The following is a 113,165-nucleotide window of genomic DNA, read 5'->3' as shown; positions in this document are numbered from 1 at the left end:
GAAGTCCAGCCGGTCCAGCAGCACCAGCCCGAAGCCGGTCAGGAAGACGCCCAGCGGCAGGATCAGCGGATCGGCGAACGGGGCGAACCGGCGCACCGCCAGGTGGGCCGCTCCGGCCAGCGCGCCCAGCGACAGGCCGTGCACCAGCAGCCCCGGCGGCATCCGGCCGGTGAGCGCCAGGTTCGCGTCGACGTGTCCCGCCAGGCAGACGGCCACCGCGAGGGCCAGCAGGCCCAGTTCGATGTTGCGGTGGCGCGCCGCGAGTCGGCGGCCGTCGCCGCGTGCAGTGGTTCGCACCTCTTGTCATCCCCTTGTCGAGCACGTGGCGGGTCTCGCCGACGGCGCATCCTGCCAGACGTTTGTGTCTTCGCCGCGGTTGCCGGAGGGAGCGGGAACAGGGCAGAACTTTGCCCGGGCAAAGCTTTGTTGGGGCTCGGTAAAGCTTTGTTCAGGCCCGGGTATAGAGGCGGGCCCCGGGTGCGGCGGGGCCGTCGCGCGGGGACATCATGGCCGGGCGCCGGGGGAGCCCCGGCGGCGGGGTGCCCGACCGGCCGGGGACCGCCGGGACGAGCGAGGTGAGCGGGCGGATGAACGCAGTGGTGGGCGGCGCGGCGGTCGGGCCGGCGGTTGGGTCGGTGGGCGGCCCGATGGTCGGGCCGGTGGGCGGGCCGACCGGTGGTCCCGCCTCGGTGCTCGCCTACAGCGGTCCGCCGCCGTGGCGGTGGTCCGACCTGGCGACCTCCTGGACGGCCGAGCCGCTGGTGCTCGTGCTGTCGGTGCTGCTCGCTGTCTGGTACCTGGCGGCGGTGCGCAGGGTCAACCGGGCGGTGGGTGAACGCGCGGTGGGTGAACGTGCGGTGGGGGACCGGGCGGCAGCGGGGTCCGGCGGCGGGCGGCGCGCGGCCGGGCAGGGCGGCGGGCGCTGGCAGCCCGCCCGTACCGCCGCGTTCCTCGGCGGGCTGCTGCTGTGGGTCTGGTGCACCTGCTCCGGCCTCGGCGTGTACGACCGGATCCTCTTCACCGACCGGGCCGTGCAGGTCGTGCTGCTGCTGATGGTCGTTCCGCTGCTGCTCGCGCTCGGCGCACCGGTCTCCCTGCTGGTCGAGACGGCGCCGGCGGCCCGGCGGGAACGCGTCCTGCGGGCGCTGCGCAGCCGCCCGTCCAAGGTGCTGATGTTCCCGGCGGTCTCCACCGCGCTGCTGATGGCGCCGCCGTGGCTGCTCTACTTCACGCCCTGGTACGAGTGGTCGGTGTCCAGCGGGATCGGGAACGTGGTGCTGCACCTGGTACTGGTGCTGCTGGGCCTCGCCTACTTCTGGCCGCGCCTGCAGCTCGACCCGGTCGGGCATGAGTACCCCCACCTGGTCGGGCTGTTCATCACCTTCGCCGAGGTGATCTTCGACGCGGGGCTCGGGATCGTGCTGATCTACGGCGGGCACCTGGTCGCCGAGCACTACTACCTGGCGCTCGGGCGGCCGTGGGGCCCGAGCCCGGCGCAGGACCAGTCCTGGGGCGGCAACGCGTTCTGGGTGCTGGGGGACCTGGTCGGGCTGCCGTTCCTGGCCGCGCTGGTGCGGCGGATGGTGGTGCAGGGGCGGGAGGAGACCGAGGCGGTGGACGCCGAGCTGGACGCCCGCTTCGCGGCGGCCGCCGCGCGGGCGCGGGCGGTGGGAGGGCCGGAGGAGGAGGAGACCGGGATGCGGCCGTGGTGGCTGGACGACCCGAACCTCAAGCACCGGTACGGGGCGTAGCGCGGGTCCCGGCGGGGGCGGTCGAGCTGCGGCGGATGCGCGTGGCGGCGGACGGCGGTGCGGGGCGCTATCTGACCCCTTATGGCGGGCCAATTTTGGTCCCCAGAGGCCGCTCTGGCGACCGCTGCCTCGCGTTTCCGCAGGTCAAAAATAGGTTGGCCACAATCCCCCGCCCCGCTAGCGTGTGACACATCCGGTTCGGGGGCCATTGGGCCGCCCGAGGAATAGAGAGCAGGAGGTGAACCCCGTGGTCGTTGTCGCCCCGATAGCTGCCCAGGGCAGCACTCGCGTTCACCTCCTTTCCCCGGCCGCCGGCTGAGCCCTTCGCGCCAGCCGTAGCCCGCCGGGATCATCTCCTCCCGAAGGGCCACTGCGTTGTTCAACGCTGCCTCCGTTTCGTCGTTCTCTTCTCCCTCTTCTGCTTCTTCCTCCTCTTCGACTTCCGCCGACGCCTCCGCCCTGACCGGCTACGGCTGGACGGCCGAGCTCGCGGAGCTGTTCACCCCGTTCGGCGAGGCCGGGCTGCTCCCGGCCCGGATCGTCCGGGTCGACCGCGGCCAGTGCGACGCCGTCATCGCCGACCCGGAGACGGGCGAGCCGCGCACCGTCCGGTTCGACACCCGGCCGGTGGGCGACGCCGACATGATCAACTGCCCCTGCACGGGCGACTGGGCGGCGGTCGACCTGTACGCCCGGCCCATGGCCTCCGTCGCCGCGCTGCTGCCGCGCTCCACCGCGATCATCCGCAAGGTGGCCGGCAAGCGCTCCGACGGCCAGGTGCTGGCCGCCAACGTCGACACCGTGCTGATCGCCTCCTCGCTCGCGACCGACCCCGACCTCGGACGGATCGAGCGCTTCCTCGCCCTGGCCTGGGAGTCCGGCGCCGACCCGCTGGTCGTCCTCACCAAGGCCGACCTCGTCGACGACGCCGACTTCATCCGGTCCGACGTCGAGGCGGTCGCCCCCGGAGTCACGGTGCTCGTGGTGAGCGCCGACACCGGCGAGGGCATGGACGTGCTCCGCGCCTGCACCCCCGGCACCACCGCGGTGATCGGCCAGTCCGGCGTCGGCAAGTCCACGCTCACCAACGCGCTGGCCGGCTCCGCGGTGATGACCGTCCAAGAGGCCCGCGAGGTCGACCAGAAGGGCCGCCACACCACGACCACCCGAGAACTGATCCCGCTGCCCGGCGGGGGCGTGCTCATCGACACCCCCGGGCTGCGCGAGGTCGGCCTCTACGGAGGCGAGGGCGTGGACCTGGCCTTCGCCGACATAGCCGAGCTGGCCGAGGAGTGCCGCTTCCAGGACTGCGGCCACCACACCGAGCCCGGCTGCGCGGTGCAGGCGGCACTGGCCGACGGCACCCTGCCGCAGCGCCGCATGGACAGCTACCTCAAGCTCCAGCGCGAGAACGACTGGATCGCCTCGCGCACGGACGCCCGGGTGGCCAAGGCGCGGCTGAAGAAGTGGAAGACGATCACCAAGTCGATGCGAGCCGTGGGAGGTCCGGTGAAGCGCTGAGCCCGGGCACCGGCCGGCCGCCGCGCAACGGCCGCCGGCCGGTCCCCGCCGGGCCCGCCCGGCTCAGCGGAGGTCCGCCACCACGCGGAAGCGCTGCAGGACCACCGGAGTGGTGTCGTCCACGGTGAAACCCGGGTCATCGAGGGCGTCGAGCATCTCCGGGCTGCGCCAGAACCGCTCGTGCACCGCACGCCACTCGGCCACGCTGGTGCACCCCTCGCCCTCGTCCAGGGCGTGCTGGAGGTCGACCTCCGCGAGCGGGACCACCCGGACGTCCGTGGTCTCGATCACGGCGACCCTGCGGCCGTCCGAGTCGAGTACGGCGGAGCGCTCACCGGCCAGCGGCAGGGGCTCGCCCTCGTGCTCGTAGTCGGCGATCAGGCCGGTGGTGCTGGTCTTGGCACCGTCGAGGATCGCGGCGACCAGCTGGTCCCGCAGAGGGCCGGGGAACGCGAACTCTGCCGGAGGCAGGGCGACGACGCGCGGGTCGTCCGGGCCGGTGTAGGGCTGCTGGTCACTCATGCCGTGAGAGTAACGGCGGGGCGCTCGGCGGGCTCGCGAATTTCGGGGCCTCGGGCCGGTGCGGCGGGCCTGCGGGGTATGGGCCATGGGCCCTCGGCCATGGGCCGAGGGGCGTGGGCTCACGGTGTGGCGGGTGGTGGGTGGTGGGTGGTGGGTGGGCGGGGAGGGGGGAGGGGGAGGGGAGGCCCCCGAAGCAGCGATCAACGGCGATGTCCGATTCCCGCCAGTCACCCCCCGCCCAGTGCCGCAAACTGGACAACGTGATCGACGACGACATCCGGTACCGAGCCGTGGACAGCCGCGACTCCCGCTTCGACGGGGTCTTCTTCACGGCGGTCACCTCCACCGGCATCTACTGCCGTCCGAGCTGCCCCGCCGTGACCCCCAAGCGCGTCAACTGCGTCTTCTACCCCAGCGCCGCAGCGGCCCAGGGGGCCGGCTTCCGCGCCTGCCGCCGCTGCCGCCCCGACTCCGTGCCGGGCTCGCCCGAGTGGAACCACCGAGCCGACCTGGTCGGCCGCGCGATGCGCCTGATCGGTGACGGCGTGGTGGACCGCGAGGGCGTCGCCGGCCTGGCCGGCCGCCTCGGCTACAGCGCCCGCCAGCTGCAGCGCCAGCTGATCGCCGAGCTCGGCGCCGGCCCGATCGCGCTGGCCCGCGCCCGCCGCGCGCAGACCGCCCGCCTGCTCCTCCAGACCACCGAACTGCCCGTCACCGACGTCGCGTTCGCGGCCGGCTTCGCCTCCGTCCGCCAGTTCAACGACACCGTGCGCGAGGTCTACGACCGCACTCCCAGTGGTCTGCGCGCCGAGGTCGCCGCCGGCCGCCGCAGCGCGACCCCGGCCGGCGGCCTCACCCTGCGCCTCGCCTACCGCGGCGCGCTCGACAGCGAGCACCTGATCGACTTCCTCGCCCTGCGCGCCGTCCCCGGCGTGGAGGAGGTCGTCCCCGGCGCGCGGCCCGGTGTGCGCGTCTACCGTCGTACCCTCGCGCTCCCGTACGGCCACGGCATCGCCGAGGTCGACGGTCTGGCGCCGGGCGAGCCGCCCACCCGCGGCTGGCTCGACTGCCGGCTGCTGCTCGCCGACCTGCGAGACCTGCCGACCGCCGTCCAGCGCCTGCGCAACCTCTTCGACCTGGACGCCGACCCGCTCGCGGTCGACGAGCAGCTCGGCGCCGACCCGCTGCTCGGCCCGCTGGTCCGCGAGCGCCCCGGCCTGCGCTCGCCCGGCCACGTGGACCCGCACGAGCTCGCCGTCCGCGCCGTCCTCGGCCAGCAGATCAGCGTCGTCGCCGCCCGTACCCTGGCGGGACGGCTCGCCGAGAAGTACGGCACCGCGCTGCCCGAGCCCAGCGGCGGCCTGCGGCTGCTCTTCCCGACCGCGGCCGCCCTGGCCACCGCCGATCCGGAGGACTTCGCGATGCCCGTCGCCCGCCGCCGCGCGCTCACCGGCCTGTGTGCCGCGCTGGCCGAGGGCGTGGTCCGGCTCGACAGCGGGGTCGACCGGGAGGAGGCCGCGGCCGGCCTGCTGGACCTGCCCGGCATCGGCCCCTGGACGGTCGGCTACCTGCGGATGCGGGCGATGGCCGACCCCGACGTCTTCCTCCCGAGCGACGTGGGCGTCAAGCACGGCCTGCTCCGGCTCGGCGCCGCGGGGGACCCGAAGTCCGCCGACCGAGCCGCCGAGGCCTGGGCCCCGTGGCGCTCCTACGCCGTCCACCGGCTGTGGGCCGGCCCCGTGAGCACCGGCCCCGTGAGTACCGGCCCAATGAGTACCGGCTCCGTGAGTACCAGTCCCACGAACACCGGCATCAGCACCAGCAACACCAGTGACACCACTGACACCAGTACCGGAACGGAGAACGGACGAGCATGAGCACCACCGTCTACACCACCATGGAGAGCCCCTTCGGCCGGCTGCTGCTCAGCGGCGTGCTGCCCGAGGAGGGCGGACCGGCCGCGCTGGCCACGGTCACCGTGCCCGGCCAGAAGTACGCCCTGGCCGAGCCCGCCGACGACTGGGTCCTCGACCCGGAGGCGCTCGCCGAGCCGGTGGCCCAGCTGACCGACTACTTCGCCGGCAAGCGCACCGGCTTCGACCTCCCGCTCGCGCCCGAGGGCACCGAGTTCCGCCGCAGGATCTGGGCGGCACTGGACGAGATCCCGTACGGCAAGACCGTCACGTACGGCGAACTCGCCGAGCTGGCCGGGCAGGAGCCGCGCATGGTCCGGGCGGTCGGCGGCGCGGTGGGCGCCAACCCGCTGCTGATCGTCCGCCCCTGCCACCGGGTGCTCGGCGCCGGCGGCGCGCTCACCGGCTTCGCCGCCGGTGTGGACCGCAAGCGCTGGCTGCTGGACCTGGAGAGCGGCACCCTGTTCTGACCACCGGGGCGCCGCGAACGTCCGAGCACCCGCCGCCTACCGCTCAACTCCGCAGTTCCACCCGCCAGTTGTTGCTGCGCATGGGCCGTCCGGGCGGGAACTCGAAGTCCGTCTCGCCGAGCAGTGTGAAGCCGGCCTTCGCGCAGACCGCGTTGGAGGCGGGGTTGTCCACCGAGGGGAAGGCGTGCAGGTGGGGGTGGGCGGCCTCGCGGCGGGCGGCCTCGACCGCCACGCGGGTCGCGGCGACCGCGATGCCCCGCCCCTGGAAGCCGGGCAGCACGTTCCATCCCATCTCGTGGACGGTCCGGCCCTCCCACGTCCGGGTGCCGTAGCCGACCGTCCCGACGGCCTCGCCCTCGGGCAGCAGCACGATCCGGTACATGCAGCCGAGCCCGGACGGGACGAAGTCCAGGTAGCGGCGGTGCCGTACGAGCAGCTGCTCGGCGCTCTCCGGCCCGCCGACGTGCTTCTTCATCTCCGGCGTGTTGACCCGGCGCAGCAGCGCGAGGTCGTCGTCCGTCCAGGGCTCGATCCGTACCGCTGTGCTGGTCATGCCGGGGACGGTAGCGGCGGGCGAACGCGGCGGCCAGTGGTTTTCACCCGGCCGCGGGCTCCTGGGCGGGTGCCGGCTCGGGCCCGGTGCCCGGCTGTGCGAGGGCGCGGGCGAGCTGTTCCAGGCCCGGCAGGGCGTTGACGACCGCCGCGCGGTCGGCCGGGTCGAGGGTGCCGAGTGCGGTGGCGATGCGGCGTTCGTGGGCGTGCTGCCAGTCGTCCAGCTGGCGCCGGCCCGCCGGGGTGAGGGCGATCCGGGCGGTGCGGCGGTCGCCGGGGTCGGCCTGGCGGTCCACGAAGCCGGCGTCGAGCAGCTTCCCGACCAGTCCGCTGACGGTGTTGGGCGCGAGCCGCTGCCGTGCGGCCAGCTCGCCGACCCGCAGTGGCGCGGCGGCCAGTGTCTGGAGGAGTTCGACCTGCGCCATCGGCAGGGACTCCCACGGGTAGTCGGTGCGGATGCTGCTGCGCAGCGCGCGGCGCAGCCGGGTGACGGTGTCGGTCAGCTGCCGGGCGTGCTCGACCGCCGGGTCGGGGCTTGCGGTGGCGGGGTCGGGAACGTGTGGTGACGACGGCATGGCGGACAGCGTATCGCCTGGTACGGGGCGGTTCGGCGGCCGGTCGGGGCCCCGGGGTCGTGCCGTGTTGCGGCTCTGTCGCAGGCCTCGCCGCGGGGGTCCGTCCGGCACCGTCCGTACCGTGGGACACATCCTGTCGTAGAACGAGCTGCTCGTAGAGAGAACATATCTGTATCCGATATATTCGTACCCATGAACGCCACCGCCCTTGCCTCGCGGCTGCTCACCGAGCGGCCCCGGCCGCGCGGCATAGCCGGCTGGCGCCACGCCCACTGGCTCGCCGTCGGCACGGTCTGTCTCGGCGCCTTCCTCGGCCAGCTGGACGCCAGTGTCATCGCCCTGGTCTTCCCCGCCATCGGCCGCGACTTCGACGCGGGCTTCGCCGCCGTCGAGTGGGTCGCCCTCGCCTACCTGCTGGTCCTGGTCGCCCTGCTGGCCCCGATCGGCTGGCTGTCGGACCTGGTCGGCCGCAAGACGATGTACATCGGCGGCTTCGCGGTCTTCGGCCTCTCCTCGCTCGGTGCCGGATTCGCCGGCGGCCTCTGGGCCCTGGTCGGCTGCCGCGCCGTCCAGGCGGTGGGCGCCGCGATGATGCAGGCCAACAGCGTCGCCCTGGTCGCGCGGGGCGTCCCCGAGCGCGCGATGCGGCGCGCGCTCGGCATCCAGGCCTCCGCCCAGGGCCTCGGCCTGGCGCTCGGGCCCAGCCTCGGCGGGCTGCTGGTCGAACACGCCTCGTGGCGCTGGGTGTTCTGGGTCAATGTTCCGATCGCGGCGTTCGGCATCCTGGCCGGCTGGTTCCTGCTGCCCCGCACCCGGGCGGCGGGCGCCCCCGCGGCCGTACCGGGCCCCCGCCCTGCGAACTCCCCCGGCGGGGGAGCCCACCGCGCCGGACGCCGTCGAAACGTTGCCCACCGCAACGATGCCCACCGCAACGAAGCCCGCCGGACCGCGACCGGCCGGACCGTGACCCGCCGGACCGCGACCGGCGACGCCGCCCGCTTCGACCTGCCCGGCCTGCTGCTGCTCACCGGGGCGACCACCTCGCTGCTGCTCGCCCTGTCCACCGCCTCCGGCCTGCCGCTGCCCGGCTGGGCGGTGGCCGCCCTGCTGCTCGCCTCCGCCGCCCTGACCCTGGCACTGGTGCGCCAGGAACGGCGGGCCGCCCGGCCGATCCTGGCGCCCGGGCTGGTCAACACCCCGGGCGTGCGCTCCGGCCTGGTGGTGGGGCTGATCGGCTATCTGCTGCTGTTCTGCCCGCTGGTGCTGGGCCCGGTGCTGCTCACCGGTGCCGGGGTGTCGACGGCCCACGCGGGCCTGGTGATCACCCTGCTGCCCGCCGGGTTCGCCTTCGCCGCGACGGTCGGCGGCGGGCTGCTGCCCCGGGGCTGGTCGGACGTGACCAGGTGCCGCCGGGGTGCGCTGCTCGCGGCCGGCGGGCTGCTGCTGTTCGCCCTGCTGCCGGCCTCGGACGCGGCGGCGGCCCCGCTGCTGATCGCCGGTTACGGGCTGGGTCTGCTGCTGCCCGCCAACAACGCGCTGGTGATGCGGGCGATCCCGGCGCAGTGCTCGGCGGTCGGCGGCGGCATGGTGAACATGGCCCGCAGTCTCGGCACGGCGCTCGGCATGGCGCTGTCCGTCCTCGGTGTCCACCTGGCGGGCGCCGAGTCCGGTGGGCGGACGGTACTGCTCGTGCTCGCCGCCGTCGCCGCGGCGGCGGCGCTGCTCGCCCGGCCCGTCCGGGCCTGAGGAGCGCGGGGCCCCGCTACCGCGCGTCGGTACGGGCGCGCGGGGGCACCGGTGCGTTCAGGGCGTCCTGGGCGCGGTTCAGGCCGCGCCGCACCAGCGTCTCCAGGGCGTCCGCGCAGCGGTCCAACTCGCCGGGCATGGCGGCCAGTTCCTCCTCCGAGAACTTCTTCAGCACGAAGTCCCCGACGCTCTGGCCCTTCGGCGGACGTCCGATGCCGAACCGCAGCCTGACGAAGTCCCGGGTGCCGAGCACCTCGCCCACCGAGCGCACCCCGTTGTGGCCGCCGGGGCCGCCGCCGCGCTTGAGCCGGGCGGAGCCGAAGGCGAAGTCCAGGTCGTCCTGCACCACCACCAGCCGCTCGACCGGGACGCCGTGGCGGCGCAGCAGCGCGGCCACCGGGCGGCCGGACAGGTTGATGGACCACCACAGCGGCTTGGCCAGCAGCACCCGGTGGCCGTCGACGGCGATCTCGGCCACCAGGGTGGCGATCCCGCGCCGGCGGAACCGGGCGCCGTGCCGTTCGGCCAGCCGGTCCACGGCGAGGAAGCCCGCGTTGTGCCGGGTGAGCCGGAACCACGGGCCGGGGTTGCCCAGGCCGGCGATCAGCCAGGGGGCGTCGGGGGTCATGCGAGGGTTCTCCGGAGGGGTGGGGGCGGGGGAAGACGGCGGACGGCCGGGGCGCGGCGGGGACGGTACGGGACCGTCCCCGCCGGCGCCCCGGCCGTCCGGGGACACGCGGGACCTGCGGGACGTACAGGACGTACAGGACGTACGGAATGTACGGGACCGGTGGGACCCGGGGACACCCGGACCCGAGGGACACGTACGAGCCGCAGGGCGAGCCCGCGGAACGAGCACTCAGGAGGCGGGCACGCCGGGCTCGGCGCCGCGCTCCTTGAGCATGTCGGTCATCAGCTGGAGCTCGGAGGTCTGGGCGACCACCATCGACTGGGCGAGCCGCTTCTCGGCATCGTTCCGGGCCTTGTCGACGTAGCCCTGGGCCATCTCGACGCCGCCCTTGTGGTGCTCGATCATCAGCTGGAGGTAGTACACCTCGGCGTCCCGCCCGCTGAGCGTGCGCAGCTTCGCGATCTGGGTGTTGGTGGCCATGCCCGGCATCAGCGAACCGTCGTGGGCCTGGTACTCGTGGCCCATCTCCATCCACGCCATCGGCGTGGCGGTCGAGTGCTGGGGCAGCCCCCACTGGTCGAGCCAGCCCATCATCATCCCGCGCTGGTTGGCCTGGGTGTTGATGATGTCGAAGGCCAGGGTGCGGGTCGGCTCGTCGGCGGTGCGGTCCCGGACGACGAACGACAGGTCCACGGCCTGCTGGTGGTGGGTCGCCATGTCGCGGGCGAACCCGGCCTCGGGGGAGTCGTTCGCGGGGACGGACAGCGTGGACGAGCCGGACGCCGATGTCCCGCTCGCCACCAGGGCCGGCACCCCGAGCGCCAGCGCCACGGCGGCGGCCAGCGCGGCCGGCCACCACATGCGGCGGCGGCGCGGGGCCCCCACTTCCTGGACGCCGTCCGCCGAGGTGTCCACGGCGTCCACGGTGTCCACGGCGTCCACGGTGCCCGCGCTGTCCGCCGTCACGGCCTCGCCGGGGCGGCCCGCGCCGGCGGTCACATCTGCCCCATGGTGCAGGAGGCGCCCGGCTCCTGGGTCTGCTTGCCCTGGACGTACTTGGTGAAGAACTGCTCCACCCGCGGGTCGCTGGCGCTGTCCACGGTCAGCTGGGTGCTCCAGGCGTTCAGGGTGATGGTGCCCTGCTCGTCCGGGTACGGGCTCATCAGCGAGTACGGGGTCTTCTTGACCCGGTCGGAGAGGGTCTTGACGTCGTCCGGCGTGGCCTTGCCGTTGTACGTCACCCAGACGGCGCCGTGCTCCAGCGAGTGGACGGCGCGCTCGTTCTCGACCGGCTGGTCGTAGACGTGGCCCATGCAGTCCAGCCAGATCGCGTTGTGGTCGCCGCCGACCGGCGGGGTCATCGGGTAGGTGACCTTGTCCTTGACGTGGGTGCGGCTCAGCTCGCCGAAGGTCTTCACGCCCGGGATGTCCGCGTTGGCGGCGGTCTCCTTGTCCTTCTTCTTCTGGTTCTGGTCCATGACGATCCAGGTGCCGGTGGCGATCGCACCGATCACCAGCACGCCGGCCGCCACCGAGGCGACGATCTTGTTGCGGCGGTCGCGGCGCTGCTCGGCGGCGCGCAGCTCGGCGATCCGGGCGCGGCGGTCGAGGCCGTCCTGCTTGCCGCCGGGCTTGTTGGACTGCTTGGAGGCGGAACCCATGGTGGTCGTCCTTGTCCCCGCCGCACCGGTCGGTGGCGGCGGTCAGCTGGTGTGAGAGGAGAAACGGATCCGTCGGCGGCTGCGCCGGCGGTGGGTTCCACTCAGGACCGGTGGACCTGGAGTTCGTGCAGATCGGGCACCGGGTGCGCGCCGTCGAGCAGACCGGTGGGCACCACCCGGGGCAGCGCCTCGGGCGCGGCCGGGGTCAGCGGTGACACGGCGGGTTGCGGCTGCGGCGGCGGGTTCGGCAGCTGGGCGTCCTGCGAGCAGTACGGATGGCTGGAGCAGCCGTTGTTGCGCGGCGGCTGGCCGTCGGCGGTGCAGAGGATCCAGTGCCCCTGCTCCTCGGCCGTCCGGTGGTGGTCCGAGGACTTCGTGGCCCCGGTGACCTTCGCGGCGTGACCGGTGTAGGAGGAGTGCCCGGTGGCGACCTGGACACTGACCACGCTGACGACGGTGACGGCGCTGACCGGGGCCGCGTGCGGCGCCGGTTGGCCGGAGCCGTCCACCGCCTTGGCCTGGCCCGCGCAGGGCAGCAGCGTCAACAGCGTGACGAGCAGCAGGACCAACAGCCCACCTGCCGGGCGGCCCGCGGATGCGGCCCTCCCCGGTCGGGGCGAACTGGGGGCCGACGCGGTCATGCGCACATTTAATCAGCCGAACGAGTGATGCGATGCCCCCCATCGGCCCTCATTTTCGGGGGCCCGCACACCCGGATGGCCAGGAAACGCCCTGCTCCGGACACATCCGGCAAGCACGGACGGAACGGGAGCGGACGACCGGGCGACGCCACCGTGGACGGCCCGGCGAACCGCCCGGTGAACGGCCTGGTGAACGGCCTGGTGAGCGCGGTGGCCGGGATGCTCCGGTGGGTGACCGGTTGTCGCCGAAACCCGGACAGGGTCGTCGCAGGTGGAGAACAATGTCGTCAGCCCGGCCCGCCGGGGGCGGCGCGACCACGGAACGACCAGGAGCCGCCAGATGAGCAAGCAGGGTGCACCCGCACAGCCGCACCGGCCGGACGACGGTTGGTGGGACGCCGTCTACGACGGTCCGACGGGCACCCTCCCGGACACCCCGCACGCCGACCCGGGGGACGGCAGCGTGGACGACTGGTTCGACACGGCGGCCGGGCTCATCGGGCAGCAGCGCTCGGCGGAACCGGAACCGGAACCGGAACCGGCACCGGAGCCCGAGCCCGAACCCGAGCCGGAGACGGCCGTAGCGGCTTCCGGGGAGCCCGACGGCGCGGCGGGTTCTGAGGGCTCGGCGGGCTCGGCGGGCCGGGACAGCATCGACGACTGGTTCGACACCGCGGTCGGCGTGATCGGCGGAGCGGAGGGGATCGGGCGTCAGCGGACCTCCCCGGAGACCCACCGCTTCCCGGCCCCCGACTTCGCCGACGACGCACCGAGGACGGCGCGCGCGCGGGACCCGGAGCAGGACCCGGAACCCGCACCCAAACCGGAACCCGCACCCAAACCGGAACCCGAGCCGGACCCGGAATCCGAGCCGGAACCCGAGCAGGCATCGGCACCCGAACCCGCACCCGAGCCGGAGGCCGTACCGGGTCCGGACTCAAACCCGGCCCCAGCCCCAGCCCCGGACGTGGTCCCGGACCCGGACCCGGTCTCGCTGGAGAAGCCCACCCCGCCGCCCGCCCCCGAACCGGCGCAGCCGGACCCCGTACCCGCCGTTGCGGAGCAGCCCGAGCACCCCGAGCACCCCGAGGAACTGGTGCCGCTGGTAGAGGCGGAGAAGTCCGAGCCGCCCGCCCCCGCTCCCGCCCCCAGCTCCGCTCCCGAGCCCGAACCCGTCCACGCCTCGGAACCCGACCCGGAGCCCGTGGCCCAGACCGCCGCCGTCCCCGACCCCCGCCTGGCCGTCCGCGCACCGCTCGCCGACGGCGGCGCCGCGGTCCCGCACGTCGGCGAGCGCCCCCCGACCTACGGACCCGAGCCGACGGCCGTACCCGAGGCGGACCCGGGCGCACTGCGCGCGCTCGTCCCGGACACCGTGCTGGACGGCGCCCAGTACGGTCCGTCCGTCCTGCGCGCCGCCTCCGTCCGGGGCGACTCCGCGCGCTACCGGGGTGAGCCGCGCCGCGACTCCCTGCTGGTCACCCGGTTCGGTGAGGGCCCGGACGGGCTGCTGCTCGCCGTCCTCGGCGGCTTCGACCGTACGGGCGGAGCCGCGGAGGAGGAGACGGTCACCCCGGAGGCGATCGCGGCCGCCAGCGGGGAGGCGTGCCACCATCTCGCCGCCGCGATCGGGCGCAGCCGGGCCGGCCTGGCCGCGGACCTGCGCGACGGTGCCCGCGACCGGCTCCGCTACGGCCTCCAGCGCCTGGCCACCGGTGCGGCCGCCCCGCTGCGCGCCCTGGCACCGCAGCCGGAGGGGGACGACACCCCGTCCCCGGCGTCGCTGCACTGCCTGATGGTGTCGCTGGACCCGGAGGCCGGTTACCGCGCGGCCTTCGGCGTCGGTCCGGGCGGGCTCTACCTGCTGCGCTCGGGCCACTGGATCGACGCCTACGCGGCCCGGCTGCTGCACCACCCGGACGGTCAGCCGCCGTTCCCCGAGGCCCCGGTGCCCGGCCCGCGCCCGTTCCGCTTCCGGCTCGTCCCCGCGACGCCGGGCGACATCCTCCTCCTGTGCACCCCGGGCCTCGCCCGGCCCATCGCCGACGAGCCGGCCGTCGCGCACTTCCTCTCCACCCACTGGGCCCACCCCCACCCGCCGGGCACCGTCGACTTCCTCCGCCAGGTCCAGGTCCGTGCCAAGGGCTACGCCGACGACCGTACGGCCGCCGCCATCTGGACCGAGTGACCCCGCACCACCCCCCCCGACCCCAACCCCAACCCGCCCAAAGACCCAATCCGGCCCCACCCCCGCCCGGGCGCGGGCGCAGGCACCTTGGCGCCGGCCGCGCCGGGGGCGAGTCTGTAGACCGGTCTGCATATTCTCTGCCCGCCCCTATCGAGGTGGTGCGCAGGAAGTCGGCCTGATCGACTTCCTGTGCGTGGGGCTGCTCCCGGGCCTCTTCGACGGCCGCCCGGCCGGCTGACCGGCCGGGCTTGGGGGGGGGGGGGGGGGGGAGAAAAAGGGGGGGGGGGCCCCCCCCCCGAGCTCCCCCCCCCACCCCTCCTTCGTACCGGGCTACTTGAGCTGCTTCAGGCAGAGCACGTAGTCCAGGGCCGGGAGGTTGGGGTGCTTGCTGGTGTACCAGCTGTCCGACTTCGGCTGCTTCTCGCAGGCCTTCTCGTCGGAGGTGGCGAGGTACTTGAAGACGATCTTGTACTGCGCCTTGGTGTCGGTGCAGGGCACCACGGTGATCTTCGGGTTGGTGTCGGTGGTCTCGCTGGTGCCGTTCGCGTTGCGCAGGCAGTCACCGGGGTTGGCCGAGTCCACCTTGCTGTCCGAGTCGGTCGGCGTGGTGACCGGCGGGAACGTCAGCGTCGGGACCGGCAGCGTGAAGGTCGGCATGGGGATGACCGGTGACGTGTAGGTCGGCTTCGGCAGCGGCATGGGCGAGAAGGTCAGCACGGTGGGGGACGGCGTCGGGTCGGCGACCGGGTCGCCCTTCTTCGGGCCGAGCACCCCGGTCGCGGCCAGGGCCACGGTGACCGCCAGCGAGACCGGCACCAGCAGCATCGCGATGTGCGGCCGGCGGGTCAGCGGAACGCCCGGGTTCAGCTGGGGGCCGTGGCTGCCCGGGACGGGCGGCGGCAACTGCTTGAACTTGTTGTGCGGGCCGAGGTTCAGCAGCAGCGTGATCGGGGTCAGCAGCCAGGACACCAGGCTCCACCAGCCCTGGACCAGCGTCCGGGCCGACATGTCGCGCACCGTCGCCGTTCCGCAGGTGCGGCAGAACGGGCCGGTCATCCGCAGCATCCGGTAGGCGATGATCAGGCCCTGGTGGCCGCGGACGGTGGCGTTCACCGCCGGGTAGCCGCCGCAGAAGCGGCAGGTGGTCCCGTCCGTCGGCGGCGGCGGGTACCCGTAGCCGTAGCCGTCCGGCGGGGGCTGGACCCCGTACGGCTGCTCGGGCGGCGGGGCGCCGGGGTAGCCGTATCCGGGCCCCGGCGGTGGTGCGCCGTATCCGGGCGCCGGCGGCGGTGGGGGCGGTGCGCCGTAGGAGCCGCCGGAGGCGTACGGGTTGCCGTCGCCCGGTGGCGGGCCGTACGGCATCTGCGGTGGAGGCGGAGCGGACAAGGGGGTCCCCCGGGAAGGAAAGGAGAGGCGGAAGGGGTCAGGACTTCTTCACCGGCGGGACGCCGGTGGTGGTGGGCGCCAGCGGGCCGAGGCAGAGCACGTACCGCTTCTTGTTCCAGCGGCGGCCGCTCTTGCCCGAGACCGCGCTCGTGGTCTGCGGCGTCTGCTTGCAGCGGGTCACGTCCGTGGTGCCCTCGAACTTCGACAGAACACGGTAATTCGCTTTGCTGTCAGTGCACTTGACGATCTCGACGTCGCGGGAGCCGCTCGCCCGCACACAGTCCCCGGGCTTGGCGCTGCTGACGCTGGGCCCGGCCACGAAGTAGCCCACGGCCAGCGCCACGCAGCCGCCGACCAGCCCGACGATCCGCAGCTTGGACCGGATGCCGCGCTTGGCGGCCGGCGCGGGCGGCGCCGCCGGGGCGGGCTGGGGCGGGCCGTACGGTCCGGCGGGCGGCTGCTGCCCGTACGGTCCGGGGGCCGGCTGCCCGTACGGCTGCTGTCCGTAGGGCGGTTGGCCGGGCGGCTGCTGCCCGTAGGCGGGCGGCTGTCCGTACCCGGGTGGCGGGCCGTAGCCGGGCGGGGCCGGTGGTGCGGGCTGCCCGTAGGCCGGCGGCGGTCCGTACGGCGCGGCCGGCGGGGGTGGCGGTGCCCCGTACGGCGTGGCGACGGGCGGCCCCACCGGGGCCGGGCCGTACGGATTCGGCGGTGTGCTCATCAGTTCGTCCCCCGAGACGGAGTTCTGTCGATCCGACAGGTTCGAGTACCTTAGCGAGTCGGTCGGACGCCGTCGGCCGCGAGCCCCGAGGGTTCCCAGGAGCCCTGGTCACCGGGGGAGCGGGCTCCGGCGGGCGGCGCGCAGGTAGAGGACCGCCGTCAGGGCGTATACCCCGGCGACCCCCAGCACCACCGCGACCGAGCGGCCGGACAGCGGCAGCACCAGTGCCGTGACCAGGGCGGCGGCCACGAAGGCGACGTTGAACAGCACGTCGTAGATGGCGAAGACCCGGCCGCGGTACTCGTCCTCGACCGACTCCTGCACCGCCGTGTCGGCGCAGATCTTGGTGCCCTGGGTGACCACCCCGAGCAGCAGGGCGGCGATCAGGCAGGGCACCAGGGTGAAGCTCAGGCCCAGGGCGGGGACGAAGGCCACGGGGGCGACCAGGCAGGCCGTCATCCACCCGGCCAGGCCCAGCCGACGGGTGCACCAGGGGCTGACCAGCGCGGCGACGAAGAACCCGGCGGCGGACAGACCCACCGCCTGGCCGAGGGTGACCAGCCCGGCCGCGCTGTCGGTCGGGTCGTTGAAGGTGTACCGGGCGAGCATCACCACGACCACGATCAGCACGCCGTAGCAGAACCGGGCCGCGGTGACGGCGGCCAGCGCGTGCACGGCGGGCCGGCAGTCCCGCACGAGGTGGCGCACCGCGGCGCCGAGTTCGACGGCGGCCCGGACCAGTGCCTGGCCGAGCGCCGGGCGGCCCTCGTGCTGCTCCGGGCCGAGCAGGTCGCGGTCCATCCGCCGGGCGGCCAGCGCGGCCGACAGGTAGAGCAGCGCGGCCACCGTGACCAGGGCGGCGTCGGCCCGCGGCCCGGGAGCCATCAGCTGGTGCAGCGCGAAGCCGATGCCCCCGCCCGAGGCGGCGGCGACCGTCCCGAGGGTGGGGGAGAGGGCGTTGGCGGTGACCAGCTGGTCCTGCTCCACCACCCGGGGCAGGGCGGCGGACAGGCCGGCCAGGATGAACCGGTTGAGCGCGGTGACCAGCAGGGCCGAGGCGAAGAACAGCCAGGTCGGCGCCTGCGCCAGCAGCAGCGCGCCGGTGCCCAGGCCCAGCACGAAGCGGGCCAGGTTGCCGAAGTAGAGCACCTGGCGGCGGCGCCAGCGGTCCAGCAGCACGCCGGCGAACGGGCCGATGACCGAGAACGGCAGCAGCATCACGGCCAGCACCGAGGCGATGTCGGCGGGGGAGGACTGCTTCTCGGGGGAGAACACCACGTACGCGGCGAGCGAGACCTGGAAGACGCCGTCCGAGAGCTGGGAGAGCACCCGGGCGGTCAGCAGCCGCCGAAAGTCGCGGCCCTTCAGCAGGTCCAGGAGCGTGGCGCGGGGCGCGGACTGGTGGGTGCTGCCGTTCTCGGTGATCGCCACCCGCCCAGAGTGCCATGGAACCGGCCACTGTTTCACGTGAAACATTGGCCGCGAGAACGTGAAGGGCCCACGATCCGAAGACCGTGGGCCCTTCCTACGGCTGTGCGAGCCGTGAGCGGTCAGCCGCTCAGCGCTCGACCTCGCCGCGGATGAACTTCTCGACGTTCTCGCGGGCCTCGTCGTCGAAGTACTGGACCGGCGGGGACTTCATGAAGTACGAGGAGGCCGACAGGATCGGGCCACCGATGCCGCGGTCCTTGGCGATCTTCGCGGCGCGGACGGCGTCGATGATGACACCGGCGGAGTTCGGGGAGTCCCAGACCTCCAGCTTGTACTCCAGGTTCAGCGGGACGTCGCCGAACGCGCGACCCTCCAGGCGGACGTACGCCCACTTGCGGTCGTCCAGCCAGGCCACGTAGTCCGAGGGACCGATGTGGACGTTCTTGGCGCCCAGCTCGCGGTCGCGGATCTGCGAGGTGACGGCCTGGGTCTTGGAGATCTTCTTGGACTCCAGGCGCTCGCGCTCGAGCATGTTCTTGAAGTCCATGTTGCCGCCGACGTTCAGCTGCATGGTGCGCTCGAGGATGACACCGCGGTCCTCGAACAGCTTGGCCATCACGCGGTGCGTGATGGTGGCGCCGACCTGGGACTTGATGTCGTCACCGACGATCGGCACGCCGGCCTCGGTGAACTTGTCCGCCCACTCCTTGGTGCCCGCGATGAACACCGGCAGGGCGTTCACGAAGGCGACCTTGGCGTCGATGGCGCACTGGGCGTAGAACTTGGCCGCGTCCTCGGAACCGACGGGCAGGTAGCAGACCAGGACGTCGACCTGCTGGTCCTTGAGGACCTGGACGACGTCGACCGGAGCCTCGTCCGACTCCTCGATGGTCTCCAGGTAGTACTTGCCCAGGCCGTCGAGGGTGTGGCCGCGCTGGACGGTCACGCCGGTCGGCGGCACGTCGCAGATCTTGATGGTGTTGTTCTCGCTGTTGCCGATGGCGTCGGCCAGGTCGAAGCCGACCTTCTTGGCGTCGACGTCGAAGGCGGCGACGAACTCCACGTCACGGACGTGGTAGTCACCGAACTGGACGTGCATCAGCCCGGGGACCCTGCCGGCCGGGTCGGCGTCCTTGTAGTACTCGACACCCTGCACCAGCGACGCGGCGCAGTTGCCCACGCCCACGATGGCTACGCGAACCGAACCCATTCCGGTTGCTCCCTGTGATCTCATGAGGACCGCCGGGGTCGGCGGAACTCGTCCTGCTTCTTCGATGACTGCATGTACGGGCGCGAGGCGCCCGATCCTGCCGCGCGGCACAGGGCTGGCGCGGTGTCAGCGCTCCTGGGCGGAGCGCCCCGGGCGGTCGTACGGTGGCCCGGGCGGGTCCTGGGACCCGTCCTCCTGGCCACGGCCGTCCGAAGTCTTGTGGGGGCCGGCGGCGGGGCCGCCGGCGTCGGAGCCGGTCCGACCGGTGCGGTTGGACCGCTCGGTCTCGATCAGCTCGTTGAGCCAGCGGACCTCGCGCTCCACCGACTCCAGTCCGTGCCGCTGGAGTTCGACGGTGTAGTCGTCGAACCGCTCGCGCGCGCGGGCCAGCGAGTTGCGCATCCGCTCCAGCCGCTCCTCCAGCCGGCTGCGGCGCCCCTCCAGGACGCGCATCCGCACGGCCCGGTCGGTCTGGCCGAAGAAGGCGAAGTGCACGCCGAAGTGCTCGTCCTCCCAGGCGTCCGGGCCGGAGTCGGCGAGCAGTTCCTCGAAGCGCTGCTTCCCCTCGGCGGAGAGCCGGTAGACGATCTTGGACCGCTTGCCGTTGAGCGCGGTGGCCGGGACGTACTCGACGTCCGGGTTGTCCTCGACCAGGAAGCCCTGGGCGACCAGGCTCTTCAGGCAGGGGTAGAGCGTTCCGTAGGAGAGCGCCCGGAACGTGCCGAGCAGGATGTTCAGCCGCTTGCGCAGCTCGTAGCCGTGCATCGGGGCGTCGTGGAGCAGTCCGAGGACGGCGAACTCCAGCACTCCTGAGCGTCTGCCCATTGCCTTCGTCCTCCTCCCGCTCGGTGTCCGTCCGGCCGCCGCATCCGGCGGTATTCCGCTTCGATGTATCGGCTCGATATATCGAGAACAGTAAACCCGGCCCTCGGAACGAGCAAGGGGGGCACGCGTGAATGTGATCACAAGCCGACGCGCAGGTGAGGTTGGCAACGGGCTTGTAATGATCTGTTGCCGTTTTGCGGGCATTGGCAACTGATGTCCGATTAGTTGTATATCCGTGCTGCGTACGCTGTCGCGTGTGCACGAGGACCACCTCCGGGATCAGGGCGGTTTGCGGGCATCGGACGTGAACCCTGCCTTCAGGCTGGAAACGCCTGGCGAGGAGTGGCTGGAAGATGAGCGAGCGACGGCGAAGGACGCCCAACCCGGGCGGTGACGGGCAGCAGCCCCCGGGAGGCGGCGGCCGTCGGGGAGGTGGGTCGGAGCCCGACGAGCTGAGCTCGGACGGCGTCGGCCGACGCCGCCCCTCGGGGGTGAGGGAGACCGCACAACAGCCCCGGATGACCCGTGCGGAGATGCGCAAGGCTGCCCAGAAGAAGGGCAAGGGGGGCGGCCGGCGCGGTGACGCCGCGGCCTCCGCCGCCGCGGCCGCGGGCCCCGGCAAGAAGCGCTTCATCGACTACCCGCGGTTCGGCAAGAGCGGCATCCGGCGCTGGCTGCCGTCCTGGAAGCAGTGGCTGAGCGGCTTCCTGCTGGTCTTCGGCTGCTTCGTCGGCCTGGTGTTCTACCTGTACCAGAGCACCAAGGTCCCGGAGCTGAACGATCTGGTGCAGAACCAGAACACGATCTACTACTGGGCCGACAACACGGAGATGACCCGCAAGGGCCAGACCAACCGTCAGATCGTCGAGCTCAAGGACATCAGCCCCAACCTCCAGAACGCCGTCATCGCCGCGGAGAACAAGAGCTTCCAGACCGACAGCGGCATCGACCCCAAGGGCATGCTCCGCGCCGTCTGGAACATGGCGAAGGGAGGTGAGACCCAGGGCGCCTCGACGATCACCCAGCAGTACGTGAAGAACGCCTACCTGAGCCAGGAACAGACCCTCAGCCGCAAGGTGAAGGAGTTCTTCATCACGCTGAAGATCAACCAGGAGAAGAAGAAGCCCGAGATCCTCACCGGCTACCTGAACACCAGCTGGTTCGGCCGCGGCGCGAACGGCGCCCAGGCGGCCGCCCAGGCGTACTACGGGGTGGACGCCAAGGACCTCAACGTCTGCCAGAGCGCCATGCTGGCCGGTCTGCTCAAGGGTGCGGCGTACTACGACCCCACCAACCCGGACAACAAGGAACGGGCCCAGGGCCGGTGGAGCTGGATCCTGGACCAGATGGTGGACACCAAGGCCATCACCCCGGACGAGCGCGCCAAGTGCAACGTGTTCCCGGACCCGATCCCGCAGAAGCCCAGCTCCAACATGAACGGTGAGATCAGCTACCTGGTCGACACCGCCAACAAGTACGTGATGGCCACCGACAAGTCGATCACCCCGCAGATGATCGACCGGGGCGGCCTGAAGATCTACACCACCTTCGAGAAGGACAAGGTCGACGCGCTGAAGAGCGCCGTCGACGCCGTCAAGTCGGAGAACCTCAACCCGCAGAAGCGGCCGGACAACGACACCAACATCCAGTTCGGCTCCGCCAGCATCCGCCCCGGCGACGGCGCGATCGTCGCCCTCTACGGCGGCGACGGCGTGGAGAACGGCCACTTCGACAACAACGCCGACGCCACCGGCGTCCAGGTCGGCTCGACCTTCAAGCCCTTCGTGCTGGCCACCGCGATGCAGACCGGCGTGCAGACCGCGAAGGACGACAAGGGCAAGCCGAAGCGGATCAACGCCGACAGCCGCTACCTCGCCGACGACATGTCCGAGATCCGCAAGCCGGACGGCTCGCTGGTGATCGGCGACGACGGCAAGCCGTACCGGCAGAAGAACGAGGACTCCGGCAAGCGCGGCTACGTCTCGCTGCGGCAGGCCATGCAGTACTCGTACAACGTGCCCTTCGTCCAGCTCAACCAGGACGTCGGCGGCCAGAACGTGGCCGACATCGCGGTGCAGATGGGCGTCAAGAAGGAGAGCCTCGCCGACCCGAAGACGGCGACCTTCCCGCTCGGCACCTCCACCATCAGCCCGATCCGGATGGCCACCGCCTACGGCACCCTGGCGGCCAGCGGCAAGGAGGCCGAGCCGTACTCGGTCACCAAGGTCGAGGTGAGCGGCGTGGAGCGCCCGGGCTTCGGCAAGAAGGAGCCCAAGGTCGCGCTGGAGCCGGCCGTCGCCGACAACGTCACCGACGTGCTGGTGAACGTGGCCGTGAACGGTACCGGAAAGAAGACGAAGGACCTGGGCCGCCCGGTGGCCGGCAAGACCGGTACCACCGACCAGAACAAGTCGGCCTGGTGGGTCGGCTACACCCCGCAGCTGGTGACCAGCGTCGCGATGTGGCGCGAGGACCCGACCAAGCACGAGCGGCAGTCGCTCAACGGGACCGGCGGCAAGGAGTCCATCCACGGTGGTGACATCCCGACCGACGTCTTCACCCGGTACATGAGGGCCGCACTGGCCAACGAGAAGAAGATGGACTTCCCGACCCCGCAGCCGGTCGGCACCGAGGTCGACTCCTCCGGTGCGCCGTCCACGGCCTCCGCGACGGCCACCCCGACCACGGCCGACACCCCGACGGCCCCGGCGCAGCCCCAGTCGCAGGCGCCGCAGCCGCCGGTGCAGCCGCAGCCCACCCAGACCTGCGTGCCCGGCGTGGACTGCCCCGGCGACCAGCCCAGCCCGTCCAGCACCAAGAACCCGCACCCGGGCAACAGCTGTCTGCCGTTCGTCGGCTGCCAGACGCAGCCCCCGGGACCGACGGACAGCTCGTCGCCGGGCGGCGGCGGAAAGCCGGGCGGTGGCGGCAGGCCGACGCCGAGCAGCACCGGCGGCGGCCAACAGGGCGCGGCAGCCGGGCAGTAGCCCGGTCCCGGCTCGACCCCGAACGGCGGTGGCGGTCCTCCTCGGAGGGCCGCCACCGCCGTTTTCGTCCGGATCACCGCCGTTTCCGGGCCGGCCGTCGCGTCGCGACCGGCGGCCCGCCCGCCGTACGGGGGCGCGGACCGTTGCGGGGGCCTCCTCGTCCCGACGGGATCGGTGCGGCAGGATGTCCGGCATGACGTCGAGCGATCGTGACGAAACCGCCGGCCCGGTCGGGTCCGGCGCCGCCGCAGGGCCCCTCCCGGCAGCCGTCGCCACGGCCGCGCCACCGGTCAACACCGTGGTCGTCCCGGCCGACGAGGACCCGGTGGCGGCGGCCGGCAGCGAGGTGTTCGGCGGGCCGCCGGGCCGCCGGGCGCTGCTCGGCGTCTCCTGGTGGATCCCGGCGCGCTTCCTGGCGCTCGCGGTGATCGTGGTGTCGGTGCTCGGCATGGTGCAGAAGCTGCCCTGCTACGAGCAGGCCTGGTTCCAGCCGGGCTCGCCGCAGTACATCCACGCCTGCTACAGCGACATCCCGCACCTGTTCTCCGGACGCGGCTTCGCGGCCGGGCTGCACCCGTACGTGGACCGCATCCCGGGCTCCTCGGGGGACCTCCAGTACCTGGAGTACCCGGTGCTGACCGGCCTGTTCATGCAGGTCGCGGCCTGGCTGACGCCCGGCGGCGGCGACCAGCAGAGCCAGGAGCAGTGGTTCTGGGCGATCAACGCCGGGCTGCTGATGGCCTGCGCCGTGGTCGCCGCGGTGGCGCTCTCGCGCACCCACCGGCGCCGCCCGTGGGACGCGCTGCTGTTCGCGCTCGCCCCGGTCCTGCTGCTCAACGGCACCGTCAACTGGGACCTGCTCGCGGTCGCCCTGGCCGCCGTGGCGATGGCCTGGTGGGCCGGTGCCCGGCCGGGCTGGGCCGGTGTCTTCATCGGTCTGGCCACCGCGGCCAAGCTCTATCCGCTGCTGCTGATCGGCCCGCTGCTGGTGCTCTGCTGGCGGGCCGGCAAGTGGCGCGAGTTCCGGGTGATGCTGGGCGGCGCGGTCGGGGCCTGGCTGGTGGTCAACCTGCCGATCATGCTGGCCAACTGGCGGGGCTGGTCGACCTTCTACGTGTTCAGCAAGCACCGCGGCGAGGACTACGGCTCGTTCTGGCTGATCCTGATGCAGCGCCGCGGCGCCGGGCTGGCCGACCTCGACGTCTACATCGGCGTGCTGATGGTGCTGGGCTGCCTGGCCATAGCGTGGCTCGGCTTCTCGGCCGCGCGCCGGCCGCGCTTCGCCCAGCTGGCCTTCCTGGTGGTCGCGCTGTTCGTGCTGGTCAACAAGGTGTACTCGCCGCAGTACGCGCTCTGGCTGCTGCCGCTCGCGGTGCTGGCCCGGCCGCGCTGGCGGGACTTCCTGATCTGGCAGGCCTGCGAGGTGCTCTACACCCTGGGCATCTGGTCCCACCTGGGCCTGGTCACCGGCTCCAAGCAGCACGGGATCAGCGAGGGCTGGTACCACTTCGCGATCGGACTGCACCTGCTGGGCACGCTCTACCTGGTCGCCATGGTGGTCCGCGACGTCCTCCACCCGGACCACGACCCGGTCCGCTGGGACGGCAGCGACGACCCCTCCGGCGGGGTGCTGGACCACGCCCCGGACGTGTCCGTGCTGGGCACCGCCCGTCGGCTGCGCGAGGAGGAGAGCTACGCCGCGTACGCGCCGGCCGGCCCCGGGCAGTGGCTCGACGAGCCCGAACTGCCGGAGCCGGCCGAGAAGCCGTAGCTCAGCGGTCCACCACGCGGTCGAAGTGCGTGGTGGTGTGCCGGACCTGGAGACCGAGCTCCTCGCCGATCGCGGGGGGCGTGGTCTCCCCGTCCAGGAACAGCAGCGAGACCTGCATGTGCGGCGGCTCGGCGAACCACAGCTGCTTGCCGGCCCAGTGGAACGGCGACTTGGTCTTGTTGACCGTCGCCAGGCCGGCCCGGGCGATGCCCTTGGCCCGCGCCCCCATGCTCTGGACGTACTTGGGCGCCTCCAGGCCGATGCCGTGCGCGGTGCCGCCGGCGACCACCAGGATGTGGCCGTCGGAGGGCGCCGGGTGCTGGCGGTAGCCGTAGCGGTCGCCCTTGCGCAGCTGGGTGACGTCCAGGACGGTGGCCCGGACCTCCAGCGCGGCGTGGTCGCCCAGCCAGAGCCGGGTGCCGATCCGGGCCCGGAAGACCGTCTGCGGGTAGCGCTGGGCCAGCTGGTCCAGCCCGGCCGCGCCGAGGTGGCTGACGAACACGGTGTGCACCGGGATGCCGGCCGCCCGGGCGGTGTCCACCCAGTACGCGACCTCCTCGACGGGGCTGGAGCCGTCCGGCCGGTCCATCGGCAGGTGCAGCGCCAGGCCCTCGAAGCTCACGCCCTCCAGCTCGGCGGCGACGGTGCGCAGGTCGTCCGCGCTCACGCCGTGCCGGCGCATGGTGGTCATGCACTCCAGCACCACCCGGGCGCCGTGCAGCGCGCGCAGCGCGTCCACGCTGGCCACCGTCCGGATCACCCGGGCGTGCGGCAGCGGCAGCGCCTCCTCGCCGACCCGGTACGGGGTGAGCACCAGCAGCTCACCGCCGTACCACTCGGCGGCGTCGGCCGCCTCGTACGCGGTACCGACGGCGAGCACCCCGGTGCCCAGCAGCGTCGCCTCCTCGGCCAGCCGGTGGTTGCCCAGGCCGTAGCCGTTCCCCTTGGCGACCGGCACCAGGCCGGGGAACTCGGCGAGGACGGAGCGCTGGTGGGTGCGCCAGCGTTCGGTGTCGAGGTAGAGCGACAGCGTCATCGGGGCAGCCTCCTCAGCGGCGGGACATGTAGAGGTCGAGGGCCTTGTGCAGCAGCTTGTTGAGCGGGAAGTCCCACTCGCCGAGGTACTCGGCCGCCTGGCCGCCGGTGCCGACCTTGAACTGGATCAGACCGAACAGGTGGTCGTCCTCGTCCAGGGTGTCACTGATGCCGCGCAGGTCGTACACCCCGCCGCCGAGGGCGTAGGAGTCGCGCATCATCCGCCACTGGATGGCGTTGGACGGCTTGACCTCGCGCTTGTGGTTGGCCGAGGCGCCGTAGGAGTACCAGACGTGCTCGCCGACCACGAGCATCGTGGTGGCGGCCAGCGGCTCGCCCTGGTGGTAGGCGATGTAGAGCCGCATGCGGTTCGGGTCCTCGGCCACGAGGGCCTTCCACATCCGCTGGAAGTAGGCCAGCGGGCGCGGGGTGAACTTGTCGCGCTCGGCGGTGACCAGGTAGAGCTGGTGGAAGATCGGCAGGTCGTCGTAGCCGCCCTGGACGACCTCGACGCCGCTCTTCTCGGCCTTCTTGATGTTGCGGCGCCAGAGCTGGTTGAAGTTCTTGTGGATGTCGTCCAGCGAGCGGTTGGCCAGCGGCACCTGGAAGACGTAGCGGGGCTGGACGTCGCCGAAGCCCGCGCCGCCGTCCTCGCCCTGGAGCCAGCCGGCCTTGCGCAGCCGGTCGGCCACCTCGAAGGCGCGGGCCTCGTACCAGTCGGCCTCGACGTCGCGCAGGCGCTTGGCCTGCTTGGCGGCGATGGCCTCCTTGATGGTGGGGGCGTTCCAGCGGCGGATGACGATCGGCGGGCCCATCTTCACCGAGAACGCGCCCTGCGACTTGAGGTGCGCCAGCATCGGGGAGAGCCAGCGGTCGAGGTCGCGGTCGAACCAGTCGATGACCGGGCCCTCGGGCAGGTAGGCGAGGTAGCGCTTGAGCTTGGGCAGCTGGCGGTACAGGACCAGGCCGGCGCCGACGAGCTGGTTGGCCTCGTCGAACCAGCCGATCGACTCGGACCGCCACTCGGCCTTCACGTCACCCCACGACGGCACCTGCATGTGGCTGGCCGAGGCGCGGCTCCTGATGAAGGCGAGGTGCTCCTCGCGGGTGATCGTCCTCAGGCGCAGGCTCATTGCTCGGTGCTCCTCGTCGGTCGGGCTGCGGTGGCCCCAGTTCTCGGGCTGACCCTATCGTCCGGGGCTCGGGCACCCGTCGTGGTGGGCACGACGGCGCCCCCGCCGGGTACCTGTCTCCTCTGCAGATACGCGACGGGGGCGGCGAGGGTTCCGGGCGGGCCCTGTGGGCTCGGTCCCAGTGGCGGTGGCGGTGGCGCGGGGCGGGCGCGGGGGAGGGGGAGGGGTCAGCCCCAGAGACCGCCCCGGGCGATGCCGAGGTAGAAGCCGAGCGCGGCGGCGCCGAGCGAGACCATCAGGACGAAGCGCTCGGCGGTGGTGACCGAGACGAACATGCCCCACAGGCCCGTGACGATGCCGAACAGGCCGGTCCACGAGGTCAGCAGGTGCAGGTTGTGGAAGAACGAGGTGGTGAACGCGATCACGCCCAGCAGGGCGGTGACGCCCACCAGGGTGTTCTCGCGGGGGTGCGGGTGGCCGTCGGTGTTCAGCGTGAGGGCGGGCATGCGGTGGACGGACTGGGCCATGGGTCCCACCTCCTGGCGTGGAGACGAACGGGCAGGAATCCCGTTCCGTCCAGATTGCGGTGCTTGGGTCGCTCTCACAACCCCTATGCGTTTTGTTCGGCCGTCCGGGTGCAGGTAGGCTGTGCCGTCTGCACTGGTGTAGTTGTGCCCCCTTTGCGTCCGCTTCCGGGCGACGACCACTTTCGGGTGGAGCAGGGGGCCGACTGTCCGACCCGGCCGCTACGGTGGGCCGGAGTCGTCACTGCTCCGGTGCCGACGCTACGCACAACCCTCCTGCCACGGAGAGACCGTGGCCGCTGAGTCCAAAGGAGGTGGGTTACTCATGCGTCACTACGAGCTGATGGTCATCCTCGACCCCTCGGTCGAGGAGCGCGCTGTCTCCCCCCTGATCGAGAGCTTCCTCGCCGTCGTCCGCAACGCGGGTGGCAAGGTGGAGAAGGTCGACACCTGGGGTCGCCGCCGTCTGGCTTACGAGATCAACAAGCAGTCCGAGGGCATCTACTCGGTCATCGACCTCAAGGCCACGCCTGAGGTCGTCAAGGAGCTCGACCGCCAGCTGGGCCTGAGCGAGTCGGTTCTGCGGACCAAGGTCCTGCGCCCGGACACCCACTGAGCCACCTCTGAGGCCTTCGGGTCTCGGGTAGCTCGCGTCCGCTGTTTCACGTGAAACAGCGGCGAACGGACATCTTCCCGAGAGGTCATCACCACCATGGCAGGCGAGACCGTCATCACCCTCGTCGGCAATCTCGTCGACGACCCCGAGCTGCGCTTCACCCCGTCGGGTGCGGCGGTCGCGAAGTTCCGCATCGCGTCCACCCCCCGCACCTTCGACCGTCAGACGAACGAGTGGAAGGACGGCGAGAGCCTCTTCCTCACGTGCAACGTCTGGCGGCAGCCGGCGGAGAACGTGGCCGAGTCGCTGCAGCGCGGCATGCGCGTCATCGTGCAGGGCCGACTGCGCCAGCGGTCTTACGAGACCAAGGAAGGCGAGAAGCGGACGGTCTTCGAGGTCGAGGTCGACGAGGTCGGTCCGAGCCTGCGTTCGGCGACCGCCAAGGTCACCCGGGCCAACCGGTCCGGCGGCCCCGGTGGCGGCTTCGGCGGCCAGCAGGGCGGCGGCCAGCAGGGCGGCGGCAACTGGGGCGGCGGCGGTGGCGGCCAGCAGGGCGGCGGCAACTGGGGTGGAAACTCCGGTGGCGGCCAGTCCGGTCCCTCCGACGACCCCTGGGCCTCCAGCGCCCCGTCCGGTGGAAACCAGGGCGGCGGCTGGGGTGCCCCGTCCGGTGGTAGCGGTTTCTCGGAAGAGCCCCCGTTCTAAGAGCTGACAGATTTCGTGCGGCCCGGCGGCCGGCGTCCTCGGACGCCCGCCGGGCCGTGAACCCCAAATGGAGCACACAATGGCGAAGCCGCCTGCTCGCAAGCCGAAGAAGAAGGTTTGCGTCTTCTGCAAGGACAAGGTCAACTACGTTGACTACAAGGACACGAACCTGCTGCGGAAGTACATCTCCGACCGCGGCAAGATCCGTGCCCGTCGGGTGACCGGCAACTGCACCCAGCACCAGCGTGACGTCGCCACGGCCGTGAAGAACAGCCGTGAGATGGCGCTGCTGCCCTACACCAGCACCGCGCGCTAAGAGAGGGTGACCAAGTAATGAAGATCATCCTCACGCACGAGGTGCCGGGTCTCGGCTCCGCCGGCGAGGTCGTCGAGGTCAAGGACGGCTACGCCCGCAACTACCTGGTCCCGCGTGGCTTCGCCATCCGCTGGACCAAGGGTGGTCAGAAGGACGTCGACGCCATCCGTCGCGCCCGGAAGATCCACGCCATCCAGACCCTCGAGGCCGCCAACGAGGTCAAGGGTCAGCTCGAGGGCGTCCAGGTCAAGCTGGCCGTCCGCTCGGGCGAGGCCGGCCGTCTGTTCGGCTCGGTGACCCAGTCCGACGTCGTCGAGGCCATCAAGGCCGCCGGCGGCCCGGCCGTGGACAAGCGCGCCGTCGCGATCGGCTCGCCGATCAAGACCGTGGGCTCCCACAAGGTCTCGGTCAAGCTGCACTCGGACGTCGTGGCCAACCTCGACGTCGCCGTCGTGGCTGCCTGAGCTCCGTAGCCAAGGCCCGAGGGCCGGACTCCTCCGGGAGTCCGGCCCTCGGTCATTTCCGGACGGGACCCCCGAGGGAGTCCCGTCCGGAGGCGTTTCAGCCGCGCACCGCCCCGGTGACCAGCCACTTGCCGCCGCGGGCGCGCCAGGCCAGGAAGCCGGCCCGCAGCAGCATGAACAGGTTCATCGCCCACCAGAGCCCGGCCAGTCCGGTGCCGGTGGCCGGGACCGCCAGCGCCACCGGGACGAACACCGCCAGGGTCGCGAGCCCCGCCCACGCGAGGTACGGCCCGTCCCCGGCGCCCATCAGCACGCCGTCCAGCACGAAGACCAGGCCGGCCACCGGCTGGGTGAGCGCGAGCAGCAGCAGGGCGGTGTCCAGCTGGGCCCGGACGGCCGGATCGGGCGTGAACAGCGGGACGTACAGCGGGCGGGCAAGGACCACCAGCAGGCCGAGCACCAGCCCGGAGACGATGCCCCACTCGACCATCCGCCGGGTGGCGGCCCGGGCGCCGGGGGCGTCCGAGGCGCCGAGGTAGCGGCCGATGATGGCCTGGCCGGCGATCGCGATGGCGTCCAGCGCGAAGGCCAGGAAGTTGAACAGCGTCATGGTGATCTGGTGGGCGGCCACCTGGTCGTCGCCGAGCCGGGCGGCCACCGCGGTGGCGGTCATCAGCACCGCGCGCAGGCTGATCGTCCGGACCAGCAGCGGGCCGCCGGCCCTGGCACTGGCCCGGATGCCCGCCGTGTCCGGCCGCAGCGAGGCCCCTTCCCGGCGGGCGCCGCGGACCACCACGACCAGGTAGGCGGCGGCCATCCCGGTCTGGGCGAGCACGGTGCCCCAGGCCGACCCGGCCACCCCGAGCCCGGCGCCGTACACCAGGCCGACGTTCAGGCCGATGTTGGCGGCGAAGCCCGCGACGGCCACCACCAGCGGTGTGCGGGTGTCCTGGAGGCCGCGCAGCACACCGGTGGCGGCCAGCACCATGAGCATCGCCGGGATGCCCAGGGAACTGATCCGCAGGTACGTCACCGCGTGCGGCGCGGCGGTCGCCGAGGCGCCCAGCACGTCGGCCGCCCAGGGGGCCAGCAGCAGGGTGAGGAGCACGACCGGGACGGCCAGGCCCAGGGCGAGCCAGATGCCGTCGATGCCCTGCTGCACGGCGCCCCGGCGGTCTCCGGCGCCGATCCGGCGGGCGACCGCCGCGGTGGTGGCGTAGGCGAGGAAGACGAACACGCCGGTCGCGGTGGAGAGCGCGGCGGAGGCGACGCCCACCCCGGCCAGCTGGGGGGTGCCGAGGTGGCCGACGATCGCCGAGTCGGCCATCAGGAAGAGCGGTTCGGCGACGAGCGCGCCGAAGGCCGGGACGGCCAGGGCGAGGATCTCCCGGTCGTGCCGGCGTCGCGAGGGGGCCGGGGCCGGGGTCGTGGGCGAGGCGGTCATGGGCTCCAGGCTACTCATCCACAGGTAATGGATGTAAGTGCTATGTGACCATTACTCGAAATCTTGAGCGGTGCGGTTCGCCCGCTCTGTGCCCACAGCCGTTCGGAGGTGTGTGAAGAATTTCTCATGCACAGGCCCGGAACGAGGTAATCCCAGGTCAACAGGTTGACGGTGGATCGATGGTCCGGTTATCCACAGGAGCGTCCACAGGGGTGTCCACAGCTTTGCGGCAGTTCTCCACAGGAGAGGGCCGGTCATCCACACCCCCTGTGGATAACCGCCTTGGCGCAACGGCGTCCGGCGCCTTAGCGTGGGCCCTCCGCCCGACACTCCCGCCGCACCGGCGTCCGATTTGTCGGAGCCGTGGCGTACAAAGAGGAGCGGATCCGCTCCACCCAGCCACCGGCAAGCCCGCTCCAACTTCGCACCACTCGCTGATCGGGGAACACGCGTGACCGGCCCCCAGTACGACGACCACGACGCCCCGCCGCCGGAGGAGGACTGGCAGACCGCCGAGGACCCCTTCCCGGCCGGCGCCTTCGACGACGCGCCCTTCCCGGACGGCCCGGGGGACCGGCTGCCGGTCTCGCGCGGCCGCGGCGAGGGACGTCAGGGCGGTGGCCGCGACGGCTTCCAGAAGGGCGGCTTCCAGAAGGGCGGCAAGGGCGGCCGGTCGGAGGGCGGCCGGCAGCGCCGGGACGAGGGCGACGGCGACGGCGGCGGCGGCGGCGGTGGGGCGGACGGTTTCGAGCGCGTCCCGCCGCAGGACCTGGCCGCCGAGCAGTCCGTCCTGGGCGGCATGCTGCTCTCCAAGGACGCCATCGCCGACGTGGTCGAGGTGCTCAAGCCGGCCGACTACTACCGGCCCGCGCACGAGATGGTGCACGGCGCGATCCTCGACCTCTACGCCCGCGGCGAGCCGGCCGACCCGATCACCGTGGCCGGCGAGCTGACCAAGCGCGGCGAGCTCCAGCGGGTCGGCGGCGCCTCGTACCTGCACACCCTGGTCAACTCCGTCCCGACCGCGGCCAACGCCGAGTACTACGCCCAGATCGTGCACGAGCGCGCGGTGCTGCGCCGGCTGGTCGAGGCGGGCACCCGGATCGCCGGCATGGGCTACGCGGCCGAGGGCGACGTGGACGAGATCGTCAACGCCGCCCAGGCGGAGATCTACGCCGTCACCGAGCAGCGCACCAGCGAGGACTACGCGCCGCTCGCCGACATCATGGAGGGCGCCCTCGACGAGATCGAGGCGATCGGCTCCCGGCAGGGCCAGATGTCCGGCGTGCCGACCGGCTTCGCCGACTTCGACCAGCTCACCAACGGGCTGCACCCGGGCCAGATGATCGTCATCGCGGCCCGTCCCGCGATGGGCAAGTCCACCCTCGCGCTGGACTTCGCGCGGGCCTGCTCGATCCAGCACAAGCTGCCGAGCGTCATCTTCTCGCTCGAAATGGGCCGCAACGAGATCGCCATGCGCCTGCTCTCCGCCGAGGCGAGGGTGGCGCTGCACCACATGCGCTCCGGGAACATGACGGACGACGACTGGACGCGGGTGGCCCGCCGGATGCCCGACGTCAGCGAGGCGCCGCTGTTCATCGACGACTCGCCGAACCTGTCGATGATGGAGATCCGGGCCAAGTGCCGTCGGCTGAAGCAGCGCAACGACATCAAGCTGGTCGTCATCGACTACCTCCAGCTGATGCAGTCCGGCGGCTCCCGGCGGGCCGAGAACCGTCAGCAGGAGGTCTCGGACATGTCCCGTAACCTCAAGCTGCTGGCCAAGGAGCTGGAAGTCCCGGTCATCGCGCTGTCCCAGCTGAACCGTGGTCCCGAGCAGCGCACCGACAAGCGGCCGATGGTCTCCGACCTCCGCGAGTCCGGCTCGATCGAGCAGGACGCCGACATGGTCATCCTGCTGCACCGCGAGGACGCCTACGAGAAGGAGTCCCCCCGCGCGGGCGAGGCCGACCTGATCGTCGCCAAGCACCGAAACGGTCCGACCGCGACCATCACGGTGGCCTTCCAGGGCCACTACTCGCGCTTCGTCGACATGACCCGGGACTGAGCCCGGAGCGCGCGGGGGCCCGGTCAGACGGTGACGGTGGCGCGGAACAGCGTGCTGCCGGTGCCGCGGAGGCGGGTCGGGGTGCCGGTGGCGGGGAGGAAGGCGCACTGGCCGCGGGCCAGGTCCAGGACGGTGCCGTCGGCGGCGGTCAGGCGGGTGGCGCCCTCGGTGCAGAACAGGATCTGCGGGGTGCGGCCGTCGATCCCGCGCTCCGTGCCGTCCAGGACGAAGCGGGAGAGCCGGAACTCGTCGATCGGGACGGGGTAGAGCTCCTCGCCCGGGGTGCCCGGGACCGGGGCCGGTTCCAGCACCTCGGGGGCGCCGGCCTCGAAGACCACGACCTTCAGCAGCTCCGGCACGTCGATGTGCTTCGGGGTGAGGCCGGCCCGCAGCACGTTGTCGGAGTTGGCCTGGAGCTCCACGCAGACGCCGGACAGGTAGGCGTGCGGCACGCCGGCGCCCAGGTAGAGCGCCTGGCCGGCCCGCAGCCGGACGTGGTTGAGCAGCATGCCGGCGATCACGCCGCGGTCGTCCGGGAAGTCCTCGGCGATCCGGGCGTACGGGGCGTACTCCCCGTCGGGGTCGGTCAGCGCCAGCACCTCGACGGTCCGCCGGACGGTCTCCCCGTCCAGCGAGAGGGCGGCGGTCAGGGCGCCGCGCAGCGCCTCGGACTCTCCCCCGGCCTTCGGCCGGGAGGTGCCCCCACCGGCGGCCAGCCGCTCGATCACGGGGGCGAGCCCGGGCACCGCGAGTCCGGTCAGCAGCCGGGCCGCCCCGGCGGGCCGGCGGAAGCCGCACAGGCCCTCGAAGTCGCCCAGCGCGCAGACCATCTCGGGCTTGTGGTTGGCGTCCCGGTAGTTGCGCTCGGGGGCGTCCAGGGGGATCCCGAGGGCGTTCTCGGCGGCGAAGCCGGCCCGGGCCTGGTCGAGGGTGGGGTGGGCCTGGATGGACAGCGGGATGCCCGCGGCCAGGACCTTGAAGAGGAACGGCAGGGCCGGGCCGAACCTGGCGACGCTCGCGGCGCCCAGTTCGCCCTCGGGGTCGGCGGCGATCAGCTCGTCCAGCCGGCGCGGGCCCTCGCCGCGGTCGGCGCGCGACGGCGCCCCGGGGTGGGCGCCCATCCACAGCTCGGCCTGCGGTTCACCGGTCGGCCGCTGCCCGAGCAGCTCGGGCAGGGCGGTGAGCGACCCCCAGGCGTACGGGCGGACGGTGTTGACGAGCCTGTCCATGCGCGCGGTCCTACTCCTTCGCTGTCTGGGCGGCCCCGGATGTCCCGAGTCCGGATCGCCGGGATGGTCCCGGCGGTGCGGGCGGTCCGGGCACGGGCAAGGGAAACGACCCTAGCCGACCGGTGTCACCCAACGGGAAACGGCGGGCGTCGGGTGGGAGTGCCACGGTCGGGCGGGTGGTTCCCGGCGCGGTAGTAGGATGCCAGGACGCAGTAGCCTCCGCCCTGCGCGCAGTTCGCCACCGGGTCCTCCCCGGCGGGTTGCCGGCGGAGCCGCGTTCCAGAGTGCGGGCGCCGGTGTTCCGAGACCCCCGCCATCGGCCGAGAGGTTTGTACGTGACCGTGAACCAGCAGAGTTTTGCTGATCTCGGCAAGGTCCTGGTGATCATCCCGACCTACAACGAGGCGGAGAACGTCGAGCGGATCGTCGGCCGGGTCCGTGCCGCCGTGCCCGAGGCGCACGTGCTGGTCGCCGACGACAACAGCCCCGACGGCACCGGCGAACTGGCCGACAAGCTGGCCGTCGAGGACGAGCACGTCCACGTCATGCACCGCAAGGGCAAGGAGGGCCTGGGCGCCGCCTACCTCGCGGGCTTCCGCTGGGGCATCGACAACGGCTACGACGTCCTGGTCGAGATGGACGCGGACGGCTCGCACCAGCCCGAGGAGCTGGACCGGCTGCTGGGCGCGCTGCGCGGCGCCGACCTGGTGCTGGGCTCGCGCTGGGTGCCGGGCGGCCGGGTGGTGAACTGGCCGAAGTCGCGGCTGCTGCTCTCGCGCGGCGGCTCGACCTACTCGCGGCTGATGCTGGGCGTGCCGATCCGGGACGTCACCGGCGGCTACCGGGCGTTCCGCAAGGAGACCCTGCTGGGCCTGGGCATGGACGAGGTCGCCTCGGCCGGGTACTGCTTCCAGGTCGACCTGGCCTGGCGCACCGTGAAGGCCGGGTTCAAGGTCGCCGAGGTGCCGATCACCTTCGTCGAGCGCGAGCTCGGCGCGTCCAAGATGAGCCGCAGCATCGTGGTCGAGGCGCTGTGGCGGGTGACCACCTGGGGCGTCACCGACCGGCTGGCCCGGCTGCGCGGCGCCCGGCGCTGACCGACCGAACAGCCCTCGCCGTGGCCGAAGGGCCCGTCCGCCGGAACCGGTGGACGGGCCCTTCCGCATGTGATCCACCGGGACCTCGCCGCCGAGCGGGCCGCCGTCTTCGCGCCGCGCGGGCAGGTGAGGGCCGAGCCGGAGCGGGCCGCCCGCCGGGCCGAGGGACCGGCCGCCCGGAGCGCGGTGTGACGTGGAGCGGAGGCGCGCCCCGCCGGGCGCGCCTTCCGCGCATTCGGCCGCCGGTGCTCCCATGCTGTAGGGCGCAGGACATCCGACCGCCGACCAGAGGGAGCAGCCCGTGACGACGTCCCCGTCCGAGGAGAGCGCCGGCGCGGAGCGTGCCCAGGCCGGGCCGGACCGCTCCGGCGGGCCCGCCGGGCCGGCCGCGGGCGCCGAGCCGCCGGAGGCCGGACAGCCGGCCCGGCCGCTGGAGGTCGCCGTCTTCACCGGCCCCGAGTCGGCCTTCTTCGCCACCTCCACCCTGATCCTCGGCGAGCGGACCGCGATCCTGGTGGACGCCCAGCTGACCCGCAGCGCCGGGCGCGAGCTGGCCGAGTGGGTCGCCGGCAAGGGCAGACGGCTGCTCGCCGTGGTGGTCACCCACCAGCACCCGGACCACTACTTCGGCGCCGAGGAGGTGCTGCGGCTCTTCCCCGACGCGCAGCTGCTGGCCGCCCCGGCCGTGGTCGAGGGCATCCGGCGCACCGTCGCCGCGAAGGTCGCGCAGTGGAAGCCGGTGTACGGCGACGACATCCCGGACCACCCGCTGATCCCCGCCCCGCTGCTGCCGCAGCCGCTGATGCTGGACCGCCAGGTGATCCCCGTGCTGCTGCTCGGCCAGGCCGACTGCGGGGACTCCACGGTCGTCCACGTGCCGAGCGTCCGCACCGTGATCGCCGGGGACTTCGTCCACAACGGCACCCACGTCTGGACCGCCGACACCACCCCGGCCCAGCGCACCACCTGGGGGCACAACCTCGGCCGGATCGCCGACCTCGGCGCGGACCGGGTGATCGCCGGCCACCGCGCCCCGGGCCAGGGCGACGACGCCGCCCGGGTGCTGGCCTTCACCGGCGAGTACCTCCAGGACTTCGACCGGCTGCTGGCCGAGCACCCGGACGACCCGGAGGCGCTGGTCACGGCGATGAACGAGCGGTACGGGGAGCTGACCCTGCCGTCCATCCTGGAGCTGGGCGCGGCGGCCAACACCGCCCGCGCGGCCGGGGCCGCGCCCGGCGCGGACGCGCAGGAGGCGCAGGAGGCGCAGGACGCGCAAGAGCGGCCCGAGCGGCCGGAGGACGACGGGACCGCGGCGCGGTAGGGCGGATACTGGCCGCATGACGCCGTACGACGTGATCGTTCCGGCGGGCGGGGCCGCCCGGCGCCTCGGCGGCGCCGACAAACCCGGGCTGACCGTGGGCGAGACCACCCTGCTGGACCGGGTCCTCGCCGCCTGCGCGGGCGCCCGTACCGCCGTCGTGGTCGGCCCGGCCCGGCCGACCGAGCTCGGCGGCGTCCACTGGACCAGGGAGCGGCCGCCCGGCGGCGGGCCGGTGGCCGCCGTCGCCGCCGGGCTCGGCCTGGTCACCGCGGACACCGTGCTGCTGCTCGCCGCGGACCTGCCCTTCCTGGACCGGCGGACGGTGGAGCGGCTGGTCGCCGCCCTCGACGGGGCCGGCGCGGCCGCGGACGCCGCCGTGCTGGTCGACGCGGGCGGCCGCGACCAGCCGCTCGCCGCCGCCTACCGCACCGGCCCGCTGCGCGCCGCGCTGGCCGCGCTCGGCGATCCGGCCGACCAGCCGCTGCGCCGCCTGGTCGGCGGGCTGGCCCGGCTGCGGGTGGCCGACACCGACAACGTCGCCTACGACTGCGACACCTGGGAGGACCTGGAGCAGGCCCGCGAGCGCGACCGGACGTGACCCTCACCGGCACCGTCACCGGCGTGTGAGCGAAACGACGCGCGCCGCACCCGGGGCGAACACCTCGGCGAACCGGCCATCGGGCAGCATGGGCGCATGGAGCGCACGCTGGATGACTGGATCGCCGAGGTCAAGGCCGACCTGGGCATCGACCTGGACGTCGACGTCCGTGGTCTGCTCGACACGGCCCGGGTGGTCGCGCACGGAGTGGCCCGGCCGGCCGCACCGCTGACCGCCTTCCTGATCGGCTACGCGGCCGCCCGGCAGGGCGGCGGGGCGCAGGCCGTCGCCGAGGCGGCCCGGCGGACCGAGGCGCTCGCCGAGCGCTGGGTCGCCGCCGAGCGGCCGGACGAGTCGTGAGCGCGGTCGGACAGTCCACCGTGGCCGCACCGTCCACCGGCCCCGGCGTGCTGAGCTGGCCCCGGGCCCGGGAGACCGCGCGCCGGGCCGGGCTGCGCCCGCTGCCCGGGGTCCGGGCCCCACTGGCCGAGGCGCTCGGCCGCACCCTCGCCGAGCCGCTCTCCGCGCTGACCGACCTGCCCGCCTTCGACACCTCCGCGATGGACGGCTGGGCGGTCGCCGGCCCCGGTCCGTGGCGGGTCGCCGGCCGGGTGCTGGCCGGCCGGGCCGAACCGGCCGCGCTGGCCGACGGCACCGCCGTGGAGATCGCCACCGGCGCCCAACTCCCGCCCGGAGCCACCGCCGTACTGCGCCGTGAGCACGGGCGGACGGACGGCTTGCTGCTGCACGACCGCGGTCCGCAGCCGCTGACCACCGGCCAGGACGTCCGCCCGCGCGGCCAGGAGTGCCGCCGGGGCGAGGAGTTGCTGCCGTCCGGCGCTCCGGTAGGGCCGGCCGTGCTCGGCCTGGCCGCCGCCTGCGGCCACGACCGGCTGTCGGTCCACCGCCGCCCGGAGGTCCAACTGCTCGTCCTGGGCGACGAGTTGCTCACTGCCGGGGTGCCCGGTCCGGGGCTGGTCCGGGACGCGCTCGGGCCGCTGCTGCCGCCCTGGCTGCGGGCGGCCGGCGCCGACCCGGCCGAAGTGGGGTACGTCCGGGACGACTTCGGGCTGCTCCGGGACGCGCTGCGGCACTCCACCGCGGACCTCGTGGTCACCACCGGCGGAACGGCCGCCGGGCCGGTCGACTTCCTGCACCGGGCGCTCGCCGACGTCGGCGCCCGGCTGCTGGTGGACGGCGTCGCCGTCCGGCCGGGCCACCCCATGCTGCTGGCCGAACTCCCCGGCGGACGCCACCTGGTGGGCCTGCCCGGCAACCCGCTGGCCGCCGTCGCCGGGACGGTCACCCTCGTCCTGCCGTTGCTGCACGCCCGCAGCGGGCGGACCGTCGGCGCCCCCGTCCTCGCCCCGGCCGCGGCGGCCCTGCCCGGGCACCGGACGGACACCCGGCTCCACCCGGTCCGGCGGACCGCCGAGGGCGTCCTGCCGCTGGCCTTCGACGGACCGGCGATGCTGCGCGGGCTCGCCCGGGCCGAGGCGCTGGCCGTGGTGCCGCCCGGCGGGGCGGCGGCGGGCGAGCCGGTCGAACTCCTGGAGGTGCCGTGAACCGATTCCGACGCAACCTGGCCCCGGGGACGGAGCCGTGGGCGGACGCCGGGATCGTGCTGCCCGCCCGGCGGGCCGATCCCGCCGTCCGGCAGGTCGGCTTCCGGCTGCTGCTGGCGCTCGCCGTCCTGGTCGCCACCTCGTTCATCGTCTACCTGGACCGGGCCGGCTACAACGACAACGCCGGGGGCGAGCTCAGCTTCCTGGACGCGGCGTACTACGCCACGGTGACGCTCTCCACCACCGGGTACGGCGACATCACCCCGTTCAGCGACAGCGCCCGGCTCACCAACATCTTCGTGATCACCCCGCTGCGCGTGGTGTTCCTGATCATCCTGGTCGGCACCACCCTGGAGGTGCTCACCGAACGGACCCGCCTGCAATGGCGGTTGAACCGCTGGAGGTCCACCGTGCGCGAGCACACCGTCGTCATCGGCTACGGGACGAAGGGCCGCAGCGCCGTCGACACCCTGCTCGGACAGGGGGTGAAGAAGGAGGAGATCGTCGTCGTCGACCCGCAGCGCAAGGTGATCGACCACGCCGCCCAGCACGGCCTGGTCGGGGTGGTCGGCGACGCCACCCGCACCGACACCCTGGTGCGCGCCGCGCTGCCCACCGCCGCCCGGGTGGTGGTCGCACCGGAGCGGGACGACACCGCCGTGCTGATCACGCTGACGGCCCGGCAGCTGAACAAGGCCGCCACCGTGGTCGCCGCCGTCCGGGAGGACGAGAACGCGCCGCTGCTGCGGCAGAGCGGGGCCGACGTCGTGGTCACCAGCTCCAGCTCGGCCGGACGGCTGCTCGGGATGTCGATGCTCAGTCCGCACGCCGGGGCGGTGATGGAGGACCTGCTGACGTACGGCAACGGGCTGGACGTGGTGGAGCGCCCGGTCACCCGGGCGGAGGCCGGGCACAGCCCGCGCGAGTGCGCGGACCTGGTGGTCGCGGTGGTCCGGGGCCGACGGGTGCTCAACTACACCGAGCCGGAGGCCGCCGTGCTCCAGCTCACCGACCGGGTGATCGTCATCAAGTCCAGTACGGTCCTGCCGACCGGCTGAGCCGTACCGCGCAACCGCCCCGCCCCCGCAGTAGGTTCGGGGCATGCATGCGATGACGATTCCCGTACCCGGAGGTCCCGAGGCGCTGGTGTGGGCCGAGGTGCCCGACCCGGTGCCCGCCGAGGGCGAGGTCCTGGTCGAAGTGGCGGCCACCGCCGTCAACCGCGCCGACCTGCTCCAGCGGCAGGGCTTCTACAACCCGCCGCCCGGCGCCTCGCCCTACCCGGGGCTGGAGTGCGCCGGGCGGATCGTCGCGCTCGGCCCCGGGGTGTCCGGCTGGGCGGTCGGCGACGAGGTGTGCGCCCTGCTGTCCGGCGGCGGCTACGCGCAGCTGGTCGCGGTGCCCACCGGGCAGCTGCTGCCGCTGCCCGCGGGGCTGTCCGTCGAGCAGGCCGCGGCGCTGCCCGAGGTCGCCTGCACGGTGTGGTCCAACGTCTTCCTCACCGCGCACCTGCGGCCCGGCGAGACGGTGCTGCTGCACGGCGGCGCGAGCGGGATCGGCACGATGGCGATCCAGCTGGCCAAGGCGGTCGGCGCGCGGGTCGCGGTCACGGCGGGCAGCCGGGAGAAGCTGGCGCGCTGCGCCGAGCTGGGCGCGGACATCCTGATCGACTACCGCGAGCAGGACTTCGTCGAGGCGCTCCGGGAGGCCACCGGCGGGGCCGGGGCGGACGTGATCCTGGACATCATGGGCGCCAAGTACCTCCAGCGGAACGTGGACGCGCTGGCGGTCAACGGGCGGCTGGTGATCATCGGACTCCAGGGCGGGGTGAAGGGCGAGCTCGACCTCAACGCGCTGCTGCGCAAGCGCGGCGCGGTGATCGCCACCAACCTGCGCGGGCGGCCGCTGGCGGAGAAGGCGGCGATCGTGGCGGCGGTGCGGGAGCACGTGTGGCCGCTGGTCGAGTCCGGGGTGGTGCGGCCGGTGGTGGACCGGGTGCTGCCGCTGGCCGACGTGGCCGAGGCGCACCGGGTGCTGGAGCGCGGGGAGCAGGTCGGGAAGGTCGTGCTGCGGGCCTGAGAAGGGGGGCGGCCCGGCGGCGCGGCGACACCGGTCAGGGCGTGAAATCGCCCGAAATGCCGTACCGCCGGGGGCGTGCGAATCTGGTCCGGAGCAGTCCCGCCGCCGATCCCGCCCCCGGGCGCCGTCGGCCGTCGGAAGGACTCCGACCGTGGCCGCATCACCGCACGCATCCCTCGGGCCGCTGCCCGTCGCGCCGCACCACCGTCGTACTTCCCGCCGCTCCCCGGGCCGTGTCCAGCGGCTGGTCGCGGCGGCCGTGCTGGGGCTCACGCTCCCACTGGCCGCCGCCTCGGCGGCGATGGCACTGCCCTCGTCCGCGGTGCTGTCCCCGCCGGAGGCGGCTCCCTCGCCGGACGCGGGGGCGAGCGCCGGGCAGGGCGGGGAACCGGACACCTCCGGGCCGGTGGCCGCGCCGCGGCGGCGGCCGGTGCCGCACCCGCATCCGAAGCCGGACGGCGACCTCCCGCAGGCCCACCGGCACCACCCGGCCTCGCTGCCCGAGCGCTCCGACGCCGCCGTGGAGCAGGCCCCCGAGCAGGCACCCGAGCAAGCGCCGGAGCAGGCGCCGGAGCAGGCGCCGGACCGGACCGCCGACCGGGCCGTCGAGCAGGCTCCGGAGCAGGGCCCGGAACAGAATCCGGAGCAGAATCCGGAGCAGGCCCCCGACCGGGCCGCCGAGCAGGCCCCGGAGCAGGGCGTCGGGGCCGAGTCGCCGGAGACCGACGGGAAGGCGGCGGAGGGCGAGGCCCCCGGCGATGCCGCCGCCACGGACCCGGCCGCCGTGGACACCGCGGACGCCGCCACTGCCGCCGGACAGCCGGTCGCGGCCGTCGCCGCCGTGCCCGCGATCTTCCCCGTCCACTGGCAGGACGCCTCCACCACCCAGCTGCCGCTGGGCGTCGGTCTGGGGCTGATCGGCTGCGGCCTGGGACTGGTCGGCGTGCGGCTGCGCAAGGGCTGAGGCGCCGGTGCCGCGACCGGGTGCGGCGGCGCGGGTGCCCGCGGCGCTGGTGCCACGGCTAGGGGACCGCGTCCGGGCGGGCGGCTCCGGGGCTGAGGGGCGGAACCGGAGCGTTCCCGGGGGCGGCGCGCCCGGTGCGGGGCCGGGATTCCGGCGGGCGCGCGGCGGCGGGCCGGTGCGGTCCGGTCCGGGGCACCGTCGGCGGGCGCGCGGCGGCCGGGGAGCGGGAACTGAGTATCCGTACGGATTCCCGTGCGGCGGCCGGGGGCGTACCTTCGTCACGGGTGGCGCAGGACGGCGGGACGACCGGGGGCTTCCGCCCGACCAACCCCAGTGAGAGAGAATGTTGTTCATGACGAATCCGATGAACGAGCGCCCGTCGCAGGAGCCCTTCCGGGCCGCCGGCGGGCAGTCGCAGGACGGCCAGAAGGTGCTGATCGTCGGACCGGACGGGCTGCCCGTGGGCCAGGGGTTCGCCGGCACGGTCGGGGACGGGGACGACGAGGGCGACGTGCCGCGCGAGCTCCCGGTGACCGAGATGGTCGAGCAGCCCGCCAAGGTCATGCGCATCGGCAGCATGATCAAGCAGCTGCTGGAGGAGGTCCGGGCGGCGCCCCTCGACGAGGCGAGCCGGGCCCGGTTGAAGGACATCCACGCGAGCTCGATCAAGGAGCTCGAACTGGGACTGGCCCCGGAGCTGGTCGCCGAACTGGAACGGCTGTCGCTGCCGTTCACCGACGACACCATCCCGACCGAGGCCGAGCTGCGGATCGCCCAGGCCCAGCTGGTCGGCTGGCTGGAGGGCCTCTTCCACGGCATCCAGACGGCCCTGTTCGCGCAGCAGATGGCGGCGCGGGCCCAGCTGGAGCAGATGCGGCGGGCACTGCCGCCCGGTCTGAACAGTGGCGAGTCGGACGAGGACGAGCCGGGCCCGGGCCGCGGCATCCGCTCCGGCCCCTACCTGTAGCCGCAACCGGCGGGTACCCGCCGGCGGGTACCGGCCGGTCCGCCCGGACCGCCGCCGGACCGGACGTACCACGACGGTCCGCCCCGGCCCCGGCCACCGGGACCGGGGGGCGGCGGCCCGGGACCGCTCCCCGGCCCTGGGCCGATCACCGTCGGCGCGAGCCGATACCCTGACCCCTGTCGCCGGCCGGTGGAACCGCCGCGACAGGGGCCCGCCGGGCCAGCGGGCCGGGCCCACCACGCACGGACGAGACCGAACGTCAGGCTGCGGCGAGCACGCCCGCGCCGAGGGGGAGCAGAGGACCATGAGCGAGCACGGCAACGCGGCGGTCGAGGGCTTCTCGCTGGGCAACGGCCGCTATGTGCTGCAGCGGCTGCTGGGCGAGGGCGGCATGGCCTCCGTGCACCTCGCCCACGACCGCGTGCTGGACCGGCAGGTCGCGCTGAAGAGCATGCACAGCGAGCTGGGCCGGGACGACTCGTTCAAGGAGCGGTTCCGCCGCGAGGCCCAGGCCGTGGCCCGGCTGGAGCACCCCAACATCGTCACGGTGTACGACAGCGGCGAGGACGTCGCCGCGGACGGCTCCAGCACGCCGTACATCGTCATGCAGCTGATCGACGGCAAGGGTCTGCGCGAGGCGATCAACGAGGCGATCGGCCAGTACGGCGCGATGCCGGCCGAGGAGGCCCTGAAGGTCACCATCGGCGTGCTGAACGCGCTGGAGGCCTCGCACGACATGGGCCTGGTGCACCGCGACATCAAGCCCGGCAACGTCATGTTCGACCGCAAGGGCAACGTCAAGGTCATGGACTTCGGCATCGCCCGTGCGCTGGAATCCGGCGTCACGTCGATGACCCAGACCGGCATGGTGGTCGGCACCCCGCAGTACCTCTCGCCCGAGCAGGCGCTCGGCAAGCCGGTGGACGCCCGCTCCGACCTGTACTCGGTCGGCGTGATGCTCTTCGAGATGATCACCGGGCAGCTGGTCTTCGACGGCGACTCGGCGTTCTCGATCGCCTACAAGCACGTCCAGGAGGAGCCGCCGGCCCCCTCCACCCTCAACCGCTCGGTCACCCCCGAGGTGGACGCCTTCGTCGCCCAGGCGCTGCGCAAGGACCCGGCGCACCGGTTCCAGAGCGCGGCGGCGATGCGGGACGAGGCGGAGCGGCTGATCGAGGCCGCCAAGGGCGGCGGCAACGGGCAGTGGCTGCAGGCCAGCACCCCGCTGGTGATCAACGAGGGTCCGCGCTCGGTGCACGCCGCCCCGCAGGCCCCGCAGGCGCCGCACAACCCGCAGACGCCTCAGCCGCAGTACCTCCAGCAGGGCGGGCCGCAGCAGTACCGGACCCCGCCGCCGGCGTACCCGACGCCGCAGCCGCAGACCCCGCACCCCTTCCCGCAGCAGTACCAGACCCCGCCGCCCGCCTTCCAGCCCCCGCGTCCGCAGGCACCGCACACCCCGCACCCGCAGTTCCTGCAGCAGGGCGCGCCGCAGGCGCACACCCCGCCGCCGCAGCCGATGCCGCCGTACCAGCAGCCCAAGGCGCCCAGCGGCGGCGGCTGCTCGACGGCCGTGGTCGTGATCGGGATCATCGTCGGCGTGCTGGTGCTCGCGGGCATCATCATCGCCATCGTGGTCAACAAGGCGGACGTGAAGACCGGCGGCAAGTACAGCCACGGGGAGCGTCCCGCCAACGTGCTGGTCGTCGACCTCCCCGCCGACCGGAATGGCCTGCTCTGACGGATTCCGGCCGGTTCGGGGGTGCCGCGTCCGTCCGCCGGAAGCGGTAGCGTTCGGGGATACGTAAGCGACAGGGCAGCGCGATCCGAGCGAACGCCCGGGGCGAGGAGCGATGGCACAGACGCAGCAGCCGGACGACGACGCGGGTGTCCGAGCGGTCGGCCGGACCGGCGGGACCCCGAGGATTCCCGAGCCCGGCAGCGAGGCCCAGACCTCGGCGCTGCCGCCGTTCGGCGGTCCGCAGACCCCGGGCCGCGGCACCGCCGTGCCGCTGAGCACCGTCGGCGACGGCCGCTACCGGCTGACCTACCGGCTCGGCCGTGGCGGCATGGCCGAGGTGTTCGCCGCCGAGGACGTGCGGCTCGGCCGCACCGTCGCGGTCAAGCTGCTGCGCGGCGAGCTGGCCCAGGACGACGTCGCCCGGCTGCGCTTCACCCGCGAGGCACACGCCGTCGCCGCGCTCAACCACCACTCGATCGTCGCGGTCTACGACACCGGCGAGGAGTACGTCGGGGACGAGTCCACGCCGTACATCGTGATGGAGCTGGTCGAGGGCCGCACCGTCCGCGAGCTGCTGGCGGACGAGGAGGCGCCGCCGGTCGACCAGGCGCTGATCATCATCGCCGGGGTGCTGGAGGCGCTCGCCTACAGCCACCGCAACGGCATCGTCCACCGTGACATCAAGCCCGCCAACGTGAGCATCACCAACGCCGGCGCGGTCAAGGTGATGGACTTCGGCATCGCCCGGGCGCTCACCGGCGGGGCGACCACGATGACCCAGACCGGCATGGTCATGGGCACCCCGCAGTACCTCTCGCCCGAGCAGGCGCTCGGCAAGCCGGTCGACCACCGCTCGGACCTGTACGCGGCCGGCTGCATGCTCTACGAACTGCTCACGCTGCGCCCGCCGTTCACCGGTGACACCCCGCTGTCCGTGGTCTACCAGCACGTCCAGGACCCGCCGCTGCCGCCCTCGCAGGCCAACGGCCGGGTGCCGACCGGGCTCGACCCGCTGGTGCTGCGCTCGCTCGCCAAGAACCCGGACGACCGCTTCCAGGACGCCGACGAGTTCCGAGCCCACGTGCAGCACGCGCTGCGCGAGATGCACGGCGCGGGCGGGGCCGTCTGGGCGGGCGCGACGGCGGGCGACACCGGCGCGACCCAGGTGCTCCGGCCGGACCAGGCCGCGGCCACCGCGGCCTTCGGCGCGGTGGGCCCCGGCGACCAGACCTCCGTGCTGCCGTACCCGACGGGCGGCCCGCACACCCCCTCGTCGCCCTATCCGGCGGCCGGCGGCCCGTACGGCGACGGCGCGGGCGAGGAGGACGGCGGCGGCCGGCGGCGCGGGCCGTGGGCCTGGGTGGCCGGTGCGATCGCCGTGCTGGTCGCGGCCAGTGCGGGCATCGCCTTCGCGCTCAGCGGCAACGACAGGATCGACCCCACGGTGTCCCCGACGCAGCCCCCGGCGGTCACCAGCAGCGACACGCCCGTGCCGGTGCAGAGCGGCCTGACGCCCCCGCCCACCTCGGGCTCCGGCAGCAAGAAGCCGCAGCAGCCGACCGACCCCAACACCACCGGGAACACCACCGGGAACAGCGGCAACAACATGTCGCCGTCGCCCGGCTGGGGCAAGCACACGCCGACCCCGACGCCGACCGGGACCGCGAGCCGCACGCAGACGCCCGCCTCGACGGCGCCCACGACCGGTGGCGCGACGCCCGGCGGCGGGGGCGGCAACACGCCGCCGCCGAACCCGCTGCCGACCAAGACGAACCCGCCGGTGACGTTGCCGCCCTCGCTGCCCGCGCAGCCCGGGAACGGCTGACCGGCCGACCGACCGACGGGCCTCGACCGGCAGACCGGCTGACCCGCCTCGACCGGTCCTGCCGACCTCGCGGGTCGGCCGGACCGGCCGGTGGACGCGGTCAGTTGGCGAAGGCGTCCAGGACCTGTTCGTACTCCTGGCACCACCACGCCAGCTGCCCCGCGGAGGCGGGGTAGAGCGGGTCGGCCCGGTGGTCGGCCCGCTGGTAGCGCCACTGCAGCATCCAGAAGTCGTTCAGCCGCTCCCACCAGACCCGGTGGACGGCGGCGGCCAGGTGCTCGGCGGTGGCGGCGCCGGAGGCCCGGTAGGCCTGTGAGTAGCGGCGGACCCGGACCAGGTCGAGGACGCCGGACGAGCGGTCGTTGAAGAGCAGCGTGGCGGCCCGGACCGCCTCCTCGGCGCGTGGCTGCGGGCCGAGCTTGTCCCAGTCCAGGACGGCCGTCACCCGGCCGCCCCGCGGGCCGTCGTCGTACAGCAGGTTGAGGCCGTGGAAGTCGCCGTGGGTCCAGCCGGTGGGGGGCGCGGCAGCCGGGGCGGGGCGGCGGTGGGCGTGCTCGGCGAGCAGTTCCAGCCGTTCCGTGAGCCGTTCCACCACCAGGGCGTCCAGCTCCCCGGCGGGGTGCTGCTCGCGGGCGCGGCGCCGCAGGTCGTGGGCGAGGGCGGCGCTGTCGACGGCGTCGGCGCTCCGGTATCCGGCGGGTTGTTCGAGGGGGGCGCAGACATCGTCGAGTGCGCCGTGCAGCCGGCCGAGCAGCGTGCCGAGCGCGTCGCACTGCGACGGTTCGAGCTCGCCGCCGTGCCGGTGCCGGCCCTCGACCCAGGGGAACAGCGCGAACAGCCGGCCGCCCCACGAGGCCACCGTGCCGGACCGTTCGGCGCAGGCCAGCGGGGGTGCGACGGGCAGTCCGAGGGCGTTCAGCGCGGCCATCGCGCGGTGGTGGGCGACGATCTTCGGGCGGCTGGCGGTGGCGGAGTCGACGTAGCACTTCAGGAAGTACGGACCGGCCTCGGTGGTGACCAGGTACCCCCGGTTCAGCAGGCCCTCGGCGACCGGTTCGGCGGTCAGCAGCCGTCCTGTCCGGTAGCGGGCCAGTACCTCGGCGAGCGCGCCCAGCGGGACGGGTGGGCTGAGGGTCCCCATCGGCGGTGCGGAGAGGTCGGGGCGGGCCGGGGCGCAGGCGAGGGTCTGGCTGAAAGTCACGTGCAGAGGTTATGGCCCCCTTGCGGGGGCCCTTGACAAGCCGTCAGTTCTGTGCAGTCGTGCGGTCAGTACTGGTGGTCGGCCTGGTGCCGCGCCACGAAGGCGGCTGCCTGGGTGCGCCGCTCCATGCCCATCTTGGCGAGCAGACTCGAGACGTAGTTCTTCACCGTCTTCTCGGCCAGGTGCAACTCGTTGCCGATCTGACGATTTGTCATACCTTCGCCGATCAAATCCAGGATCCGCCGCTCCTGCTTCGTGAGCTGGGCGAGCCGCTCGTCCTCCTTCTCCCCGCCGTCGCGCAGCCGGGCGAGCACCCTGCTGGTGGCGATCGGGTCGAGCAGCGAGCGGCCGGCCGCGACGTCCCGGACGGCGGTGATCAGGTCGGTGCCGCGGATCGCCTTCAGCACGTAGCCGGAGGCGCCGGCCATGATCGAGTCGAACAGCGCCTCGTCGTCCGAGAACGAGGTCAGCATCAGGCACTTGATCTCCGGCAGCCTGGACCGGATCTCGCGGCAGACCTCGACCCCGTTGCCGTCCGGCAGCCGGACGTCGAGCACCGCCACGTCCGGGTGGACCGCCGGGATCCGGGTGAGCGCCTCGGCGGCCGTGCCGGCCTCGCCGACCACCTCGATGTCGTCCTCGACCGAGAGCAGATCGTGCACGCCCCGCCGGACGACCTCGTGGTCGTCGAGCAGGAATACCCTGATTTGTCCGTTATCAGTCACGTCCAAAGCCTCCCATACCACCGTACGAAAGACCTATCACCCGTACCCCGGTCACGACGTGATCCGGCCAGAGCCGTCCGAAACCGATACCGAGAACCCCCTTACGCACGGGCTTCCGCCCGGATAACGTGCGCTGGTGTCCTGAAGGCGCTCGAATTGAGAGCTGCGTCACGCCGACCGTCACCCCCACCCTTCCGACGGCGAGCCGATCGCGGCACCCTCGGGGTTGTAGGCCCTGAACAAGTAGGACGTCCTAGCGCAAGCGCGTCGAGGGCGGACGCTGGGTAACGTTCTCGTGAGGGACGCCGTCGGAACAGGATCACCACCTGCCCCGCAGTGGGAGCGCACACCCACGCGCGCCCCGCGAGGCGGTGACCGGACCGGTCACCGGCGACCCCGGGCGGCCGGACAGACCGAGGAGTGAACGTGACCGTCAAAAGCACGGCGAGGGCTCGCAAGAAGGCGGCCCCCGGCGTCCCTGACACCCTCCGCGCCAAGGGCAAGGACGCCCAGCCGGAGCTCGTCCAGCTGCTCACGCCGGAAGGCGAGCGGGTCGAGCACCCTGACTACCCCCTCACCACCACTCCCGAGGAGCTGCTCGCCCTCTACCGCGACCTGGTGCTGGTGCGCCGGTTCGACGGCGAGGCCACCGCGCTCCAGCGCCAGGGCGAGCTGGGCCTGTGGGCCTCGCTGCTCGGCCAGGAGGCCGCCCAGGTCGGCTCCGGCCGCGCCATGCGCCCCGGCGACTACGCCTTCCCCACGTACCGCGAGCACGGCGTCGCCTGGTGCCGCGACGTCGACCCGCTGAACCTGCTCGGCATGTTCCGCGGCGTGAACCACGGCGGCTGGGACCCGAACGAGAAGAACTTCCACCTCTACACCATCGTGATCGGCGCGCAGGCCCTGCACGCCACCGGCTACGCGATGGGCATCACCAAGGACGGCGCCGACGACGCGGTGATCGCGTACTTCGGCGACGGCGCCTCCAGCCAGGGCGACGTCAACGAGGCCTTCACCTTCGCCTCGGTCTACAACGCGCCCGTGGTCTTCTTCTGCCAGAACAACCAGTGGGCGATCTCCGAGCCCACCACCACCCAGACCAAGATCCCGCTGTACCGCCGCGCCTCCGGCTTCGGCTTCCCCGGCGTCCGGGTCGACGGCAACGACGTGCTGGCCTGCCTGGCGGTCACCCGCTGGGCGCTCGACCACGCCCGCAGCGGCAACGGCCCGGTGCTGATCGAGGCGTTCACCTACCGGATGGGTGCCCACACCACGTCCGACGACCCCACCCGCTACCGGCACGCCGAGGAGACCGAGGCCTGGAAGGCCAAGGACCCGATCAGCCGGCTCCGCGCCCTCCTGGAGAAGGAGGGCCTGGCCGACGAGGCGTTCTTCGCCGCCGTCGACGCCGAGAGCGAGCAGCTGGGGCTGCGGGTGCGCGAGGGCGTGCGCGGCATGCCGGACCCGGACCCGACCCTGATCTTCGACCACGTGTACAGCGAGCCGCACACGCTGGTCGATGAGGAACGGGCCGAGTACGCCGAGTACGCGGCCTCCTTCGAGGCGGGGGAGAACCACTGATGGCCGGTCAGCTGAGCATCGCCAAGGCGCTGAACGGAGCGCTGCGCAAGTCGCTGGAGAACGACCCGAAGACCCTCCTGATGGGCGAGGACATCGGCAAGCTCGGCGGCGTCTTCCGGATCACCGACGGCCTCCAGAAGGACTTCGGCGAGGACCGGGTGATCGACACCCCGCTCGCCGAGTCCGGCATCATGGGCACCGCGATCGGTCTGGCGCTGCGCGGCTACCGTCCCGTCGTGGAGATCCAGTTCGACGGCTTCGTCTACCCGGCCTTCGACCAGATCGTCTCCCAGCTGGCCAAGATGCACGCCCGTGCGCTGGGCCACGTCAAGCTGCCGGTCACCGTGCGCATCCCCTACGCGGGTGGCATCGGCGCGGTCGAGCACCACAGCGAGTCGCACGAGGCCTACTTCGCGCACACCGCCGGTCTGCGCGTGGTCACCCCGGCCAGCGCGCACGACGCGCACTGGATGCTGCGGCAGTCGATCGAGTCCGACGACCCGGTCATCTTCCTGGAGCCCAAGCGCCGTTACTGGGACAAGGGCGAGGTCGGCGACGCCGCGGACCTGGGCCTGCACGACGCCCGGATCGTCCGGCCCGGCACCGACGCGACGCTGATCGCGTACGGCCCGATGGTCAAGGTCTGCCTGGAGGCCGCCGCTGCCGCCGAGGAGGACGGCCGCCGGCTGGAGGTCGTCGACCTGCGCTCGCTCTCCCCGGTGGACTTCGCCGCCCTGGAGGAGTCGGTCAAGCGCACCGGTCGGGCCGTCGTGGTGCACGAGGCACCGGTCTTCCTGGGCATGGGCGCCGAGCTGGCCGCCCGGCTGACCGAGAAGTGCTTCTACCACCTGGAGGCACCGGTCCTGCGGGTCGGCGGCTACCACGCGCCGTACCCGCCGTCCCGGGTCGAGGAGGCCTTCCTGCCCGACCTGGACCGCGTGCTCGACGCCGTCGACCGCGCGCTCGCGTACTGAACCGGGGAGCGAAGATGACCACCGAAGTTCGCTCGCTCCGCGAGTTCAAGATGCCCGACGTGGGCGAGGGCCTCACCGAGGCCGAGATCCTCAGCTGGTACGTCAAGCCCGGTGACACCGTCACCGACGGGCAGGTCGTCTGCGAGGTGGAGACCGCCAAGGCGGCCGTGGAGCTGCCCATCCCGTTCAACGGGGTGGTCGAGAAGCTGCACTTCCCCGAGGGCGCCACGGTCGACGTCGGCACCGTGATCATCTCGATCGCGGTCGCCGGGGAGGCGGGGGCCGCGGCTCCGGCCGCCCCCGCCGCGGCTCCGGCGCAGGCTCCGGCTCCGGCCGAGGAGGCCGAGCCCGAGCGGCGCGAGGTGCTGGTCGGGTACGGCCCGCGCACCGGCACCGCCCAGCGCCGGGCGCGGCGGACGACCACCACCAGGGTCGCCGCGACCACGCCGGCTCCGGCGGCCGCTCCGGCCCCGGTCGCCGCCCCGGCTCCCGCGGCGCCCGCGCCGGTCGCCGAAGTGCCCGGCGGGGAGCGCCCGTTGGCCAAGCCGCCGGTGCGCAAGCTGGCCAAGGACCTCGGCGTCGACCTGCGCGCGGTCACCCCGACCGGCCGGGACGGCGTGATCACCCGCGAGGACGTGCACGCCCACGCCGCCGCTCAGGCCGCTCCGGCCGCCGCGGTGGCGGAGGTCGCCGGAACGGCCGTGGCCGAGCCGGCCGCGCCGCAGGTGCCGGTGCCCGCCGCGGGCGACGTCCGGGTGCCGATCAAGGGCGTCCGCAAGGCGACCGCGCAGGCGATGGTGGCCTCGGCCTTCACCGCCCCGCACGTCACCGAGTTCGTGCAGGTCGACGTGACCCGCACGATGAAGTTCGTCCGCCGGCTCAAGGAGAGCGGGGAGCTGGGCCGGGACGTCCGGGTCAGCCCGCTGCTGATCGTCGCGAAGGCGCTGCTCACCGCGATCAAGCGGCACCCCGGGATCAACGCGCAGTGGGACGAGGCGGCCCAGGAGATCGTCCTCAAGGGCCAGGTGAACCTCGGCATCGCCGCGGCCACCCCGCGCGGCCTGATCGTCCCGAACATCAAGGACGCCGGGTCCAGGACCCTCGCCGGGCTGGCCGCTTCGCTCGGCGAACTGGTCGAGACCGCCCGTCAGGGCAAGACCTCGCCGGCCGACATGCAGGGCGGGACGGTCACCATCACCAACGTCGGCGTCTTCGGCGTCGACACCGGCACCCCGATCCTCAACCCGGGCGAGGCCGCCATCCTGGCCTTCGGGGCGGTCCGGGAACTGCCGTGGGTGCACAAGGGCAAGGTGGTCCCGCGTCAGGTGACCACGCTGGCGCTCTCCTTCGACCACCGCCTGGTGGACGGGGAGCTGGGCTCCAAGGTGCTGGCCGACGTGGCCGGGCTGCTGGAGCGCCCGAAGCGCCTGATCACCTGGGGCTGACGGAACCGAAGAAAACGAAGAAACCGAAGGGGCCCTCCTCCGCACCGCCGTGCGGAGGAGGGCCCCTTCGGTGTACCGCCCGTCGACTAGCGCTGGGGACGGAGTCGACGGACGGCGACCAGGACGCCCGCTCCGAGGGCGAGGAGGAGGGCGGAGCCGAGGGCGAGGAAGGTGTTGCTGGAGGAGGAGCCGGTCTGGGCCAGCTCGGGGGTGCCCGCGGGGGCGGTGGTGGCCGGGGCCGACGCCTTCGGGGCCTGGGTGGCGGGGGTGGTGTCCCCGGTCCGGTCGACGGCGGGCTCGGCGGCCTTGGCGGGCGCGTCCTTGGTGGGCGCGGGCTTGGGCTTGGCCGGGGTGGTCGGCTTGGCAGTGGTGGTCGGCTTGGCAGTGGCGGTGCCCTGGGGGTGGGTCACCTTGACCGTCTTGAAGGCCGAGCTGCCGGCGCCCTGGGAACCGGCCATCTCCGCCGAGGCGAACAGGTTGACCGCGGTCACGCCGGCGGGGGTGGCGGCGGCCAGCGAGTAGCGGAACTTGAAGGTCGCGGAGCTGTTGGCGGCCATGCGCTGGCGCTGGGAGCCGGTGACCTCGACGGAGCGCATGCAGCCGTCCTGCAGCTGGAGGTTCTTCCAGGCGCCGGTGTAGTCCAGGTACTGGATCCTGACGTCCTTGAGGCGGGCCGCGGCGCCCGGGCCCGGGGTGACGAGGCCGAGGAAGGGCTCCATGCCGTGGGCGTCCTCGGCGCCCTTGTTGGTGACCTTGAGGGAGACCTCGTTCCAGCTGCCGTCCGCGACCACCGAGGACCTGGCCGAGGTGATGGCGGTGTCGGGGGAGAGCCCGGGCACGTTGGTCGGGGCCTCGTACGCGCCGCCGAGCCGGTGGTCGCCGCAGGCCCAGGCGGTGTCGGTGGCGAGGAACTGGACGCCGCCGGCGAGGACGACGGTGGCGGCGACGGTGGCGATGCGGCGGCGGCCGGAGAGCGCGCGGTCGTTCTTCGCAAAACGGGTGATAACGGGCATGCGCATGACGTGAGTCCCCAGGGTCGACGTGCTGATGGTGTGAATGGGTGAAGACGACCGGCTCCGCTCCTCGTGAGCGGAAGCGCCCCCCGGCTCCGCCGGTCTCGCTCTCCGTGCCTTCATCCGTATAGACGCGCATCCCCGCGGGGGGTTGCAGACGGGTTCCGAAATTTTTTCGGGCTTCTCCGGCGGGTCCCGAGGACGGCCCGAGGAATGGTTGGTATGACCTGGATGATCCGAAATGTGCGGATCGTTCGGCCAGGTCGGTGACTTTTTCGCGGCCGGATAGGGGAGTCCCGGCCGCCCGGGTACGTCTCCGCTCCATCACCCGGGCGACACCGGGTGACCGGCTCCCGGAGGACGCACCCGTATGCCGCCTGGCAACCCTGGCCGTCTCGTCCGGAGTCTGGCCGCACTCGTGCTGGTGTCCGCCGCCGCCCTCCCGGCCGCCCTGGAACTGACCAGCCCCCCGCCGTTCGGCGTGATCGGTCCGGGTGCCCCGGCCGACCGCGCGGTGCCGCCGCACACGGCCCTCCAGGCCGACCAGCGGATATCCGCGGCCGCCCCGACGGTCGACATACGCCGCACCGGGGACCCGGCCAACCGGATCACCCTGGTGCTGATCGGCGACGGCTACACGGCCGACGAGCAGGAGCTCTTCCGGCAGCAGGCCGACAAGGCCTGGCACGCGCTGATGGACATCGAGCCCTTCCGCACCTACCAGGGCTTCTTCAACATCAGGCGGGTCGAGGTGGTCTCCCCGGTCTCCGGGATCGCCGAGTCCGAGAGCCGCGGCCGCAGGACCGCCACCCCGCTCGGCATGCACTTCTGGTGCGAGGGCACCGCCCGGCTGCTCTGCGCCGACGAGTCCGCCACCGCCCGCTACGCGGGCAACGGCGCGGGGCCGCAGTACCTGATAGCGCTGGCCAACTCCACCGAGTACGGCGGCGCCGGCGGCACCGGGGTGACCACCCTGGCGGGCGGCAGCCCGGACGCCGGGCGGATCATCCAGCACGAGATCGGGCACACCGTGGGGGACCTCGGAGACGAGTACGACAGTGCCCCGGACGACGCCGACTACCCGAACCTCGCCACCCTCAACGCCGACGACATGCGCAGGAAGCAGACCAAGTGGTGGCGCTGGCTGGGCGCCGAGTCCCCGGACGGGGCCGGCGTGATCGGGGCGTACCGCAGCGCCAACGGCCTCTACCGGCCCACCCCGGACTCGGTGATGCGCACCCTGGGCAGCGCGTACAACCTCCCCTCGCGCGAGGCGATCATCGAGGAGCTGTACCGCAGGGTCCGGCCGACCGACGCCCCGGTGCCGGCTCCCGGCGAGGTGTCCGGGCGGCCCCGGCTCGACGTCCGGCCGCTGCCGCTGACCGGCCCGCGGCAGCTGAAGGTGGAATGGAAGGTGGACGGCGTCCCGGTGGCCCCGCAGTCCGCCGACGGCTCCTGGCTGGACACCGCCCGGCTGGAGCTGGCCCCGGGCCGGACGGCCACCGTGACGGCGACCGTCCGGGACACCACCGACTGGGTGCGGGACGAGGCCTTCCGGGAGCGCTCCATGACCCGCTCGGTGTCCTGGACGCTGACCGGCTGACCGGCTGACCGATTGCCGGCTGGGGCCGGTCGCGCGCCCCCGGGTCAGAGCGTCCCATCATGGGATGACTAATCTGGTCGGACTATGACCGTGGAGCCCGCTCGCCCAGCCCCGTCCCCGTCCGTCCCCGCTCCCCGGCTCATCGCCGACCCCCCGGCCGCGCCCGTTTCCGCGCCGGCGTCCGTGCTCGCGTCCGCGCCGCCCGGCGGCCGGGCGGCCTGGCTCGCCTGGTCCATCGGGGTCAGTGTCTACATCCTGGCCGTCATCCACCGCACCAGCCTCGGGGTGGCCGGACTGGACGCCGCCGACCGCTTCGGCATCGGCGCCTCGGCGCTCTCCACCTTCTCGATCCTCCAGGTGCTGGTCTACGCGGCCATGCAGATCCCGGTCGGCCTGCTGGTCGACCGGTACGGGCCGCGCCGGGTGCTGCTGTCCGGCGTCGTACTGCTGAGCGCCGGTCAGCTGGCCTTCGCGTTCAGCTCCGACTTCGGCCCCGCGCTGGCCTCCCGCGCGGTGCTCGGCTGCGGCGACGCGATGACCTTCATCAGCGTGCTGCGGATCGCCGCCCGGTGGTTCCCGGCGGCCCGGAACCCGTTCGTGGCCCAGCTGACCGGCCTGGCCGGGATGGGCGGCAACCTGGTCACCACCGTGGTGCTCGCCAGGGCGCTGCACAGCGAGGGCTGGACGCCCACCTTCACCGCGATCGCGCTGCTGGGCGCGGTGGTGTTCGCGCCGGTCGCGTTCCTCCTGCGGGACGCGCCCCACCAGGAGGCCGTCGTCCGGCCCGGGGCGGCCGCGGCGCGGCCGAAGGTCGGCCGGCAGGTCCTCGCCTGCTGGCGGGAACCGGGCACCCGGCTCGGGCTCTGGATCCACTTCACCACCCAGTTCCCCGGCAACGCCTTCGGCCTGCTCTGGGGCCTGCCCTACCTGGTGCAGGCCCAGGGGATGTCCCGGGCCGGGGCCGGCGGGCTGCTGACCCTGCTGGTGCTCAGCAACATGACCTTCGGCTTCGTCTTCGGCCGGCTGCTCTCCGTCTCGGCGCGGGCCCGGATGCCGATCGTGCTGACCGTCGTCGCGACCACCGCGCTCGGCTGGGCGCTGGTGCTGGCCTGGCCCGGCGGCCACCCGCCGGTCTGGCTGCTGGTCGGGATCATCCTGGTGATGGGCAGCAACGGCCCGGCCTCGCTGGTCGGCCTGGACTACGCGCGCTCCCGCAACCCCGCGGAGCGGCTCGGCACCGCCTCGGGGATCGTCAACATGGGCGGCTTCATCGGCACGATGATCACCCTGTTCGGCATCGGCGTGCTGCTGGACGCGCTCTCCCCGGACGGCGCCGGGTCGTACTCGGCCACCGCCTTCCGCTGGGCGTTCTGCTGGCAGTACGTCCCGCTGGCGGTGGGCACGGCGATGATCCTGCGGCTGCGCCGGAAGGTCGCGGCGCAGGCGGGCTGAGCCCGGGGCCGGACGGGCCCCGGGCGACGGACCGTACGGCCCCGGGCCTCAGATGGTGACCGAGAAGTTGGCCAGCACCCGCTCGGCCAGCTCCCGGTCGCCCTCGACGGAGACCGGGCCGGGCCGGCCGCGGCCGCAGGCGAGCCGCAGGTAGGTCTCCCAGTCCATGGTGAGCTGGACGTCGGGGGCCAGGCTGATCGACTCGTCCACGGTGCAGTGGCCGGTGGCGTCCACCCGGACGGTGCGCAGGAACTCCACCGGGCCGGTGACGTCCAGCACCAGGGCCGTCCCGGCCGGGGCCCCGGCCTTGTTGGCGACGGCCTTGGGCAGCAGCTCCAGCAGCAGGTCCCGGGTGATCAGCGCGGCCGGGGCGTCCAGGTTGCCCGGGGTCTCCAGGGCCCGGCGCAGGTCCTGCTCGTGCACCCAGACGTCGAAGGCCCGCATCCGCAGCAGCTCGTGGTACGGGACGTCCCTGGCCAGCGGCCCGGCCGGCCAGCGCACCGGCTCCTCGGGCGTCTGCTTGGCGTTCCGCAGCGCCCGGGAGCGGCGGATGATCGTGTACTCCAGCTCGCCGGTCATCTCCAGCGCGGTGTGGCAGCGGCGCTTGTCGACCGGCAGCTCGACGTAGCGGGCGAACTCGGTGGTGACGTGACGGAGGTCACGCGGCAGCGAGTGGATCGGGCGCGGGTCGCCGAGCAGGTCGGACTCGACCGCGATCACGTGCGAGACGACGTCGCGGACGGACCAGCCGGGGCACTCGGTGGCCCGGTTCCAGGAGCCCTCGGGAAGGGGGGCGACCAGCTCCGATATGGACTCGATGGTCTGGGTCCACGCCTCGGTGTAAGCCTGCACGGTCTGGTTGTCCGTCACGGGAATCTCCGGCCCTCCGTCAGCTTCCTTGCCGCCTGCGCCCCGCCGTCACGGCCGACCGGGATGGTCCGGCTTTCCGGGCGCGCACGCTAACCGCACGTTACGCTGCCGGGAGACAGCTGGGCAGCGCTTTCGGGTGACGATCGTAGGTCTCTTGCCGTGGACGGTGGTACTGTGCGCGCTTCATTGATCCAACTCGCGGTCTCCGACGAGGAGCCGCCCGCCGAGCGGAGGGCTCGGGCGGCGGCCCTGGTACGGGCACAGCAGGGCGCCGACCTGGTGGTGCTCCCGGAGCTGTGGCCGCTCGGCGGCTTCGCCTACGACCTCTGGTCGGACGGTGCGGAGACGCTGGACGGGCCCACCTCGGACGCGATGTCGGCCGCCGCGCGGGCCGCCGGGGTCTGGCTGCACGCCGGTTCGGTCGTCGAACGCGATCCGGACGGGCCGATCTACAACACCTCGCTGCTGTTCTCCCCGGACGGCGAGCTGGTGCACACGTACCGCAAGATCCACCGCTTCGGCTTCGACAGCGGCGAGGCGGTGGTGATGGGCGCCGGGCAGGAGATCGTCACCGCGCCCACCGACTTCGCCACGCTGGGCCTGGCCACCTGCTACGACCTGCGCTTCCCGGAGCTGTTCCGGGCGCTGCTGGACGCCGGGGCGCAGCTGCTGGTGGTGCCGGCGGCCTGGCCCGCCCGGCGGCGCGAGCACTGGACGCTGCTGGCCCGGGCCCGGGCGGTGGAGGAGCAGGCCTTCGTGCTGGCCTGCAACACCGCCGGGACGCACGCCGGGGTCGAGCAGGCCGGGCACAGCATCGTGGTGGACCCGTGGGGCCGGGTGCTGGCCGAGGCGGGGGCGGGCGAGGAGGTCCTGACGGTCGAGTTCGATCCGGCCGAGGTGGCGAAGGCGCGCGCGGAGTTCCCGGTGCTGCGGGACCGCCTGCTGGGGATTCCGGCGCCGGTCCAGCGCTGAGCGGGGGTGGGCGGGGCGCCGGGGACGGCGTTCCGGAGGGTTGGTTCGTACCTGGGTCGGTCGGGTTTGAGAAGATGAGCACTCGTCGTGTTCCCCGCCGGCCCGGACGAGGGCCGGCACGGTAGGCCGCCCGAGGAGGTCGCCCCATGCCTGACAACGGCGCAGGCGACACCCCCCGCCCCGTCATCCACCGCAACAGCCTGCGCGAGCAGATCGCCGGCGCGCTGCGCGAGGAGATGATGGCCGGCCGGCTCGCGGCCGGCCGCAACTTCACCGTCAAGGAGATCGCCGAGCTGTACGGCGTCTCCGCGACCCCGGCCCGCGAGGCCCTGGTCGACCTCGGCGCGCAGGGCCTGCTGCGGGCCGAGCACCACCGCGGCTTCACCGTGCCCGAGCTGGGGTGGGACGACTTCCTGGAGATCTTCGAGTCCCGGGTGCTGATCACCGACAGCTTCCACCGCCAGTACGCCACCCGCCGGGCACTGCCCGACCTCGGCCGGCTGCCCTCGCTGCACCGGCGGGCCGACGCGGCGGTGCGGGCGGCCCGGGCCGGGAACCTGGACGTCATGGTGGGCTGCGACCGCCGGTTCTGGCAGGAGGTCGGCGCGCTGCTCGGCAACCGCCGGATCGCCGACTACCTGGACTGGCTGCGGGTGCAGTCCTGGATGTTCGCCGCGCCCTACCTGCGGGAGCTGCCCGCGCTGGGCGGGATCTGCTGGGAGCGCCACCCGGACCTGGTCGCGGCGATCGAGGCCCGCGATGCGCTCGGCGCGCACCGGATCATCTGCGAGTACAACCTGTACACCGTCCGGCTGCTGGCCGGGCTGGCCGGGCAGCCGCTGGAGTCGGTGACCGTGCTGGACCTGCTCACCGAGTTCGTCGGGGAGGAGCCGGCGCCGGTGCCGGTCGAACCGCCGCCCGCGCCGGCGGCCCCGCCGGAGCCGGGCGACGAGCCCGAGGCCGGTGCCGAGCCCGGTGCCGGGCCCGGTGCGGCCCGCACCGGGCGGACCCGCAGCGCCGAGGTGGGCCGGGAACTCGGCCGTGAGCTGGGACTGGGCCTCGGGCTGGTGCCGCAGCCGCGCACGGTGCCGTACGGCCGGTTCGGCCGACGGCTGTCCGAACCGCCCCCGGAGGGCCCTCGGGGACGGCCCGACCCGCACGCCGCGCCGGGCCGGTAGGGTGGGCGGTCATCGGACCGGGCGCCTCCTGAAAGGCCGTCCGGGTACCGACCCGACCCCCGTCGTCGCCCCGCCCGCGCGGGCGATCCCCGCCTCCGGAGAGGAACTGCCGGCCATGGCCTGCGACCTCTGGCTCGTCCCGCTGGTGGACGCGCTGAGCCACAGCCCCGACAACCCCTTCCGGGACGACCTCGCGCTCTACAACTCGGTGCTGGCCTCGCGCGGGCTGCCCGAGGTGCCGGTCTACCGGTTCGTCCCGGGCATCAGCGGCGCGGTCGAGCCGATAGCCGCCTTCGACTACGACTCGCTGCACTTCCTGCGCCGCGCCTACCTGTTGGGCCTCACCGGCCTGGACATCACCCCGGTCGACGCGCTCGGCGGCGACTACGAGCAGTTGCTGGAGATGTTCGAGAGCAGCGCCGAACAGTCGCACCTGGTCTGGCACTTCGACCACGCCGGCGCGTACGTGCCGGTCGAGTTCGCGGTGCCGCTGGTGGACGACACGCTGCTCGCCGCCGGCGGCCCGCTCGGCTCCAGCCACGGGCTGCTGCGCGAACTCCAGGCCGTCGCACCGGCGCTGGGCATCGACCCGCTCAACCCGCCGGACCCGACCCGGCCGCTCGGCCCGACCGGCCTGGAGCAGCCGTTCGGGCCGCCGATCGACGACGTCCACCCCTTCGCCCGGGAGCGGCACGCCTGGTCGGGCCTGTACGCGGCGGCGACCAGGAGCGTCACCCAGGGCTCGATGATCGTCTTCGCCTGACGCCGGGCGGACGGGCTCCAGGCGGACACGCCTTAGCGCAGCGGCCCCTCCGGCGGCCGCTGGCGCGGCATGGTCGGCCGGGTGCCCGGCGGCGGCAGCACCCGCACCTGGGCGCCCACCCCGGGCTCGCTGCGCCCGCCCCAGGCCCCGCCGGACTGGGTGGGCAGCTGGGTCATCGAGGCGCGGAACTCCAGCATCCACTCCGAGGTCTCGGAGCGGACCATGTCCGAGACGTCCTCGCAGAACCGGCGCAGCACGCCCAGGCAGCGCTCGGCGGCCTCGCCCGCGGTGCCCTCGGTCGGGCCGAGCACCTCGCGCACGCACTCCGACGCCCAGTCGAACTGGAAGGCCTCCAGGCGGCGTTGCAGGGCCTGGCCGGTGGAGACGTCCCGCATCCAGCCGGAGGTGAGGCCGAAGACCCGGTCGGTGGCCAGGCAGGCGGCGGAGAGCGCGAAGCCGACGTAGCCCCAGCCGGTGCCGTGCGCGAAGGCGCCGGCCAGGTCGACCAGCGGGGCGGTCACCCCGCCCACCGCGAAGCCGGCCGCGCCGAACCGCAGCACGCGGGCCCAGCGGCGCTTCCAGACGCGGTCCCGGCGGTACCACTCGATCGCCTCGACCGCCCGCTCCTCGGACCAGCGGTAGAGCTCCTCCAGCCGTTCGGCGGGCTCGCCCCAGTCCCCCAGCGGGAACTGGCGGGTGCTCAGATCGGCCCGCTGGCGGGTGGAGGCCCGTCGGACGACGGCGGCGGCGGGCGGGTCCTCCTCACCGATCTCCTTGCCCCAGGCACTCTCCTCGGGCTGCATTTCCGGCTGGCTCACCTGTGGGGCTCCCTGTGGCGGGCGGACTGCTGGCTCTGTCGGCGCAACGGCTGACGTGGTGTCCGCCGGTGGTTCTCCAACAGCACTTCTTACCGCCAAATGGCTGACCGTGGGGGCGCTTCTCCGCTGATCGTTACCGGTTTCGGCCAACGGAACCCGAGGTGGGCGGGTTGCGGGAGGCGGCGAGATTTCACCCGTCCGAGCGAGGGGTCGGTGACCCGACGTCGTGACCCGACCACCCACCGCCGAACCGGCCCCGTCGGGCTTGGAGGATCCTCCGACATCTTCGGCGTACGGAGCTCCTCCGCTGGAGGATCCGACGGGACCGGAGAGCGGCCGGAACAGGCCACCGACTACGCTGCCAGGCGTGAAGGTCCTCGTCATCGGCGGCGGCGCCCGCGAACACGCCCTGTGCCGCTCCCTGTCCCAAGATCCCGCAGTGACCGAACTGCACTGTGCCCCGGGCAACGCCGGGATCGCGCAGGTCGCGACGGTCCACCCGGTCGACCAGCTGGACGGCGCGCAGGTCGCCGCGCTGGCCGGCCGGCTCGGTGCCGCCCTGGTGGTGGTCGGCCCGGAGGCCCCGCTGGTGGCCGGCGTCGCGGACGCCGTGCGCGCGGCCGGCGTCCCGGTGTTCGGCCCGTCCGCCGCGGCCGCCGAACTGGAGGGCTCGAAGGCCTTCGCCAAGGATGTGATGGCCGCGGCCGGCGTCCCCACCGCCCGGTCCTACGTCTGCACCACCGCGGCCGAGGCCGCCGAGGCGCTGGACGCCTTCGGCGCCCCGTACGTGGTCAAGGACGACGGCCTGGCCGCCGGCAAGGGCGTCGTGGTCACCTCCGACCGCGAGGCCGCGCTGGCGCACGCCGCCGGCTGCGAGCGCGTGGTCATCGAGGAGTACCTGGACGGCCCCGAGGTCTCGCTGTTCGCGATCACCGACGGCACCACCGTCGTCCCGCTCCAGCCCGCCCAGGACTTCAAGCGCGCGCTGGACGGCGACGAGGGCCCGAACACCGGCGGCATGGGCGCCTACTCCCCGCTGCCGTGGGCGCCCGCCGGGCTGGTCGAGGAGGTCATGGAGACCGTCCTCCAGCCGACCGTGGACGAGCTGCGCCGCCGCGGCACCGAGTTCTCCGGCCTGCTGTACGCGGGCCTGGCGCTCACCTCGCGCGGCACCCGGGTGATCGAGTTCAACGCCCGCTTCGGCGACCCGGAGACCCAGGTCGTGCTGGCCCGGCTGCGCACCCCGCTGGCGGGCGTGCTGCTCGCCTCCGCCACCGGAAGCCTGGACCAGCTGGAGCCGCTGCGCTGGGACGAGGGCGCGGCCGTCACCGTGGTCGTCGCCTCCGAGGGCTACCCGGACGCCCCGCGCACCGGCGACCCGATCGAGGGCCTGGCCGAGGCGGAGGCGGACGGCACCGCGTTCGTGCTGCACGCCGGGACGAAGGCGGACGAGGACGGCCGGGTGCTGAGCGCCGGCGGCCGCGTCCTGTCGGTCACCGCGACCGGCACCGACCTGGCCGAGGCACGCGACCGCGCGTACGCCGCGGTGGACCGGATCTCCCTCAAGGGCGGCCAGCACCGCACCGACATCGCGCTGAAGGCGGCCACCGCCTGAGCCCCCCGCCCGCTCTGCCCGCGGCCCCCGTGCGAACCGTTCGCGCGGGGGCCGCGGTGCGTGCCACCGCGGTGCGGGCGGGGGCCCGCAGCCGCCCGTACCAGCAGGGGCGAGCGGGATTCGAACATCCGAGCCCACCGGTCAACCCCATGGGCGCAGCGTTCCCGGCGTTTCGGGGCTGGAGCGGTTGCGGAGGCCGACGCACCGTTCGGCCGACGGATTCCAGCCCATCGGGTGACAGCACCCGCATCCGGCTGACGCAACCGGCCGCGCGGCCTTATGGTGCGCTGGATCGCGGTGCGCGGGGCCCGTGCGCCGGGGTCGCCGCCGGGTAGCGGTGCTCCCACGGGGGGATGCTGGACGGCGTCCGGCCGGTCGGTCGTCGGGGTGCTTCGCACCGGACCGGTCGCCGGCGTCCGGGCGGTGTCACCGGAACAACCGGGCGGCGTCACCGGAACAACCGGGCGGTGTCACCGGGACGAGTGGAAACCGGGGTGATCCGGAACGCCCACCCGGACCGGGGCGTCGAAAATGTCAGTAGCGCCACGCAGCATGCACTACCGGGATCGGACGCCTCCGCTTCCCGGTCGGAACTGATCGTTTCGAGTCGGCTCAGGGCCCGAAGCCGGGCGCCCGAGGGCTCCGAAGGGGGTGCCGCACCGTATGGCCGCAATCGACATCGCGCGCGCTCACGCCCAGGTGGTGCTGCGGATCCGAGGCCTCGCCCGGGCCGCCGCCGCCCTGCCCGCCGCCGTGGCGGTGGTCCTGCTCGCCGGCCGGTTCACCGGCCGGATCGGCGCGCCCGGGGCCGCCGACGCCGCGGGCTGGGACGCCGCCCGCTGGGCGGTCTGCGCGGTCGCCGCGCTGACCCTGGCGGTGGCCGGGCTGACCGCCCGGGCCCTGCACCGGACCGTCCCGCCGCGCACCCCGGCCGTCCCGCTGGAGCGCGCCGAGGCCCCCGAGCTGTACCGGCTGATCGGCGAGCTGGCGGACCGGCTGGAGGTGCCCGCGCCCTCCGCCGTGGCCCTCACCCCGGACTGCGACAGCTGGCTGGAGGACGTCCCGCCGAGCCGGCGGACGGCTCCGTCGCGGCGGGACCCGGGGGCGCCCGCCCCCGTCCTGGTGATCGGCTCGCCCTTCCTGTGGTGGATGCGGGCCGGTGAACTGCGCGCCCTGCTCGCCCCCGTGGTGGCCGGCACCGCCGCCTCCGCCGACCCGGAGATCGCCGCCGCCCGGCGCTTCCTGCGCAGCCTGGACGCCTGTCTGGACTCCGGCGCCGGCGCGGCCCCCGGTCTCGGCGGCGCCACCCTGGCCGCCCCGCCCCGGCCGCCCCGGCGCGGTCCGGCCGCGCTCGCCGACCGGATCGTCCGCAGGGTCGTGCGCCGCCTGCTCGGCGCCTGCCGGGGCCACTCCGCCGAGCTGGAGCGCTCGGTCGCGAGCTGGGCCTCCGAGCAGGCCAGGACGGTCGACTACGGACTGCGGATCGCAGCCCAGGAGCAGGTCGGCCTGGCCTACGCGGGCTGGGACCGGCTGCTCACCCGGGTCGCGCTGCCCGCCTGGCGGCTCGGCCGCCACCCGGCCCACCTCAACGCCGGCGTGGTCGCCGCGCTCACCGAGCTGTCCCGGCGCGACCGGCTGGCCGACGGCTACGGCAGCCGGCTCGGTGACCGCCCCGCCTGCGACCTGCTGGAGGAGCCCGGCACCGTCGACCGGGCGGTCTCCCGGCTCGCCGCCGACCTGTTCTTCGGCCGCCCGGCGGCCGGCGCCTGGCGCGAGCTGGAGTGGGCCGACTACCCGGCCGAGGTGGTGGACGCCGGCTGGCGGGCGGGCGCCGCCACCCTTCAGACCGCCCTGGACCGGCTCGCCCCGCAGTCCCGCCCCGGCGCCCCGACCCTCACCCGGCTGCTGGGCCGGCTCGCCGAGGGCGACGGAGAGCTGCTGGCCGCCGCGCTCGCCGCCCAGCTGGCCCGCACCACCGCCCCGGCCCCGCTGCTCGAACCCGACCGCAGCGGCCGCGACCTGCTGGTCGACCACGTCACCGCGATGGTCTGCTGCGCCGCCGTGGACACCGCCGGCGGCGCCCCCGGCCTGGACTGGCTGGACGGCCCGGTGCTGCTGCTCGGCGGGGTGCGCCGCACCGACCTGGCCGGTCCGGTCGCCCAGGCCGTCGAGCAGGGCCAGGACGGTCCGCTGCGCGCCTGGCTGGACGCCGCCGACGTCCGTCTTGAGAAACCCGTGCGCCTCTGACGTCCCGGGCGTCACAGGAGGGCGCTCGGCACCGCCGCACGCGCCCCCAAAAGGGCCGGCCGCCGGGCGTTTTCGCAGGCCGGAGGCCCCTCCCGGGAGGCGCGCGAGATTCCCCGCACCAATCGCTACCGGAGGGTGACGCTGCGCCAGCAGTCTGTGGTGTATTAGACCGCACGCACATCCGGGGGGCACGTGCCAACCGGGCGGAAGTGCACCTGGGAGGGGCGCGTGGGGACCGAACTCAACCGCCGCTGGGAGTCGGGGACGCACGCCTACAGCGTCTCCGACCCCTTCGGCCAGGGCCCGCTGCCCTGGCTGCGCAGCCCGGACCAGTACCTGGCCGGGGCGGAGGGCGCCGTGCCCTGGTACGTCTCGGTGGGCGCGCCGGGCCAGCAGTCGCTGACGGCCGGAGTCCGCAGGAAGCCGTCCGTCGGAACCCCGCAGGGCGCCAACGACGTGGACCAGCAGATCAAGGGCTTCGCCTCGGCCGGGGTGGTCCGCCCCGGCGGCTCGGTGGACTTCCGGGTCACCGTCAACCCGCCCCGCGAGTTCACCGTGAACATCTTCCGGATCGGCCACTACGGCGGTGACGGCGCCCGCCACATGACCGCCAGCCCGTCGATCGCCGGCCTCGCCCAGCCCGCCCCGCTGGTGGTCGACCGGACGGTCTCCTGCCACCACTGGTGGCACTCCTGGCGGCAACAGATCCCGGCGCACTGGAAGCCCGGCGCCTACGTCGCCGTGCTGACCACCGCGGACATGCTGCACCGCAGCCACATCCCCTTCACCGTCCGGGACTTCGAGGACCGGGCGCGCACCGCCGAACTGCTCCTGGTGCTCCCGGACGTGACCTGGCAGGCGTACAACCTGTTCCCCGAGGACGGCCGGACCGGCGCCAGCCTCTACCACGCCTGGGACGGCCGGGGCGGCCTGGTCGGCGAGCCGGAGGCGGCCGTCACCGTCTCCTTCGACCGCCCGCACGCCACCGCCGGACTGCCGCTGCACGTCGGCCACGCGTACGACTTCATCCGCTGGGCCGAGCGCTTCGGCTACGACCTCTCCTACGCCACCGCCACCGACCTGCACGCCGGCCTGGTGGACCCGTCCCGGCACCGGGCGCTGGTCTTCCCCGGCCACGACGAGTACTGGTCCGAGCCGATGCGCCGGGCCGCCGAGCGGGCCAGGGACGGCGGCACCTCGCTGGTGTTCCTCTCCGCCAACACCATGTACTGGCGGGTCGAGCTGACCGCCGCCGCCTCCGGCGAGCCCAACCGGCTGCTCAACTGCCGCAAGCGGCAGAAGGTCGGCGCCGGCAGCCCGGCCGCCGGGGCGCCCGGCGCGGCCAGCGCGCTGTGGCGGGACGCCGGGGAGCCCGAGCAGCACCTGCTCGGGGTGCAGTACTCGGGGCGGGTCGCCGCGCCCGTCCCGCTGGTCGCCCGGCACACCGCGCACTGGCTCTGGGACGGCACCGGCCTCCAGGAGGGCGACGAGCTGCCCGGGCTGGTCGCCGGCGAGGCCGACCGCTACTACCCCAAGGTGGCGCTGCCCGAGCACGTCGAGCGGGTGCTGCTGGCGCACTCGCCGTACCAGGACCCGGCCGGCCGCACCCGCTACCAGGAGACCTCGCTGTACCGCGCGCCCAGCGGCGCGTACGTCTTCGCGGCCGGCACCTTCGCCTGGTCGCCCGCGCTGGGGCGCCCGGGGCTGACCGACGAGCGCATCCAGCGGGCCACCGCCAACCTGCTGGACCGGCTCTGCAAGAACCAGCCGCACTGACCACGGTGGCCGGGAACCGGCGCTCGGTGGCCGGAGGACCGGCGTTCCGGCGGGCGTGAAAGACTGCGGGGGCAGTGACCTCCCCTTTCGCGGTGCCCCCGCCCGTGAACGACCCCTGAGGACTGAACACCTTGAGCGGATTTGTCACCAAGCCCGAGCCGGTCCAGGTACCCGGCCTGGTCCACCTGCACACCGGCAAGGTGCGCGACCTCTACCGCACCGGTTCGGGCGAGCTGGTCATGGTGGCCAGCGACCGGACGTCCGCCCACGACTGGGTGCTGCCGAACGAGATCCCGGACAAGGGCCGCATCCTCACCCAGCTGTCGCTGTGGTGGTTCGAGCGGATCGCCGACATCGTTCCCAACCACGTGATCTCCACCGAGGTCCCGGCCGGCGCCCCGGCCGACTGGAAGGGCCGCACGCTGGTCTGCCGCAGCCTGGAGATGATCCCGGTCGAGGCGGTCGCCCGCGGCTACCTGGCCGGCTCCGGCCTGGCCGAGTACCAGGAGAGCCGCACGGTCTGCGGCATCGCGCTGCCGGAGGGCCTGGAGAACAGCTCCGAGCTGCCCGCCCCGATCTACACCCCCGCGCTCAAGGCCGAGGTCGGCGAGCACGACGAGAACGTCTCCTACGAGGAGACCGCCCGCCGGATCGGCGCCGAACTCGCCGCGCAGTTGCGCCGCACCACCCTGGACGTCTACGCCCGGGCCCGGGACATCGCCCGCGAGCGCGGCATCATCCTGGCCGACACCAAGTTCGAGTTCGGCCTGCTGGACGGCGAGCTGGTGATCGGCGACGAGGTGCTCACCCCGGACTCCTCCCGCTACTGGCCGGCCGACGAGTACGAGGCGGGCCGCTCGCAGTCCTCCTTCGACAAGCAGCTGATCCGCGACTGGCTGGTCTCCCCGGACTCCGGCTGGGACCGCTACAGCGAGCAGCCGCCGCCGGCGCTGCCGGCCGAGGTCGTCGAGCTGACCCGCGCCAAGTACATCGACGTGTACGAGCGGCTGACCGGGACCACCTGGGCCTGACCCGCTCGACCGCCCGCGGGCACGGCCTCAGATCCAGCCGTGCTCGCGGGCGATCCGCACCGCCGCGTGGCGGTTCTCCGCGCCCAGCTTGGTGGCCGCCGAGGACAGGTAGTTGCGCACGGTGCCCTGGGAGAGCGAGGCCCGTTCGGCGATCTCGGCGATCGGGGTGCCGTCGGCGGCCAGCTCCAGGACGTCCGTCTCGCGCGGGGTCAGCGGGGTCTCGCCGGCGCTGATCGCGTCCGCCGCCAGCTCGGGGTCCACGTACCGGCCGCCGGAACGCACGGTGCGGATGATGCCGGCCAGGTCCGCCGCCGAGACGGTCTTCGGCAGGAAGCCGCGCACCCCGACCTCCAGCGCCCGCTTCAGGTAGCCGGGGCGGCCGTGGCCGGTGACGATCATGCAGCGGCAGTCCGGCAGCGCCAGCCGCAGCTGGGCGGCCACCTCGATGCCGTCCTTGCCCGGCATCTGGAGGTCCAGCACCGCGACGTCCGGGCGGTGGGCCAGCGCCATCGCCAGCGCCTCGGTGCCGGAGCCGGCCTGGGCGACCACCTCGATGTCGTCCTCCAGCGAGAGCAGCGCGGCCAGCGCGCCCCGGATCAGGTGCTCGTCGTCGGCGAGCAGGACGCGGACGGGCGCGGCGTTCTCGGTCATCGGGCGGTCTTTCTTCCTCAGCGGGGGAGCGGGACGGTGGCGAGCATCCGGAAGACGCCCGCCTCGGCGGTCGACACGGTCAGTTCGCCGTCGTGGGCGGCGAGCCGCTCGCGCAGTCCGCGCAGCCCGGTGCCGCTGCCCTGGGAGGGGAACGGGATGTCGGGCACCCCGTCATTCTCCAGCTCCAGTACGGCCCGACCGTCCTCGGTCCGCAGCCGGATCAGGCAGCGGCCGGCCTCGCTGTGCCGCAGCACGTTGGTGGTGGCCTCGCGGATCACCCAGCCGAACACCGACTGGACCGGGCCCGGCAGCCGGTCGGCGTGCTCGCCGAGGTCGATCTCGCAGGAGACGTCGGCCGAGCGCAGCACCGCCCGGGCGCCGATCGCCTCGGCGTGCAGGTCGGCGGTGCGGTAGCCGCGGATGACGTCCCGGACCTCGCGCTGCGACTCCTGGGCGATCTTCTGCACCTCGGCCATCTGGTCGGCGGCCTCCTCGCGCCCCCGGCGGGCGAGCTGGACGGCGAGCTCGCTCTTCAGCGCGATGGTGGTGAGGTTGCGGCCCATCACGTCGTGGAGGTCGCGGGAGAAGCGCAGCCGCTCCTCGGCCACGGCCAGCCGGGACTGGGCCTCGCGGGCGGCGTCCAGCTCCCAGACGATCGAGGTGAGCCAGGCGAAGCTGCGGCAGCTGGGGCCGAGGAGGGCCATCCCGACGGTCAGTCCGGTCAGGTAGCCGGCGGTGCCGGCGGGGTCGATCCCGGCGAGTACCGCGGCCGGGAAGACGGCCAGCAGCATGCCCAGCCCGACGACGGCGGCCCGGCGGGGAGTCAGCGCCACGCACACCGGGCCGTGGGTGAACAGCAGCAGGGTGCTGGTGACGAACAGGGTGAAGGGGAGGCCGCCCGGGCTATCCGGTCCGCCGTCGGCGGGGCCGAACAGCAGGACGGTCCAGGAGCCCGCCACCGCGAGGCCGACCGAGAGGGCGAGCCAGAGCCGGGGGTCGGTGGGGCGGCCGAGGTAGTGGTCCATCGCGACGCGGTAGGTCCGCAGCAGGACCAGGGTGGTGGCGAGCCCGATCAGCACGGAGATCCGGATCACCGGGATGTTCCCGGTCTGGCCGACGGCGCTCCCGGCGCCGAGCAGGACGCCGGGCAGGACGAACATCGCCATCAGGTAGAGCGACCAGCGCAGGTACAGCTCGGTGCGCTGGGGTTTGCTCAGGCCGGCCCAGTGCCGATGCGGCGACCGCATTCTCAATTCTTCCGCCCCCAGTTCGACCACGATCCTGCTTGCTGCCTTCATATCAGAGGCCGTACCGGGGGCGTTCCTTCGGATTACTGCTGGATGCTCAGCGGCGCGGTTCCCAGCGGAAGTAGCGCACCGCGCCCCAGACCGCCAGGCCCAGCCAGATCGCCCCGGTGACCAGGTGCGAGCCGGCGGCGCCCCAGGAGCCGGCGAAGCCGGTCGCGGCGGCCGAGCCGTCGGTGCCGAACCAGCCGACGCGGATCAGCTGGAAGGCCGGGGTGGTCGGCAGCAGGCGGCAGATGTCGGCCAGCTGCTCGGGCATGACCTCCAGCGGGATGAACAGCCCGGAGCCGAGCTGCATCAGCAGCATGATCGGCAGGGTGGTGATGCCCGCGCTCTCCACGGTCCTGGTGAAGGCGCTGGACAGCGCGGCCAGGGCGATCATGGTGGCCAGCGCCAGCAGCAGGCCGACCAGCATCAGCACCGGGTTGACCGGCACGGCCAGGTGGAGGCCGAGGCTGCCGCCGATCCCGATCAGGGCGGCCATCATCAGACCGAGCGCGACCGAGGGGACGGCGGTGCCGAGCAGGATCTCGATGTCCCGGGCCTCGCCGGTGCGCAGCCGCTTGAGGACCAGCTCGCCGCGCCGCCCGACGTACGCGGCGGTCAGGTTGTAGTACACGACGAAGGCCAGGATCATCCCGACCGAGCCGTAGACCAGCAGCGAGTCGACGTCCAGTCCGGGGTTGGACTCGGCCTGCTGGGAGAGCACGCCCTTCAGGGTGAAGACCAGGAACAGCGGCAGCGCCAGGGCGGTGAAAAGGGCCGTGCGGTTGCGCAGCAGCAGGGTGGCCTCGGCCCGGCCGAGGGCGAGCAGCCGGCGGGCGGCGGTGCTCTGCGGACCGGTGGCGGCGGTGGCGACGGTGGTGGTCATCGGGCGGATCCGATCAGGCGGCGGCGGGCGGGGCGGTCGGCGGCGGGCGCCTGCGGGGGGTTCTGGTGGGCGGCCTCGGAGGCGATCGCGAGGAAGGCCTCCTCCAGCGAGGCGCTGCGGGCGTCCAGGGCGCCGAGCGCGATCCCGTGGTGCCGGGCCCAGCCGAGCAGGTCGGTGAGGGTGTCCTGGAGCGTGCGGGTCTGCACGGTGACCTTGCGGCCGTCGAGCGCGAGTTCGGCCCCGGCCAGGACGGGCAGTGCGGCGCCGGTGAACTCGGGAAGCTCGAAGCCGATCCGGGCGGGCCGGTCGGCGATCACCTCGGCGACGGTGCCCGAGGTGACGACCCGGCCGCCGTGCATGATGGCCAGCCGGTCGGCGAGCTCCTCGGCCTCCTCCAGGTAGTGGGTGGTGAGCAGCACCGTGGTGCCCTGGGCGCGCAGCTCGCGGACCAGCTGCCAGACGGCGGCGCGCGCCTCGGGGTCGAGACCGGTGCTGGGCTCGTCCAGGAAGAGCACCTCGGGGCGGCCGAGCAGGGCCATCGCGAGGTCCAGCCGGCGCTTCTCGCCGCCGGACAGCTGCTTGACCCGGACGTTCGCCCGGTGGCCGAGGCCGACCAGCTCCAGCGCCTCCGGCACCGGGCGGGCGCCGCTGGTCATCCCGGCCCAGACGCGGCCGGTCTCGGCGGCGGTGAGCTCGCCGGGGAAGCCGCCCTCCTGGAGCATGATGCCGATCCGCGGGCGGACGGCGGCGCGCTCCTTGTGGGGGTCCAGGCCGAGCACCCGGACGGTGCCGCCGGTGGGCGCGGCCAGGCCCTCGATGACCTCCATGGTGGAGGTCTTGCCGGCCCCGTTGGTGCCGAGCAGGGCGAACAGCTCGCCGCGGCGGACGGTCAGGTCGACGCCGCGCACGGCGTGGTACCCGGTGGTGCCGCCGCCGTAGTGGCGGTGCAGGTCGGTGACCTCGATCACGTCTTCGCTGGGGCGGGGCGCCCGGCTCGTCTCCATGCCCCAAGCCTTCCGCCGACCGGGCCGCGCGGGCAGTGCGGGCCGTCATGACATCGCGGTGGGGATCCACGGGTCGGCGATGACAAATGTCATGGCCGATATCGCCGGCGCCCGGGGCACCGCCGTGCCCGGAGTGCGGGGAGGAATGCCGAAGGGCCCCCTCAAACGAGGGGGCCCTTCGTATCGGAGCGGACGACGAGATTCGAACTCGCGACCCTCACCTTGGCAAGGTGATGCTCTACCAACTGAGCCACGTCCGCAGGTCAAACTATTGAGTTGTGCTGTGCTCGCGCACTGCGAGCGGACGACGAGATTCGAACTCGCGACCCTCACCTTGGCAAGGTGATGCTCTACCAACTGAGCCACGTCCGCATGGTGCCTGGTGGGGCACCCGCCGCCTCTTCGGATCTCTCCGTTGCGGCGACGAGGAATACTCTACAGCATCGTTCGGGGTGGTCGCCCCACCCTTTCGGTCAGGGCGGGCGGGGCGACCGGGGAGCGGACTCCCGCGAGGCTCAGTTCGCCTCGGCGAACGCCTCGTACACGTGCTTGGGGATGCGGCCGCGGGCCGGCAGTTCCATCCCGCGGGACAGGGCCCAGGCGCGGACGGCGGCCGGGTCCGGGGTGAGGGCGGTGCGGCGGAAGGACTTTCCGGTGCGGCTCTGGCGGCGGCCGGCGGCGACGAACGGAGCGAGGGCCTCCCGCAGCTTTTCCGCGTTGTCCACGGACAGGTCGATCTCGTACGACTTCCCGTCGACGCCGAAGTGGACGGTTTCCGCGGCGGAGCCGCCGTCCAGGTCGTCGGAGAGCGTGACAACTACACGCTGTGCCATGGGTGTCAATCCTCTCGGGCAATTCGGCCGCCGGTCCGAGGGGGTACCGGGGCCTGATGTGCACCAACTCGCGCAAGCGCGTACGGGCGCGCCGGGTGGCTCGCCTGATACGCAGCACTTGCCGCGACAGGTGGCCCTATTCTGCACCCGAAGGGGGCAGAAATCGAAGAGTCCGGCATTCTTTTCCGGATATTCACGTCTCTTCGCGGGACTCCTGGATACCGATGTGCGGGACGGGCGGTTCTGTCCCCAAGTGCCGTATTCGGGTGTTCTCCGGGCGGGGCCGTTCCGAGTGCCGAATCCACGGAAACCGGTCGGCCCGGTCTGCGGGTGAGGGGTCCGGATCCCTTGTGGCGTAAGGGTCTCGGGTCTACGCGCGTCGCTATCCCCGGCCAGCAATCCTGCCCGAAACCACCGGTAGTCTGGAGTTCCCCCGCCTCACCGAAGACACCACCGGGAGTGCCAGTGGCACGCGTCGTAGTCGACGTCATGCTCAAGCCGGAGATCCTCGACCCCCAGGGACAGGCGGTGCAGCGTGCACTGCCCCGCCTCGGATTCACCGGGATCGCCGACGTCCGCCAGGGCAAGCGTTTCGAGCTGGATGTGGAGGGCCCGGTCGACGACGCGGCGCTCGCCCGTATCCGCGAAGCCGCCGAGACCTTTCTCGCCAACACCGTGATCGAGGACTTCACCGTCCGGGTCGAGGAGGAGGGCAAGTGACCACCCGCGTCGGCGTCGTCACTTTCCCCGGCTCCCTCGACGACCGCGACGCCCAGCGGGCGGTCCGCCTCGCCGGCGCCGAGCCGGTCGCCCTGTGGCACCGTGACAAGGATCTCCACCAGGTCGACGCCGTCGTCCTGCCCGGCGGATTCAGTTACGGCGACTATCTGCGCTGCGGTGCGATCTCCCGCTTCTCGCCGGTGATGGAGACCGTCATCGAGCAGGCGAAGCTCGGAATGCCGGTGCTCGGTATCTGCAACGGCTTCCAGGTGCTCTGCGAATCGCACCTGCTGCCCGGGGCGCTCACCCGGAACGACTCGCTGCACTTCATCTGCCGCGACCAGAAGCTGAGCATCGAGAACGCCGGCACCGCCTGGACCCGGGATTACTCGGTCGGCCAGGAAATCGTCGTCCCGCTGAAGAACGGCGAGGGCCGCTTCGTCGCCGAGGAGCGGGTGCTGGACGAACTGGAGGCGGAGGGCCGGGTCGTCGCCCGTTACCTGGACGTCAACCCGAACGGTTCGTACCGCGACATCGCCGGCATCACCAACGCCGCCGGCAATGTCGTCGGCCTGATGCCGCACCCGGAGCACGCCGTGGAGCCGCTCACCGGCCCGACCACCGAGGGCCTGGGCTTCTTCACTTCCGTCCTGAAGCAGCTGGTGAACGCCTGATGAGCCTCGACACCGTCAAGAACGCCGAGCAGACCCCGGACGCCGCCCAGCCCTGGGCCGAGCTCGGCCTCAAGGAGGACGAGTACGCGCGCATCCGGGAGATCCTCGGCCGCCGCCCGACCGGCGCCGAACTCGCCATGTACTCGGTCATGTGGTCGGAGCACTGTTCGTACAAGAGCAGCAAGGTCCACCTGAAGCAGTTCGGCGAGAAGAAGCCGGATTCGGACGCGATGCTCGTCGGCATCGGCGAGAACGCCGGCGTCGTCGACGTCGGCCAGGGGTACGCGGTCACCTTCAAGGTCGAGTCGCACAACCACCCGTCGTACATCGAGCCCTACCAGGGCGCGGCCACCGGCATCGGCGGCATCGTGCGCGACATCCTGGCGATGGGCGCCCGCCCGGTCGCCGTGATGGACCCGCTGCGCTTCGGTGCGGCCGACCACCCGGACACCCGGCGCGTGCTGCCCGGGATCGTCGCGGGCATCGGCGGCTACGGCAACTGCCTGGGCCTGCCGAACATCGGCGGCGAGGTCGTCTTCGACTCCTGCTACCAGGGCAACCCGCTGGTCAACGCGCTGTGCGTGGGCGTCATGAAGCACGAGGACATCCACCTCGCGCAGGCCTCCGGCGCCGGCAACAAGGTCATCCTGTACGGCGCCCGCACCGGCGGCGACGGCATCGGCGGCGTCTCGGTGCTCGCCTCCGAGACCTTCGACGACAGCAAGCCGGCCAAGCGCCCGGCCGTCCAGGTCGGCGACCCGTTCCAGGAGAAGCTCCTGATCGAGTGCACCCTGGAGATCTTCCGGGAGAAGCTCGTCAAGGGCATCCAGGACCTCGGCGGCGCCGGCCTGTCCTGCGCCACCAGCGAGCTGGCCTCGGCCGGCTCCGGCGGCATGCGGATCGAGCTCGACACCGTGCACCTGCGCGACCACACGCTCTCGCCGGAGGAGATCCTCATGAGCGAGTCGCAGGAGCGCATGTGCGCGATCGTGGAGCCCGACAAGGTCGACCGCTTCCTGGAGATCTGCGAGAAGTGGGACGTCATCGCCAACGTCATCGGTGAGGTGACCGACGGCGAGCGCCTGGAGATCTTCTGGCACGGCGAGCTCGTGGTGGACGTCCCGCCGCGCACCGTCGCCCACGAGGGCCCGACCTACGAGCGCCCGTACGCCCGCCCGAGCTGGCAGGACGCGCTGCAGGCCGACGCCCCGACCGCCGAGCGGCTGGCCCGCCCGACCACCGGCGAGGGCCTCAAGGCCGACCTGCTGAAGGTCGCGAGCCACCCGAACCAGGCCTCCAAGTCCTGGATCACCGACCAGTACGACCGCTACGTGCTCGGCAACACCGTGCTCTCGCACGGCGAGGACTCGGGCATGATCCGGATCGACGACGAGACCAACCTCGGCGTCTCGGTCGCCACCGACGGCAACGGCCGCTTCGCCAAGCTGGACCCGTACACCGGCGCCCAGCTGGCCCTGGCCGAGGCGTACCGCAACGTCGCGGCCGGCGGTGCCAAGCCGCTCGCCGTCTCCGACTGCCTCAACTTCGGCTCCCCCGAGGACCCGGACGTGATGTGGCAGTTCGCCGAGGCCACCCGCGGCCTGGCCGACGCCTGCCTGGTGCTCGGCACCCCGGTCACCGGCGGAAACGTCTCGCTGTACAACCAGACCGGCGACGTCGCCATCCACCCGACCCCGGTGGTCGCGGTGCTCGGTGTCATCGACGACGTCACCCGGCGCACCCCGCTCGCCTTCGCCGAGGAGGGGCAGCTGCTCTACCTGCTCGGCGACACGGCGGACGAGCTCGGCGGCTCGGCCTGGTCGCAGGCCGTCCACGACCACCTCGGCGGCCTGCCGCCGGCGGTGGACCTGGAGCGCGAGCGGCTGCTCGGCGAGATCCTGATCGCCGCCTCGCGCGACGGCATGATCGACGCCGCGCACGACCTGTCCGACGGCGGTCTCGGTCAGGCGCTGGTGGAGAGCTGCCTCAAGGGCGGCCACGGTGCGCGGATCGTTCTGCCCGAGGGCCAGGACCCGTTCGTCCTGCTGTTCTCGGAGTCGGCCGGCCGCGCCGTCGTGGCGGTGCCGCGCAGCGAGGAGCTCCGGTTCAACGACATGTGCACCGCGCGCGGCCTGCCGGCCACCCGGATCGGTGTCGTGGACGGCGAAAGCCTGGACGTCCAGGGCCGGTTCAGCGTCTCGCTGGCCGAGCTGAAGGACGCCCGCACCGGTGTCATCGAGGCCCTGCTGGCCTGACGCACGGTCGACGAGGGGCGGTTGGTTCTCTGGTGAACCACCCGCCCCTCGGCGTATGTTGACGCCCATGCCTGCCAAGTCCCGTACGTATCAGCCGCAGAAGGTGAGCGCCGCGTTGACGGCGCAGAGCGAGGCGGTGCGCGTGGTCGTGCACCAGCTGACGGAGTCCGATCTGGAACGGCCGACCCGGCTCGGCTCCTGGAGGGTGCGGGAGCTGGTGACCCACCTGAGCCTGGCGCTGAGCCAGCTGTCCGTCGTGCTGGACCTGCCGGAGGTGGACGGGCCGGTGCTCCCGCTGGCCGACTACGCGGCGCTGGCCGGGACGATGGCCGGCTTCGTCGACACCGCGACCACGGAGCACACGGCGGCCGGGTTCGCCGGCCCGCCCAAGGAGGTGGCCGCCGAGTTCGACCGGTCGCTCGACGCCGTGCTGGCCGTGCTCGACAGCCGGGCCGCGGCGGAACCGGAGCGGCGGGTGACCTTCCTGAGCGGTCATCCGATGCTCCTGAGCGACTACCTGGTGACCCGGCTGATCGAGGCCGTGGTGCACGCCGACGACCTGGCCGACGCGCTCGGCCTGGACGCCTTCCCGCACGACCGCGAGGCCCTCGCCACCGTCTCCCGGATGCTGGCCGACGCCCTCGCCGGGCAGGTGTCCGGCGGCGCCGTCGAGCTGCGCGTCCCGCCGTTCGCGGTCGTCCAGGCGGTGCCGGGGCCGAAGCACACCCGGGGCACCCCGCCCAACGTGGTGGAGACCGATCCGCTGACCTGGATCCGGCTGGCCACCGGCCGGGCCGACTGGGCGGCGGCGGTGGAGGCGGCCGAGGTGTCCGCCTCGGGGGAGCGCAGCGACCTGCGGGAGTACCTGCCGGTGCTCTGTTAGGGCGTGTCCGACCCGTCGCGCACCCGGCGGGAATTGTCGGACACGCTCCAGGGCGGCTGCCAGGACCCGCCCCCGCCGCCGCGGTTCTACGGGACGGACGGCCCGCCCACGTACGTGCCCTGTGCCGAGTACGGCCAGGCGTTGGGCGTGCAGCCCTTGAGGCCGTAGATCTGCTGCATCATCGCGGGGGCGGGCTTGCCCTCGCCCGGGCAGCCCTCGTGCCCGTGGCCGATCCGGTGGCCCACCTCGTGGTTGACGATCAGCGCCCGGTACTCCTCCAGCGGTCCGCTGAACTGCGGTGAACCGGTGTTCCAGCGCTTGGAGTTGACGAGCACCTGGTTGCCGACGTTGCAGTTGACCTCGCCGTGGGTGTCCAGCCCGGAGGCGCCGCAGATCCGGTCCACGGTGGCCGGCGAGGCGATCTTCACGGCGAAGTCGTACGGGCCGTCGGCGACCAGCTGGAAGCCGTTCTTGCGGTCGTTGGTCCAGCCTCGTTTGTCGCCGAGGATGGCGTGGATCTGCGTGGCGGCGGTCGGGGCGTCGATGCCGATGCCGTCCTCGACCTCGACCCGGTAGCGGCGCACGTTGCCGCGCCCGACCGGCTTGGCGGTGGCCGGGGCGACGGTGAAGGTGCCCGCGCCCTTGGTGGGGCCGGGGTCCGGCGCGGCGGGGGCGGGCGGCGGGGTGTCGGCCGGGGCGGGAGCCGGGGGCGGCGCCTGCTCCGCCGTCGGTGCCGCCGTGGTGGCCTGCTCGCCCGGCGGGGCGACCCTCGCCTGGGCGGTCGGGGCGGCGGCCGGGGTTCCCGCTGGGCGGTACAGCATGATCGCCGCGGCCCCAAGGACCACTGCGGAGACCACGAGTGCCGTGAGCATGCCAGGACCGGGTCCGCGGCGCGGCTTGCGGCGTCGGCGACCGCCCTTCCGGGGCGGTGCGGTGCGCCGGCCGACGGATCGGGCTGCGGACATGATCTTCACAGTGGCAGGCGAACGGGTGAATGTCCACACGCCTCGTCTGTGACTTCGGCGTCGCGGAACGGGCGCCCGCCGGGGACGGCGGTTGACCCCTGCGTCTCGGGTGGCAGACTTCAGGGCATGGCGATTCACAGGAACCTTCTCGACGGTCCCGAACCCACTCTCCTCCCGGAGGAGGAGCGGCCCTACCGGATGCTGGCGGAGGAGTCGGCCTCCCCCACCCAGGTGGCGGCCGAGTTCCCGGTCTTCTGCCTGGCCTGGGCCATGCTCGCCGACGACGCCTACGCGGCCGGCCGGTACGTCGAGTCGTACGCCTACGCCCGTACCGGCTACCACCGCGGCCTGGACGCGCTGCGGCGCAACGGATGGAAGGGCCACGGCCCGGTGCCGTGGGAGCACCGCGGCAACCGCGGCTTCCTGCGCTGCCTGGCGGCGCTCGCCCGGGCGGCCGGCGCGATCAAGGAGACCGAGGAGGAGACCCGCTGCTGGCAGTTCCTGAAGGACAGCAGCGCGGAGGCGTACGCGGAGCTCAAGCAGTAGACACCCCCGGACAGACGGGTGCCCCCGGCGGTCTCCGCCGGGGGCACCCGTCTGTCACGTCACGCCCGGAGGGCGGGGCTCACGCGGCCGTGGGCCCCGCCCCGGGCGCGGGACTCACTTCAGGCGCTTGCCCGCCGAACGCAGCTGCTCGGCGGCCTCGACCACGCGGGCGGCCATGCCGGCCTCGGCCAGCTTGCCCCAGGTGCGCGGGTCGTAGGTGTTCTTCTTGCCGACCTCGCCGTCGACCTTCAGCACGCCGTCGTAGTTGGCGAACATGTGGCCGGCGACCGGGCGGGTGAAGGCGTACTGGGTGTCGGTGTCCAGGTTCATCTTCACGACGCCGTTCTCCAGCGCGGTGGCGATCTCCTCGGCGCTCGAACCCGAGCCGCCGTGGAAGACGAAGTCGAACGGGTCGGTCTTGCCGTACTGCTTGCCGATCGCGTCCTGGAGCTCGCGCAGCAGCTCCGGCTTCAGCACGACGTTGCCCGGCTTGTACACGCCGTGCACGTTGCCGAAGGAGGCGGCCAGCAGGTAGCGGCCCTTCTCGCCCAGGCCCAGCGCCTCGGCGGTGCGCACGGCGTCGTTGACGGTGGTGTACAGCTCGTCGTTGATCTCGTGGGTGACGCCGTCCTCCTCGCCGCCGGTCGGGGTGATCTCGACCTCAAGGATGATCTTGGCGGCGGCGGCCTGGGCCAGCAGCTCCTGGGCGATGCCCAGGTTGTCGGAGAGGGTCTCGGCCGAGCCGTCCCACATGTGCGACTGGAACAGCGGGTTCTCGCCCCGGGCCACGCGCTCGGCGGAGACCGCCAGCAGCGGGCGGACGTAGCCGTCCAGCTTGTCCTTCGGGCAGTGGTCGGTGTGCAGCGCGACGGTGACGTCGTACTTGGCGGCGACGATGTGGGCGAACTCGGCGAGCGCGACGGCGCCGGTCACCATGTCCTTGCTGTGCTGGCCGCCCAGGAACTCCGCGCCACCGGTCGAGATCTGGATGATGCCGTCGCTCTCGGCCTCGGCGAAACCACGCAGTGCGGCGTGCAGCGTCTGCGACGACGTGACGTTGATGGCCGGGTAGGCGAACTTGCCCGCCTTGGCCCGGTCCAGCATCTCGTTGTAGACCTCGGGAGTTGCGATGGGCATGCGATCCGCTCCTGTCGGGTTGCGGCGTACGGACGGTGCTGTCCGACGCTGTGTACGCCTTCGTGACGACTCCGTGCCGGCCCGCCGACGCGCGGCGTTGCGGTGTGGCTCTCCGGCACGTTCGCGGCGACCTGCGCGGTACGGCCATGAGGGTGGTGTGCCACCGCGGACCGGACGCCTGTGCCATCTTCCCAGACTCGTGCCCGCGGGTCAGCAGGAGCCCGCCATGCGGAACGGCGCACGGCACGGGCGCACGGCGGCCGCGGGCGGCTCCGGCGGGCGGCCGGGGGGCGTCCCCCGCCGGGCGCCGTCGGCACGGTGCGCCCGCGTCGTGGGCACGGTGCGCCCGCGTGGTCGGCACGGTGCGCCCGCTATCCTGCGCCCGTGGACTACAACCAGCTGGCCGTCAACCTGCTTGACGCCAAATCCCTGATCTCGTCCCTCGGCGCCATCGGGCTGATCGCGATCATCTTCGCGGAGACCGGCCTGCTGGTCGGCTTCTTCTTCCCGGGCGACTCGCTGCTGATCCTCGCGGGTGTCGCCGCCTCGAACGCGGCCTCCTCGGTGCTCGGCGACGGTGCCAAGCTGCCGATCGCCGTCCTGCTGATCGGCTGCCCGATCGCGGCGATCGCCGGCGCCCAGCTCGGGCACCTGATCGGCGCCAAGGTCGGGCCGAAGATGTTCGACAAGCCCGATTCGAAGATCTTCCGACGCGACTACGTGGTGAAGGCGGAGGAGTACTTCAACAAGTTCGGCTCCGGCAAGGCCGTGGTGCTGGCCCGTTTCATGCCGATCATCCGCACCTTCCTGAACCCGGTCGCCGGCACCCTGGAGATGCCCGCCCGGACCTTCTTCCTCTGGAACGTGATCGGCGGCGTGCTGTGGACCGAGTCCATGCTGCTGATCGGCTACTTCTTCGGCGACGCGCTCGCCCCGGTGATCGACAAGTACCTGATCCCGGCGGTGCTGCTGATCGTCCTGCTGTCGATCTCGCCGATCCTGGTCGAGATCATGCGCGAGCGGAAGAAGAAGCGGGCCGGCATCGGCGCCGAGGTCGACGAGGAGAGCCAGGTCCAGGCCGGCGGCGGCCGGCACCGGCGGGGCTGAGCTCCCGGCGCTCCCGACACGGCGAGGGCCGGTGCTGTTTCACGTGAAACAGCACCGGCCCTCGGTCGTTCGTCGTACCGGACGGGATCAGAGACCCAGGTCGTCCAGGGTGTAGGCGGTCACGTACTCCAGGCCCTGGGCCTCCACGGCGGCCGCGCCGCCGCGCTCCACGATCACCGCGACGCCGACCACCTCGGCGCCCGCCTCGCGCAGCGCCTCCACGGCGGTCAGCACCGAGCCGCCGGTGGTGGAGGTGTCCTCGACGGCCAGCACCCGGCGGCCCTTGACCTCCGGGCCCTCGATCCGGCGCTGGAGGCCGTGCGCCTTGCCCGTCTTGCGGACCACGAAGGCGTCCAGCTGCTGCCCGCGCGCGGCGGCGGCGTGCAGCATCGAGGCGGCCACCGGGTCGGCACCCAGGGTCAGGCCGCCGACGGCGTCGTAGTCCAGGTGCGAGGTCGCGTCCAGCATCACCCGGCCGACCAGCGGGGCGGCCACGCCGTCCAGCGTGATCCGGCGCAGGTCGACGTAGTAGTCGGCCTCCTTGCCGGAGGAGAGGGTGACCTTGCCGTGCACGACGGCCTTGTCCTTGATCTGTGCCAGCAGGGCGTCGCGGTCGTTGCTCATGAGCGTTCAGTCTAGGCCCTGACGGTTCCCGCGGCGCTCCGGGCTCAGCGTCGGCGCAGCGCCCTGACCAGCACCACGGCACCACCCAGCAGGGCCACCGAGCCGCCGATCACCCACGGCACCGCGCTGCGGCCGCCGGTGCCCGGCACCACGATCCCGCCGGCCTCGCCGCCCCAGCGGGACGCCGCCCGGGCCCGCGCGCTGCGGGCGGGCAGCGCCGGGGCGTACGGGCCGCGCGGCGGGGCGTGGTCCACCTCCTCGGCGGACCGGCCGACGATGCTGCGGCGCACCGGGCCGCTGAGCACCGGCTCCTCCTCGTACGCGAAGAGCGGCTCGGCGGGGAGCTCCTCGGCGACGCCGTCCTGCTCGGCGGAGCCGTCCGCGGCCCCGTCCTCCACGTCGTCCTCCTCGTCCTCGTCCTCGTCGTCGGCGGAGCCGGTGGGCAGGCCGAAGCGCTCGGCGTCGGCGTCGGAGAAGGCGATCAGGTCGGAGAGGTCGTCGTCCAGGTCGTCGCCGGGCTGGTCCTGGCGGTCCTCGATGAAGACCACACCGGCGTCGGCCCCGGCCCCGGCGTTCCCGGACCCGCCCTGCTCGGCGTCCTCCTCCTGGTCCTGGTCCTGCGGCTGCTCGCCCTCCGGGGCGACCAGCGCGGCGGCGAACCGGTCCAGCAGGCGGCGGCCGGTGGCGTCGAGGGTCTCCTCGTCGAACTCGGTCAGCCGGCCGGTGGCGCTCAGGTCGCCGGTGAAGCGGATCACCGCGGTGCCGTCCTCGGCGCCGTCCGCGACGCTGACCCGGACGGTGGCGGTCACCTCACCGGTGCCCCGGGCCTCCTCGCCCTCGGCGAGCACGGTCAGCACGCCCTCCCGGCCCCCGATCAGCGACAGCACGCCCTTGTACGTGATCGTGGAGCCGCCGATCCGCAGCTTCAGCCGGCCGCCGATCTCCTCGGCCGCACCGGCGCCGACCGCGGCCGGCTCGGTGCTCAGCCCCGGCACACTCCGCGCCAGCAGCGCGGGATCCTGCAAGGCCTGCCGGACCGGCTCGGCGGACAACGGGACGAGAACCTCATGCTCCATGTCACGGAGCCTACCGACTGGGCCGCGCCCGGTCCCTACCCACCACCACCGGATTTTCCCCGCCCCACCTGTTCCCTTGGCCGTCGCACCATCGCCGCGGCCGCCCGCACGGGCACCCGCCCCGGCCCGCCACGGGCGCGAGGCGGGGCTTCCGGGAAGACGGTTCCCCGGGGTGGCCTCGGCGGGGCCGGGCGGCCTCAGCGGGGGCCGAGGAGGGTGAGGGCCGCCGGGGGGTGGGCCGGGCGGAGGGCGGTGAGGCGGGCGGTGGTGGCGTGGAGGGCGTCGGGGCTGAGGGCGCGGGGCGACGGGGCGTCGGGGGCGAGGGTGAGCGGGGGCCGGACGGCGGCGGCGAGGAGGAAGTTCTGGGGGTCGTCCGGCGGGCCGGGGCGGCAGGCGGCGGTGGCGCTGCCCGGGACGGCGTACGGGGCGGTCTGCAGGCCCGTCGTCCGCAGACCGGACTCGATCTGCCAGAGGCCGTCCAGGTCGTTCCCGGCGCGGACGGCGATCCGGCCGCCGGGGGAGAGCAGTCGTGCGGCGAGGCCGTAGAACTCCTGGGAGTGGAACTTGACCGGCCCGCCGTCGGCCGGTGCCGGGAGGTCGGCGAGCACCACGTCGTACGGTCCGTCCCCGCCGGGGGCGCCGGCGCCGCGCAGCCAGGCCAGCGGGTCGGCCGCGGTGGTGCGGACCCGGGGGTCGTCCAGCGAGCGGCCGCCGAGGGCGGCCAGCCCGGGGTCGGTGCGGGCGAGCCGGGGGAGGGCGGGGTCGGCGTCGACCAGCCGGACGGTGCGCACGCCCCGGTGCCGCAGCACCTCCCGCAGGGCGAGCCCGTCGCCGCCGCCGAGCAGCAGGACGCGGGCGTCCGGGCCGGCCGCCATGGCGGGGTGGACCAGGCCCTCGCTGCTCCGGTACTCGTCCGGTCCGCAGACCGCGAGCCGGCCGTCCAGGTAGAGCCGCAGGGGGCCCTCGGCGGGGCCGGTGAGCACGATCTCCTGGGACCGGCTGCGGGTGGCGTAGCGGACCTGGTCGCCGTACAGGGCGTGCCGGGCGGCGCGCTCGACGGCGTCGGAGCCGGCCGCGGCCGTCGCGAGCAGGGCGAGGACCAGCAGGCAGCCGCCCCAGAGCAGCCGTCGGATCCGGGGGGCGGGTTCCTCGCGGAACAGCCAGAGCACCACGGCCGCCCCGGCGACGGCGTTGACGGCGCCGGTGAGCAGGGCGCCGTCGCCCGGTCCGAGGGCGGGCAGGATCAGGAAGGGGAAGGCGAGGCCGCCGATCAGCGCGCCCACGTAGTCGGCGGCGAACAGGTCGGCGACGGCGCGTCCGGCGTCCTCGCGCCGGATCCGTTGGATGAGGGTCATCAGCAGGGGGATCTCGGCGCCGATCAGGACGCCGATCAGGCAGGTGAGGCCGACCATGGCGGCCTGGTAGCGGCCGATCCAGGCCCAGCAGGAGTAGAGCGCGAGGACGGAGAGTCCGCCGGTGAGCGCGAGCGCGCACTCGACGAGGGCGAAGGCGGTGGCGGGCCGGCTGGTGAACCGTTTGGCGAGCAGTGAGCCGAGGCCCATCGCGAACACCATGACGGAGAGCACGACGGAGGTTTGGGTGACCGTGTCCCCGAGCAGGTAGTCGCCGAGCGCCACGAGTTCGAGCTCGTAGACGAGTCCGCAGGCCGCGCAGACGAACGCGGCCAGCAGGACGGTCAGGCGGGCGAGCCGGGGGCTGGAGCGCAGCCGGGACCGACGGCGGGCGGGCGGGAGCGGGGCGAGGCCTCGCCCGGGCCGGGGTGGGGCGCCGTCGTCGAGGTCCACTCGCGGGCGTGCGGGCGGACCGGTCGGATGGTTGATCACGAACAAACGCTAGGGGACGTGCGGGACGGATGGATGCGCCCATCCGACGGACAGTGGGCGACGTCGGATTGACGAACCGTTCCTGCGTACGATTCGTAGGCCTGGGCCGGGCGGCCTACGGCCGGATCGGTGGTCCGGTCCGGACTTCCGGCGGTCATGCCCCGGCCACCCCGGTCACCACCAGCGAGGAGCGGGTGCACACCAGCTGCCCCTCCTGCGGGTAGGCGTGCCAGGTGCGCCAGAGCAGCCGGTCCGCGCCGCCCTGGGTGACCAGTGCGGTGAAGGCGCTCGGGTCGCCCGGGAAGACCCCGGCGAGGCCCCGCGGGTGCCCCTCGACGAGGGCCAGCAGCTCCTGCGCGCGGGCCGCGAAGTCGTGCGGCGGCAGCGCCTCGATCCGGGCCGCGAACTCGTACTCCCAGCCGCCGACCTGCTTGGCCACCCGGGCCGGCAGCGGGGTGCGGCGGCCGGGCAGGCAGGCGACGGTCTCCAGGCACTGGCCGGGGCCCGCGTCGATCACCACCTGGTGGGAGGCGCCCAGCAGGCGCAGCTGGAGGGTGCCGGGCGTGCCCGGGCGGCCGCCCCCGTCGAGTCTCAGGTCGCGGACGGCGAGAGCGGGCAGCGGGTCGCCGCCGAGGCACCAGGCGAGGTCACCCGCCCGGGTGTCCGTGTAGGAGGTCTGCAGTGTGGTGAGCATGCTCGGCTCCGCGTTTCAGCTCCGTGCGCGCCCGCCGAGCAGCAGCGAGTAGGCCTAGGCGATGGCGAGGCTGTTCGTGGCTGTGCGGCCCTGGGCGCGGCCGACCGTGGAAGGAGGGATTCCGGCTGGAGATTCAGCAGCAGAGAAGCACGAATACGCCGGGTCCGCCGGTGATTTACCCAACTTTGTCAAGCATTCACCGTTTCGAGCACACCTGCTTCCCGGCTCTGATCGAGCCCGTGTACGAGTCTGCACAGCGCGCGCCCCTATCACCGGATCGTGCGCCGTGCGCGCCGGGTGTGCGCTGTCCGGCTGCATCACACACCGCCGCCCTCCAGGCGCGGGGCGTGGAGGGCGGCGGGAGAGTGCCCGGGTGCTCGGAAGGATTGCCGCAATGGTGGCAAACAAGCAAGCCGATCAAGGAAGTTGATGATCCATCAGCACTGGTGTCGGATCACGGACATCCCTGTTCGAAGGGCGCGAAAGGGGGCGTGCGGCCCCTCACAGGCGCCGCAGGCGGGTGACGGCCTCCTGGAGGACCTCGTCCTTTTTGCAGAAAGTGAAGCGGACCAGGCTACGGCCGGCCTCCACGTCGTCGTAGAACACCGCGTTCGGGATGGCGACGACGCCGCAACGGCCGGGCAGGGCACGGCAGAAGTCGATGCCGTCCTTCTCGCCGAGCGGCGTGATGTCGGTGGTGACGAAGTAGGTGCCCTGGGGGGTGAAGGCCCGGAAGCCGGCCGCGGTGAGGCCGCCGAGCAGCAGGTCGCGCTTGCGCAGCAGGTCGGCGCGGAGGGTGTCGAAGTACGTGTCGGGCAGCCGCAGGGCCTCGGCGACGGCGTACTGGAAGGGGCCGGCGCTGACGTAGGTGAGGTACTGCTTCGCGGTGCGCACGGCCGTGACCAGGTCCGGGCTCGCGGTGACCCAGCCGACCTTCCAGCCGGTGAAGGAGAAGGTCTTGCCGGCGGAGGAGATGGTGACGGTGCGTTCGCGCATGCCGGGCAGGGCCGCGAGGGGGTGGTGGACGGCGCCGAAGACCAGGTGCTCGTAGACCTCGTCGGTGACGACCAGCAGGTCGTGCTCGACGGCGAGCGCGGCGACGGCGGCGAGCTCCTCGGCGGTGAGGACGGTGCCGGTGGGGTTGTGCGGGGTGTTGATCAGCAGCAGCCGGGTGCGCGGGGTGATCAGGGCGCGCAGCTCGTCCAGGTCGGGGCGGAAGGCCGGGGCCCGCAGGGTGAGCGGCACCCGGGTGGCGCCGGCCATCGCGATGCAGGCGGCGTAGGAGTCGTAGAAGGGTTCGAGGGCGATCACCTCGTCGCCGGGCTCCAGCAGGGCCAGCAGGGTGGCGGCGATGGCCTCGGTGGCGCCGGCGGTGACCAGCACCTCGGTGTCCGGGTCGTAGGCGAGGCCGTGGAAGCGCTGCTGGTGCTCGGCGATCGCGGTGCGCAGCTCGGGGATGCCGGGGCCGGGCGGGTACTGGTTGCCCCGGCCGTCGCGCAGGGCCCGTACGGCCGCCTCGCGGACCTCCTCGGGCCCGTCGGTGTCGGGGAATCCCTGGCCGAGGTTGATCGAGCCGGTGGCCGTGGCCAGGGCCGACATCTCGGCGAAGATCGTCGTGCCCATCCCGGTCAGTCGGCGGTTCAGCAGCGGCCTGGTACCCATCGGTGGCTCCTCACGGCTCGTCGTCAGGGCCATCCTGGGTCAGCCGGGGGCCGGGGACAAGAACGGCCCGCCACCGGCGCGGAGGGCGGTGGCGGGCCGGACCGGAGTACCGGGGCGGGATCAGGCCTCGTCGGTGCCCTCGGTGTCCTCGCCGTCCTCGCCCTCGATCTCGTTCTGGAGGCCGAGGCGCTCGACGATCCACTGCTCGAAGCCGACCGCGGCCTGGGTCCAGTTGGCGGTGGTGGTGACGAAGTAGTCCAGGTTGACGCCGGTGCCGACGATCATCTGGGCCTCGCCGATCAGGCGGACCACGCCGTCCTCGTGGGTGTGGGTGTAGACCTTGGGCCAGAGGGTCTCGCGGTTCCACTCGTCGATCAGGTCGAGGATCTCGCCCTTCTTCTCCAGCGGGTAGGCGCGGTCGTAGAAGGCGCGCACCGCGAAGAGCTCCTTCTGCTCGCCGCGGAACATGTAGTAGACGCGGAAGCCCTCCCAGGGGGCGGTGAGGTCGCCCTCCTCGTCCACGACGTGCTTGAGCTGCATCTGGTCCAGCAGCTGGGTGACCAGGGCCTGGTCCGGGACGACGATCGGCGGCGGGCCGGCCGGCCGCCCGCCCTGGCCGCCGGGCTGGCCGCCCTGGGGAACGCCGAAGGACGGGATGGACGACGGGTCGATGCTCATGGGGGTCCTCTTCCTCAGTGCACGTGGTGGCCGGCAATGAGAGGCCGCCCTTTCCACCTCCCATCCTGCCTCATTCGGGGCTCCGCTCACAGGGGCGGCCGAGGGGCGCGTCGATCTTCGTCGGGCGTTCCTCCGGCCGTCGTCCGGCGGCTCCGGCGGCGGTGGGAAGGGTGTCGGTCACCGAGGGTGTGCGGGGCCCGGGGCGGGGGCGGGAACCCCGGTGGGGTGTGGGCCCGCGGAGGGGCGCGCGTGAGCCACGTCACGCGCCCGGCGCGCTGGTTCGGCTGCCGTCCCGGTCGGATGCGGTTAGCGTGCGACGGAACTCGCATCGATCAAATCCCGGCCTGGCCGGGGGAGTTGAGCTGTCCTGAGGTGGACTGTCCGGAATTGAGGGGGGAACAGGAGTGGGTGGAGCGGCGACGGGGGACGGCGCGACGCTCGGGGCGCTGCTGCGGAGCATCCGGCTGGACCGGGGCATGACGCAGGAGCAGCTGGGCGAGGCGACCGGGCTGAGCGTGCGGTCGATCCGGGACCTGGAACGCGGGGTGTCCTGTCCGCGGGTGTCCACGCTCAGGCTGCTGACCCAGGCCTGGAGCCTGCCGGACGTCCAGGTGGCCGAGCTGCACCGGCTGGCGCGCAGCCGGCGGGACCGGACGCGGCGGCTGCTGCGACGGGCGGCGGCGGAGTGACGGCGGCGCGGTGACGGCGGCGGCCCCGGCGGCCGGGTGACGGCCCCGGTGCGGCCCGCGGGCGCGGAACGGGCCGCCCCCGCCGCCGGAGCGGAAGGGGCGGCCCGGGTGCCGGACGCCGGCGGTGCTACTTCTCCAGCGGCCCCCGGCCGCGGACGGTCAGGCGGTCGCCCGCCTCGTCCTGCTCGACCAGGACGGTGTCCCCGTCGTGCACCGCGCCGGACAGGATCGCCCGGGCCAGCTGGTCGCCGATCGCGGACTGCACCAGCCGGCGCAGCGGGCGGGCGCCGTACGCCGGGTCGTAGCCGGTGAGCGCCAGCCAGTCGCGGGCGGCCGCGGAGACCTCCAGGGTGAGCCGCCGCTCCCGCAGCCGCTCGCCCAGGCGGGCCACCTGGAGGTCGACGATCCGGCTCAGCTCGCCGGTGCCCAGCGGCTCGAAGACCACGATGTCGTCCAGCCGGTTGAGGAACTCCGGCTTGAACGCGGACCGGACGGCGCCCAGCACCAGCTCCCGCTTGCGTTCCTCCGGGGTGGCCGGGTCCACCAGGTACTGGCTGCCCAGGTTGGAGGTGAGGATCAGGATGGCGTTGCGGAAGTCCACCGTGCGGCCCTGCCCGTCGGTGAGCCGCCCGTCGTCCAGCACCTGGAGCAGGACGTCGAAGACCTCCGGGTGCGCCTTCTCCACCTCGTCCAGCAGCACCACGCTGTACGGGCGGCGGCGGACGGCCTCGGTGAGCTGGCCGCCCTCCTCGTAGCCGACGTACCCGGGCGGGGCGCCGACCAGACGGGAGACCGAGTGCTTCTCGCCGTACTCGCTCATGTCGATCCGGACCATCGCCCGCTCGTCGTCGAACAGGAAGTCGGCCAGGGCCTTGGCGAGTTCGGTCTTGCCGACACCGGTCGGGCCGAGGAACAGGAAGGAGCCGGTCGGGCGGTCCGGGTCGGCGACGCCGGAGCGGGTGCGCCGCACCGCGTCGGAGACGGCCTGCACGGCCTCCTGCTGGCCGATCAGACGCCGGCCCAACTCATCCTCCATGCGCAGGAGTTTGGCGCTCTCGCCCTCCAGTAGCCGGCCGGCCGGGATGCCCGTCCAGGAGGCGACCACGTCGGCCACGTCGTCCGGGCCGACCTCCTCCTTGACCATCGAGGTCGAGGTGTCCTGGTCCGCGGCGCGCTCCTGGGCCTCGGTGAGCTCCGTCTCGGCGGCCGGGATCTCGGCGTACATCAGCTTGGACGCGCGCTCGAAGTCCCCGTCGCGCTGGGCGCGTTCGAGCGCGCCGCGCAGGTCGTCCAGCCGCTCCTTGAGCTCGCCGACCCGGTTGAGGCTCTTCTTCTCCTGCTCCCAGCGCGCCGTCAGCACGCTCAACTGCTCGTTCCGGTCGGCGAGGTCGCGCCGCAGCCGGGCCAGCCGGTCCACCGAGGCCGGGTCGGACTCCTTCTCCAGGGCCAGTTCCTCCATCCGCAACCGGTCCACGGAGCGCTGGAGTTCGTCGATCTCGACCGGGGAGGAGTCGATCTCCATCCGCAGCCGGGAGGCCGCCTCGTCGACCAGGTCGATCGCCTTGTCGGGCAGGAAGCGGGAGGTGATGTAGCGGTTGGACAGGGTGGCGGCGGCGACCAGGGCGGCGTCCGAGATCTGCACCTTGTGGTGCGCCTCGTACCGGCCCTTGAGGCCGCGCAGGATGGCGATCGAGTCCTCCACGCTGGGCTCGCCGACCAGCACCTGCTGGAAGCGGCGCTCCAGGGCCGGGTCCTTCTCGATCCGCTCGCGGTACTCGTCCAGCGTGGTGGCGCCGACCATCCGCAGCTCGCCGCGGGCCAGCATCGGCTTGAGCATGTTGCCCGCGTCCATCGCGGAGTCGCCGCCGGCGCCCGCGCCGACCATGGTGTGCAGCTCGTCGATGAAGGTGACGACCCGGCCGTCGGAGGCCTTGATGTCGTTCAGGACGGCCTTCAGCCGCTCCTCGAACTCGCCGCGGAACTTGGCGCCCGCGACCATCGCGCTGAGGTCCAGCGCGACCAGCCGCTTGCCGCGCAGCGACTCCGGCACGTCGCCGGCCACGATGCGCTGGGCCAGGCCCTCGACCACGGCGGTCTTGCCGACGCCCGGCTCGCCGATCAGCACCGGGTTGTTCTTCGTCCGGCGGGAGAGCACCTGGACCACCCGGCGGATCTCGTGGTCGCGGCCGATCACCGGGTCGAGCTTGCCGTCCCGGGCGGCCTGGGTGAGGTCGGTGCCGTACTTCTCCAGCGCCTTGTAGGTGCCCTCCGGGTCCGGTGAGGTGACCCGGCCGCTGCCGCGGACGTCCTTGAACGCGGCGAGCAGCGCCTTCGGCGCGGCGCCCTGGTGCGCCAGCAGCTCGGCCACCTGGCCGCCCTCGGCGGCCAGGCCGACCATCAGGTGCTCGGTGGAGACGTACTGGTCGTCCAGGTCGCTGGCGCGCCTGCCGGCCTCGGTGAGCACCGCGACGGTGTCCCGGGCGAGCTGGGGCGCGGCGACCGTCGAGCCCATCGCGCTGGGCAGCGCGGCCGCCTGGCGGCGGGCCTCGGCGTCGACCCGGGCGACGTCGGCCCCGACCGCCTCCAGCAGGGGCCGGGCGATGCCCTCGGGCTGCTCCAGCAGGGCGATCAGGATGTGCACCGGCCTGACGTCCGGGTTGCCGGCCGTGCCCGCCTGCCGGATGGCGGCGGACAGGGCTTCCTGCGTCTTGGTGGTGAACTTGCTGGCGTCCACTGCTGGGGGGTCCTCCCTCGTCGTCCTTCACTACTGCTGCGTACAGCATGCACTAAGTTGAGTCTATTCCGCTCAACTTTCCGTTTCCGGTTTCCGCCTCAACTTCTCGGTGAACGTTTGACCGACCGCCGGGTCAGCCCCAGCAGCTCCCGGGCCGGCCCGCCCGGCCGCTGCCCGGCCGGCCAGACCGCGCGCAGTGGCCGCCGCAGGTCCAGCTCCGCCACCAGCGGCACCTCGACCAGCCGCCGGGTGGCCAGCTCCTCCGTCACCGCCAGCTCGCTCAGGCAGACCGGCCCCGCCCCGGTCATCGCCGCCGCCTTCAGCGCGGTGGACGAGGCCAGCTCCATCCGGGGCCGCGCCACGCCCCCGTACGGCCGCAGGGCCATCTCCAGCACCTCCCGGGTGCCCGAGCCGGGCTCGCGCAGCGCCAGCGGGGTGGCCGCCAGCTCGGCCCCGGTCAGCGGGGCCCGGCGGCGCGCCCACGGGTGCCCGGGCGCCACCACGACCACCAGCCGGTCGGCGGCCACCACCACGCCGGCCAGCCCGGGCGGGGTGGTGGGGCCCTCGACGAAGCCGAGGTCGGCGTCCCCGTCCAGGACGTGCCCGGCGACCTCCGCCGAGTTCGCCGTCCGCAGCGTCACCGCCGTCCCCGGGCTGGCCTCGGCCAGGCCCAGCAGCCAGCCGGGCATCAGGTACTCGGCGACGGTCAGACTGGCCACCACCCGCAGCTTGGCGTCCCGTCGCTCGCGCAGGGCGTCGATCCCGGCGTCCAGCGCCTGCGCCGCCTCCACCACCTGCCGGGCCCACTCGACCACCAGCCGGCCCGCCTCGGTCGGCCGGCTGCCCCGGGGCGAGCGGTCCAGCAGCGGGACGCCGACCTGCCGCTCCATGCCCTTGATCCGGGCGCTGGCGGTCGGCTGGGTGACGCCCAGCTCGGCCGCCGCCCGTCCGACACTGCCCAGCCGGGCCACCGCGAGCAGCAGTTCCAGGGCGCCGAGTTCGGGGACGTGCGGGGAGAGGGCCATAGGTTCAGGCTATGCCCCCATAGAAGCCCCGGCGCTACCGGCCGCCCGGCCTTCCGGGCGACGGTGGGGACATGTCCACTTTGGCCGGTATCCGCCCCCTCGCCCGCCCCGCCGTCCGCCGCCGGCCCGACCTCGCCCAACTCGGCCCCAACTGGTACGCCGCCGTGATGGGCACCGCGATCCTGGCGAACGGCGCCGCCGTGCTGCCGGTGCGGCCGCCCGGGCTGACCGCCTTCGGCGAGGTGATGTGGGCGTTCGCGCTGGCCGCCCTGCTGGTGCTGGCCGGGGCCCGGCTGGTCCACCTGACCCGGCACCGCGAGGCGGCCCGCGCCCAGCTGCTGGACAACCCGGCCACCGCGGTCTTCTACGGCTGCCCGCCGATGGCGCTGCTGGCGGTCGGGCTGGGCACCCTGCTGCTCGGCTCCCGGGTCATCGGCACCGGCCCGGCGGTCGCCCTGGACGCGGTGCTGTGGAGCCTCGGCACCCTGTACGCGCTGGCCGTGGCCGGCGGCATCCCGTACCTGATGATCACCCGGCACCGGCTCTCCGCCCTGGAGGCCAACCCGACCTGGCTGCTGCCGGTGGTCGCCCCGCTGGTCGCCTCCGCCTGCGGCCCCGCGCTGGTCCCCCACCTGCCGGCCGGGACGGCCCAGCAGGCCATGCTGTACGGCTGCTGGGCGCTGTTCGGGATCGGCCTGCTGGCCACCCTGGTGCTGCTGCCGGTGGTGTTCACCGGGCTGCTCCACAGCAAACTGCCCGCCCTGGCGCTCACCCCCTCGCTGTTCCTGGTGCTCGGCCCGCTCGGCCAGTCCGTCACCGCGGTCCACCAGCTCGCCGACGCCGCCCGCCCGGTGCTGCCCGCGCTGGCGCCCGCCATGGTCGACCTCGCCGAGCTGTACGGCGTGGCGGTGATCGGCGTCGCCATGCTCTGGCTGGCCGTCGCGCTCACCGCCAACCTGCGGGCCCGGCGGGCCGGGATGCCGTTCGCGATGACCTGGTGGGCGTACACCTTCCCGGTCGGCACCTGCGTCACCGGAGCCTCCGCACTCGCCCGGCACACCGGCTTCGGGGGCTTCAGCGGCCTGGCCGTCGGCCTGTACCTGCTGCTGGCGCTCGCCTGGGTGCTCGCCGCGGGCGGCACCGCCGCCGGGCTGGCACGGGGCCGGCTGCTGGCCCGCTGAGGCGGCGCCGGACCCCCGGGCCTGCGTGAACGCGCAGCTCAGGAGCGCGCGGCCGGTGCAGGAACGCGCACGGCCGGACAACGGTGCTGCCGGGTGGTGCCGACGCCCCCGACCCGCCCCGGTTCCACCGGAATCCACCCCGCCGGCCGGACCGTCGCGCCCGCGGCCGGATGCAGGTAGCTGCAATTGCGCGAACATGCACTCGGGCGGCACTTGTTCACCGGCCGTCACGCTGTGAGGGTGGAGACACGCCAAGTCGTCCGGGCACCGCAGCCCGATGGTGGCGACACGCTCTTCGATGCTGACCGCAGGTGCGACATCCCGCGCCGGTGGAACGGGGGGGAAGAGCGCCGGGCCGGGGTCCATGTGTGGTGATGGCCCCCGGACCGGACCCGTCGAGGCGTTGCTGCTCCGCCTCGACGGGAGCGCCTTGACTGGCGTACCGATGGCGGCCCCCGGACGACCCGGCGTGCGACGGCACCCGGGCCCGGGGTCCGCCGTCCCACCCGGTACCGTGACCGCCTGATCCATGATCACGCCGTACCGGCCCACCGGCACCGTGAGCCCGCCGGGCCCACCGGTGCCACGGCTCGTGCGGCGGGGAGCACGGGCAGACCAGGGGAGAGGCGTCCGGCAGGGAGAGTGCGACGTGACGGCGGAACCGGCGGTCACACCGCACCACGGGCCCGTGGGCGAGGAGCCCGACGAGGCCGCCCGGCAGCTCTACTTGGCCATCATCGCCGAGGGCGGCCGCGTCCCCACCGGCGAGGTCGCCGACGTCGACCGGGGAGCGCTCCAACAACTCATCGACATCGGCCTGTTGATGGTCAACCGGATGGACCGCTGCTACACCGCGGTCAGCCCGCGCTCGGTCAGCGACCGCCTCGGCGCCGAACTGCGCAGCGAGGCCACCCGGCTGCTGGTCCGCGCGGAGAACCTCCCGGGCGCCCTGGACGGCCTCACCCGGGCCTACGACGCGATGCCCCGCCCGACCGACCGGGCCGGCGGCGCCGTCCACGTCGAGGGGCACGTCCACATCCGCCAGCGGATCTCCCAACTGGTCTCCGACTGCCGCTCCGAGGTCCTCACCGCCCAGCCCGGCCACCGGCCCGCCGACACCCTCCAGGTCGCCCTCCTCCAGGACGTCCAACTGCTCCAGCGCGGCTGCTCGCTGCGCACCATCTACCAGCCGGTCGCGCTCGCCGACCCGCCCGCCCTCGCCTACGCCGAGGAGGTCATCCGGCACGGCTCGCTCATCCGGGTGCTCGACGAGCCCTTCCAGCGGCTGATCGTCTTCGACCGCTCCGTCGCCGTGATCTCCGCCAACGACGACAACAGCACCGCCGCCTTCATCACCGACCCGGCCACCATCACCTACCTGGTCGGCACCTTCGAACGCGACTGGGCGCGCGCCGACACCGCCGAGGCCGCCGCCCTCGGCCAGGCATCCGCCCGCACCATCCCCGACCGGGTCGGAAGGCTGCTCGCCCGCGGCCTCACCCAGCGCGCCGTCGCCACCCGGCTGGGCCTGAGCGAACGCACCGTCGCCGCCCACATCTCCCGGCTGCGCGACCGCTACGGCGCGCAGACCCTCTTCCAGCTCGGCTGGCTGATGCGGGGCGCCCGCGATGACCGATGAGCCGGGCCCGGCCGAGCGGGCCCTCTACCTCGCCGCCGTCCGGGGCGGCGGCCGGCTGCTCCCCGAGGACCTCGCCCCCGCCGACCGGCCCACCCTGGCCGCCCTCGTCGCCCGCGGCCTGCTCACCCCCACCGCCACCGGCTGGACCGCCGCCAGCCCGCGCTCCCTCGGCGACCGGATCGGCCTGGAACTGCGCACCCGCGCCGTCCGCCTGCTGCGGCACGCCGAGCGGCTCCCGGGCACCCTCGGGCCGCTGTCCCGCGCCTACGACGAGGCGCGCAGCCCGGTCGGGGGGCAGCCGGCGGCCGGTTCCCGGGCCGTTGGTTCGGCCGGCTCCCCGGCCACGGGCTCCCCGGCCGTCGCCCTCGGCGGCACTCTCGGCGGCACCGTCGTCGGCGCCGCCGAGGTCCGCGGGCGGGTCAGCGAACTCGTCTCGGAGTGCCGGGAGGAGGTCCTGGCCGCCCAGCCCGGCCCGCGGCCGCTCGAAGGCCTCCGGATGGCCCTCGCCCAGGACCTCTCGCTGCTCCGCCGAGGCTGCTCGCTGCGCACCCTCTACCAGCCGGTCACCCTCGCCGACGCCGCCGTGCGGAGCCAGGTCGTCCTGCGCACCGGGCAGGGCGCCCAGGTGAGGGTCCTCGCCGAGCCCTACGAGCGGGTGCTGGTCTTCGACCGCGCGGTGGCCGTCATCCCCGCCGCCGAGGACCACAGCCGGGCCGCCTTCCTCACCGACCCCACCACCGTGGCCTACCTCGCCGCCCAGTTCGAACGCGACTGGGTCCGCGCCACCCCCGCCGGACGCCACCTCGACCCGCCGTCCGTCACCACCGTGCGGATCGGCCGGCTGCTCGCCCGCGGCCTCACCCAACGGGCCGTCGCCACCCGGCTGGGCGTCAGCGAACGCACCGTCGCCGCCCACATCTCCCGGCTGCGCGACCGCTACGGCGCCCACACCCTCTTCCACCTCGGCTGGCGGCTGCGGGGCGAGCACCATGACTGACACGCCCGCCACTCCGCTCGCCGCCGCCCGGGCCCGCCACCTCGCCGTCCTGCGCGAGGGCGGCCGGGTGCGGGCGGCCGAAGTCGGCGGGGAGGACGGGTCGGTGCTCCGACGGCTGGTGGAACTCGGGCTGCCGGTACCGCAGTTGGTGGACGGTTCGGACAGCGCGGTGGATCCCCGGGCGGTCGGCGAGCGGATCGGGGGCGACCTCCGGAGGACCGGTACCCGCCTGTTGGCCGAGGCCGGCCGGATCCCCGGGCAACTGCGCGAACGCACCCGGGCCCATGGCGCGGCGCCGCGGCGGAGCGAGCCGGGTGGAGGCGTCCGCCGGCTGAGGGGCACGGCCGAGATCCGGCACCTGGTCTCGCAGTTGGTCAAGGACTACCCGGACCACCCGCACGAGGCGCTCGGTGCCCGACCCGGTGGCCTGTTCCGACGCGCCCACCGCCGGGTTCGCCCGGCGGTCGACGCGGGTCGGAAGGCTGCTCGCCCGCGGCCTCACGCAGCGGGCGAGCGCCGGCCGGATGGGGCTGAGCGAGCGCGCGGTGGCCGGTCATGTCGCCCGGCTGCGTGAGCTGTGCGACGCGGAGGCGCTGTTCCGGTCGGGCCGGCTGCTGCGGGGGTCCCGGACGGGGGAGTCCGGTGGGTAGCCGCCGCTCAGCCGGTGGCGGCGCCGGTCGGCCAGTAGCCGGGGACGGCGGGCTGCTGCCGGGGGACGTTGAACTGCTCGCCGGGGGCGGTCCAGAAGCCCTCGCGCAGGGAGAGCGCCATGCCCGCCCAGTCGAGCGCGGTCTCGACCGTGTGGTTGAGGGCCTCCTGCGACCAGGTGTCGTCGAAGACCAGCGGCAGGACGGGGGCGACCTGCTCGATGGTGGCGATCAGCGGGTTGTGGGTGATGGCCTCGTCGACCAGGAGGACGATCGGCTTGCGCAGCGCCGACGCCCAGCCGAGCTCCAGGCTCACGCCGGCCGAGAGGGGGGCGCCGACGTAGGCGAACACGAGGTCGGCGGACTGGAGGGCGCGGAAGTCGGAGGGGACGCGGGGCTCCGGCGCGCGGCCGGAGATGGTCCAGGCGTCGCTGTGGTGCGCGCTGTACACGGCGGCACCGCTGCGCAGGAGGGTGGTGCGGAGCGTCGTCAGCCGCGTCCGGCTGGCGAGGGTCACCACGCTGTCGGCCGGCCCGGTCAGTCGCATCAGCGGGGCGGCCAGGAACACACGTGCACGCCGACCCTCAGGGGCCTGGCTGTCGTGGTGACGCAGGTAGGGCTCGGTCATGTCGACTCCGGGGAAAGGCCGACCGGGGGAGTGAGTGTCGGCGATGCGTTGGATGTGGTCTGCTCGGTGGACTGATGCCGCTGCTGAACGGTTTAGTATTTGACGGTACATTGGCAAGGTGTGGCGCCCTGCCGAGACCATTGAGGGCGAACTGATCGTCCATCGCATCTCCGTGTCGCGTCCAGGGTTGGCCTGTGTCATCTGGATGACTGGCAGAGAGATGACGCACACTCCCGCATGCGGAAGCAGGTGACAGCCTCCCCCTGGCGTGGCACCATGTGGACCGTTATCCTGCTTGACGCTTCTAGTGGCGATTCTCCAGAAAAGTGAGGGCGTGACTGATATGCACCAATTTGTCCGCGTGGTTGTGCTTTCATTGGTTGCCGTCGCCGCCGTGCTCGGTGCCGGCTCTCTCGTGAGCGCTGCCGACTCGCACGACGCGATTGCCGTCAATGCCTCCGTGAGCGTCGCAGACGACATCTCCTGGCAGTGAGTACGGCCGGGTGACTGCACGGCCGGGTAACCGCACGGCCGCGTGCCAGAGTATTGACGGACCCGCCTGAAGCCGGCTGGGCGAGTCAGTCGGAAGTCTCCTGCGCCTTTCGGCCGAGGACATATCCGAGTTGGAATAGCGAGTCGACCTTGTAGTCGTCTCGCATTTCGGCTATATGTCTGGCCAGTGTCCGCTCGCTAATTCCAAGGCGTCGTGCGATAACTCGGTGATTGGTTCCTTCGAGCATCTGGTCAATGATCGTCTGGCGCAGGCGTGACACGACCTGCTGCGGCACCGTGCGGTCGCCCTCGAATTCCAGGGCCCGGCTCCAGTACTGCTCGAAGACCTCATTGGCAAGATAGTCGACGACGGCAGGGTCGTAGATGAAGGCCGCGAGGCTCATGTCATCGTCGATCGGGATCACTGCCACGCGCCGATCCATCACTATGAGCCGCGTATAGGGCTCGTCAAGCGTGCGGTACTGGCCGCCGGCTTGGGCGAGTGTGGCGACGTAATCCCTGGTCGGCTGGTGGTATCGGGTGCTGGCGTGGTAGATCGTCCGCATCTTCGTCCCACTGCGGAGCGTCTCCAGATCGTATGCGATCATTCCGGCGAGAAGATCCGGCTGCCGGGGGCCGCCAGGTTGGAGCGCCAGGGCCTCCTCGAATCCGGAACCCCTGAACTGCTCCAGCCGCTGCCGAATGAGCGCCTTCCCCCGAACATGCTCTATGGACCCTCCGGACCGCTTCGGGGTGTGGAATTCCCGGGCCAGATCCTGCAGTTCGGAGGGGAGCGATACGGCGCGTGACAGGAGTTCCAGTGCCTGACGTTGCCACGAATGGCTGAGGCTTGTCGAGAGCTGCGCGGGGTCGGCGGCCACGAAAACATTCGGATCATCACTGTCGGGTATGAGAAGGCCGATCCTCACCAGCTCGCCCCGCGCGGGATCATCCTGGTCGAGGTCGGAGTCCAACGGCAGTTTGCCGTCTCCTCGGATGACGGCGAGATATAGCTCTCGTGCTTCTGGCGAGAGGATGGTCAAGCCGGCGGCAAGGGGCTGCTCTCGTCCACTCATTCGCGACTCCTTGCCGTTACCGTGCTACCTGCGTCCCATCAGCGCTGGTGCTGAACGAGTTTTAGCATGCCAGATCTGGTGAGTCCCCCGGAGAGGGAATACGACCGCACTCTCTCACCGCACGGCAGCCGCCGGCACCCCCCGAGAGGAGGGGCCGGCGGCCGGTGGGTGCTTCGGTCAGCGCTTGGGGCGCCAGACGACGAGGGCGCTGGACTGCGGGGTGGGGGGCTGGTACGGGACGAGGTCGCGCCGGTAGGACGCGTGGACGGCGGCCTCGCGCTGCTGGAGGGCGGTGGCGGCGCCCTCCAGGGAGTCGACCAGTTCCGCGACCCGGGACCGCAGGGCGGTGACCTGGTTCTCCAGCTCGATGATCCGCTTGATGCCCGCCAGGTTGATGCCCTCGTCCTGGGAGAGCCGCTGGACCTCGCGCAACTGCTGGATGTCGCGGGCGGAGTAGCGGCGGCCGCGGCCGGCGGTGCGGTCGGGGCAGACCAGTCCGAGGCGGTCGTACTGACGCAGGGTCTGCGGGTGCAGACTGGACAGTTCGGCGGCCACGGAGATGACGTACACCGGGGTGTCCTCGGTGAGGACGTACGTCGGCGGGGCCGCGGCGGCGCGGCGGGTGCGGCGGGGGCCGGCGCCGGGCAGGCCCTCGCCGAGGCCGGGGCCGATCGGGGTGTCGGGGTCGATCGGGTTCATCGGGGACATCTGGTCGTCACGCTCCCTTCGCCGCCCGGAACAGGGCGGCGCGCGGATCGTCGGAGGCGGTGGCCTCGCGGTACTGCTCAAGGGCGTTCAGCGCGTCGCCGGTGACGTGCTGGGGCACCACGACCTCGACGGTGACGAGGAGGTCGCCGCGGGTGCCGTCCTTGCGGGTGGCGCCCTTGCCGCGGGCGCGCATGGTGAGGCCGTTGGCGCTGCCCGGGGGCAGCTTGAGCTTCACGGTCGGGCCGTTCAGCGTGGGCACCTCGATGGTGGCGCCGAGCGCGGCTTCGGGGAAGGCCACCGGGACGGTGACGGTGAGGTTGTCGCCCTTGCGGCCGAAGACCGGGTGGGAGTCGACGTGCACGGTCACGTAGAGGTCGCCGGGCTGCCCGCCGCGCTCGCCCTGGGCGCCCTTGCCCTTGAGCCGGATGCGCTGGTCGGCCTGGACGCCGGCCGGGATCCGGACCTGCATGGTGCGGGCCGAGCTGGCCCGGCCGCTGCCGTGGCAGTCGGGGCACGGGTCGTCGACGATCATGCCCCGGCCGCGGCAGTCCTTGCACGGCTCGGAGAGGGCGAAGGCGCCCTGGCCGCGGCTGACGGTGCCCGCGCCGACGCAGGTCGGACAGACCCGCGGGGTGGTGCCGGACTTGGCGCCGGTGCCGTTGCAGCCCCGGCAGGGGGCCTGGCTGGTCATCCGCAGCGGGACGGTCGCGCCGTCCACCGCCTCCTCGAAGGAGAGCGTCACCTCGGTCTCGACGTCGGCGCCGCGCCGGGGCTGGGCCTGCCGGGTGCCGCCGCGGTTGAAGAGGCCGCCGAACACGTCGCCGAGGCCGCCGCCGGCCTGGCCGGCGCCGCCCTGGCTGCCGCTGAAGAGGTCGCCGAAGTCGAAGCTGTAGCTGCCGTTGCCGCCGGGGGCGCCGCCGGCCCGGAAGCCGCCGTTGGCGAAGAGGCTGCGGGCCTCGTCGTACTCCTTGCGGCGCTTCTCGTCGGAGAGGACGTCGTACGCCTCGGAGATGTCCTTGAACCGCTCCTCGGCCTTGGAGTCACCCTTGTTGGCGTCGGGGTGGAACTCGCGCGCGAGCTTGCGGTAGGTCTTCTTGATCTCGGTGGCGGTGGCGTCCTTGGGCACGCCGAGGACCTTGTAGTAGTCCTTCTCGACAAAGTCCTTGCCACTCATGGCTTCCGCCACCTCCCGATGTCCATCGTCACTGTGCTGTCAACAGCCGGTGAGCAAACGGCTGCTGACAGAGCGCTGCGGAGCCGGCCGCCGTACTGGCCGGCGTACGACTCCGCAGCGCACTGGTTGTCAGCTGTCACAGGTTGTCAGCTGTCCGAGCCACCGTCGGACTTGTCCGCGTCGGCGGACTTCGGCTCGGCGTCCGGGGAGGACGCCTGGCTGCCGGGCTGGGGTTCCGCGACGGCCACCATCGCCGGGCGGATGATCCGCTCGCCGATGCGGTAGCCGGGCTGGAGGATCTGCACGCAGGTGTCCTCGGTGACGTCCGAGGAGTAGCTGTGCATCAGCGCCTCGTGCATGGTCGGGTCGAAGGGCTCGCCCTCCTTGCCGAACTGCTGCAGGCCCAGCTTGGCGACGACCGTCTCCAGCGACTCGGCGACGGACTTGAAGCCGCCCGTGACCTCGCCGTGCTCGCGGGCGCGGCCGATGTCGTCCAGGACCGGGATCAGCGACTCCAGGATGTTGGAGACGGCGATCTCGCGGACGGTCAGCCGGTCGCGCTCGACGCGCTTGCGGTAGTTCTGGTACTCGGCCTGGAGGCGCTGGAGGTCACCGGTGCGCTCGGCGAGCTCGCGCTTGGCGGTGGCGAGGTCGTCCGAACCGGATTCCCCGGTGCCGGCCGCGGCGGCCTCCTCGGCAGCCTTGATCACGGCCTCTTCGGCGGCGGAGTCGTCGCCGGGCTTACCGCCCTGCGGCTTGTCCGTCATGCCGCACCGCCCTTGGGCTTCTCGTCGTCCACGATCTCGGCGTCGACGACGTCGTCGTCCTTGGCCTGGGCGGAGTCACCGGAGGGGGCGGCACCGGCAGCGGCGTCGGCGTTGGCGTACAGCGCCTGGCCGAGCTTCTGCGCGGTGGTGGAGACCTTCTCCGAGGCCTCGCGGATCTTCGCGATGTCCTCGCCCTTCAGGGCCTCCTTGAGCTCGCCGATGGCGGTCTCGACCTCGGTCTTGACGTCGCCCGGCAGCTTGTCGGCGTTGTCGGCGATGAACTTCTCGGTCGAGTAGACGAGCTGCTCGGCGGAGTTGCGGGTCTCCACGGCCTCGCGGCGCTTGTGGTCGTCCTCGGCGTACTGCTCGGCCTCGCGGCGCATGCGGTCGACCTCGTCCTTCGGCAGCGAGGAGCCGCCGGTGACGGTCATCTTCTGCTCCTTGCCGGTGCCGAGGTCCTTGGCACCGACGTGCATGATGCCGTTGGCGTCGATGTCGAAGGTGACCTCGATCTGCGGCAGGCCGCGCGGCGCCGGCGGCAGGCCGGTCAGCTCGAACATGCCGAGCTTCTTGTTGTACGCGGCGATCTCGCGCTCGCCCTGGTAGACCTGGATCTGCACGGACGGCTGGTTGTCCTCGGCCGTGGTGAAGATCTCGGAGCGCTTGGTCGGGATCGTGGTGTTGCGCTCGATCAGCTTGGTCATGATGCCGCCCTTGGTCTCGATGCCGAGGGACAGCGGGGTGACGTCGAGCAGCAGGACGTCCTTGACCTCGCCCTTGAGGACACCGGCCTGGAGCGCGGCGCCGATGGCGACGACCTCGTCCGGGTTGACGCCCTTGTTGGCGTCCTGGCCGCCGGTCAGCTCCTTGACGAGCTCGGCGACGGCCGGCATGCGGGTCGAGCCGCCGACGAGGACGACGTGGTCGATCTCGGAGAGCGAGATGCCGGCGTCCTTGATGACGTTGTGGAACGGGACCTTGCAGCGCTCCAGCAGGTCCGCGGTCAGCTGCTGGAACTGGGCGCGGGTGAGCTTCTCGTCCAGGTGCAGCGGGCCCTCGGCGGAGGCCGTGATGTACGGCAGGTTGATCGAGGTCTCGGAGGACGAGGACAGCTCGATCTTCGCCTTCTCGGAGGCCTCGCGCAGACGCTGCAGGGCCATCTTGTCCTTGGACAGGTCGACGCCGTGGCCGGCCTGGAAGACCTTGACCAGGTGGTCGACGACGCGCTGGTCCCAGTCGTCACCACCGAGGTGGTTGTCACCGTTGGTGGCCTTCACCTCGACGACCCCGTCGCCGATCTCCAGCAGGGAGACGTCGAAGGTGCCGCCGCCGAGGTCGAAGACCAGGATGGTCTGGTCGTCCTTGTCCAGGCCGTACGCGAGGGCGGCCGCGGTCGGCTCGTTGACGATGCGCAGGACGTTGAGGCCCGCGATCTCACCGGCCTCCTTGGTGGCCTGGCGCTCGGAGTCGTTGAAGTACGCCGGGACGGTGATGACGGCGTCGGTGACGGTCTCGCCCAGGTACGCCTCGGCGTCCCGCTTCAGCTTCTGCAGCACGAAGGCCGAGATCTGCTGGGGGTTGAAGTCCTTGCCATCGATGTTGATCTTCCACCCGGTGCCCATGTGGCGCTTGACCGAGCGGATGGTGCGGTCGACGTTGGTGACCGCCTGGCGCTTGGCCACCTCGCCGACCAGAACCTCGCCGTTCTTGGCGAAGGCGACGACGGACGGCGTGGTCCGCGCACCCTCGGCGTTCGTGATGACGGTGGGCTCGCCACCCTCCAGAACGCTGACGACCGAGTTCGTCGTACCGAGGTCGATGCCGACCGCGCGTGCCATCGTAGATACCTCCACGGAAGAGTTGAGCTTTACGGGCTCAAGGATGCATGACTCGGTGGGCGGCGTCAACAGGTATGAGTGCGGCTCGCTCAACTTTGCTGAGCGGATCGGTGGGCGCCCGCCGCCGGAGTGCCCCGCCGCGCCGTGGCGGGGGTGCGCCCACGTGACTGCCGCCATAGCTTGGGAATCTTCTGGAGAACCGTTGTCCACCGGTAATGTCCGGGCCGTCGGCCCGGCAAGTTACCGACCAGTACACTCGGTTCCCGAAGAACGTGGAACCGCAGAGCCTGCTCAACCGCGAAGCCGCAGGAGACGGAGAGCCGATGCAGCTAGCAGCGATCGTCATCTCGCTGGTCACATTCGTGATCGGCACCGCGCTCGCCGCCCGTGCGGCGTTGTACATCTACAAGGTGGTCCGCACCGGCGCGCCGGACTCCACCCGCTTCGGGCAGCCCGCCCAGCGGGTGAAGACCGTCGCGACCGAGTTCGTCGGCCACACCAGGATGAACCGCTGGGGGATCGTCGGGATCGCCCACTGGTTCGTCGCGGTGGGCTTCTTCAGCCTGGTGCTGACCATCGTCAACGCCTTCGGCCAGCTCTTCGACGCCGACTTCGCGCTGCCGATCATCGGCCACTGGACGATCTGGCAGCTCTTCGTCGAGCTGGTCGGCACCCTGACCACCCTGGGCATCCTGGTCCTGATCGTGATCCGGCTGATGAGCCTGCCGTCCCGGTCGGGCCGCAAGTCCCGGTTCGCCGGCTCGATCGCCTGGCAGGCCTTCTACGTCGAGTACACGATCCTCGGCATCGGCCTGTGCATCCTGATGCTGCGCGGCCTGGAGGGCGCCCTCAACGGCGTCGACTCGTACGGGCCGGAGCACCTGGTCTCGTACCCGCTGGTCTCCGCGCTGAGCGGCCTGTCGCACGGCACGCTGGAGAACCTGATCTACCTGTTCGCGATGCTGAAGATCTGCATCTCGTTCGCGTGGGCGACCACCATCGGCCTCAACCCCTCGATGGGCGTGGCCTGGCACCGCTTCCTCGGCTTCTTCAACATCTACTTCAAGCGCGAGGAGGACGGCGGCACCGCGCTCGGCGCCCTCCGTCCGATGACCAGCGACGGTCAGCCGATCGACTTCGAGGACCCGGCCGAGGACGCCGTCTTCGGCGTCTCCCAGGTCGAGCACTTCTCCTGGAAGGGCATCCTCGACTTCTCCACCTGCACCGAGTGCGGCCGCTGCCAGTCGCAGTGCCCGGCCTGGAACACCGGCAAGCCGCTCTCGCCGAAGCTGCTGATCATGAGCCTGCGCGAGCACGCCTACGGCAAGGCGCCGTACCTGCTGGCCGGCGGCGGCAAGGACATGGAGGGCGAGGAGAAGGCCACCTCCGAGCAGCTCGAGGACGTCCCGGCGGCCGCCCTGGCCGAGGCCGCGCGCCCGCTGATCGGCACCGCCGAGGAGAACGGCGTCATCGACCCGGACGTGCTGTGGTCCTGCACCACCTGCGGCGCCTGCGTCGAGCAGTGCCCGGTGGACATCGAGCACATCGACCACATCGTCGACATGCGCCGCTACCAGGTGATGATCGAGTCCTCGTTCCCGACCGAGGCCGGGACGATGCTCAAGAACCTGGAGAACAAGGGCAACCCGTGGGGCATGGCCACCAAGGCCCGCCTGGACTGGGTCAAGGAGCTCAAGAAGGAGACCGGCATCGAGGTGCCGGTGATCGGTGAGGACATCGACCCCGCCGAGGTCGAGTACCTCTACTGGGTCGGCTGCGCCGGCGCCCTGGAGGACCGCGCCAAGAAGACCACCAAGGCCTTCGCGGAGCTGCTGCACACCGCGGGCGTGAAGTTCGCGATCCTCGGCAAGGAGGAGTCCTGCACCGGTGACTCCGCCCGCCGCCTGGGCAACGAGTTCCTGTTCCAGATGCTCGGCGCGCAGAACGTGGAGACGCTGAACGCGGCCCTGGAGGACGCCCCGGTCAAGCGGATCGTCGCCACCTGCCCGCACTGCTTCAACACCATCGCCAACGAGTACCCGCAGCTCGGCGGCCACTTCGAGGTCATCCACCACACCCAGCTGCTCCAGCACCTCATCGACGAGGGCAAGCTGATCCCGGTCAACCCGGTCGAGGGCCTGATCACCTACCACGACCCCTGCTACCTGGGCCGCCACAACAAGGTCTACAGCCCGCCGCGCGAGATCATGGACAAGGTCCCCGGTCTGCGCCAGCAGGAGATGCACCGGCACAAGGAGCGCGGCTTCTGCTGCGGCGCCGGCGGTGCCCGGATGTGGATGGAGGAGCGCATCGGCAAGCGGATCAACACCGAGCGCGTGGACGAGGCGCTGTCGCTCAACCCCGACATCGTCTCCACCGCCTGCCCGTTCTGCCTGGTGATGCTCTCCGACTCGGTCAACGGCAAGAAGAACGAGGGTGCGGCCAAGGAGCACCTGAAGGTGGTCGACGTGGCCCAGCTGCTGCTCGACTCGGTCAAGGCCCTCCCGCCGGCCGGGAGCGAGGAGCAGCCCGCGACGGTGGACGCGTAACGCCCGCCGCGGAGCCCGCTGTTCGACAGTTCTGCTACAACCGCCCGGCCCGGTGGACGCCCCGAACGCGCCCGCCGGGCCGGGCTTTTGGGCGGCCCGACGGCGCGCACCGGTACGGCGGGCGTACGGGGAGTGACGGCAATCGCACAGGCGCCGGACGGGCATTCGGTCGGAAGCAAATACAGTAGGCCCGGACCGGCTTCGTGCCGGTCGACCCGTTCCGGACGGAAGCCCCGGACGGGTGGCGACCCGCGCCGGCCGGACGGCCGGGTCCAGACCGACGACGAGGTGTCGGCCCGCCGGGCCGGGCCGCAGAGACACAAGGGGAACAGCGCAGACCATGACCGAGGCGATCATGCTGGTCGGTGGTAAGGGCACGCGACTGCGTCCGCTGACCACCCACACCCCCAAGCCGATGCTGCCGGTGGCAGGCGTCCCGTTCATCGCGCACCAGTTGGCCCGCGCGGCCGCCGCCGGCGTCACCCGCGTCGTGCTGGCCACGTCGTACCTGGCCGAGGTGTTCGAGGACCACTTCCAGGACGGCACCCCGTACGGCATCGAGCTGGTCTACCTGACCGAGCGCGAGCCGCTGGGCACCGGCGGGGCCATCCGCAACGCCGCGTCCGGGCTGACCTGCGGCCCGGACGAACCGGTCCTGGTCTTCAACGGCGACATCCTCTCCGGTGTCGACATCGCCGCCCTGCGCGACGGCCACGTGGCCGCCGGGGCCGACGTCACCCTGCACCTGACCCGGGTCGAGGACCCGCGCGCCTTCGGCCTCGTCCCGACCGACGAGGACGGGCGGGTGCTGGAGTTCCTGGAGAAGCCGGAGACCCCCGAGCAGATCGTCACCGACCAGATCAACGCCGGCTGCTACGTCTTCACCCGGTCCGTGATCGACCGCATCCCGGCCGGCCGCGAGGTGTCCGTCGAGCGCGAGACCTTCCCCGAGCTGCTGGCCACCGGCGCACTGCTGCGCGGCGTCGTCGACACCTCGTACTGGCTGGACCTGGGCACCCCGGCGGCCTTCGTCCGCGGCTCGGCCGACCTGGTGCTCGGCAAGGTCGACTCCCCGGCCGTCCCCGGCCCGACCGGCGACGCCCTGCTGCTGCCCGGCGCCACCGTCCACCCGGGCGCGGTGCTCAGCGGCGGCACCGTGGTCTCCGAGGACGCGGTGGTCGAGGCCGGCGCGATCGTCGAGGGCAGCGTGATCCTGCCGGGCGCGGTGATCGGCCCGGACACCCTGGTCAAGGACTCGATCGTGGGGGCCTTCGCCACCGTCGGCGACCGCTCGGCGCTGGACGGCGCGGTGATCGGCGACGGCGCGATCGTGGAGTCGGACAACGAGCTGCCCAACGGCATCCGGATCGCCTGCGGCACCCTGCTGCCGGTCGGCGCCGTCCGCACCACGGCCGGGCCGGGCGGCTGCCCGGCCGGCACCAGCGCGGCCGCGGCGGTGCACGGGCCGTCGGTCGGCGCGCAGCGGTAGCGACTCCGGGGGCTGCCGGGCTCCCGGGCCGCCGGGCTCCGGGGTGCCGGGCTGTTGGGCTCCCGGGGGTCGTTCCGGCGGGTTTTCGGCCCCGTTCGTCTCAGCCTCGCTGCAAACCGGCCCCGGCTCCGTCCGGGGCCGACGCGGGCCGGGCCGGGCGGGTACCTTCGGACCGTGGCTGGTAATCGATACGACAGCGGTCAGGGCGCCGACCGTCCGCACGGCGGGTGGTCGGCCCCTCCGCCGCCGTCGGTGCCCGGGGGGCACGGGGGGACGGACGGGCCGGAGTACTTCACGGCCCCGCACGCGGCGACGCCCGGCGGTCCCGGCGGGCCGGCCGGCCCGCCCGGCGCTCCGGGGCACCCGGCGGGGGACGGGTACGACCCGTACGCGGCGGACCGGCCCGGCAGCACCCGGGCCTTCCCGACCGGCGACCCGTACGCGGACGGCGGCCCGTACGCGCAGCAGCCGCCGTACGGGCCCGCGCAGGGCTACGGCCCGGACCAGGGCTACGGCCCCGACCACGGGTACGGTCCGGACCACGGCTACGGGCCCGACCAGGGCTACGGCCCCGACCAGGGCTACGACCAGCAGCCGTACGGCCAGGACAACGTCGCCGTCTACCGGGCCGGCGGCCAGTCCGCCCCGCACGTCGCCGGGCCCCGGCCGCACTGGCGCGAGCTGTTCACCGGCCTGTTCCGCGCCCCGACCGCGATCTTCGACCGCACCCGCGACCACCAGGTCTGGCTGCCCGCCCTCACCGTCTCGCTGCTGTACGGCGCGCTCGCGGTGCTCGGCATCGGGCTGACCCACGACGACATCGTCAACTCGACCTTCACCGTGGCGCTGACCGGCATCCTCGCCGCCGCCATCGGCTTCACCGTGACCGGGGCGCTCTTCGGCGGAGTCACCTACGCGCTGGCCCGCCAGCTCGGCGGCGACGGCCCGTGGAAGGCGACCGTCGGCCTGGCCGCGCTGATCGGCTGGCTCACCGACGCGCCCCGGCTGCTGCTCGACCTGGTGCTGCCCTCCGGCAGCGCCGTCGTCCAGGTCGTCGGCTGGGCCACCTGGATGCTCTGCGCGTACCTGCTGACCAGCATGGTCCGGCGGCTGCACGACCTGCCCTGGGGCAAGGCCGCGGCCGCCTCGGCGGTACAGCTGGTCGCGCTGCTGGTGCTGATCAAGCTGCCGACGCTGGGCTGAGCGCCCGGCGGGCCGAGGGGTTCGGCGGGCGGCCGGCTCCGGCGGGCTTCAGCGGGCTCCAACGGGCTCCGACGGGCTTCGGTGGGCGGAACCCTTCGGGGGGCGGAACCCTTCGGCGGGCGGAAGGCAGAATGGGGGCGGGTCGCGGCCGAGCGCCGGGCCCGCCCACCCTCGTCGTCCCACCTTCACCGGAGCCAGGAATGACCCTCCCCACCACCCACGTCAGCTTCCCGGCCGGGGCGGTGACCGGCGAGTCCCCGGTGCTCGCGGTGCACCCGCTGGCCGACGGCCGGTACGCCGTCGTCACCGAGGCGACCCCGTTCCACCCGCTCGACCACACCTGGCCGGACCAGCCGGCCGACCTCGGCACCCTGACCGTGGACGGCACCGGGCTGGCCGTCGTCGACTGCCTGACCGGCGCCGTCGGCCCGGACGGCGGGGAGCTGCTGGTCGGCGCCGACATCCCGGTCCGGCGCGGTGACGAGGAGTGGTCCTGGCTGGTCCTGCACGTCCTCGACGGCGACCCCGGCGACATCGTCGGCCGCACCGCCGCGCTCGCCGTCGACGCCGACCGCCGGGGCGCCCTCAGCGCCTCGCACAGCGGCTGCCACCTGCTCGCCCTCGCCCTGAACGCCGCGCTCGCCCCGCGCTGGCGCAAGGACCCGGGCCGCTCGGACGCCTTCGGCCACCCGGACTTCGACAGCCTCGCCATGGCGAGCTCGGTGATGGACACCGCGGCCAGCACCGACACCTACCGGCTCGGCAAGTCGCTGAAGAAGAAGGGCTTCACGGTGGACGCCACCGAGGAGTTCCCGGCCCTCGCCGACGCCCTGCCGGCCCTCACCGAGGCCGTCAACGCCCGGCTGGCCGCCTGGGTCGCCGCGGACGCCCCGGTCCGCATCGAGGTGCCCGGCCCCGAGCTGACCGCCCGCCGCCAGTGGCACTGCGAGCTGCCCGAGGGCGGCGCGCAGATCTTCTGCGGCGGCACCCACCTGCACCACCTCGGCGAGCTGGCCGAGCTGCGCACCGAACTGCGGCTGTCCGAGGACGGCACCGAGCTGGTCGCCGTCACCAGCCCGAAGCGGGCCTGAGGAACGCCGCGGGCGGCCACCCCTCCTTCCGACCTCGGAAGGGGGTGGCCGCCCGTCGTGCGTGCGCTCTGCGGAGCCCTTCGGCTCAGACCTCGGTGTGGTGGAAGTTCAGGTACGAGCGCGACGGCGTCGGGCCGCGCTGGCCCTGGTAGCGCGAGCCGTAGCGCTCCGAGCCGTACGGGTGCTCCGAGGGCGAGGAGAGCCGGAACAGGCACAGCTGCCCGATCTTCATGCCCGGGTACAGCTTGATCGGCAGCGTCGCGACGTTCGACAGCTCCAGCGTCACGTGGCCGCTGAAGCCGGGGTCGATGAAGCCGGCCGTGGAGTGGGTGAGCAGGCCCAGCCGGCCCAGGCTCGACTTGCCCTCCAGCCGGGACGCGACGTCGTCGGGCAGCGTGATGACCTCGTACGTCGAGGCCAGCACGAACTCGCCGGGGTGCAGGATGAACGCCTCGTCGCCCTCCGGCTCGACCAGCCGGGTCAGGTCCGGCTGCTCCTCCGAGGGGTCGATGTGCGGGTACTTGTGGTTCTCGAACACGCGGAAGAAGCGGTCGAGGCGCACGTCGATACTCGACGGCTGGATCATCGACGGGTCGAACGGGTCGACGACGACCCGGCCCCGGTCGATTTCGGTCCGGATGTCCTTGTCAGAGAGCAGCACGCTTCGAGGTTACGTGCAAGAAAGGGCCCCGGACGAATCCGCCCGGGGCCCGTCCGCCCTTCCGCCGGCCCTCAGGCCAGGAACTCCGCGGCCTCCAGCCGCATCGCCCGCGCCAGTTGCGGCTCCGACAGCTCCCGCACGTCGGCCAGCACCGAACTCCGCAGCCGTCCGCACTGCGGACATCGGATCAACCGCCCGGGGCCGATCCGGCCCGGACCGAGGTTCTGCATCGGGAACGTGGTGGTGCTGAACAGGTGCCCCTCGGCACAACGAACGACGGCGCGCTGCTCCATCGATCCCCTTCCCATCCCTAACCCAGTACTCACCCGTACTCACGTGCCCCGGCGGCCGAGCCCCGGGACAGCGTCACACGAAGGGATGTTCCGGACATTCCTCACCATGGCTCGCCGCCCCGGCCCCCACTCACCGGGGCACTCGCACGCGGCCCAAACAGTACGCCTCCGCACCCGCCCCACCGTGCTCCGCCACGTTCACCGACCCCCTGTGCAACCACCGTCGCAGATGGGGTACAGTGACACTGGATCGAGCGGTCTCTGACGGCTCATCAGGCGGGCGTAGTTTAATGGTAGAACATGAGCTTCCCAAGCTTAGAGCGCGAGTTCGATTCTCGTCGCCCGCTCCAGCAGTAAAGCCCCAGGTCAGCGGCCTGGGGCTTTCGCGTTGTCCGGGCCGGTCCGGCCCTGTTGCGCCCGCCCCGGAGGCCGCGGGGAGTCGGCTGCATGGCGGCGAACGCATGTGCCATGTACGGGAGTTGACGTTCACCATCCATCCGGGTGAGCACCGTGGCGATCGACGGAGCGTTCCGGGGCGAGCGTGTCCGGGCGGTCAAGGGTCCGGATGCGGCTCGGGGCGTCTCGGGGTGCTGGGTGCGCGCACCGGCCGTGGCCGTCCGCCCTGGCGAGCGACCGGGCCGGAGTCGGCCGATGATGGAAGTCCAGGGGCGCGCGACGTTCGAGAGCGGCGTATGCGAGAGCGGCGAATGGCTGTATGGCATGTCCGGGACTTCACTCCGGACGACCTCGAAGCGATGGTCCGGCTCGACGCCGAGAGCGCCACCACGGATCGCGCCGCCGTCTTCCGTCTCTCGGACGTGGTCGCCGCGCTGCAGGCACGGAATCCGAGCGTCGTCGTGGTCGCGGACGGCCATCTGGTGGGCGCGGCGGTGGGCCGGGTGGACGGGGACCGGGCATGGGTGCTGCGCATCGCCCTGCACCCCGCCTGGCGGAACCTGGGCATCGGCACCGCCCTGCTGTCCGCGCTGGAGCACCGTCTGCGGGACGCCGGCGCCAGGATCGTCGCGGCGTTGCTGCCCGATGAGGAGACCGGAGCCACCGCACTGGTCAACTCCGGATTCCAACCCCACCGGGGGCTCACGTACTTCGAGAAGTCGGAGGCCGTCAGTGCCCAGGGCGCGACGGTCCTGGCGATGCTGGGCGCGGTCATGCCCGAAGCCCGTCTCTGGGAGCGGCTCACGGGCATGGCCGACGAGAAGCGGCTCATCGAACGGCGACTGGTGCTGCCCCTGGCGAACCCCGAGCTGGCGGACGCCCACGGAGTGGAACCGCCGCGCGCGGTCGTGCTGTTCGGCCCGCCGGGCACGGGCAAGAGCACGTTCGCCAAGGCCGTGGCCGGCCGGCTCGGCTGGCCGTTCATCGAGATCTTCCCCTCCAGGCTCGTCTCCGAGGACGGGCTGGCCACCGGACTCAGCCGCCGCTTCGAGGAGGTGGTGCAGCTCGACCATGTGCTGCTCTTCATCGACGAGGTCGAAGAGGTCGCCGGGACACGCAGCCTCGCCGCCCCCGCTTCGGTCGGCGTGGTCAACGAACTCCTCAAGTCGATCGTGCGGTTCCGTGACCGCGACGGCCGGCTCCTCGTCTGTGCCACCAACTCGGTGGCCGCGCTGGATCCGGCGTTCCTGCGCCACGGCCGGTTCGACTACGTCCTGCCGGTCGGGCCACCCGACGCCGCGGCCCGCGACGCGCTGTGGGCCGGCTACACGGCGAAAACGGGCACCGCCGCGGACACGGCGGTGCTCGCGGAAGCCAGCGAGGGCTTCACTCCCGCCGACATCCGGCAGGTCGCCATGGCGGTCGCCCAGAGCACGTTCGAGCGCACGCTCGACACGGGGGAGCGGACCCAACCCGGCACCCAGGACTATCTGGACGCCATCCACCGCACCCGTCCGACCGTTTCCGAGGAGATGGCCCGGGAATTCGCCGACCAGGCGGTCCGCTACGGGCGCGTCTGAGGGGCCGCCCCGTACCCGCGGAGCGTCCGACACCGGGGCGTACCCGGAGCGGGGGCCGGCGCGGACCGCCGTCAGTACTCGGCGCCTTTTCGCAGGTAGCTGCCCATGACCTGGAGCCACGCCCCGGGGCCGAAGCAGACCTCGATCCGGTAGGGCGTGTCCTCGAAGACCCGCAGGACGCGCAGCGCACCACTGGGATGCAGGTCGTACTCGAAGGTGACGCCGTCCGCACCGTCCTCGTACTGCATGTCCAGCGGCCCCTTCGACGGCTCCGCCGGCACCCGGGCGTCGGCCGAGAGCTTCACGTAGACGGACATCTCCCCGTCCCGCCTTTCCTGTCTGTCCGAGGAGCCCGGCCCACGAGGCCGCCCCGCAGGAGGCCCCGCCCGGTGGCTCGGAGCCGATGCCGGTGGCGACGAAGGACCTGCCGGGCCGAGTCGCTTCCCGCCGGTCTCACCGTGTCGTCGCCGACCGGGGACCGGTCGCTTCGTCCGACACGGTTCGCCACCCGTCCGCGGACGACATCCCCACGGTACTCCGCCCGCACCGGCCCGGCCCGGCCGGTCACGAGAGCCGTGGTGAGGGGCGGCCCGCTCAGCGCCACTCGATCAGGAACAGGGTCGCGTCGTCGCTCGTCCGCCCGCCGCGCTTCTCCTTCAGGACGTGGGAGAGCGCGCGCACCACGGCCCGCACCCCGTCCTGCGAGCGCTCGACGCGGTTGACCCAGTCGATGAGCTGTTCCTCCCCGAACTGCTCCCCGCCGGCCTCGCGCTCCTCGACCAGGCCGTCGGTGAAGCACAGCACCCGGTCACCGTGCCGCAGCACCCGCTCGCTGATCACCGGCTCCTCACCGCCGAAGCCGACCGGCAGGGTGGTCTCGCTCTCCAGCCGCTCGACGACGACGTGGTCGCGGATCAGCAGCGGTTGGGGATGGCCGGCGTTGACCCACTGCAGGTGGCCGGTCCCGGTGTCCAGGCGCATCATCTGCGCGGTGACGAAGTGGTCCGGCCCGAACTGCTCGGCAATGGCCCGGTCCATGAACGCGTAGATCTCGGCGAGTCCGATGTCGGCGCGCCTGGCGTGCCGGTACGCGCCGATGGCCACGGTCGCCATGGTCGCGGCGTCCAGCCCGTGGCCCATCGCGTCGATCGTGGCGACGTGCAGGAGGCCGTCGTTGAGCGCGTAGTCGAAGCTGTCCCCGGCCACCTGGTAGGCCGGTTCGAGGATCCCGGCCACGGCGACCTGCGGAACGGACAGCGACAGCGGTGGCAGCAGCGACCACTGGATCTCCGCGGCCACGCTCATCGGTTCGAGGCGCCGGGC

At 73.1% G+C, this 113,165-nt stretch carries 99 protein-coding genes, 3 tRNA genes and 2 pseudogenes (2 of these 104 running past the window's edge); 54 read left to right on the top strand and 50 right to left on the bottom strand.

Features of this window, described 5'->3' with window-relative positions; translation table 11 throughout:
- A protein-coding gene (locus ACFVGO_RS02185) for an FtsW/RodA/SpoVE family cell cycle protein (protein WP_380630641.1) crosses the window boundary here: on the bottom strand, positions 1-297 show its beginning. It extends 1,278 nt beyond the left edge of the window; the window shows 297 of its 1,575 coding nt (coding positions 1-297); its start codon is at positions 295-297; its stop codon lies off the left edge, out of view.
- Positions 298-587: 290 nt separating this feature from the next.
- Here ACFVGO_RS02185 and ACFVGO_RS02180 point away from each other — a divergent pair, with 290 nt between their 5' ends.
- Positions 588-1,751, top strand: a complete 1,164-nt coding sequence (locus ACFVGO_RS02180) for a cytochrome c oxidase assembly protein (RefSeq protein WP_380630640.1) — start codon at positions 588-590, stop codon at positions 1,749-1,751.
- A 375-nt stretch (positions 1,752-2,126) separates the two neighbouring features.
- Positions 2,127-3,272, top strand: a complete 1,146-nt coding sequence (rsgA, locus tag ACFVGO_RS02175; RefSeq protein ID WP_359908058.1) for a ribosome small subunit-dependent GTPase A — start codon at positions 2,127-2,129, stop codon at positions 3,270-3,272.
- A 63-nt stretch (positions 3,273-3,335) separates the two neighbouring features.
- Here rsgA and ACFVGO_RS02170 read toward each other — a convergent pair whose 3' ends face one another.
- A complete protein-coding gene (locus ACFVGO_RS02170) occupies positions 3,336-3,794 on the bottom strand; it encodes an ASCH domain-containing protein (protein ID WP_359908055.1) in 459 nt (152 codons plus the stop codon).
- 209 nt (positions 3,795-4,003) lie between these two features.
- On the opposite strand from ACFVGO_RS02170, the gene ACFVGO_RS02165 reads away from it, so the two are divergent.
- The gene (locus tag ACFVGO_RS02165) at positions 4,004-5,671 is read left to right on the top strand and encodes a DNA-3-methyladenine glycosylase 2 family protein (protein ID WP_380630639.1); all 1,668 of its coding nucleotides are present in this window, start codon (positions 4,004-4,006) and stop codon (positions 5,669-5,671) included.
- Positions 5,668-6,177 (top strand): methylated-DNA--[protein]-cysteine S-methyltransferase, encoded by a 510-nt coding sequence (locus ACFVGO_RS02160; RefSeq protein WP_359908049.1) that lies wholly within the window; start codon positions 5,668-5,670, stop codon positions 6,175-6,177. Before ACFVGO_RS02165 ends, ACFVGO_RS02160 begins: the two co-directional genes overlap by 4 nt.
- A 43-nt stretch (positions 6,178-6,220) precedes the next feature.
- Here ACFVGO_RS02160 and ACFVGO_RS02155 read toward each other — a convergent pair whose 3' ends face one another.
- Both ACFVGO_RS02155 and ACFVGO_RS02150 read right to left on the bottom strand, forming a co-directional pair.
- Entirely contained in the window at positions 6,221-6,730 is a 510-nt protein-coding gene (locus ACFVGO_RS02155) for a GNAT family N-acetyltransferase (protein WP_380630638.1), read from the bottom strand.
- A 43-nt stretch (positions 6,731-6,773) separates the two neighbouring features.
- Positions 6,774-7,304, bottom strand: a complete 531-nt coding sequence (locus ACFVGO_RS02150) for a MarR family winged helix-turn-helix transcriptional regulator (protein ID WP_359908043.1) — start codon at positions 7,302-7,304, stop codon at positions 6,774-6,776.
- 192 nt (positions 7,305-7,496) lie between these two features.
- On the opposite strand from ACFVGO_RS02150, the gene ACFVGO_RS02145 reads away from it, so the two are divergent.
- A complete protein-coding gene (locus ACFVGO_RS02145) occupies positions 7,497-9,050 on the top strand; it encodes an MFS transporter (protein WP_380630636.1) in 1,554 nt (517 codons plus the stop codon).
- Between the two features lie 16 nt (positions 9,051-9,066).
- Here the strand turns inward: ACFVGO_RS02145 and pth are convergent, their stop codons facing one another.
- The 4 genes from pth to ACFVGO_RS02125 all read right to left on the bottom strand — a co-directional run bounded on the left by pth (position 9,067) and on the right by ACFVGO_RS02125 (position 11,911).
- On the bottom strand, positions 9,067-9,678 hold the full coding sequence (gene pth / locus ACFVGO_RS02140) for an aminoacyl-tRNA hydrolase (RefSeq protein WP_359908038.1): 612 nt from the start codon (positions 9,676-9,678) through the stop codon (positions 9,067-9,069).
- A gap of 231 nt (positions 9,679-9,909) precedes the next feature.
- The gene (locus ACFVGO_RS02135) at positions 9,910-10,542 is read right to left on the bottom strand and encodes a DUF305 domain-containing protein (RefSeq protein ID WP_380359306.1); all 633 of its coding nucleotides are present in this window, start codon (positions 10,540-10,542) and stop codon (positions 9,910-9,912) included.
- Positions 10,543-10,676: 134 nt separating this feature from the next.
- A complete protein-coding gene (locus ACFVGO_RS02130; protein ID WP_359908032.1) occupies positions 10,677-11,342 on the bottom strand; it encodes a DUF3105 domain-containing protein in 666 nt (221 codons plus the stop codon).
- Positions 11,343-11,443: 101 nt separating this feature from the next.
- Positions 11,444-11,911, bottom strand: a complete 468-nt coding sequence (locus ACFVGO_RS02125) for a hypothetical protein (RefSeq protein ID WP_359908029.1) — start codon at positions 11,909-11,911, stop codon at positions 11,444-11,446.
- A gap of 412 nt (positions 11,912-12,323) precedes the next feature.
- On the opposite strand from ACFVGO_RS02125, the gene ACFVGO_RS02120 reads away from it, so the two are divergent.
- Positions 12,324-14,171 carry a hypothetical protein gene (locus ACFVGO_RS02120; RefSeq protein ID WP_380630634.1) on the top strand — a complete coding sequence of 616 codons (1,848 nt, stop codon included), beginning with the start codon at positions 12,324-12,326 and terminating at the stop codon, positions 14,169-14,171.
- Between the two features lie 330 nt (positions 14,172-14,501).
- On the opposite strand, the gene ACFVGO_RS02115 is transcribed toward ACFVGO_RS02120, so the two are convergent.
- The 5 genes from ACFVGO_RS02115 to ACFVGO_RS02095 form a co-directional block, all read right to left on the bottom strand.
- Positions 14,502-15,557 (bottom strand): hypothetical protein, encoded by a 1,056-nt coding sequence (locus tag ACFVGO_RS02115; RefSeq protein ID WP_359909495.1) that lies wholly within the window; start codon positions 15,555-15,557, stop codon positions 14,502-14,504.
- Positions 15,558-15,594: 37 nt separating this feature from the next.
- A complete protein-coding gene (locus ACFVGO_RS02110; RefSeq protein WP_359909492.1) occupies positions 15,595-16,275 on the bottom strand; it encodes a hypothetical protein in 681 nt (226 codons plus the stop codon).
- 108 nt (positions 16,276-16,383) lie between these two features.
- Complete coding sequence (locus ACFVGO_RS02105; RefSeq protein WP_359909489.1) at positions 16,384-17,706, bottom strand: MFS transporter; 1,323 nt, start codon at positions 17,704-17,706, stop codon at positions 16,384-16,386.
- 127 nt (positions 17,707-17,833) lie between these two features.
- Positions 17,834-18,916: an inositol-3-phosphate synthase gene (locus ACFVGO_RS02100; protein ID WP_359909486.1), complete on the bottom strand. Its 1,083-nt coding sequence runs from the start codon at positions 18,914-18,916 to the stop codon at positions 17,834-17,836.
- 126 nt (positions 18,917-19,042) lie between these two features.
- Positions 19,043-19,741 carry a PadR family transcriptional regulator gene (locus tag ACFVGO_RS02095; protein WP_359909483.1) on the bottom strand — a complete coding sequence of 233 codons (699 nt, stop codon included), beginning with the start codon at positions 19,739-19,741 and terminating at the stop codon, positions 19,043-19,045.
- A gap of 518 nt (positions 19,742-20,259) precedes the next feature.
- Between ACFVGO_RS02095 and ACFVGO_RS02090 the strand changes: the two genes are divergently transcribed.
- Both ACFVGO_RS02090 and ACFVGO_RS02085 read left to right on the top strand, forming a co-directional pair.
- Positions 20,260-22,728, top strand: coding sequence for a transglycosylase domain-containing protein (locus tag ACFVGO_RS02090; protein ID WP_380357527.1), 2,469 nt, complete (start codon positions 20,260-20,262; stop codon positions 22,726-22,728).
- Positions 22,729-22,921: 193 nt separating this feature from the next.
- The gene (locus ACFVGO_RS02085; RefSeq protein ID WP_359909477.1) at positions 22,922-24,499 is read left to right on the top strand and encodes a glycosyltransferase 87 family protein; all 1,578 of its coding nucleotides are present in this window, start codon (positions 22,922-22,924) and stop codon (positions 24,497-24,499) included.
- Position 24,500: 1 nt separating this feature from the next.
- On the opposite strand, the gene ACFVGO_RS02080 is transcribed toward ACFVGO_RS02085, so the two are convergent.
- From ACFVGO_RS02080 to ACFVGO_RS02070, 3 genes are all read right to left on the bottom strand, one after another.
- Positions 24,501-25,535, bottom strand: a complete 1,035-nt coding sequence (locus ACFVGO_RS02080; protein ID WP_359909474.1) for an alanine racemase — start codon at positions 25,533-25,535, stop codon at positions 24,501-24,503.
- Positions 25,536-25,548: 13 nt separating this feature from the next.
- Positions 25,549-26,667 carry a peptidoglycan bridge formation glycyltransferase FemA/FemB family protein gene (locus ACFVGO_RS02075; RefSeq protein WP_359909471.1) on the bottom strand — a complete coding sequence of 373 codons (1,119 nt, stop codon included), beginning with the start codon at positions 26,665-26,667 and terminating at the stop codon, positions 25,549-25,551.
- A 227-nt stretch (positions 26,668-26,894) separates the two neighbouring features.
- Complete coding sequence (locus ACFVGO_RS02070) at positions 26,895-27,194, bottom strand: hypothetical protein (protein ID WP_359909468.1); 300 nt, start codon at positions 27,192-27,194, stop codon at positions 26,895-26,897.
- Positions 27,195-27,516: 322 nt separating this feature from the next.
- Here ACFVGO_RS02070 and rpsF point away from each other — a divergent pair, with 322 nt between their 5' ends.
- The 4 genes from rpsF (at position 27,517) to rplI (ending at position 29,292) form a co-directional block, all read left to right on the top strand.
- Positions 27,517-27,807 (top strand): 30S ribosomal protein S6, encoded by a 291-nt coding sequence (gene rpsF, locus ACFVGO_RS02065; RefSeq protein ID WP_188298654.1) that lies wholly within the window; start codon positions 27,517-27,519, stop codon positions 27,805-27,807.
- Positions 27,808-27,903: 96 nt separating this feature from the next.
- On the top strand, positions 27,904-28,512 hold the full coding sequence (locus ACFVGO_RS02060) for a single-stranded DNA-binding protein (RefSeq protein WP_359909464.1): 609 nt from the start codon (positions 27,904-27,906) through the stop codon (positions 28,510-28,512).
- A 79-nt stretch (positions 28,513-28,591) separates the two neighbouring features.
- Complete coding sequence (rpsR, locus tag ACFVGO_RS02055) at positions 28,592-28,828, top strand: 30S ribosomal protein S18 (protein ID WP_030059640.1); 237 nt, start codon at positions 28,592-28,594, stop codon at positions 28,826-28,828.
- Positions 28,829-28,845: 17 nt separating this feature from the next.
- The gene (gene rplI / locus ACFVGO_RS02050) at positions 28,846-29,292 is read left to right on the top strand and encodes a 50S ribosomal protein L9 (RefSeq protein ID WP_359909461.1); all 447 of its coding nucleotides are present in this window, start codon (positions 28,846-28,848) and stop codon (positions 29,290-29,292) included.
- A gap of 97 nt (positions 29,293-29,389) precedes the next feature.
- Here the strand turns inward: rplI and ACFVGO_RS02045 are convergent, their stop codons facing one another.
- Complete coding sequence (locus ACFVGO_RS02045) at positions 29,390-30,736, bottom strand: MATE family efflux transporter (RefSeq protein WP_380630630.1); 1,347 nt, start codon at positions 30,734-30,736, stop codon at positions 29,390-29,392.
- Between the two features lie 577 nt (positions 30,737-31,313).
- Here ACFVGO_RS02045 and dnaB point away from each other — a divergent pair.
- Entirely contained in the window at positions 31,314-32,804 is a 1,491-nt protein-coding gene (gene dnaB, locus ACFVGO_RS02040; protein ID WP_380630650.1) for a replicative DNA helicase, read from the top strand.
- 23 nt (positions 32,805-32,827) lie between these two features.
- On the opposite strand, the gene manA is transcribed toward dnaB, so the two are convergent.
- On the bottom strand, positions 32,828-34,033 hold the full coding sequence (gene manA, locus ACFVGO_RS02035; RefSeq protein ID WP_380353371.1) for a mannose-6-phosphate isomerase, class I: 1,206 nt from the start codon (positions 34,031-34,033) through the stop codon (positions 32,828-32,830).
- A 335-nt stretch (positions 34,034-34,368) separates the two neighbouring features.
- Between manA and ACFVGO_RS02030 the strand changes: the two genes are divergently transcribed.
- The 11 genes and pseudogenes from ACFVGO_RS02030 to ACFVGO_RS01980 all read left to right on the top strand — a co-directional run bounded on the left by ACFVGO_RS02030 (position 34,369) and on the right by ACFVGO_RS01980 (position 46,193).
- Positions 34,369-35,130, top strand: a complete 762-nt coding sequence (locus tag ACFVGO_RS02030; RefSeq protein ID WP_380353374.1) for a polyprenol monophosphomannose synthase — start codon at positions 34,369-34,371, stop codon at positions 35,128-35,130.
- A 69-nt stretch (positions 35,131-35,199) separates the two neighbouring features.
- Positions 35,200-35,322, top strand: coding sequence for a hypothetical protein (locus ACFVGO_RS02025; protein WP_359909449.1), 123 nt, complete (start codon positions 35,200-35,202; stop codon positions 35,320-35,322).
- Between the two features lie 109 nt (positions 35,323-35,431).
- On the top strand, positions 35,432-36,454 hold the full coding sequence (locus ACFVGO_RS02020) for an MBL fold metallo-hydrolase (RefSeq protein ID WP_380630627.1): 1,023 nt from the start codon (positions 35,432-35,434) through the stop codon (positions 36,452-36,454).
- A 16-nt stretch (positions 36,455-36,470) separates the two neighbouring features.
- A pseudogene (locus ACFVGO_RS02015) lies at positions 36,471-37,412 on the top strand (NTP transferase domain-containing protein).
- Complete coding sequence (locus tag ACFVGO_RS02010) at positions 37,409-38,617, top strand: molybdopterin molybdotransferase MoeA (RefSeq protein ID WP_380630626.1); 1,209 nt, start codon at positions 37,409-37,411, stop codon at positions 38,615-38,617. The pseudogene ACFVGO_RS02015 and the gene ACFVGO_RS02010 overlap by 4 nt, the downstream one beginning before the upstream one ends.
- Positions 38,614-39,675 carry a potassium channel family protein gene (locus ACFVGO_RS02005; RefSeq protein WP_380353381.1) on the top strand — a complete coding sequence of 354 codons (1,062 nt, stop codon included), beginning with the start codon at positions 38,614-38,616 and terminating at the stop codon, positions 39,673-39,675. The genes ACFVGO_RS02010 and ACFVGO_RS02005 overlap by 4 nt, the downstream gene beginning before the upstream one ends.
- A gap of 43 nt (positions 39,676-39,718) precedes the next feature.
- Positions 39,719-40,696 carry an NAD(P)H-quinone oxidoreductase gene (locus ACFVGO_RS02000; RefSeq protein WP_359909438.1) on the top strand — a complete coding sequence of 326 codons (978 nt, stop codon included), beginning with the start codon at positions 39,719-39,721 and terminating at the stop codon, positions 40,694-40,696.
- Between the two features lie 151 nt (positions 40,697-40,847).
- The gene (locus ACFVGO_RS01995; protein WP_380630624.1) at positions 40,848-41,660 is read left to right on the top strand and encodes a hypothetical protein; all 813 of its coding nucleotides are present in this window, start codon (positions 40,848-40,850) and stop codon (positions 41,658-41,660) included.
- 352 nt (positions 41,661-42,012) lie between these two features.
- Complete coding sequence (locus ACFVGO_RS01990) at positions 42,013-42,627, top strand: bacterial proteasome activator family protein (RefSeq protein WP_380353386.1); 615 nt, start codon at positions 42,013-42,015, stop codon at positions 42,625-42,627.
- 304 nt (positions 42,628-42,931) lie between these two features.
- Positions 42,932-44,368: a protein kinase gene (locus ACFVGO_RS01985; RefSeq protein WP_359897690.1), complete on the top strand. Its 1,437-nt coding sequence runs from the start codon at positions 42,932-42,934 to the stop codon at positions 44,366-44,368.
- A gap of 112 nt (positions 44,369-44,480) precedes the next feature.
- Positions 44,481-46,193 (top strand): protein kinase, encoded by a 1,713-nt coding sequence (locus ACFVGO_RS01980; RefSeq protein ID WP_359897691.1) that lies wholly within the window; start codon positions 44,481-44,483, stop codon positions 46,191-46,193.
- A 100-nt stretch (positions 46,194-46,293) separates the two neighbouring features.
- On the opposite strand, the gene ACFVGO_RS01975 is transcribed toward ACFVGO_RS01980, so the two are convergent.
- A complete protein-coding gene (locus tag ACFVGO_RS01975) occupies positions 46,294-47,394 on the bottom strand; it encodes a phosphotransferase (protein WP_359897692.1) in 1,101 nt (366 codons plus the stop codon).
- Positions 47,395-47,459: 65 nt separating this feature from the next.
- Complete coding sequence (locus ACFVGO_RS01970; protein WP_359897693.1) at positions 47,460-48,119, bottom strand: response regulator transcription factor; 660 nt, start codon at positions 48,117-48,119, stop codon at positions 47,460-47,462.
- Between the two features lie 426 nt (positions 48,120-48,545).
- Between ACFVGO_RS01970 and pdhA the strand changes: the two genes are divergently transcribed.
- Genes pdhA through ACFVGO_RS01955 form a run of 3 tightly spaced genes read left to right on the top strand, consistent with a single transcriptional unit; the run spans position 48,546 to position 52,119 of the window.
- Entirely contained in the window at positions 48,546-49,700 is a 1,155-nt protein-coding gene (gene pdhA / locus ACFVGO_RS01965) for a pyruvate dehydrogenase (acetyl-transferring) E1 component subunit alpha (RefSeq protein ID WP_380353393.1), read from the top strand.
- Positions 49,700-50,674, top strand: a complete 975-nt coding sequence (locus tag ACFVGO_RS01960; RefSeq protein ID WP_380353395.1) for an alpha-ketoacid dehydrogenase subunit beta — start codon at positions 49,700-49,702, stop codon at positions 50,672-50,674. The genes pdhA and ACFVGO_RS01960 overlap by 1 nt, the downstream gene beginning before the upstream one ends.
- A 14-nt stretch (positions 50,675-50,688) precedes the next feature.
- Positions 50,689-52,119 carry a dihydrolipoamide acetyltransferase family protein gene (locus ACFVGO_RS01955; protein ID WP_380630621.1) on the top strand — a complete coding sequence of 477 codons (1,431 nt, stop codon included), beginning with the start codon at positions 50,689-50,691 and terminating at the stop codon, positions 52,117-52,119.
- An 86-nt stretch (positions 52,120-52,205) separates the two neighbouring features.
- Here the strand turns inward: ACFVGO_RS01955 and ACFVGO_RS01950 are convergent, their stop codons facing one another.
- Positions 52,206-53,138 carry an LAETG motif-containing sortase-dependent surface protein gene (locus tag ACFVGO_RS01950; protein ID WP_380630619.1) on the bottom strand — a complete coding sequence of 311 codons (933 nt, stop codon included), beginning with the start codon at positions 53,136-53,138 and terminating at the stop codon, positions 52,206-52,208.
- 364 nt (positions 53,139-53,502) lie between these two features.
- On the opposite strand from ACFVGO_RS01950, the gene ACFVGO_RS01945 reads away from it, so the two are divergent.
- The gene (locus ACFVGO_RS01945; protein WP_380630617.1) at positions 53,503-54,735 is read left to right on the top strand and encodes a M64 family metallopeptidase; all 1,233 of its coding nucleotides are present in this window, start codon (positions 53,503-53,505) and stop codon (positions 54,733-54,735) included.
- A 90-nt stretch (positions 54,736-54,825) separates the two neighbouring features.
- A complete protein-coding gene (locus ACFVGO_RS01940; protein WP_380630649.1) occupies positions 54,826-56,187 on the top strand; it encodes a nitrate/nitrite transporter in 1,362 nt (453 codons plus the stop codon).
- A gap of 48 nt (positions 56,188-56,235) precedes the next feature.
- Here the strand turns inward: ACFVGO_RS01940 and ACFVGO_RS01935 are convergent, their stop codons facing one another.
- Positions 56,236-57,057: a maleylpyruvate isomerase family mycothiol-dependent enzyme gene (locus ACFVGO_RS01935; protein ID WP_359897700.1), complete on the bottom strand. Its 822-nt coding sequence runs from the start codon at positions 57,055-57,057 to the stop codon at positions 56,236-56,238.
- 174 nt (positions 57,058-57,231) lie between these two features.
- On the opposite strand from ACFVGO_RS01935, the gene ACFVGO_RS01930 reads away from it, so the two are divergent.
- From ACFVGO_RS01930 to ACFVGO_RS01920, 3 genes are all read left to right on the top strand, one after another.
- A complete protein-coding gene (locus ACFVGO_RS01930; protein ID WP_359897701.1) occupies positions 57,232-58,029 on the top strand; it encodes a carbon-nitrogen family hydrolase in 798 nt (265 codons plus the stop codon).
- A gap of 146 nt (positions 58,030-58,175) precedes the next feature.
- Positions 58,176-59,207: a GntR family transcriptional regulator gene (locus ACFVGO_RS01925; RefSeq protein WP_380630615.1), complete on the top strand. Its 1,032-nt coding sequence runs from the start codon at positions 58,176-58,178 to the stop codon at positions 59,205-59,207.
- A 115-nt stretch (positions 59,208-59,322) separates the two neighbouring features.
- Positions 59,323-59,970 (top strand): hypothetical protein, encoded by a 648-nt coding sequence (locus ACFVGO_RS01920; RefSeq protein WP_359897704.1) that lies wholly within the window; start codon positions 59,323-59,325, stop codon positions 59,968-59,970.
- A 32-nt stretch (positions 59,971-60,002) separates the two neighbouring features.
- Here ACFVGO_RS01920 and ACFVGO_RS01915 read toward each other — a convergent pair whose 3' ends face one another.
- On the bottom strand, positions 60,003-60,788 hold the full coding sequence (locus tag ACFVGO_RS01915) for an SLATT domain-containing protein (protein WP_359897705.1): 786 nt from the start codon (positions 60,786-60,788) through the stop codon (positions 60,003-60,005).
- Between the two features lie 367 nt (positions 60,789-61,155).
- On the opposite strand from ACFVGO_RS01915, the gene purD reads away from it, so the two are divergent.
- The 4 genes from purD to ACFVGO_RS01895 all read left to right on the top strand — a co-directional run bounded on the left by purD (position 61,156) and on the right by ACFVGO_RS01895 (position 67,457).
- Positions 61,156-62,403, top strand: coding sequence for a phosphoribosylamine--glycine ligase (gene purD, locus ACFVGO_RS01910; protein WP_359897706.1), 1,248 nt, complete (start codon positions 61,156-61,158; stop codon positions 62,401-62,403).
- A gap of 663 nt (positions 62,404-63,066) precedes the next feature.
- Positions 63,067-64,650: a hypothetical protein gene (locus tag ACFVGO_RS01905; RefSeq protein WP_359897707.1), complete on the top strand. Its 1,584-nt coding sequence runs from the start codon at positions 63,067-63,069 to the stop codon at positions 64,648-64,650.
- Between the two features lie 228 nt (positions 64,651-64,878).
- Positions 64,879-66,426, top strand: coding sequence for a N,N-dimethylformamidase beta subunit family domain-containing protein (locus ACFVGO_RS01900; RefSeq protein ID WP_380353407.1), 1,548 nt, complete (start codon positions 64,879-64,881; stop codon positions 66,424-66,426).
- Positions 66,427-66,557: 131 nt separating this feature from the next.
- Positions 66,558-67,457 (top strand): phosphoribosylaminoimidazolesuccinocarboxamide synthase, encoded by a 900-nt coding sequence (locus tag ACFVGO_RS01895; RefSeq protein ID WP_380630611.1) that lies wholly within the window; start codon positions 66,558-66,560, stop codon positions 67,455-67,457.
- 27 nt (positions 67,458-67,484) lie between these two features.
- On the opposite strand, the gene ACFVGO_RS01890 is transcribed toward ACFVGO_RS01895, so the two are convergent.
- The 7 genes from ACFVGO_RS01890 to ACFVGO_RS01860 form a co-directional block, all read right to left on the bottom strand.
- Positions 67,485-68,108 (bottom strand): response regulator transcription factor, encoded by a 624-nt coding sequence (locus tag ACFVGO_RS01890; protein WP_359897711.1) that lies wholly within the window; start codon positions 68,106-68,108, stop codon positions 67,485-67,487.
- 17 nt (positions 68,109-68,125) lie between these two features.
- Positions 68,126-69,355, bottom strand: a complete 1,230-nt coding sequence (locus ACFVGO_RS01885; RefSeq protein WP_359897712.1) for a sensor histidine kinase — start codon at positions 69,353-69,355, stop codon at positions 68,126-68,128.
- 97 nt (positions 69,356-69,452) lie between these two features.
- Positions 69,453-70,283, bottom strand: a complete 831-nt coding sequence (locus ACFVGO_RS01880) for an ABC transporter permease (RefSeq protein ID WP_380630610.1) — start codon at positions 70,281-70,283, stop codon at positions 69,453-69,455.
- Positions 70,280-71,287 (bottom strand): ABC transporter ATP-binding protein, encoded by a 1,008-nt coding sequence (locus ACFVGO_RS01875; RefSeq protein ID WP_380353416.1) that lies wholly within the window; start codon positions 71,285-71,287, stop codon positions 70,280-70,282. Before ACFVGO_RS01875 ends, ACFVGO_RS01880 begins: the two co-directional genes overlap by 4 nt.
- Positions 71,288-71,474: 187 nt before the next feature.
- A tRNA-Gly gene (locus ACFVGO_RS01870) sits at positions 71,475-71,547 on the bottom strand.
- Positions 71,548-71,586: 39 nt separating this feature from the next.
- A tRNA-Gly gene (locus ACFVGO_RS01865) sits at positions 71,587-71,659 on the bottom strand.
- A 143-nt stretch (positions 71,660-71,802) separates the two neighbouring features.
- Positions 71,803-72,120, bottom strand: coding sequence for an Lsr2 family protein (locus ACFVGO_RS01860; RefSeq protein ID WP_359897715.1), 318 nt, complete (start codon positions 72,118-72,120; stop codon positions 71,803-71,805).
- A gap of 465 nt (positions 72,121-72,585) precedes the next feature.
- Here ACFVGO_RS01860 and purS point away from each other — a divergent pair, with 465 nt between their 5' ends.
- The 4 genes from purS (at position 72,586) to ACFVGO_RS01840 (ending at position 76,652) form a co-directional block, all read left to right on the top strand.
- The gene (purS, locus tag ACFVGO_RS01855) at positions 72,586-72,840 is read left to right on the top strand and encodes a phosphoribosylformylglycinamidine synthase subunit PurS (RefSeq protein WP_049654013.1); all 255 of its coding nucleotides are present in this window, start codon (positions 72,586-72,588) and stop codon (positions 72,838-72,840) included.
- Positions 72,837-73,514 (top strand): phosphoribosylformylglycinamidine synthase subunit PurQ, encoded by a 678-nt coding sequence (gene purQ, locus ACFVGO_RS01850; protein WP_359897716.1) that lies wholly within the window; start codon positions 72,837-72,839, stop codon positions 73,512-73,514. Before purS ends, purQ begins: the two co-directional genes overlap by 4 nt.
- Entirely contained in the window at positions 73,514-75,769 is a 2,256-nt protein-coding gene (purL, locus tag ACFVGO_RS01845) for a phosphoribosylformylglycinamidine synthase subunit PurL (RefSeq protein WP_359897717.1), read from the top strand. The genes purQ and purL overlap by 1 nt, the downstream gene beginning before the upstream one ends.
- A 67-nt stretch (positions 75,770-75,836) precedes the next feature.
- The gene (locus ACFVGO_RS01840; protein WP_380630609.1) at positions 75,837-76,652 is read left to right on the top strand and encodes a sterol carrier family protein; all 816 of its coding nucleotides are present in this window, start codon (positions 75,837-75,839) and stop codon (positions 76,650-76,652) included.
- A gap of 86 nt (positions 76,653-76,738) precedes the next feature.
- Here ACFVGO_RS01840 and ACFVGO_RS01835 read toward each other — a convergent pair whose 3' ends face one another.
- The gene (locus tag ACFVGO_RS01835; protein ID WP_359897719.1) at positions 76,739-77,524 is read right to left on the bottom strand and encodes a DUF3152 domain-containing protein; all 786 of its coding nucleotides are present in this window, start codon (positions 77,522-77,524) and stop codon (positions 76,739-76,741) included.
- A 219-nt stretch (positions 77,525-77,743) separates the two neighbouring features.
- On the opposite strand from ACFVGO_RS01835, the gene ACFVGO_RS01830 reads away from it, so the two are divergent.
- Complete coding sequence (locus tag ACFVGO_RS01830) at positions 77,744-78,163, top strand: DUF3151 domain-containing protein (protein ID WP_359897720.1); 420 nt, start codon at positions 77,744-77,746, stop codon at positions 78,161-78,163.
- 114 nt (positions 78,164-78,277) lie between these two features.
- Here the strand turns inward: ACFVGO_RS01830 and fbaA are convergent, their stop codons facing one another.
- Positions 78,278-79,300 carry a class II fructose-bisphosphate aldolase gene (gene fbaA, locus ACFVGO_RS01825; RefSeq protein WP_359897721.1) on the bottom strand — a complete coding sequence of 341 codons (1,023 nt, stop codon included), beginning with the start codon at positions 79,298-79,300 and terminating at the stop codon, positions 78,278-78,280.
- A gap of 384 nt (positions 79,301-79,684) precedes the next feature.
- Here fbaA and ACFVGO_RS01820 point away from each other — a divergent pair, with 384 nt between their 5' ends.
- Positions 79,685-80,407, top strand: a complete 723-nt coding sequence (locus tag ACFVGO_RS01820) for a VTT domain-containing protein (RefSeq protein ID WP_359897722.1) — start codon at positions 79,685-79,687, stop codon at positions 80,405-80,407.
- Positions 80,408-80,494: 87 nt separating this feature from the next.
- Here ACFVGO_RS01820 and pyrE read toward each other — a convergent pair whose 3' ends face one another.
- The 6 genes from pyrE to ACFVGO_RS01790 form a co-directional block, all read right to left on the bottom strand.
- Complete coding sequence (pyrE, locus tag ACFVGO_RS01815) at positions 80,495-81,031, bottom strand: orotate phosphoribosyltransferase (RefSeq protein WP_359897723.1); 537 nt, start codon at positions 81,029-81,031, stop codon at positions 80,495-80,497.
- Positions 81,032-81,075: 44 nt separating this feature from the next.
- Positions 81,076-82,107, bottom strand: coding sequence for a hypothetical protein (locus ACFVGO_RS01810; RefSeq protein WP_380630605.1), 1,032 nt, complete (start codon positions 82,105-82,107; stop codon positions 81,076-81,078).
- A 197-nt stretch (positions 82,108-82,304) separates the two neighbouring features.
- Positions 82,305-83,912 (bottom strand): polyamine aminopropyltransferase, encoded by a 1,608-nt coding sequence (locus ACFVGO_RS01805; RefSeq protein ID WP_380630647.1) that lies wholly within the window; start codon positions 83,910-83,912, stop codon positions 82,305-82,307.
- 193 nt (positions 83,913-84,105) lie between these two features.
- A complete protein-coding gene (locus ACFVGO_RS01800) occupies positions 84,106-84,645 on the bottom strand; it encodes a DUF2617 family protein (protein ID WP_359897726.1) in 540 nt (179 codons plus the stop codon).
- Positions 84,646-85,146: 501 nt separating this feature from the next.
- Positions 85,147-86,307: a pyridoxal phosphate-dependent aminotransferase gene (locus ACFVGO_RS01795; protein WP_380630604.1), complete on the bottom strand. Its 1,161-nt coding sequence runs from the start codon at positions 86,305-86,307 to the stop codon at positions 85,147-85,149.
- A 120-nt stretch (positions 86,308-86,427) separates the two neighbouring features.
- The gene (locus ACFVGO_RS01790; RefSeq protein ID WP_380630603.1) at positions 86,428-86,985 is read right to left on the bottom strand and encodes a YbjN domain-containing protein; all 558 of its coding nucleotides are present in this window, start codon (positions 86,983-86,985) and stop codon (positions 86,428-86,430) included.
- Positions 86,986-87,389: 404 nt separating this feature from the next.
- Here ACFVGO_RS01790 and ACFVGO_RS01785 point away from each other — a divergent pair, with 404 nt between their 5' ends.
- A complete protein-coding gene (locus tag ACFVGO_RS01785; protein WP_359897729.1) occupies positions 87,390-87,674 on the top strand; it encodes a helix-turn-helix transcriptional regulator in 285 nt (94 codons plus the stop codon).
- A gap of 127 nt (positions 87,675-87,801) precedes the next feature.
- Here ACFVGO_RS01785 and clpB read toward each other — a convergent pair whose 3' ends face one another.
- Complete coding sequence (gene clpB / locus ACFVGO_RS01780; protein ID WP_380630602.1) at positions 87,802-90,408, bottom strand: ATP-dependent chaperone ClpB; 2,607 nt, start codon at positions 90,406-90,408, stop codon at positions 87,802-87,804.
- A gap of 98 nt (positions 90,409-90,506) precedes the next feature.
- Entirely contained in the window at positions 90,507-91,433 is a 927-nt protein-coding gene (locus ACFVGO_RS01775) for a LysR family transcriptional regulator (protein ID WP_359897731.1), read from the bottom strand.
- Positions 91,434-91,504: 71 nt separating this feature from the next.
- Here ACFVGO_RS01775 and ACFVGO_RS01770 point away from each other — a divergent pair, with 71 nt between their 5' ends.
- The 4 genes from ACFVGO_RS01770 (at position 91,505) to ACFVGO_RS01755 (ending at position 95,900) form a co-directional block, all read left to right on the top strand.
- Positions 91,505-92,614, top strand: coding sequence for a TDT family transporter (locus tag ACFVGO_RS01770; protein ID WP_359897732.1), 1,110 nt, complete (start codon positions 91,505-91,507; stop codon positions 92,612-92,614).
- A 649-nt stretch (positions 92,615-93,263) separates the two neighbouring features.
- On the top strand, positions 93,264-94,253 hold the full coding sequence (locus ACFVGO_RS01765) for a LuxR C-terminal-related transcriptional regulator (protein WP_380351219.1): 990 nt from the start codon (positions 93,264-93,266) through the stop codon (positions 94,251-94,253).
- A complete protein-coding gene (locus ACFVGO_RS01760) occupies positions 94,243-95,250 on the top strand; it encodes a LuxR C-terminal-related transcriptional regulator (RefSeq protein ID WP_380630600.1) in 1,008 nt (335 codons plus the stop codon). Before ACFVGO_RS01765 ends, ACFVGO_RS01760 begins: the two co-directional genes overlap by 11 nt.
- Positions 95,251-95,660: 410 nt before the next feature.
- Positions 95,661-95,900, top strand: coding sequence for a hypothetical protein (locus tag ACFVGO_RS01755; RefSeq protein WP_380630598.1), 240 nt, complete (start codon positions 95,661-95,663; stop codon positions 95,898-95,900).
- A 7-nt stretch (positions 95,901-95,907) separates the two neighbouring features.
- Here the strand turns inward: ACFVGO_RS01755 and ACFVGO_RS01750 are convergent, their stop codons facing one another.
- The gene (locus ACFVGO_RS01750) at positions 95,908-96,525 is read right to left on the bottom strand and encodes a hypothetical protein (protein WP_143204511.1); all 618 of its coding nucleotides are present in this window, start codon (positions 96,523-96,525) and stop codon (positions 95,908-95,910) included.
- A gap of 334 nt (positions 96,526-96,859) precedes the next feature.
- Here ACFVGO_RS01750 and ACFVGO_RS01745 point away from each other — a divergent pair, with 334 nt between their 5' ends.
- Complete coding sequence (locus tag ACFVGO_RS01745) at positions 96,860-97,018, top strand: hypothetical protein (protein WP_380351221.1); 159 nt, start codon at positions 96,860-96,862, stop codon at positions 97,016-97,018.
- Between the two features lie 85 nt (positions 97,019-97,103).
- On the opposite strand, the gene ACFVGO_RS01740 is transcribed toward ACFVGO_RS01745, so the two are convergent.
- The 5 genes from ACFVGO_RS01740 to dnaK form a co-directional block, all read right to left on the bottom strand.
- Positions 97,104-98,093, bottom strand: coding sequence for a helix-turn-helix domain-containing protein (locus ACFVGO_RS01740; RefSeq protein WP_359897737.1), 990 nt, complete (start codon positions 98,091-98,093; stop codon positions 97,104-97,106).
- Positions 98,094-98,270: 177 nt separating this feature from the next.
- Complete coding sequence (locus ACFVGO_RS01735; RefSeq protein WP_380630597.1) at positions 98,271-98,801, bottom strand: heat shock protein transcriptional repressor HspR; 531 nt, start codon at positions 98,799-98,801, stop codon at positions 98,271-98,273.
- 7 nt (positions 98,802-98,808) lie between these two features.
- On the bottom strand, positions 98,809-99,975 hold the full coding sequence (gene dnaJ / locus ACFVGO_RS01730) for a molecular chaperone DnaJ (RefSeq protein WP_359897739.1): 1,167 nt from the start codon (positions 99,973-99,975) through the stop codon (positions 98,809-98,811).
- Between the two features lie 146 nt (positions 99,976-100,121).
- Positions 100,122-100,742, bottom strand: coding sequence for a nucleotide exchange factor GrpE (gene grpE, locus ACFVGO_RS01725; protein ID WP_359897740.1), 621 nt, complete (start codon positions 100,740-100,742; stop codon positions 100,122-100,124).
- Positions 100,739-102,580 (bottom strand): molecular chaperone DnaK, encoded by a 1,842-nt coding sequence (dnaK, locus tag ACFVGO_RS01720; RefSeq protein WP_359897741.1) that lies wholly within the window; start codon positions 102,578-102,580, stop codon positions 100,739-100,741. Before dnaK ends, grpE begins: the two co-directional genes overlap by 4 nt.
- A gap of 323 nt (positions 102,581-102,903) precedes the next feature.
- On the opposite strand from dnaK, the gene ACFVGO_RS01715 reads away from it, so the two are divergent.
- From ACFVGO_RS01715 to ACFVGO_RS01700, 4 genes and pseudogenes are all read left to right on the top strand, one after another.
- Positions 102,904-105,129 (top strand): heterodisulfide reductase-related iron-sulfur binding cluster, encoded by a 2,226-nt coding sequence (locus tag ACFVGO_RS01715; protein WP_359897742.1) that lies wholly within the window; start codon positions 102,904-102,906, stop codon positions 105,127-105,129.
- A gap of 340 nt (positions 105,130-105,469) precedes the next feature.
- Positions 105,470-106,534 (top strand): annotated as a pseudogene (locus ACFVGO_RS01710) (sugar phosphate nucleotidyltransferase); the annotation flags it as partial.
- A gap of 258 nt (positions 106,535-106,792) precedes the next feature.
- Positions 106,793-107,821: a YIP1 family protein gene (locus ACFVGO_RS01705; protein WP_380630595.1), complete on the top strand. Its 1,029-nt coding sequence runs from the start codon at positions 106,793-106,795 to the stop codon at positions 107,819-107,821.
- 200 nt (positions 107,822-108,021) lie between these two features.
- Positions 108,022-108,912, top strand: a complete 891-nt coding sequence (locus ACFVGO_RS01700; RefSeq protein ID WP_359897744.1) for a metal-dependent hydrolase — start codon at positions 108,022-108,024, stop codon at positions 108,910-108,912.
- 85 nt (positions 108,913-108,997) lie between these two features.
- On the opposite strand, the gene dcd is transcribed toward ACFVGO_RS01700, so the two are convergent.
- A complete protein-coding gene (gene dcd / locus ACFVGO_RS01695; protein WP_359897745.1) occupies positions 108,998-109,573 on the bottom strand; it encodes a dCTP deaminase in 576 nt (191 codons plus the stop codon).
- Between the two features lie 71 nt (positions 109,574-109,644).
- Positions 109,645-109,866, bottom strand: a complete 222-nt coding sequence (locus ACFVGO_RS01690) for a hypothetical protein (RefSeq protein ID WP_380351225.1) — start codon at positions 109,864-109,866, stop codon at positions 109,645-109,647.
- A 276-nt stretch (positions 109,867-110,142) separates the two neighbouring features.
- On the opposite strand from ACFVGO_RS01690, the gene ACFVGO_RS01685 reads away from it, so the two are divergent.
- Together ACFVGO_RS01685 and ACFVGO_RS01680 are read left to right on the top strand one after the other, a co-directional pair.
- Positions 110,143-110,216, top strand: a tRNA-Gly gene (locus tag ACFVGO_RS01685).
- A 357-nt stretch (positions 110,217-110,573) separates the two neighbouring features.
- A complete protein-coding gene (locus tag ACFVGO_RS01680) occupies positions 110,574-111,842 on the top strand; it encodes a GNAT family N-acetyltransferase (RefSeq protein WP_359897763.1) in 1,269 nt (422 codons plus the stop codon).
- A 71-nt stretch (positions 111,843-111,913) separates the two neighbouring features.
- Here the strand turns inward: ACFVGO_RS01680 and ACFVGO_RS01675 are convergent, their stop codons facing one another.
- Both ACFVGO_RS01675 and ACFVGO_RS01670 read right to left on the bottom strand, forming a co-directional pair.
- On the bottom strand, positions 111,914-112,159 hold the full coding sequence (locus ACFVGO_RS01675) for a hypothetical protein (protein WP_359897764.1): 246 nt from the start codon (positions 112,157-112,159) through the stop codon (positions 111,914-111,916).
- Between the two features lie 277 nt (positions 112,160-112,436).
- Positions 112,437-113,165: the 3' portion of a GAF domain-containing SpoIIE family protein phosphatase gene (locus ACFVGO_RS01670; protein WP_359897765.1), read on the bottom strand. Its footprint extends 477 nt past the window's final position; only the last 729 of its 1,206 coding nucleotides appear in the window; its start codon lies off the right edge, out of view; it ends in the stop codon at positions 112,437-112,439.

Source organism: Kitasatospora sp. NPDC057738, from assembly GCF_042798815.1.
Taxonomy (GTDB): domain Bacteria; phylum Actinomycetota; class Actinomycetes; order Streptomycetales; family Streptomycetaceae; genus Kitasatospora; species Kitasatospora lactacystinica.
The sequence above is the reverse complement of the archived record's forward strand: the minus strand, read 5'-3'. Positions and strand labels throughout refer to the sequence as shown.

Excerpts from the sequence above, each read along its gene's own strand:
- ACFVGO_RS01690 (WP_380351225.1), bottom strand. The coding sequence starts at position 109,866 with ATGGAGCAGCGCGCCGTCGTTCGTTGTGCCGAGGGGCACCTGTTCAGC.
- ACFVGO_RS01830 (WP_359897720.1), top strand. The coding sequence starts at position 77,744 with ATGGCGATTCACAGGAACCTTCTCGACGGTCCCGAACCCACTCTCCTC.
- ACFVGO_RS02070 (WP_359909468.1), bottom strand. The coding sequence starts at position 27,194 with ATGGCCCAGTCCGTCCACCGCATGCCCGCCCTCACGCTGAACACCGAC.
- ACFVGO_RS01925 (WP_380630615.1), top strand. The coding sequence starts at position 58,176 with ATGCCTGACAACGGCGCAGGCGACACCCCCCGCCCCGTCATCCACCGC.
- ACFVGO_RS01980 (WP_359897691.1), top strand. The coding sequence starts at position 44,481 with ATGGCACAGACGCAGCAGCCGGACGACGACGCGGGTGTCCGAGCGGTC.
- ACFVGO_RS01800 (WP_359897726.1), bottom strand. The coding sequence starts at position 84,645 with ATGCTCACCACACTGCAGACCTCCTACACGGACACCCGGGCGGGTGAC.
- ACFVGO_RS01680 (WP_359897763.1), top strand. The coding sequence starts at position 110,574 with ATGGCTGTATGGCATGTCCGGGACTTCACTCCGGACGACCTCGAAGCG.
- ACFVGO_RS01795 (WP_380630604.1), bottom strand. The coding sequence starts at position 86,307 with ATGGGTACCAGGCCGCTGCTGAACCGCCGACTGACCGGGATGGGCACG.
- ACFVGO_RS02085 (WP_359909477.1), top strand. The coding sequence starts at position 22,922 with ATGACGTCGAGCGATCGTGACGAAACCGCCGGCCCGGTCGGGTCCGGC.
- dnaJ (WP_359897739.1), bottom strand. The coding sequence starts at position 99,975 with ATGAGTGGCAAGGACTTTGTCGAGAAGGACTACTACAAGGTCCTCGGC.
- ACFVGO_RS01880 (WP_380630610.1), bottom strand. The coding sequence starts at position 70,283 with ATGACCACCACCGTCGCCACCGCCGCCACCGGTCCGCAGAGCACCGCC.
- ACFVGO_RS01735 (WP_380630597.1), bottom strand. The coding sequence starts at position 98,801 with ATGTCCCCGATGAACCCGATCGACCCCGACACCCCGATCGGCCCCGGC.
- ACFVGO_RS02045 (WP_380630630.1), bottom strand. The coding sequence starts at position 30,736 with ATGACCGCCTCGCCCACGACCCCGGCCCCGGCCCCCTCGCGACGCCGG.
- ACFVGO_RS02060 (WP_359909464.1), top strand. The coding sequence starts at position 27,904 with ATGGCAGGCGAGACCGTCATCACCCTCGTCGGCAATCTCGTCGACGAC.
- pth (WP_359908038.1), bottom strand. The coding sequence starts at position 9,678 with ATGACCCCCGACGCCCCCTGGCTGATCGCCGGCCTGGGCAACCCCGGC.
- rplI (WP_359909461.1), top strand. The coding sequence starts at position 28,846 with ATGAAGATCATCCTCACGCACGAGGTGCCGGGTCTCGGCTCCGCCGGC.
- ACFVGO_RS01810 (WP_380630605.1), bottom strand. The coding sequence starts at position 82,107 with ATGGAGCATGAGGTTCTCGTCCCGTTGTCCGCCGAGCCGGTCCGGCAG.
- ACFVGO_RS01990 (WP_380353386.1), top strand. The coding sequence starts at position 42,013 with ATGACGAATCCGATGAACGAGCGCCCGTCGCAGGAGCCCTTCCGGGCC.
- ACFVGO_RS01750 (WP_143204511.1), bottom strand. The coding sequence starts at position 96,525 with ATGACCGAGCCCTACCTGCGTCACCACGACAGCCAGGCCCCTGAGGGT.
- ACFVGO_RS01890 (WP_359897711.1), bottom strand. The coding sequence starts at position 68,108 with ATGACCGAGAACGCCGCGCCCGTCCGCGTCCTGCTCGCCGACGACGAG.
- ACFVGO_RS02150 (WP_359908043.1), bottom strand. The coding sequence starts at position 7,304 with ATGCCGTCGTCACCACACGTTCCCGACCCCGCCACCGCAAGCCCCGAC.
- ACFVGO_RS01955 (WP_380630621.1), top strand. The coding sequence starts at position 50,689 with ATGACCACCGAAGTTCGCTCGCTCCGCGAGTTCAAGATGCCCGACGTG.
- ACFVGO_RS01885 (WP_359897712.1), bottom strand. The coding sequence starts at position 69,355 with ATGCGGTCGCCGCATCGGCACTGGGCCGGCCTGAGCAAACCCCAGCGC.
- purL (WP_359897717.1), top strand. The coding sequence starts at position 73,514 with ATGAGCCTCGACACCGTCAAGAACGCCGAGCAGACCCCGGACGCCGCC.
- ACFVGO_RS02110 (WP_359909492.1), bottom strand. The coding sequence starts at position 16,275 with ATGAGCACACCGCCGAATCCGTACGGCCCGGCCCCGGTGGGGCCGCCC.
- ACFVGO_RS02130 (WP_359908032.1), bottom strand. The coding sequence starts at position 11,342 with ATGGGTTCCGCCTCCAAGCAGTCCAACAAGCCCGGCGGCAAGCAGGAC.
- ACFVGO_RS01770 (WP_359897732.1), top strand. The coding sequence starts at position 91,505 with ATGTCCACTTTGGCCGGTATCCGCCCCCTCGCCCGCCCCGCCGTCCGC.
- pyrE (WP_359897723.1), bottom strand. The coding sequence starts at position 81,031 with ATGAGCAACGACCGCGACGCCCTGCTGGCACAGATCAAGGACAAGGCC.
- ACFVGO_RS01760 (WP_380630600.1), top strand. The coding sequence starts at position 94,243 with ATGACCGATGAGCCGGGCCCGGCCGAGCGGGCCCTCTACCTCGCCGCC.
- ACFVGO_RS02120 (WP_380630634.1), top strand. The coding sequence starts at position 12,324 with ATGAGCAAGCAGGGTGCACCCGCACAGCCGCACCGGCCGGACGACGGT.
- ACFVGO_RS01950 (WP_380630619.1), bottom strand. The coding sequence starts at position 53,138 with ATGCGCATGCCCGTTATCACCCGTTTTGCGAAGAACGACCGCGCGCTC.
- ACFVGO_RS01875 (WP_380353416.1), bottom strand. The coding sequence starts at position 71,287 with ATGGAGACGAGCCGGGCGCCCCGCCCCAGCGAAGACGTGATCGAGGTC.
- ACFVGO_RS01740 (WP_359897737.1), bottom strand. The coding sequence starts at position 98,093 with ATGAGTGGACGAGAGCAGCCCCTTGCCGCCGGCTTGACCATCCTCTCG.
- ACFVGO_RS01700 (WP_359897744.1), top strand. The coding sequence starts at position 108,022 with ATGACCCTCCCCACCACCCACGTCAGCTTCCCGGCCGGGGCGGTGACC.
- ACFVGO_RS02160 (WP_359908049.1), top strand. The coding sequence starts at position 5,668 with ATGAGCACCACCGTCTACACCACCATGGAGAGCCCCTTCGGCCGGCTG.
- ACFVGO_RS01905 (WP_359897707.1), top strand. The coding sequence starts at position 63,067 with ATGGCCGCAATCGACATCGCGCGCGCTCACGCCCAGGTGGTGCTGCGG.
- ACFVGO_RS02100 (WP_359909486.1), bottom strand. The coding sequence starts at position 18,916 with ATGGGTTCGGTTCGCGTAGCCATCGTGGGCGTGGGCAACTGCGCCGCG.
- dnaK (WP_359897741.1), bottom strand. The coding sequence starts at position 102,580 with ATGGCACGCGCGGTCGGCATCGACCTCGGTACGACGAACTCGGTCGTC.
- grpE (WP_359897740.1), bottom strand. The coding sequence starts at position 100,742 with ATGACGGACAAGCCGCAGGGCGGTAAGCCCGGCGACGACTCCGCCGCC.
- ACFVGO_RS01920 (WP_359897704.1), top strand. The coding sequence starts at position 59,323 with ATGGCCTGCGACCTCTGGCTCGTCCCGCTGGTGGACGCGCTGAGCCAC.
- ACFVGO_RS02180 (WP_380630640.1), top strand. The coding sequence starts at position 588 with ATGAACGCAGTGGTGGGCGGCGCGGCGGTCGGGCCGGCGGTTGGGTCG.
- ACFVGO_RS01790 (WP_380630603.1), bottom strand. The coding sequence starts at position 86,985 with ATGAGCATCGACCCGTCGTCCATCCCGTCCTTCGGCGTTCCCCAGGGC.
- ACFVGO_RS01945 (WP_380630617.1), top strand. The coding sequence starts at position 53,503 with ATGCCGCCTGGCAACCCTGGCCGTCTCGTCCGGAGTCTGGCCGCACTC.
- ACFVGO_RS02145 (WP_380630636.1), top strand. The coding sequence starts at position 7,497 with ATGAACGCCACCGCCCTTGCCTCGCGGCTGCTCACCGAGCGGCCCCGG.
- ACFVGO_RS02155 (WP_380630638.1), bottom strand. The coding sequence starts at position 6,730 with ATGACCAGCACAGCGGTACGGATCGAGCCCTGGACGGACGACGACCTC.
- ACFVGO_RS01835 (WP_359897719.1), bottom strand. The coding sequence starts at position 77,524 with ATGCTCACGGCACTCGTGGTCTCCGCAGTGGTCCTTGGGGCCGCGGCG.
- ACFVGO_RS01715 (WP_359897742.1), top strand. The coding sequence starts at position 102,904 with ATGCAGCTAGCAGCGATCGTCATCTCGCTGGTCACATTCGTGATCGGC.
- ACFVGO_RS02080 (WP_359909474.1), bottom strand. The coding sequence starts at position 25,535 with ATGACGCTGTCGCTCTACCTCGACACCGAACGCTGGCGCACCCACCAG.
- ACFVGO_RS02135 (WP_380359306.1), bottom strand. The coding sequence starts at position 10,542 with ATGTGGTGGCCGGCCGCGCTGGCCGCCGCCGTGGCGCTGGCGCTCGGG.
- ACFVGO_RS02090 (WP_380357527.1), top strand. The coding sequence starts at position 20,260 with ATGACCCGTGCGGAGATGCGCAAGGCTGCCCAGAAGAAGGGCAAGGGG.
- ACFVGO_RS01860 (WP_359897715.1), bottom strand. The coding sequence starts at position 72,120 with ATGGCACAGCGTGTAGTTGTCACGCTCTCCGACGACCTGGACGGCGGC.
- ACFVGO_RS02095 (WP_359909483.1), bottom strand. The coding sequence starts at position 19,741 with ATGGGCAGACGCTCAGGAGTGCTGGAGTTCGCCGTCCTCGGACTGCTC.
- ACFVGO_RS02165 (WP_380630639.1), top strand. The coding sequence starts at position 4,004 with ATGTCCGATTCCCGCCAGTCACCCCCCGCCCAGTGCCGCAAACTGGAC.
- ACFVGO_RS01960 (WP_380353395.1), top strand. The coding sequence starts at position 49,700 with ATGGCCGGTCAGCTGAGCATCGCCAAGGCGCTGAACGGAGCGCTGCGC.
- ACFVGO_RS02170 (WP_359908055.1), bottom strand. The coding sequence starts at position 3,794 with ATGAGTGACCAGCAGCCCTACACCGGCCCGGACGACCCGCGCGTCGTC.
- rpsR (WP_030059640.1), top strand. The coding sequence starts at position 28,592 with ATGGCGAAGCCGCCTGCTCGCAAGCCGAAGAAGAAGGTTTGCGTCTTC.
- ACFVGO_RS01985 (WP_359897690.1), top strand. The coding sequence starts at position 42,932 with ATGAGCGAGCACGGCAACGCGGCGGTCGAGGGCTTCTCGCTGGGCAAC.
- ACFVGO_RS02075 (WP_359909471.1), bottom strand. The coding sequence starts at position 26,667 with ATGAGCCTGCGCCTGAGGACGATCACCCGCGAGGAGCACCTCGCCTTC.
- ACFVGO_RS01775 (WP_359897731.1), bottom strand. The coding sequence starts at position 91,433 with ATGGCCCTCTCCCCGCACGTCCCCGAACTCGGCGCCCTGGAACTGCTG.
- ACFVGO_RS01840 (WP_380630609.1), top strand. The coding sequence starts at position 75,837 with ATGCCTGCCAAGTCCCGTACGTATCAGCCGCAGAAGGTGAGCGCCGCG.
- rpsF (WP_188298654.1), top strand. The coding sequence starts at position 27,517 with ATGCGTCACTACGAGCTGATGGTCATCCTCGACCCCTCGGTCGAGGAG.
- ACFVGO_RS02000 (WP_359909438.1), top strand. The coding sequence starts at position 39,719 with ATGCATGCGATGACGATTCCCGTACCCGGAGGTCCCGAGGCGCTGGTG.
- ACFVGO_RS01675 (WP_359897764.1), bottom strand. The coding sequence starts at position 112,159 with ATGTCCGTCTACGTGAAGCTCTCGGCCGACGCCCGGGTGCCGGCGGAG.
- fbaA (WP_359897721.1), bottom strand. The coding sequence starts at position 79,300 with ATGCCCATCGCAACTCCCGAGGTCTACAACGAGATGCTGGACCGGGCC.
- manA (WP_380353371.1), bottom strand. The coding sequence starts at position 34,033 with ATGGACAGGCTCGTCAACACCGTCCGCCCGTACGCCTGGGGGTCGCTC.